This is a genomic window from Psychrobacter submarinus (genome assembly GCF_904846685.1).
Classification (GTDB): domain Bacteria; phylum Pseudomonadota; class Gammaproteobacteria; order Pseudomonadales; family Moraxellaceae; genus Psychrobacter; species Psychrobacter submarinus.
Genome location: NZ_CAJHBQ010000005.1, coordinates 57,672 through 173,014 on the forward strand (window position 1 = coordinate 57,672; position 115,343 = coordinate 173,014).

At 44.7% G+C, this 115,343-nt stretch carries 102 protein-coding genes, 3 tRNA genes and 10 pseudogenes (2 of these 115 cut by a window edge); 54 read left to right on the forward strand and 61 right to left on the reverse strand.

The window, feature by feature from the left end; translation table 11 throughout:
• Positions 1-844 carry the 5' portion of a DNA/RNA non-specific endonuclease gene (locus tag JMY03_RS12360; protein WP_227675626.1) on the reverse strand. The gene continues 71 nt to the left of window position 1, outside the view, so only the first 844 of its 915 coding nucleotides appear in the window; the start codon lies at positions 842-844; the stop codon falls past the left edge of the window.
• Positions 845-995: 151 nt separating this feature from the next.
• On the opposite strand from JMY03_RS12360, the gene JMY03_RS12365 reads away from it, so the two are divergent.
• Positions 996-1,086, forward strand: a tRNA-Ser gene (locus tag JMY03_RS12365).
• Between the two features lie 283 nt (positions 1,087-1,369).
• Entirely contained in the window at positions 1,370-2,731 is a 1,362-nt protein-coding gene (locus JMY03_RS12370; RefSeq protein ID WP_201604084.1) for a tyrosine-type recombinase/integrase, read from the forward strand.
• 150 nt (positions 2,732-2,881) lie between these two features.
• On the opposite strand, the gene JMY03_RS12375 is transcribed toward JMY03_RS12370, so the two are convergent.
• Complete coding sequence (locus JMY03_RS12375) at positions 2,882-3,910, reverse strand: hypothetical protein (RefSeq protein WP_201604086.1); 1,029 nt, start codon at positions 3,908-3,910, stop codon at positions 2,882-2,884.
• Positions 3,911-4,159: 249 nt separating this feature from the next.
• Between JMY03_RS12375 and JMY03_RS12380 the strand changes: the two genes are divergently transcribed.
• Both JMY03_RS12380 and JMY03_RS13510 read left to right on the forward strand, forming a co-directional pair.
• Positions 4,160-4,354, forward strand: a complete 195-nt coding sequence (locus JMY03_RS12380) for a transposase (RefSeq protein WP_265089652.1) — start codon at positions 4,160-4,162, stop codon at positions 4,352-4,354.
• 248 nt (positions 4,355-4,602) lie between these two features.
• A pseudogene (locus tag JMY03_RS13510) lies at positions 4,603-4,740 on the forward strand (transposase); the annotation flags it as partial.
• 76 nt (positions 4,741-4,816) lie between these two features.
• On the opposite strand, the gene JMY03_RS12390 reads toward JMY03_RS13510, so the two are convergent.
• The 5 genes from JMY03_RS12390 to JMY03_RS12410 are packed head-to-tail and all read right to left on the reverse strand — an operon-like array spanning position 4,817 to position 6,044.
• Positions 4,817-5,191: a hypothetical protein gene (locus tag JMY03_RS12390; protein ID WP_201604090.1), complete on the reverse strand. Its 375-nt coding sequence runs from the start codon at positions 5,189-5,191 to the stop codon at positions 4,817-4,819.
• A gap of 34 nt (positions 5,192-5,225) precedes the next feature.
• Complete coding sequence (locus tag JMY03_RS13475) at positions 5,226-5,486, reverse strand: transposase family protein (protein WP_201604239.1); 261 nt, start codon at positions 5,484-5,486, stop codon at positions 5,226-5,228.
• Between the two features lie 45 nt (positions 5,487-5,531).
• Positions 5,532-5,684 carry a hypothetical protein gene (locus tag JMY03_RS12400; protein ID WP_201604092.1) on the reverse strand — a complete coding sequence of 51 codons (153 nt, stop codon included), beginning with the start codon at positions 5,682-5,684 and terminating at the stop codon, positions 5,532-5,534.
• Positions 5,685-5,701: 17 nt separating this feature from the next.
• Entirely contained in the window at positions 5,702-5,827 is a 126-nt protein-coding gene (locus JMY03_RS12405; protein WP_201604094.1) for a hypothetical protein, read from the reverse strand.
• A gap of 25 nt (positions 5,828-5,852) precedes the next feature.
• Positions 5,853-6,044, reverse strand: a complete 192-nt coding sequence (locus JMY03_RS12410) for a hypothetical protein (protein ID WP_201604096.1) — start codon at positions 6,042-6,044, stop codon at positions 5,853-5,855.
• 463 nt (positions 6,045-6,507) lie between these two features.
• Between JMY03_RS12410 and JMY03_RS12415 the strand changes: the two genes are divergently transcribed.
• From JMY03_RS12415 to JMY03_RS12440, 6 genes are all read left to right on the forward strand, one after another.
• The gene (locus JMY03_RS12415) at positions 6,508-7,398 is read left to right on the forward strand and encodes a YagK/YfjJ domain-containing protein (RefSeq protein ID WP_201604098.1); all 891 of its coding nucleotides are present in this window, start codon (positions 6,508-6,510) and stop codon (positions 7,396-7,398) included.
• 181 nt (positions 7,399-7,579) lie between these two features.
• Positions 7,580-7,858, forward strand: coding sequence for a hypothetical protein (locus JMY03_RS12420; RefSeq protein WP_075102640.1), 279 nt, complete (start codon positions 7,580-7,582; stop codon positions 7,856-7,858).
• A 50-nt stretch (positions 7,859-7,908) separates the two neighbouring features.
• Positions 7,909-8,904, forward strand: a complete 996-nt coding sequence (locus JMY03_RS12425) for a DUF932 domain-containing protein (RefSeq protein ID WP_201604100.1) — start codon at positions 7,909-7,911, stop codon at positions 8,902-8,904.
• 103 nt (positions 8,905-9,007) lie between these two features.
• The gene (locus JMY03_RS12430) at positions 9,008-10,150 is read left to right on the forward strand and encodes a YqaJ viral recombinase family nuclease (protein ID WP_201604102.1); all 1,143 of its coding nucleotides are present in this window, start codon (positions 9,008-9,010) and stop codon (positions 10,148-10,150) included.
• A gap of 104 nt (positions 10,151-10,254) precedes the next feature.
• Positions 10,255-11,166, forward strand: coding sequence for a recombination directionality factor (locus JMY03_RS12435; protein WP_201604104.1), 912 nt, complete (start codon positions 10,255-10,257; stop codon positions 11,164-11,166).
• Positions 11,167-11,334: 168 nt separating this feature from the next.
• Entirely contained in the window at positions 11,335-11,598 is a 264-nt protein-coding gene (locus tag JMY03_RS12440; RefSeq protein WP_201604106.1) for a helix-turn-helix transcriptional regulator, read from the forward strand.
• 109 nt (positions 11,599-11,707) lie between these two features.
• Here JMY03_RS12440 and JMY03_RS13345 read toward each other — a convergent pair whose 3' ends face one another.
• The gene (locus tag JMY03_RS13345) at positions 11,708-12,136 is read right to left on the reverse strand and encodes a hypothetical protein (RefSeq protein ID WP_201604108.1); all 429 of its coding nucleotides are present in this window, start codon (positions 12,134-12,136) and stop codon (positions 11,708-11,710) included.
• A gap of 135 nt (positions 12,137-12,271) precedes the next feature.
• Positions 12,272-13,207: a LysR family transcriptional regulator gene (locus JMY03_RS12450; protein ID WP_201604110.1), complete on the reverse strand. Its 936-nt coding sequence runs from the start codon at positions 13,205-13,207 to the stop codon at positions 12,272-12,274.
• A 162-nt stretch (positions 13,208-13,369) separates the two neighbouring features.
• Here JMY03_RS12450 and JMY03_RS12455 point away from each other — a divergent pair, with 162 nt between their 5' ends.
• The 6 genes and pseudogenes from JMY03_RS12455 to JMY03_RS12480 all read left to right on the forward strand — a co-directional run.
• Positions 13,370-14,317 carry a glutathione S-transferase family protein gene (locus JMY03_RS12455; RefSeq protein WP_045452401.1) on the forward strand — a complete coding sequence of 316 codons (948 nt, stop codon included), beginning with the start codon at positions 13,370-13,372 and terminating at the stop codon, positions 14,315-14,317.
• 21 nt (positions 14,318-14,338) lie between these two features.
• Complete coding sequence (locus JMY03_RS12460; protein WP_102090580.1) at positions 14,339-15,157, forward strand: DODA-type extradiol aromatic ring-opening family dioxygenase; 819 nt, start codon at positions 14,339-14,341, stop codon at positions 15,155-15,157.
• Between the two features lie 97 nt (positions 15,158-15,254).
• Positions 15,255-16,058 (forward strand): SDR family NAD(P)-dependent oxidoreductase, encoded by an 804-nt coding sequence (locus JMY03_RS12465; RefSeq protein ID WP_201604112.1) that lies wholly within the window; start codon positions 15,255-15,257, stop codon positions 16,056-16,058.
• Between the two features lie 49 nt (positions 16,059-16,107).
• The gene (locus tag JMY03_RS12470; RefSeq protein WP_101210643.1) at positions 16,108-16,380 is read left to right on the forward strand and encodes a DUF2218 domain-containing protein; all 273 of its coding nucleotides are present in this window, start codon (positions 16,108-16,110) and stop codon (positions 16,378-16,380) included.
• 171 nt (positions 16,381-16,551) lie between these two features.
• Positions 16,552-16,731, forward strand: a complete 180-nt coding sequence (locus tag JMY03_RS13480) for a cytochrome b/b6 domain-containing protein (RefSeq protein ID WP_227675627.1) — start codon at positions 16,552-16,554, stop codon at positions 16,729-16,731.
• Positions 16,721-17,725, forward strand: a pseudogene (locus tag JMY03_RS12480) (potassium/proton antiporter); the annotation flags it as partial. The gene JMY03_RS13480 and the pseudogene JMY03_RS12480, both read left to right, overlap by 11 nt.
• Before the next feature lie 144 nt (positions 17,726-17,869).
• On the opposite strand, the pseudogene JMY03_RS12485 reads toward JMY03_RS12480, so the two are convergent.
• Positions 17,870-18,187: pseudogene (locus JMY03_RS12485) on the reverse strand (DUF6363 domain-containing protein); the annotation flags it as partial.
• Positions 18,188-18,263: 76 nt separating this feature from the next.
• Here JMY03_RS12485 and JMY03_RS12490 point away from each other — a divergent pair.
• Positions 18,264-19,400: pseudogene (locus JMY03_RS12490) on the forward strand (IS3 family transposase).
• Positions 19,401-19,436: 36 nt separating this feature from the next.
• On the opposite strand, the gene JMY03_RS12495 reads toward JMY03_RS12490, so the two are convergent.
• Both JMY03_RS12495 and JMY03_RS12500 read right to left on the reverse strand, forming a co-directional pair.
• The gene (locus JMY03_RS12495; protein ID WP_201604114.1) at positions 19,437-20,003 is read right to left on the reverse strand and encodes a type I restriction-modification system subunit M N-terminal domain-containing protein; all 567 of its coding nucleotides are present in this window, start codon (positions 20,001-20,003) and stop codon (positions 19,437-19,439) included.
• Between the two features lie 224 nt (positions 20,004-20,227).
• Positions 20,228-20,641 carry a PaaI family thioesterase gene (locus JMY03_RS12500; protein WP_201604116.1) on the reverse strand — a complete coding sequence of 138 codons (414 nt, stop codon included), beginning with the start codon at positions 20,639-20,641 and terminating at the stop codon, positions 20,228-20,230.
• Positions 20,642-21,226: 585 nt separating this feature from the next.
• Here JMY03_RS12500 and JMY03_RS12505 point away from each other — a divergent pair.
• Complete coding sequence (locus tag JMY03_RS12505; RefSeq protein ID WP_201604118.1) at positions 21,227-21,820, forward strand: BLUF domain-containing protein; 594 nt, start codon at positions 21,227-21,229, stop codon at positions 21,818-21,820.
• A 121-nt stretch (positions 21,821-21,941) separates the two neighbouring features.
• Here JMY03_RS12505 and JMY03_RS12510 read toward each other — a convergent pair whose 3' ends face one another.
• On the reverse strand, positions 21,942-22,322 hold the full coding sequence (locus tag JMY03_RS12510; protein ID WP_201604120.1) for a sterol desaturase family protein: 381 nt from the start codon (positions 22,320-22,322) through the stop codon (positions 21,942-21,944).
• A gap of 180 nt (positions 22,323-22,502) precedes the next feature.
• On the opposite strand from JMY03_RS12510, the gene JMY03_RS12515 reads away from it, so the two are divergent.
• The 5 genes and pseudogenes from JMY03_RS12515 to JMY03_RS12535 all read left to right on the forward strand — a co-directional run bounded on the left by JMY03_RS12515 (position 22,503) and on the right by JMY03_RS12535 (position 25,533).
• Complete coding sequence (locus JMY03_RS12515) at positions 22,503-23,210, forward strand: hypothetical protein (RefSeq protein WP_201604122.1); 708 nt, start codon at positions 22,503-22,505, stop codon at positions 23,208-23,210.
• 87 nt (positions 23,211-23,297) lie between these two features.
• Entirely contained in the window at positions 23,298-24,092 is a 795-nt protein-coding gene (locus tag JMY03_RS12520; protein ID WP_201604123.1) for a YdcF family protein, read from the forward strand.
• 10 nt (positions 24,093-24,102) lie between these two features.
• Positions 24,103-24,438: pseudogene (locus tag JMY03_RS12525) on the forward strand (cation:proton antiporter domain-containing protein); the annotation flags it as partial.
• Complete coding sequence (locus JMY03_RS13205; RefSeq protein WP_201604125.1) at positions 24,320-24,949, forward strand: DUF421 domain-containing protein; 630 nt, start codon at positions 24,320-24,322, stop codon at positions 24,947-24,949. The pseudogene JMY03_RS12525 and the gene JMY03_RS13205, both read left to right, overlap by 119 nt.
• Positions 24,950-25,104: 155 nt before the next feature.
• Entirely contained in the window at positions 25,105-25,533 is a 429-nt protein-coding gene (locus JMY03_RS12535) for a hypothetical protein (protein WP_025646766.1), read from the forward strand.
• Between the two features lie 296 nt (positions 25,534-25,829).
• Here JMY03_RS12535 and JMY03_RS12540 read toward each other — a convergent pair whose 3' ends face one another.
• From JMY03_RS12540 to rsmH, 7 genes are all read right to left on the reverse strand, one after another.
• Positions 25,830-26,756: a putative RNA methyltransferase gene (locus JMY03_RS12540; RefSeq protein ID WP_201604127.1), complete on the reverse strand. Its 927-nt coding sequence runs from the start codon at positions 26,754-26,756 to the stop codon at positions 25,830-25,832.
• Positions 26,757-26,911: 155 nt separating this feature from the next.
• On the reverse strand, positions 26,912-28,030 hold the full coding sequence (mraY, locus tag JMY03_RS12545; RefSeq protein ID WP_201604129.1) for a phospho-N-acetylmuramoyl-pentapeptide-transferase: 1,119 nt from the start codon (positions 28,028-28,030) through the stop codon (positions 26,912-26,914).
• Between the two features lie 3 nt (positions 28,031-28,033).
• Positions 28,034-29,473, reverse strand: a complete 1,440-nt coding sequence (locus JMY03_RS12550; RefSeq protein ID WP_201604131.1) for a UDP-N-acetylmuramoyl-tripeptide--D-alanyl-D-alanine ligase — start codon at positions 29,471-29,473, stop codon at positions 28,034-28,036.
• A 117-nt stretch (positions 29,474-29,590) separates the two neighbouring features.
• Entirely contained in the window at positions 29,591-31,303 is a 1,713-nt protein-coding gene (locus JMY03_RS12555) for a UDP-N-acetylmuramoyl-L-alanyl-D-glutamate--2,6-diaminopimelate ligase (protein WP_201604133.1), read from the reverse strand.
• Positions 31,304-31,357: 54 nt separating this feature from the next.
• Complete coding sequence (locus JMY03_RS12560) at positions 31,358-33,424, reverse strand: peptidoglycan D,D-transpeptidase FtsI family protein (protein ID WP_201604135.1); 2,067 nt, start codon at positions 33,422-33,424, stop codon at positions 31,358-31,360.
• Complete coding sequence (gene ftsL / locus JMY03_RS12565) at positions 33,421-33,906, reverse strand: cell division protein FtsL (RefSeq protein WP_025646772.1); 486 nt, start codon at positions 33,904-33,906, stop codon at positions 33,421-33,423. The genes JMY03_RS12560 and ftsL overlap by 4 nt, the downstream gene beginning before the upstream one ends.
• 548 nt (positions 33,907-34,454) lie before the next feature.
• A complete protein-coding gene (gene rsmH, locus JMY03_RS12570; protein ID WP_201604136.1) occupies positions 34,455-35,507 on the reverse strand; it encodes a 16S rRNA (cytosine(1402)-N(4))-methyltransferase RsmH in 1,053 nt (350 codons plus the stop codon).
• Positions 35,508-35,777: 270 nt separating this feature from the next.
• On the opposite strand from rsmH, the gene gltX reads away from it, so the two are divergent.
• The 5 genes from gltX to JMY03_RS12595 all read left to right on the forward strand — a co-directional run bounded on the left by gltX (position 35,778) and on the right by JMY03_RS12595 (position 40,643).
• Positions 35,778-37,316 carry a glutamate--tRNA ligase gene (gene gltX / locus JMY03_RS12575; protein ID WP_390880418.1) on the forward strand — a complete coding sequence of 513 codons (1,539 nt, stop codon included), beginning with the start codon at positions 35,778-35,780 and terminating at the stop codon, positions 37,314-37,316.
• A 168-nt stretch (positions 37,317-37,484) separates the two neighbouring features.
• Positions 37,485-38,435, forward strand: a complete 951-nt coding sequence (locus tag JMY03_RS12580; RefSeq protein ID WP_201604139.1) for an Abi family protein — start codon at positions 37,485-37,487, stop codon at positions 38,433-38,435.
• 344 nt (positions 38,436-38,779) lie between these two features.
• Positions 38,780-38,855: transfer RNA gene (locus JMY03_RS12585), tRNA-Ala, on the forward strand.
• A gap of 166 nt (positions 38,856-39,021) precedes the next feature.
• A tRNA-Glu gene (locus tag JMY03_RS12590) sits at positions 39,022-39,097 on the forward strand.
• Positions 39,098-39,584: 487 nt separating this feature from the next.
• On the forward strand, positions 39,585-40,643 hold the full coding sequence (locus tag JMY03_RS12595; protein WP_201604141.1) for a hypothetical protein: 1,059 nt from the start codon (positions 39,585-39,587) through the stop codon (positions 40,641-40,643).
• Positions 40,644-40,744: 101 nt separating this feature from the next.
• Here the strand turns inward: JMY03_RS12595 and JMY03_RS12600 are convergent, their stop codons facing one another.
• Positions 40,745-41,665, reverse strand: a complete 921-nt coding sequence (locus tag JMY03_RS12600; protein WP_201604143.1) for a DMT family transporter — start codon at positions 41,663-41,665, stop codon at positions 40,745-40,747.
• Between the two features lie 434 nt (positions 41,666-42,099).
• Between JMY03_RS12600 and JMY03_RS12605 the strand changes: the two genes are divergently transcribed.
• Both JMY03_RS12605 and JMY03_RS12610 read left to right on the forward strand, forming a co-directional pair.
• Positions 42,100-43,497, forward strand: a complete 1,398-nt coding sequence (locus JMY03_RS12605) for a solute carrier family 23 protein (RefSeq protein ID WP_201604144.1) — start codon at positions 42,100-42,102, stop codon at positions 43,495-43,497.
• A gap of 129 nt (positions 43,498-43,626) precedes the next feature.
• The gene (locus JMY03_RS12610; RefSeq protein ID WP_227675635.1) at positions 43,627-43,920 is read left to right on the forward strand and encodes a LysE family translocator; all 294 of its coding nucleotides are present in this window, start codon (positions 43,627-43,629) and stop codon (positions 43,918-43,920) included.
• 133 nt (positions 43,921-44,053) lie between these two features.
• Here the strand turns inward: JMY03_RS12610 and acnA are convergent, their stop codons facing one another.
• Entirely contained in the window at positions 44,054-46,894 is a 2,841-nt protein-coding gene (gene acnA / locus JMY03_RS12615; protein WP_201604146.1) for an aconitate hydratase AcnA, read from the reverse strand.
• A gap of 335 nt (positions 46,895-47,229) precedes the next feature.
• The gene (locus JMY03_RS12620) at positions 47,230-48,240 is read right to left on the reverse strand and encodes a DUF3025 domain-containing protein (protein WP_227675629.1); all 1,011 of its coding nucleotides are present in this window, start codon (positions 48,238-48,240) and stop codon (positions 47,230-47,232) included.
• 145 nt (positions 48,241-48,385) lie between these two features.
• On the opposite strand from JMY03_RS12620, the gene JMY03_RS12625 reads away from it, so the two are divergent.
• On the forward strand, positions 48,386-49,102 hold the full coding sequence (locus JMY03_RS12625; protein WP_201604150.1) for a metal-dependent hydrolase: 717 nt from the start codon (positions 48,386-48,388) through the stop codon (positions 49,100-49,102).
• Between the two features lie 36 nt (positions 49,103-49,138).
• Positions 49,139-49,651 carry a YchJ family protein gene (locus JMY03_RS12630; protein ID WP_201604152.1) on the forward strand — a complete coding sequence of 171 codons (513 nt, stop codon included), beginning with the start codon at positions 49,139-49,141 and terminating at the stop codon, positions 49,649-49,651.
• 4 nt (positions 49,652-49,655) lie between these two features.
• Here JMY03_RS12630 and JMY03_RS12635 read toward each other — a convergent pair whose 3' ends face one another.
• The 3 genes from JMY03_RS12635 to JMY03_RS12645 all read right to left on the reverse strand — a co-directional run bounded on the left by JMY03_RS12635 (position 49,656) and on the right by JMY03_RS12645 (position 52,349).
• A complete protein-coding gene (locus tag JMY03_RS12635; RefSeq protein ID WP_201604154.1) occupies positions 49,656-50,576 on the reverse strand; it encodes a class II glutamine amidotransferase in 921 nt (306 codons plus the stop codon).
• A complete protein-coding gene (locus tag JMY03_RS12640; protein ID WP_025646783.1) occupies positions 50,577-50,897 on the reverse strand; it encodes a hypothetical protein in 321 nt (106 codons plus the stop codon). It lies immediately after the preceding gene.
• Positions 50,898-51,101: 204 nt separating this feature from the next.
• Positions 51,102-52,349, reverse strand: a complete 1,248-nt coding sequence (locus JMY03_RS12645; protein WP_201604156.1) for a homoserine kinase — start codon at positions 52,347-52,349, stop codon at positions 51,102-51,104.
• 189 nt (positions 52,350-52,538) lie between these two features.
• Here JMY03_RS12645 and hisF point away from each other — a divergent pair, with 189 nt between their 5' ends.
• From hisF to glmS, 7 genes are all read left to right on the forward strand, one after another.
• Complete coding sequence (hisF, locus tag JMY03_RS12650) at positions 52,539-53,321, forward strand: imidazole glycerol phosphate synthase subunit HisF (RefSeq protein WP_201604158.1); 783 nt, start codon at positions 52,539-52,541, stop codon at positions 53,319-53,321.
• A 395-nt stretch (positions 53,322-53,716) separates the two neighbouring features.
• Positions 53,717-54,247 (forward strand): 6,7-dimethyl-8-ribityllumazine synthase, encoded by a 531-nt coding sequence (gene ribH / locus JMY03_RS12655; protein WP_025646786.1) that lies wholly within the window; start codon positions 53,717-53,719, stop codon positions 54,245-54,247.
• A gap of 295 nt (positions 54,248-54,542) precedes the next feature.
• Positions 54,543-55,430 (forward strand): transcription antitermination factor NusB, encoded by an 888-nt coding sequence (nusB, locus tag JMY03_RS12660; protein WP_201604160.1) that lies wholly within the window; start codon positions 54,543-54,545, stop codon positions 55,428-55,430.
• A 2-nt stretch (positions 55,431-55,432) separates the two neighbouring features.
• Positions 55,433-56,449 carry a thiamine-phosphate kinase gene (thiL, locus tag JMY03_RS12665; RefSeq protein ID WP_201604162.1) on the forward strand — a complete coding sequence of 339 codons (1,017 nt, stop codon included), beginning with the start codon at positions 55,433-55,435 and terminating at the stop codon, positions 56,447-56,449.
• Positions 56,450-56,452: 3 nt separating this feature from the next.
• On the forward strand, positions 56,453-57,031 hold the full coding sequence (locus JMY03_RS12670) for a phosphatidylglycerophosphatase A family protein (protein ID WP_201604164.1): 579 nt from the start codon (positions 56,453-56,455) through the stop codon (positions 57,029-57,031).
• 138 nt (positions 57,032-57,169) lie between these two features.
• Positions 57,170-58,534: a bifunctional UDP-N-acetylglucosamine diphosphorylase/glucosamine-1-phosphate N-acetyltransferase GlmU gene (glmU, locus tag JMY03_RS12675; protein WP_201604166.1), complete on the forward strand. Its 1,365-nt coding sequence runs from the start codon at positions 57,170-57,172 to the stop codon at positions 58,532-58,534.
• Positions 58,535-58,697: 163 nt separating this feature from the next.
• Complete coding sequence (glmS, locus tag JMY03_RS12680; protein WP_201604168.1) at positions 58,698-60,575, forward strand: glutamine--fructose-6-phosphate transaminase (isomerizing); 1,878 nt, start codon at positions 58,698-58,700, stop codon at positions 60,573-60,575.
• A 364-nt stretch (positions 60,576-60,939) separates the two neighbouring features.
• Here the strand turns inward: glmS and JMY03_RS12685 are convergent, their stop codons facing one another.
• The 5 genes from JMY03_RS12685 to JMY03_RS12705 form a co-directional block, all read right to left on the reverse strand.
• Positions 60,940-61,962 carry an alcohol dehydrogenase catalytic domain-containing protein gene (locus JMY03_RS12685; protein WP_201604170.1) on the reverse strand — a complete coding sequence of 341 codons (1,023 nt, stop codon included), beginning with the start codon at positions 61,960-61,962 and terminating at the stop codon, positions 60,940-60,942.
• Between the two features lie 16 nt (positions 61,963-61,978).
• Positions 61,979-63,088 carry a flavin monoamine oxidase family protein gene (locus JMY03_RS12690; RefSeq protein ID WP_201604172.1) on the reverse strand — a complete coding sequence of 370 codons (1,110 nt, stop codon included), beginning with the start codon at positions 63,086-63,088 and terminating at the stop codon, positions 61,979-61,981.
• Positions 63,085-63,765, reverse strand: a complete 681-nt coding sequence (locus JMY03_RS12695; RefSeq protein WP_201604174.1) for a cupin domain-containing protein — start codon at positions 63,763-63,765, stop codon at positions 63,085-63,087. The genes JMY03_RS12690 and JMY03_RS12695 overlap by 4 nt, the downstream gene beginning before the upstream one ends.
• Positions 63,766-63,832: 67 nt before the next feature.
• Positions 63,833-64,177 carry a carboxymuconolactone decarboxylase family protein gene (locus JMY03_RS12700; protein ID WP_045613199.1) on the reverse strand — a complete coding sequence of 115 codons (345 nt, stop codon included), beginning with the start codon at positions 64,175-64,177 and terminating at the stop codon, positions 63,833-63,835.
• A 107-nt stretch (positions 64,178-64,284) separates the two neighbouring features.
• On the reverse strand, positions 64,285-65,058 hold the full coding sequence (locus JMY03_RS12705; protein ID WP_201604176.1) for an SDR family NAD(P)-dependent oxidoreductase: 774 nt from the start codon (positions 65,056-65,058) through the stop codon (positions 64,285-64,287).
• A gap of 294 nt (positions 65,059-65,352) precedes the next feature.
• Between JMY03_RS12705 and gcvA the strand changes: the two genes are divergently transcribed.
• Together gcvA and JMY03_RS12715 are read left to right on the forward strand one after the other, a co-directional pair.
• The gene (gene gcvA, locus JMY03_RS12710; protein ID WP_201604178.1) at positions 65,353-66,276 is read left to right on the forward strand and encodes a transcriptional regulator GcvA; all 924 of its coding nucleotides are present in this window, start codon (positions 65,353-65,355) and stop codon (positions 66,274-66,276) included.
• Positions 66,277-66,410: 134 nt separating this feature from the next.
• Positions 66,411-67,637, forward strand: coding sequence for an MFS transporter (locus JMY03_RS12715; protein WP_201604180.1), 1,227 nt, complete (start codon positions 66,411-66,413; stop codon positions 67,635-67,637).
• A 696-nt stretch (positions 67,638-68,333) separates the two neighbouring features.
• On the opposite strand, the gene JMY03_RS12720 is transcribed toward JMY03_RS12715, so the two are convergent.
• Positions 68,334-68,699, reverse strand: a complete 366-nt coding sequence (locus JMY03_RS12720; RefSeq protein ID WP_071002737.1) for a MerR family transcriptional regulator — start codon at positions 68,697-68,699, stop codon at positions 68,334-68,336.
• A gap of 87 nt (positions 68,700-68,786) precedes the next feature.
• Here JMY03_RS12720 and JMY03_RS12725 point away from each other — a divergent pair, with 87 nt between their 5' ends.
• The 3 genes from JMY03_RS12725 (at position 68,787) to JMY03_RS12735 (ending at position 70,634) form a co-directional block, all read left to right on the forward strand.
• On the forward strand, positions 68,787-69,665 hold the full coding sequence (locus tag JMY03_RS12725; RefSeq protein WP_201604182.1) for an alpha/beta hydrolase family protein: 879 nt from the start codon (positions 68,787-68,789) through the stop codon (positions 69,663-69,665).
• On the forward strand, positions 69,640-70,044 hold the full coding sequence (locus JMY03_RS12730; protein ID WP_201604183.1) for a hypothetical protein: 405 nt from the start codon (positions 69,640-69,642) through the stop codon (positions 70,042-70,044). Before JMY03_RS12725 ends, JMY03_RS12730 begins: the two co-directional genes overlap by 26 nt.
• A gap of 65 nt (positions 70,045-70,109) precedes the next feature.
• Positions 70,110-70,634, forward strand: coding sequence for a PaaI family thioesterase (locus JMY03_RS12735; protein WP_058023454.1), 525 nt, complete (start codon positions 70,110-70,112; stop codon positions 70,632-70,634).
• A gap of 417 nt (positions 70,635-71,051) precedes the next feature.
• Here the strand turns inward: JMY03_RS12735 and JMY03_RS12740 are convergent, their stop codons facing one another.
• The 12 genes and pseudogenes from JMY03_RS12740 to JMY03_RS12795 form a co-directional block, all read right to left on the reverse strand.
• Positions 71,052-71,870, reverse strand: coding sequence for a sulfite exporter TauE/SafE family protein (locus JMY03_RS12740; protein WP_071002733.1), 819 nt, complete (start codon positions 71,868-71,870; stop codon positions 71,052-71,054).
• Positions 71,871-72,241: 371 nt separating this feature from the next.
• A pseudogene (locus JMY03_RS12745) lies at positions 72,242-72,739 on the reverse strand (flavin reductase).
• A 103-nt stretch (positions 72,740-72,842) separates the two neighbouring features.
• Positions 72,843-73,874: pseudogene (locus JMY03_RS12750) on the reverse strand (methionine synthase).
• A 45-nt stretch (positions 73,875-73,919) separates the two neighbouring features.
• Complete coding sequence (locus JMY03_RS12755; RefSeq protein ID WP_201600795.1) at positions 73,920-74,924, reverse strand: DUF1852 domain-containing protein; 1,005 nt, start codon at positions 74,922-74,924, stop codon at positions 73,920-73,922.
• Between the two features lie 308 nt (positions 74,925-75,232).
• A pseudogene (locus tag JMY03_RS12760) lies at positions 75,233-75,842 on the reverse strand (nitroreductase family protein).
• 482 nt (positions 75,843-76,324) lie between these two features.
• Positions 76,325-77,263 (reverse strand): pirin family protein, encoded by a 939-nt coding sequence (locus JMY03_RS12765; RefSeq protein WP_201604185.1) that lies wholly within the window; start codon positions 77,261-77,263, stop codon positions 76,325-76,327.
• A gap of 199 nt (positions 77,264-77,462) precedes the next feature.
• A complete protein-coding gene (locus JMY03_RS12770) occupies positions 77,463-78,170 on the reverse strand; it encodes a pirin family protein (RefSeq protein WP_201604187.1) in 708 nt (235 codons plus the stop codon).
• 218 nt (positions 78,171-78,388) lie between these two features.
• Entirely contained in the window at positions 78,389-78,775 is a 387-nt protein-coding gene (locus JMY03_RS12775; protein ID WP_201604188.1) for a DoxX family protein, read from the reverse strand.
• Positions 78,776-78,998: 223 nt separating this feature from the next.
• Positions 78,999-79,412 (reverse strand): roadblock/LC7 domain-containing protein, encoded by a 414-nt coding sequence (locus JMY03_RS12780; protein WP_201604190.1) that lies wholly within the window; start codon positions 79,410-79,412, stop codon positions 78,999-79,001.
• Positions 79,412-79,945, reverse strand: a complete 534-nt coding sequence (locus JMY03_RS12785) for a GTP-binding protein (RefSeq protein ID WP_025646803.1) — start codon at positions 79,943-79,945, stop codon at positions 79,412-79,414. The genes JMY03_RS12780 and JMY03_RS12785 overlap by 1 nt, the downstream gene beginning before the upstream one ends.
• A gap of 3 nt (positions 79,946-79,948) precedes the next feature.
• Complete coding sequence (locus JMY03_RS12790) at positions 79,949-80,695, reverse strand: BLUF domain-containing protein (RefSeq protein WP_201604192.1); 747 nt, start codon at positions 80,693-80,695, stop codon at positions 79,949-79,951.
• Positions 80,696-80,855: 160 nt separating this feature from the next.
• The gene (locus JMY03_RS12795; protein WP_201604193.1) at positions 80,856-81,215 is read right to left on the reverse strand and encodes a hypothetical protein; all 360 of its coding nucleotides are present in this window, start codon (positions 81,213-81,215) and stop codon (positions 80,856-80,858) included.
• Between the two features lie 176 nt (positions 81,216-81,391).
• On the opposite strand from JMY03_RS12795, the gene JMY03_RS12800 reads away from it, so the two are divergent.
• Positions 81,392-81,646, forward strand: a complete 255-nt coding sequence (locus JMY03_RS12800; RefSeq protein ID WP_201559387.1) for a hypothetical protein — start codon at positions 81,392-81,394, stop codon at positions 81,644-81,646.
• A 134-nt stretch (positions 81,647-81,780) separates the two neighbouring features.
• Here the strand turns inward: JMY03_RS12800 and JMY03_RS12805 are convergent, their stop codons facing one another.
• The 5 genes from JMY03_RS12805 to recG all read right to left on the reverse strand — a co-directional run bounded on the left by JMY03_RS12805 (position 81,781) and on the right by recG (position 90,708).
• Positions 81,781-82,707: a DMT family transporter gene (locus JMY03_RS12805; RefSeq protein WP_201604195.1), complete on the reverse strand. Its 927-nt coding sequence runs from the start codon at positions 82,705-82,707 to the stop codon at positions 81,781-81,783.
• Between the two features lie 490 nt (positions 82,708-83,197).
• Positions 83,198-86,305, reverse strand: coding sequence for an efflux RND transporter permease subunit (locus tag JMY03_RS12810; protein ID WP_201604197.1), 3,108 nt, complete (start codon positions 86,303-86,305; stop codon positions 83,198-83,200).
• Entirely contained in the window at positions 86,302-87,630 is a 1,329-nt protein-coding gene (locus tag JMY03_RS12815; RefSeq protein WP_201604198.1) for an efflux RND transporter periplasmic adaptor subunit, read from the reverse strand. Before JMY03_RS12815 ends, JMY03_RS12810 begins: the two co-directional genes overlap by 4 nt.
• Positions 87,631-87,921: 291 nt before the next feature.
• Positions 87,922-88,206, reverse strand: a complete 285-nt coding sequence (locus JMY03_RS12820) for an FAD-dependent oxidoreductase (RefSeq protein WP_201604200.1) — start codon at positions 88,204-88,206, stop codon at positions 87,922-87,924.
• Positions 88,207-88,377: 171 nt separating this feature from the next.
• On the reverse strand, positions 88,378-90,708 hold the full coding sequence (gene recG / locus JMY03_RS12825) for an ATP-dependent DNA helicase RecG (RefSeq protein WP_201604202.1): 2,331 nt from the start codon (positions 90,706-90,708) through the stop codon (positions 88,378-88,380).
• A 148-nt stretch (positions 90,709-90,856) separates the two neighbouring features.
• Here recG and JMY03_RS12830 point away from each other — a divergent pair, with 148 nt between their 5' ends.
• On the forward strand, positions 90,857-91,906 hold the full coding sequence (locus tag JMY03_RS12830; protein WP_227675630.1) for a patatin-like phospholipase family protein: 1,050 nt from the start codon (positions 90,857-90,859) through the stop codon (positions 91,904-91,906).
• 207 nt (positions 91,907-92,113) lie between these two features.
• On the opposite strand, the gene JMY03_RS12835 is transcribed toward JMY03_RS12830, so the two are convergent.
• On the reverse strand, positions 92,114-92,719 hold the full coding sequence (locus JMY03_RS12835) for a hypothetical protein (protein ID WP_025646813.1): 606 nt from the start codon (positions 92,717-92,719) through the stop codon (positions 92,114-92,116).
• A gap of 230 nt (positions 92,720-92,949) precedes the next feature.
• Here JMY03_RS12835 and argA point away from each other — a divergent pair, with 230 nt between their 5' ends.
• Complete coding sequence (gene argA, locus JMY03_RS12840; RefSeq protein ID WP_201604204.1) at positions 92,950-94,272, forward strand: amino-acid N-acetyltransferase; 1,323 nt, start codon at positions 92,950-92,952, stop codon at positions 94,270-94,272.
• Between the two features lie 132 nt (positions 94,273-94,404).
• Here argA and JMY03_RS12845 read toward each other — a convergent pair whose 3' ends face one another.
• The gene (locus JMY03_RS12845) at positions 94,405-95,136 is read right to left on the reverse strand and encodes an FKBP-type peptidyl-prolyl cis-trans isomerase (protein ID WP_201604206.1); all 732 of its coding nucleotides are present in this window, start codon (positions 95,134-95,136) and stop codon (positions 94,405-94,407) included.
• Between the two features lie 571 nt (positions 95,137-95,707).
• On the opposite strand from JMY03_RS12845, the gene JMY03_RS12850 reads away from it, so the two are divergent.
• Positions 95,708-97,435, forward strand: a complete 1,728-nt coding sequence (locus tag JMY03_RS12850) for a mechanosensitive ion channel (protein ID WP_201604208.1) — start codon at positions 95,708-95,710, stop codon at positions 97,433-97,435.
• 105 nt (positions 97,436-97,540) lie between these two features.
• On the opposite strand, the gene JMY03_RS12855 is transcribed toward JMY03_RS12850, so the two are convergent.
• Complete coding sequence (locus tag JMY03_RS12855; RefSeq protein ID WP_201604210.1) at positions 97,541-98,932, reverse strand: hypothetical protein; 1,392 nt, start codon at positions 98,930-98,932, stop codon at positions 97,541-97,543.
• A gap of 232 nt (positions 98,933-99,164) precedes the next feature.
• On the opposite strand from JMY03_RS12855, the gene JMY03_RS12860 reads away from it, so the two are divergent.
• Positions 99,165-99,947: an SDR family NAD(P)-dependent oxidoreductase gene (locus JMY03_RS12860; protein ID WP_025646818.1), complete on the forward strand. Its 783-nt coding sequence runs from the start codon at positions 99,165-99,167 to the stop codon at positions 99,945-99,947.
• 42 nt (positions 99,948-99,989) lie between these two features.
• On the opposite strand, the gene JMY03_RS12865 is transcribed toward JMY03_RS12860, so the two are convergent.
• The 3 genes from JMY03_RS12865 to JMY03_RS12875 all read right to left on the reverse strand — a co-directional run bounded on the left by JMY03_RS12865 (position 99,990) and on the right by JMY03_RS12875 (position 103,633).
• Positions 99,990-100,688 carry a lysophospholipid acyltransferase family protein gene (locus JMY03_RS12865; protein ID WP_201604212.1) on the reverse strand — a complete coding sequence of 233 codons (699 nt, stop codon included), beginning with the start codon at positions 100,686-100,688 and terminating at the stop codon, positions 99,990-99,992.
• Positions 100,689-100,855: 167 nt separating this feature from the next.
• Positions 100,856-102,745 carry a DNA topoisomerase IV subunit B gene (gene parE, locus JMY03_RS12870; protein ID WP_201604214.1) on the reverse strand — a complete coding sequence of 630 codons (1,890 nt, stop codon included), beginning with the start codon at positions 102,743-102,745 and terminating at the stop codon, positions 100,856-100,858.
• Between the two features lie 264 nt (positions 102,746-103,009).
• Positions 103,010-103,633, reverse strand: a complete 624-nt coding sequence (locus tag JMY03_RS12875; RefSeq protein ID WP_201604216.1) for a YqiA/YcfP family alpha/beta fold hydrolase — start codon at positions 103,631-103,633, stop codon at positions 103,010-103,012.
• Between the two features lie 177 nt (positions 103,634-103,810).
• Between JMY03_RS12875 and JMY03_RS12880 the strand changes: the two genes are divergently transcribed.
• The 3 genes and pseudogenes from JMY03_RS12880 (at position 103,811) to JMY03_RS13485 (ending at position 106,117) form a co-directional block, all read left to right on the forward strand.
• Positions 103,811-104,071 (forward strand): DUF1289 domain-containing protein, encoded by a 261-nt coding sequence (locus JMY03_RS12880; RefSeq protein WP_201604218.1) that lies wholly within the window; start codon positions 103,811-103,813, stop codon positions 104,069-104,071.
• A 410-nt stretch (positions 104,072-104,481) separates the two neighbouring features.
• Positions 104,482-104,853 carry a hypothetical protein gene (locus tag JMY03_RS12885; protein ID WP_201604220.1) on the forward strand — a complete coding sequence of 124 codons (372 nt, stop codon included), beginning with the start codon at positions 104,482-104,484 and terminating at the stop codon, positions 104,851-104,853.
• 22 nt (positions 104,854-104,875) lie between these two features.
• Positions 104,876-106,117 (forward strand): annotated as a pseudogene (locus tag JMY03_RS13485) (IS256 family transposase).
• On the opposite strand, the gene merR reads toward JMY03_RS13485, so the two are convergent.
• Positions 106,114-106,497, reverse strand: coding sequence for an Hg(II)-responsive transcriptional regulator (gene merR, locus JMY03_RS12895; protein WP_265089651.1), 384 nt, complete (start codon positions 106,495-106,497; stop codon positions 106,114-106,116). The pseudogene JMY03_RS13485 and the gene merR sit on opposite strands and share 4 nt — an antisense overlap.
• Positions 106,498-106,825: 328 nt before the next feature.
• Here merR and JMY03_RS12900 point away from each other — a divergent pair, with 328 nt between their 5' ends.
• Complete coding sequence (locus JMY03_RS12900) at positions 106,826-107,695, forward strand: IS6 family transposase (RefSeq protein WP_201604224.1); 870 nt, start codon at positions 106,826-106,828, stop codon at positions 107,693-107,695.
• Positions 107,696-107,722: 27 nt separating this feature from the next.
• On the opposite strand, the gene JMY03_RS12905 is transcribed toward JMY03_RS12900, so the two are convergent.
• The 5 genes from JMY03_RS12905 to JMY03_RS12925 form a co-directional block, all read right to left on the reverse strand.
• On the reverse strand, positions 107,723-108,622 hold the full coding sequence (locus JMY03_RS12905) for a cation diffusion facilitator family transporter (protein WP_102078870.1): 900 nt from the start codon (positions 108,620-108,622) through the stop codon (positions 107,723-107,725).
• Between the two features lie 86 nt (positions 108,623-108,708).
• Positions 108,709-111,849 (reverse strand): efflux RND transporter permease subunit, encoded by a 3,141-nt coding sequence (locus JMY03_RS12910; RefSeq protein ID WP_102093422.1) that lies wholly within the window; start codon positions 111,847-111,849, stop codon positions 108,709-108,711.
• Positions 111,839-113,068, reverse strand: coding sequence for an efflux RND transporter periplasmic adaptor subunit (locus JMY03_RS12915; protein ID WP_201604226.1), 1,230 nt, complete (start codon positions 113,066-113,068; stop codon positions 111,839-111,841). Before JMY03_RS12915 ends, JMY03_RS12910 begins: the two co-directional genes overlap by 11 nt.
• A 1-nt stretch (position 113,069) precedes the next feature.
• A complete protein-coding gene (locus JMY03_RS12920) occupies positions 113,070-114,395 on the reverse strand; it encodes a TolC family protein (protein ID WP_201604228.1) in 1,326 nt (441 codons plus the stop codon).
• Positions 114,396-114,443: 48 nt separating this feature from the next.
• Positions 114,444-114,857, reverse strand: a complete 414-nt coding sequence (locus JMY03_RS12925; RefSeq protein WP_227514115.1) for a cation efflux protein, CzcI-like — start codon at positions 114,855-114,857, stop codon at positions 114,444-114,446.
• Positions 114,858-115,024: 167 nt separating this feature from the next.
• On the opposite strand from JMY03_RS12925, the pseudogene JMY03_RS12930 reads away from it, so the two are divergent.
• Positions 115,025-115,343, forward strand: a pseudogene (locus JMY03_RS12930) (IS256 family transposase) (it continues 963 nt past the right edge of the window).

Below are 115,343 nucleotides of genomic sequence, written 5' to 3' on the forward strand. Positions count from 1 at the left end.
TAGGCGCAGTAGGCGCGTCTATCTTCTCCCCCGCTTTTAGGGGTAAAGTCAAAGCTTGCCGCTTGACCGCGCTATCTAACACCGGTAGCACCTCGACTCCTATCTGCTCGCTAAGCTCATCAAGGCTAATCACCTCGATACGTTCAGACTCATCGTTAGGCGCGTAGTAGACACCGGCTTGGTCGATAGCGGGTATGTAGACCGCCTTAAAAAAATGACTCGGTACGAGCACTTGCCTATTTAGACGCTTGGTCTTTTTATCCGTAAAAGCGACCCCGGTTACGGTATAGACTTCGCCGTATTGCTGCGTCAGATAGCGCGTCGCCGACTCGATGTTGCGCCAAATGTAGCGATTATTGCGCGGCGATTGCGGCGCGATATTAGCCAGACTGAAGCTGTCGTATTGCTGCGAGCGCGTCGCCATATCGGCATTGGGCGCTAGATGCCCTCTATCATAGCCTGAGCCTGAATAATCCTCTAATGACGCTCGAGCAGACTCTGGCAAACGGCTCTCTTCATGGAAGCTGTCTTCACGATCTATCGTTTTGGCTTGATTGAGACGCGCGCGAGTCAGATGTTCTGCAGACCATAACGGCGTACGCGTCACCCCTGAGTACATGACCGCAAAGCCATCCATACATAGTGCTTGGGTGTTGGCGCTAAGCTTATCATTGATAAACTCCGGATAAACCCCGCCATAAAACGACTCATTACACTGGCTTAAGTCATCGGCATAGGCTGGCGCTATTGCGAGTAGCCCTACCGTTATCATCGCTGCTGCGCGAGCTACTATGCTATGTCTAACACGGCTTAACGCCCTACTATCTACTACTGCAAAACTCATCACGTTATTTTGTACCCTTCGCCGGTGTAATTACTGCTGCTGTCATCACAGATGCGCTATCCTATCCTAGCAGGCACTTTTTAATAAAGAAAGATAAAGCGCAAACCGTGACAATAGCAATCGTATCCGTTATACTTAGCCGTCTAAAATTGGTGACGTGGGTGAGTGGCTGAAACCGCACGCCTGGAAAGTGTGTATACGTTCATAGCGTATCGAGGGTTCGAATCCCTCCGTCACCGCCAATCTTATAAAATCTTAGTTTTCCTAGCTTGTCCTAAACTATCCTATATACATCTTAAACCCTTTATAAATAACGCTTCTAGCGTTTTTTTTATGTCTAACGTTTTCCTAATCTATCCGAACATAACCCACCTATCCCATGGCTTGTGTTGGTCTATCTGTTGGTCTATGATTTCATTAGACCTCAAAAAGACCAACATTTAGGCTTTATGATTCAGCATTAGACCAACGTACTTGTTGTATTTCTTGATTCATATAGCTTGTAGCCATAGGGAATAGACCAACATGTTAAGCGATAGTAAGATCCGCAATCTCAAACCAAGTGAAAAATGCACACCTTCGCGTCCTGATAAATATAGCGATCAGTATGGTTTGCAGCTATTAGTACGCAATACGGGCACAAAGTCATGGATAAGCGCTTATCGCTTTGATGGTAAGCAAACGCGTATAACCCTTGGCACTTACCCTATTATGTCGCTAGCGGAAGCTAGACAAGCCAATACTGAGATTAAAGCATTACTCGCTGACGGTATAGATCCGAAAAATAAAAAGCGTCAAGATAAGCTTGCCAATATTCACGCGCAAAAATTCAATGACTATGCGCTTGATTGGCTGGTTGAGCGTAAGCGTAATGTCAAACCGCGCACCTATCAGCAAGACTATAACCGTATGCATAAAGATGTGTTGCCACACTTTGAAGGTATTGCACTAAAAGATGTGAGCTTTGAGGATTGTCGATCGATGGCAGATGAGATCGAAAAGCGTGTGAACAAAGACGGTGAGCCGCCACGCGAGGTAACCAGACGCACTATTGATCTGGTTGCTAATGTTTTAAAACGTGCCAAACGTGAACGCATCATTGAGCAAAACCCAATCGATGATCTAAAGGAGCTCTACCCAAAAGCCAAAAGCCAGCACATGAAGCATGTGGATATCCATGAGCTACCTGCCCTACTCCAAGCTATCGAGGGCTATCATGGTCACGACCAAACCCGATTAGGTATGAAATTCTTAGCCTACTCATTTTGTCGTACTATCGAGCTGCGTATGATGAAATGGGCGCATATCGACTTTGCCAATCGGTTATGGCGTGTTGATATTGATAACCTTAAAATTGCACGTAAGCATGTCGTACCACTGTCAGATCAAATGCTCAAAGTGCTAGAGGAAATGAAAGCCATCACGGGGCAATATGAGTACGTATTTTATCATACAGGCATGCATCAGCCATATAGTGAAGAGTTCATTAATAATGCGCTTGATATCTTAGGTTATGCTGGCAAACAAACAGGTCACGGCTTTCGTCACATAGCCTCTACCAATCTAAACGAGCTAGGCTATATGGGCGACGCGATTGAAAAGCAGATGGCTCATGATAAAAAGAGCAGCATTCGCGCGGTTTATAACCACGCGCAGCATTTAGAGGAGCGTCGTAAAATCATGCAAGTCTGGGCTGATTTTTTAGATTTACTTAGAGACACAGGCGAGGTCGTGGACTTTCAGACAGCAAGGCAGCAAATTGAGCAGTCACTGGCAAGTAAGCAACCAAACACATTACAAAACGCTGATAAACAAAATCTGCTAAAAGCGCTATTAGAGCAAGGTATCACAGCTGATGAGCTGCAAGTCTACATTGAGAATAACTGATGTATTTAACTATTACGAGAAGTTATTAAAGCCGTCTATCAATATGAACTTTACTAGACTCAATAAACTTTGCATTACAATCAGTTGAGCTGCATATAGAATTTATCGGCTTAGGCTCAGAAAACCAGAAAAATATATCCCTGTATTAAGTCATAACTTAGCGTAATTTTCTGTATTAGTATCGGCTGTTTCCTTAGCTTGTTTTCCATTGCTTCCTTCAGGATAAAATGGCTGTAATATATTAACTTCTTGTTTGGGTATAATAGTCTCAGCTGGCACATCTTCATTATCGTATGTCGATGAGCCAACCGATTCTGCATCATAATCGCTACTTAACTCTTGCTTATCTTTAGTTAGAAAACTGTCTTCAGAAATGACCTCTCTCTCAGCATGTTCGCTTGGCAAGCTGTATTGCTGCTCTAAAGGTATCTTATCAAAAAAAGTATATTGATTAGGAGAAGATGGAACGAGCTGAATTTCTTGATTTTGAATCTGTTTATAAGCAGATTCAACTAAGTTGTTTAAGACTTCACGCTGTGTTTTACCACAAGCCTTAGCAAGATGTCTTAGGTTTTTCTTGTTGTCATTGGTGAGATCTATGCCCTGGTTTTTCTTAACTTTATCACGATCGCGTTTCTGTTGCGCATTCCAAGCATCATACATATTGCTAATAAAGAGCCTCCTATTATCAGCCTTTTCTGTGTTTACAAGGTTGCCATCTTGATAAAGCCAATAAGTATCGAACATCCAATAATCTAGTGATGCCAGTATGTGATTAAGCCGAGAAGCTGTATCTGTTGCTGGGAAAGTAATACTGTCATGATAAATTAAAGCTTGTCTATATCCATTCTTATTAATACTTCTTGAGAAATATTTGTTCGATTTATTACTATTCTTTCTCTTATTTTTGTTCATTATTAAGTTATCAATATCATATATATTCTGCATATATTTATACACATAGTTTATTTTAGCGCTATGATTCTTATCACGATTAGTCAGCCATTTAATATCTTTCTCACTAATTTTATTATTACTATAAACTTGTTTTAATTTAATTAAGGATAGCTTTTTCGATGTAACTATCCATTCTTCATCATCACTATTGCTCTCGCAAATCTCTATTTTAATAAAATAAATTTCTATTAAAAATAATATCATGGACAATAACTGAAACATCAGCCTCAGTAAGAATAGGATCGCTTATATAGTGTATTATTAAATATAAAATGTTATAAGATCATCTCAACAGATATACTCAATTATCATGACTTACTCACTAGATTATCGCAAACAAGTTCTTAAAAGCTTAGCAGATGGCATGACCTTTGCCAAGGGCAGCCTCTTTTATGACATTAGTCCAACCACTATTCAAAGTGGAAGAAACGGCTGCATAGTAAGAGCACTCGCAATGTTACGCCATCAAAAATACCGGATGATGCACTACGCAAAGACGTTAGGCGTTACCCTGATGACTATCACTATGAGAGAGCAAGACGGTTCAACTGTACTGCCCCAGCCATTTGTGAGGCTTTAAAACGCCTAGGCATCCAGTCAAAAAAGACCTTAGAGCATCCAAAAGCATGTCCAATAAAAAGAGCGGCGTATCAGAGAGTGGCTTGATAACTTTAAACAACAAAGGTTACCCCATTGTGTATATGGACGAAAGCGGTTTTGAAAGCCAGACCATTCGTCCTCGGTTATCACCCTGATAGGCAAACCCTGTATCGACAGCTACAACTGGCAAGGTAAAAAGCGGAGCCAGCGTCATTGGGGCTCTATATGAAAGAATGCTATTTGCACTGGATTACTTTGAACACAACATTAACAGCTGACATATTCTACGATTGGTGCAAACACCCTAATCCCAAGCCTTAAAACCGTGCGTGATTGTCATGGATAACGCTCGGTTTCATAAAAGTAGACGTATCCAAAAATTACTGAACAGGCATGGTCATCGTATTCTATGGCTGCCGCCGTACAGCCCAGACTTGAACCCTATTGAGAAAAAATGGGCTCAAGTGAAGTTTCTACGCCAAGGGTGGATGGAAAATGACTTATCCAAATTATTTTATGATGTTTGTCCTAGCCATAACACTTTTGTTTTGAACTGACTATACGATCTAATCCCTTCAAAACCATACTTAACCACAATGCAGCTCTGTCATTTTCATAGAACCACTTTACATAAGCGAAAGATATATTGTTTATAGCACTTGTTTCAAATATTGCATCTATATCTTTACGGCTAGTGGAATACCGCCTTTTTAGTATCTTTGATAGCAGATCCCTACATAGTGAATCATTTTTCCGTACTTCTTCTGTACGTAGTTGCCCCCTAGAGTATAGATTTAATAAACACCAGTAAGTGTTATACACACTCAAAGCTTTCACCTTTTGTTCAATATATTTTTCATTTTTCTTCGATAGCTCTATACCATTAACAGATCCGTTTTTCATTATACATCCTTATATAATAGACCTCTTGCAAAAGTCATAGGTTAAGCTCGGAATTAATGATACCAGCAAACAGCTTCATTCTAAGATCATAGCGCTGACGACGGTTGCGATATTTATGAGCCACGATTTTAAACAACTTGATTAAGCCTATTTTGTGCTCAACCACAATACGGAACTTTGCCAGATAGTGATTGGCCTGTTTGCATATCTCCAGTAACTGACCACCACGTGGCTTTTTAAAAGGGGTGAAGGTTTGCTTATGTAGCTTTGCTATACCTTGATAGCCGCTAGTAATTTAGCATTGTCAGGAAGCCAATCAGGACAAGTATCTTTATAGAGCTTAAAATCGTGGATTGACCCTTTGCAGGTTTGCATCAAGTATCAAGCCGGTTTGCCAATGGACGATAACCTGCGCTTTTAAGGTGTGTTGTTTTCTTGCCGCTGTAGTAACTTTGAATTGGGTTTTTGGACGCTCAATAGGTTTCGGTGGCATCGACGATGACGACTGCCTTAATTGATCCTCATCGACACGACTAGGCAGCTTTTAGGCAATTCAAACTTGCCAGAGTCAATCAGTGTGTCTTCTACTTTACAGTCGATACGGCTAGCAGAAGACTCATGAATACCAAAGTCCATACTGATATGATAAAGCGTGCGGTATTCACGCCCAGTAAGTCAGGGCTAGTAGTATCTGCTCCTTAAGACTGAGCACACTTGGTCTACCTGATTTGGTCTTAGATGCTTCATGCTCTTGCATGGCATCAAGCATGTCATAAAAGGTGGCTTTATGAATGCCAGTGTAGCGTTTAAAACCAGCGTCACTTTGTTTGAGTAGCTTATCTATGTTTGGCATGGTTCCTAGACAGTTATGAATGTTTCAGTTATTGTAAAATTCTCTGCTACTTTTGCAAGAGGTCTAATAATTAAAATTGAATTATCACCTATTGATTTATGCATCATAAAATCATCATTTTTTCGTCATTAAAACGTCGGTATAAATATAGAATACTACATGTATTATATAGGATTGAACTATAAAATCCTTATAAATTAACGACAATGACGATCAGCTAACTCCATCCTCATCCTCTTCCCTGAAATGTAGGGATTTGCTGTATTGCGATTTTCATTTAATCAAGCGCAGCTGGTATAAATATGCTTTCCAGATACCACTAAAAGGACGGTACGATAATATAAGTTATATTCAGTAATACTTAACCAAGGCGGATGCTATCCGCACTTAGTAGTAAAAAAATATACAACCCTATGAATATATGTAGCACCCATTCAACTTTATATTCATAGGAAAACAAGCCATGATCTATTCAACGGTGAATCAGTCTCAACTCATCTCTAACGTCGACAGACTGGTTAGAGATGTATTATTTGGTACCATCAATTTCCAACAAATCAAAAGTCAGTTGAATGAGTTTTACTACTCATTCATGATCAGCCTTAATACTGAAGACAGATACTCAAAACCTATCCAAGCATTTATAGAAACCACCAATATTATTATTGGTAACGATTATCCTTACAACGTCTTTTGGGATGATGAAAAAACAGAGCAGTTTATTAATTTACTGTCAAGCTGTGAAAAGGGTATTAAGAAGGATTATAGTGTGTGGCGTTATCAAAGTAATCAAAACAGCAAAAAATTAGAGCCTAATATCAGAACCCTTATCGCAGATCATCCAAGATTATTGTTTGTGAGAGTGGATTTAAAATACATACAAGAGATCAGTAATCACATTACCATTCATGATTTTAACTTTCATATGAAAAAATTAAGAGACGCCATTCATAATGGCGATACTTGTTTTACGCATTTATTGCATTACGCTTTGTCATTAGAACAGGGTGAAGACAATGGTGGTTTTCATTGTCATTTGCTATTGATCTTTGATGGCGAAAAACATTACAAGGACAAATATTTGGCTGATCAAGTTGGACAAAAATGGCAAGCGATTACTGAAGGCGTTGGCTATTGCTTTATTTTAAATACTAAAGAATATAAAGAAAGTTTTGCACGCTACGGCAAGCTTGGTATTGGGATGATCCATCGTAATAACTTGCAAGAAGTTGAGAATGCGGTTAATGCCGCTTTGTATTTAACCCGTCCTGATAAGCCTGATGGCAGCTATCAACGTCTTAAAGTGTCTTTACCGAATATGAAGGCCTTTGGGCAAAGCAGGCCCAAAGACTAGGTTAGTGGTCAATATAGCTAGAACCTGTAAACGTATCTCATATCAAAATAATCTCAGATATATAGTATCCCCATGAGATGAGCATCGATGTCATCGTTGCCTCATCAATCTAACCCTAAACGTCTAATCAAGGTCTGCTTTATAGCAGGCCTTTTTTATGCGCCATTATCAAGGAGATCCTATGAAACCTATTTGCCCTTACTGTCACTCATCCGATGTAATCAGTCAATCTAATCCCGTCTCATCAATATTCGAGCAGTTGTGCTCTCAGGCAACGCTGACAAGCCTTGGCGTGAGTATTTGTAAATACTACAAAGTCAACCCTGCCATTGGTGTGATCACAGCCACCGCGATTGCCTCTGCTGTTAGCGTAGCAACGCGCCGCGCACAAACGCCGCTGATCACAACTCCTCAGCAAAATTACCTTTGTCAGCGCTGTTTTAAGCCCTTCACGCTATAACCTTATTCATCAGTAATCATTTCATTAAAACTTATCAAGGAGCAGTACTCATGGCACATTTAATCGAATCAATGGCATACGTTGGCGACACTCCTTGGCATGGCCTTGGCAGTGAGCTATCCCCTAAACAGCCGCTTGAGGTATGGGCGCGTGAGGCAGGTATGGATTGGCGTATTGAATCATCAGACGTCAGCTACATGGCAACCAATGATAAAGGCCAAAATCTGATCATGCCGTTTGACAGCAATAAAGTGTTGTATCGCTCAGATAACCTAGAGGCATTATCAGTGGTCAGTCAGCGCTATCAAGAAGTACAACCGAGTGAAATTCTAGAGTTTTATCGTGATCTGACCGAGCAATCGCACTTTGAGCTTGAAACGGCAGGGGTGCTCAAAGGCGGCCGTAAGCTGTGGGCGCTTGCTCGTACCGGCCAATCCGCAACATTACGTGGTGGTGATGTCAGTCATGGCTATTTGCTGCTAGCAACCGCTTGTGATGGTACGCTTGCCACCACAGCGCAGTTCACCAATATCCGTGTGGTGTGTAATAACACCTTAGCAATCAGTCTGGCTGATGGTAGCGGTGGTGTGGTCAAAGTACCGCACAGTACCACCTTTGATGCCGACAAAGTCAAACAGCAACTAGGTGTATCTGTCAGCCAGTGGGATGACTTTAATTATGAGATGAAACAGCTTACTAATAGACGAGTGACGCAAGCAGAAGCGGCCAATTACTTAAACCGCGTGTTTAACGATGTCAAAGACGATGGCCTTATTCTGTTTAATACCGCTAAGAAGGAGAAAGAAGCGGTTCCGAATGCTCGTGCCATGAATCAGGTGATGAGTATGTTTAACGGTCAAGGTCGCGGTGCGGACTTAGCATCTGCCAAAGATACCGCTTATGGCCTGCTGTCTGCGATGACAGAGTTTGTCGATCATGAACGCCGTGCCATGTCGAGGGATCATCGTCTTGATTCAGCTTGGTTTGGTGCCGGAGCAAAGCTCAAAGATAAGAGCCTTGATGAAGCGCTACGCTTAATTGCTTAATCTCTTAATGACTTTGTTCACTCAATGAATCAACCACGCCTTTGAGCGTGGTTTTTTTATGCCGTTTATTTAACCAATAATAAATCTAACGAAGGAGTTCATTATGAACATGATCGCATTAAACAATACAAATACGACGCAGCCAAGACTTAAGCGTGCCACCGTTAAGGGTAAAGTCCCACTAAACGCTCGGTACAATAGCGTAGAGTTACCAAAGCCTAAGGCTGAAAATAAACCCGTTAAGCCGTCTGCTAATCAATCAAGCACGGCTAAACGTTTGGTCAACACCAAAAACTTAAGCCATGACAAATGGCTTGAAGTTCGCAAGCAAGGCATTGGCAGCTCTGATGCTGCTGCCGCTTGCGGTATTCACCCCTTTCTATCCATGCTTGAATTATGGATGATTAAGACTGGACGTATGGCATCAAATATTGATGCCAGTAATAATAACGGCATTGACGGTTATTCACCACTGTATTGGGGTAACACCTTAGAACCAATGGTGGCTAAATACTATCAAAAGCACACCGGCAATAAGGTGCGACGCATTAACGCGATCTTGCAGCATCCTGATCCTGATAATCACTTTATGCTGGCTAATTTAGACTATGCAATAACTGGCAGTGATGAAGTACAGATATTAGAGTGTAAAACCACAGGGGAGCATGGAGCCAAGCTTTGGAAGCATGGCGTGCCGTTATATGTGACGTGCCAAGTACAGCATCAGCTAGCGGTCACAGGCAAAACGGCGGCGCATATTTGCGTACTACTCTGTGGACATGAGGCTAAGATTTATAAAGTTGAGCGTGACGAGCGCTTGATTGAGTCTATCATGGAGCATGAGCGTCTGTTCTGGCAATACGTGCAAACAGACACACCACCAACCCCTGATCATAGTGAGTCGGCAGCGCGTGCACTAAAACAGCTTTATCCCAAACCTGAGCCTAACAGCAAAATTGACTTTAAAAATGATGCTGGCGCTAACAAGCTATTTGAGCAATTGCTGAGCTACCGTGATTACATGCAAGAGCTAGAGCAGCGTCATGATCAAGTGAAGCATCAGCTGCAAAGCTTAATTCAAGATAATGAGATTGCAGTATTCGAGAAAGGGGCTATCTCGTGGAAACGATCCAAGGACAGCGTAAGCTTAGATACCAAGGCGGTACTGAGGGCCCATCCTGAGCTATTAGCTAAATTTAGTAAAACCCGTCAAGGCAGTCGCCGCTTTGTTGTCTTAAACGATTAACCTGCTATCTATTCTAATCAACACACACAAACCAAATCTAGCGCATAAAAGCCCACCTATCACAGGTGGGCTTTTTTATGGCTAAATACACAAGGAATATAACCATGATTAAAGGTCTAACGATAACCCCACCAGTATTAGGTCGTATCAGCATTGGACGTGTTGTTCAAAAAGACGGCAAGCGTCTGCCTGCCAAAGACGATCAATTCACTATCACTAGCCAAGTACAAAATAAAGACGGATGGATCAATCATCCACTAGACGAAAAACTACGTGCAAATAATGACGGTAAGCTCAGACAAATACCTGTACGTATGCTGTTCAATGATCCAGAATTAAACCTACGAGCTGAGTACACGCTATTCGATAGACAAACAGGTCGTCCACTATGCGTGGGTGACGGTGAGCATTGCCAACGTCGAACGAGCAACGGTGTTGAGCAACTGGCATGCCCATCACCCGATCGCTGCCCCTTAGCGCAAGGGGGTGCTTGTAAGCCTTATGGCAGGCTCTACGTTAATCTTAGTGAAGACGATGAACTAGGCACCTTTATCTTTCGCACCACAGGCTTTAATAGTATTAGAACGCTTGCCGCACGCTTAAGCTACTTTGCTGCGGTATCAGGCAATAAGCTGTCGTGCTTGCCACTGCAACTCACCTTGCGAGGTAAAAGCACGACGCAAAGCTATCGCACGCCGATTTACTTTGTTGATTTAACATTGCGTGATGGGGTGACGCTTAAAGACGCGGTACAACAAGCTAAGGCCATTGATAGTGAGCTTAGCGAATATGGCTTCGATCAAATCGCGTTGGATGACGCCGCTAAAACAGGTTATGCCAATTCTTGCTTTGAAGTGGATGGTGATGAGATGTCTGATGTGGTGGAAGAGTTTTATCCAGTAGATACAGAGGATGTGAGTAGTACTCAGCAAGGGAGTTATCAGAATGGGTTAGCCACTCAGAACGTGAGCAGCATTGAGCAAGGACTACGGCAAAGCGTAACAGCAGTTAGCTAACTCTATGAAAATAAGCAGTTGATATAAGAAGGAGCGGATTCATTCTGCTTCTTTTTTTATTGGGTTAACTAAGGCGAACGGTCGGACTGTATAGGATGCCGTAAAAAAATATAGGACTCCCTAACTGTATGAGAGAGAAAGCTCTCATACAGTTACTAGGAGAAAACAATGGATAATTTAAACGCAAACACTCAACCAAACACATCAATGCCAAGCATGCCGCAAATACCGCGTATGCTACCGCTCAAGCAAGTCGTGCACTATACAGGGCTTAGCAGTACCACTATTTACGATATGCTTGATAGAAGATCAAACCGTTATGACCCTACCTTCCCTGTTCAGGTAAAATTATCAAAGGGACGTGTGGCTTGGGTTGAAAGTGAAGTTGCTCAGTGGCTTGAGAGTAAGATCGCTACTGCTCGAGTTCATTGAGCGGTGATAAAAAATAAGCCGCATGAAGCGGCTTGTTTTTTTGCTATCTTTAGCTACGCTTAGCTGTTTTTAGCTAGGTTTAGCTATTCTTAGCTGTTTTTAGCTATCCTTAGCTATTTGCAAGAGTCCAAGACCAACCCTCAGAAACGACTAATCCATCACGGCACATTTTCTGCAATAGATTACGCACCTTGTTCTTACGCTGTTTATCATCCAGTACTTGCGGTAATTTATTAGCCAGCATTTTATCAAAGTCAGCTAGTCTACCCAGACGATAGTCTTGATGACCAATGGCATTACTTAATGCTTCAGGGATGATATAGAGGTCGTACTGCTGCACCTCTTCAGGGAACAACGTACCAGCAGGCATGTAGCGGTAATTTAGATTGCGAATTTTGTTATACACCTCGTCCAAGGCTAACAAAAATGGTGGCGAAAAATGCTCATAGTCTTTTTCAATACCATCAACGCCCTTTAGAATCCAAGTGATATGTGCTTGCGCTGGGCTTAAAAAATACGGGGATTCATAACGTCTCAATAAAATAATCGCTGTGTTAGTTTAGGGAATAGTTACAAGCGGATACTAACAGCAATATCTCAACCGCCGTAAAGTGTAGTAGCATAAAAAATAGCAAGCCGCATCTATCTTAGGAGAAGCTAGTTATCCAGTGCCTCACGTATTACTGAGCGACTGGCTTTTGGCTATAGACTCATCCCAATAAGGCGGCGCTCCATAATAGCCTTCCATAAAATCGATAAAACACCTGACTTTGTGCGGTAGTAGCTTTCTATGGGCGTAGACGGCATATAAACCTAAGCGTTTAGGTTCAAGTTCAGGCAATACTATCACCAGCTTGCCACTGCTAACTGCTTCACTGACAATAAATGTCGGCTGTAATACCAATCCTGCACCTTCAATAGCTCCTTCTACCAACACATCACCGTTATTACTAAGAAACTCACTACCTTGCTTGAGAATCTTCGCCTTTAATAATTGGTAGACCTCTTCCTTCGCGTCCATGTTCATATAGCTATAATGTAAATAGCGATGTTTCTCTAAATCTTCAGGCTTATCGAGTGTGTCATGCTTTTTCAAATATTCAGGCGACGCACACAGAACCACACGAATAGGTGCCACTTCCTTCGCAATAAGTGATGAGCTTTTCAGTTGACCTATACGCAGTGCAATATCAAACCCTTCTTCAACAATATCGACTTTACGATCAGTCAATTGTAGATCGACTGTGACCAATGGATAACGGATCTGAAAGTCAGTGACTAATTTAGCCATATGTTTTAAAGCAAAAGATACTGGCGCACTTATGCGCAACACACCTTTAGGGTTTTGCTGCAAACCACTTAGTTGCGACTCCATATCATCCATACTCAATAAAATCTGCTGCGCATGACCAAAGTAATGACTACCAGCTTCGGTGAGGCTTACTTTACGGGTGGTACGATTCAGCAGACGATTATTTAGCTGCTCCTCCAACTTAGAGACATATTTGCTCACCAATTGAGGTGACAGTTGCAGAGTATTTGCCGCATTAGTAAAGCTGCCTTCGGTCACCACCGCTACAAAGGCACGCATCGCATCGATTCTATCCATATTTTGCCCTGTTTTTCTTTAACTATCGAAATTGAACAATAAAGCCATTATCAACGATATGTTGTTAATTAATCAATATCACCTATCTTACTCTTTTTTTATGTTGATGGTAAAGTAGGGTCATGCTTTTTAAAAGCAATCATCTGACTAGGAGTAAGTATTATGTTAATCAATGGCAATTGGACTGAAGACTGGCAACCGGTACAAGCAGAAGACGAACAAGGGCGTTTTATTCGTCAAACCTCATCGTTCCGTCATTGGATTACTGCTGATGGACAAGCAGGACCAACGGGTACTGGGGGCTTTAAAGCAGAAAAAGACCGCTATCATCTATACGTAGCGCTGATTTGCCCTTGGGCCTCACGTACCTTGATGGCACGTCAGTTAAAAGGTCTGCAAGATATAATCGATATTACCGTGGTCAATCCGCAGCTTGGCAATCAAGGCTGGCAGTTTGGTGGCTTTGACGGTGCTGACAGTGATCCTATTAATCATGCCCAATTTGCTCATCAACTTTATACCAAAGCAGACCCTCAATTTACCGGACGCGCGACTGTACCTGTGCTTTGGGACAAAAAAACCAATACTATCGTTAATAATGAGTCTGCTGATATCTTACGTATGCTAAATACCGCTTTTACAGAACTCGTGCCAAATTACGTTGACTTGTTTCCAAAAGAGCTTGCTGATGATATCGAAGCCCTAAACTTAGTTATCTATGAGAATTTAAACAACGGCGTATACAAAGCAGGATTTGCGACGACACAAGGGGCTTATGAAGAAGCTTATCAGCAAGTATTTGACACCTTAGATATGCTTGAGGCGCGCCTGAGTGATGGTCGTCATTATCTATTTGGTGAGCAGCTGACGGAAACAGATATTCGACTGTTTGTGACTTTAGTACGTTTTGATGCCGCTTATCACGGTCTATTTAAATGCAACCGTAACTTGATCAAAGATATGAGTTCTCTACATGCTTATATGCTACGAATCTTAGCGCTTGATGGCATTTCAGAGACGGTGAGTATCAAGCACATCAAAGCAGGCTATTACTCTATCAAAGCGTTAAATCCCAATGGAATCGTGCCCACAGGGCCTGAACATATTTAGCAAGATAAAGGAGTAAAGTTCATGAATAATGAATCAACCACAGTCAAGCAACCTGTATTGTTTATACCTCATGGTGCTGGGCCTTGTTTTTTTATGGATTGGCAACCAGCAGACACTTGGGATCAGATGGCTGACTTTTTAACCAATAGCTCAAATGGTTTGCCAGAGCGTCCCAAAGCTATTTTAATAGTCAGTGCCCATTGGCAAACGCGGGAGTTTAGTATTACTGCCAGCAAGCAGCCTGAGCTGATTTATGATTACTCTGGCTTCCCTGAGCATACGTATCAGCTGACTTATCCAGCAGCTGGTGCGCCAGTACTGGCTGAGCGGATTGGTCATTTGCTCATCGATGCTGGTTTAAGCAATAAGCAGGACAGTTCCAGAGGTTTTGATCATGGGGTGTTTATTCCACTGAAACTGATGTTCCCTGACGCCGATATTCCAGTAGTACAGCTATCTCTGCGTCATGATTTAGACCCAAAAGTACATCTAAGAGCGGGCCAAGCGCTTGCCTCACTACGTGATGAAGGCGTGTTGATCGTAGGCAGTGGTATGAGCTTTCATAATATGCGCGGCTATGGTGATTCGAGTTTTACCGCACCGTCAGTAATATTTGACGAGTGGCTAACGACAGCAGTTGCAGCTAATGCAGATGAGCGCTTTGCAGCGCTTGCTAATTGGCCAGAGGCACCTCATGCATTGGATTCTCATCTATTAGGTGCGGAGGAGCATTTGCTACCTTTAATGGTTGCCGTAGGGGCAGCAGGAAAAGATAGAGGTAAGAAAACATATTCTCAGCAAGTCATGAAAACTCAGATTTCAGCCTTTCAGTTTGGCTAAATTTATTAATCTGATATTCATTTAATTCTTTATAAACTGATACTCACAAAGCAGCAAACATACATAGACAAAAATTATTTATAAACGGAGAAATATTATGAACATCGACCTTAATGGAAAAACAGCACTCGTCACAGGTTCAACTGCGGGTATTGGCCTCGCTATTGCAACAGGTCTTGCCAAAGCTGGCGCACAAGTCACTATCGTTGGTCGCGATCAAGCTGGCGTTGATGAGGCGATCAAACAGCTTCAACAAGCTGATGCTGTTAATGATGCCAATAATATAAAAGGCATTGTTGCTGATGCGGGGACGGCTGGTGGCTGTCAGACAATTATCAACACCTTGCCAGAAGTAGATATCTTAGTGAACAATCTAGGGATTTATGGCGCCACCCCTTTCTTTGATATTGATGACAATGCTTGGGAGGAGATGTTCCAAATTAATGTCATGAGCGGTGTCCGTCTGTCGCGGCATTATGCAAAAGCAATGAAGGAAAAAGGTTGGGGTCGTATTCAGTTTATCTCTAGTGAATCGGCATTGAATATCCCAGCTGAAATGGTGCACTACGGCGTGACCAAAGCAGCTATTCAAGGCGTATCACGTGGTCTTGCCAAAGTGTTAGCGGGCAGCGGTGTGACAGTGAATAGTATTTTGCCAGGACCGACTCGAACCGAGGGCGCAAAAGCCATGATGCAAGAACTGGCGGATGAGCGCGGCGTCTCATCGGAGGAGATGGAAGGCATATTCTTAGATGAGAACCGTCCATCAACGCTAATCAAGCGTTTTGCAACCCCTGAAGAAATTGCCAACATGAGTGTCTATATTGCCTCAACACAAGCGAGCGCAACCACCGGTTCAGCACTACGGGTTGAAGGTGGTATTGTAGAAAGTATTGCTTAACGAGGTTTAGACGGTAAGTTTCTATCATTAATAATAGGGGGATTTAATTATGCTAACATCTAGCGCAACGATACAAACACAAAATCCGCAGCAAATAATGAATCGACTGTGCAAGCACTGGGCACATAAGCTGCCCGTTACCCTAAGCTCAGATAAAGGTGAGATTGAGCTGCCCATGGGTGTCTGTCAGATGTATTGTACCGACTTACTGATAGTAACACTCAAAAGTGATACCGAGCAGTTGCCAAAATTACAGCAAGTTGTCAGTGATCATTTGCTACGTATGGCTGGCAAAGAGACGCTTGTTATCGAATGGGCTTAATTGAGCATCACAGCCAATACAAGAAGAAAAGGTTATGAATATTGATTCGAAAGAGCGCTATGGTCGCATTAGCAAATTTTTCACTGGAGTATGACAGTATTAATCTTCTGGTAGTTACTTAAGTTCACTGACCGTATCAGCGACGGCGAGCATTGGATCGGTCAGACGTTAGTGCCTTGGCATGTTTCTATTGGTGTTCTATTGCTCGTATTAGTTGTCCTGAGACTGATGTGGGTCGCTTCGCAACGCCATCAACGTCCAGTACACGAGCCAACCACTGCCAAGCTGGTTATCGCTGGTCATGGTTTGCTTTACGCGTGTATGTTACTGCTGCCGCTACGGCAACCATAAGGTACGCTCAACTGAGCATGTCATGCGCGTGATGGACAGCTTTGCGTGGTTGTCGCAAGCGGTGTTATTTGTGGTATTGGGCCTATTGGTCACGCCATCGAACGTTCTTGAAGTTTGGCCTTATTCAGTGGCCATTGCTGCCTTTATGATTTTAGTGGCTCGTCCTATTGCAGTCTATACCAGTGTTTTACCGTTTAAATTTAAAAATAGAGAGATCGGCTTTATCTCTTGGGTCGGCTTACGTGGTGCAGTGCCCATTACCCTTGCCATGTTGCCAGTGATTGCAGGGGTAGACAATGCCTTTATGCTGTTTGATATCGCTTTTGGGGTGGTGGTCTTATCGTTGGTGTTACAAGGGACGACCATTCCTTTTATGGCCAATCTGTTTAAGGTGCGTATTCCTAACAATAAGGGCCCAAAAGAAGAGCATGAAGTGTGGGTGTCAGATAGAGCAAGTATTACGTTATATGAATTTGAAGTAAAGTTAGGCGCGTTTGCAATTGGTCGTCATCCGAAGGATATATCTACGCGTATCAGCCCTGAAGGAATCCATGTTTTTGCCTTGGTGCGTGGTCAGCAAATCTTGGCAATTAATGAACAGACTAAGCTCAAATTTGGCGATAGCGTATGGTATGCCATGAGTGGCGATTATGCCGATCAGATTGCGACTGTTTTTAATGACACTACGTTAGACCGTAGAGCCATCGATGATTTTTATGGCGATTGGATGCTATCGCCGAGTGTCAAACTTAAAGATGTGCCTTTCTTTACCGATAGGATGAAATTCGAATCTCTAGAAGATACCCTGAACACAAAAAACATGTGGGAACAAACGGTTGCTGAATACATTAAGGATAGCTTAAAGATGGCACCCGTAGCAGGCGATACGGTTGCGATTAATGAGAAGTGGTTGTTGGTCATTAAAGAAGTTGATGACCAAGGAAGACTGAGAACGATTGGCCTAAAACAACTAGAGGGGCCAACAGTGGTATAGTCTATATCACTGTTAGATATAGCATGGGCTAATGACTGAACGGCAAATATCTCAACCATAAGATACTTATCCAATAGAATTAAGCTGCATTATTTAACAGTTAATGTCTAATTTTAAGCATTCTGATTTATTACGGAATTATCATTAAATTTTATGCCAATCTTCAATCGCTTTGTACCCAGTTTCTAGTCCTACATCATAGCTATAACGGATTTTAGCTTTATCTTTAGATAATCGTCCCGCCATATTTTTCAAGTCGGGTGGGCAAACTTCTAAAAACTTCTGTGGTGATGCAGAATGTAAAAATTGCACCGCATCATTATAACGTTGGGTTCGTGTTAATAAGCTTTGGGCAAAACCATATCGTTGCTTAGAAAAATATTTAGCCAACAGCTGATCGCCTTGGCGACCTGCTTTATAGTAATTGTGAGGACGAGTACGTATTACCATTAGCTTAGCAACACGATTGTAACTATCCCCTAAACTAACACAGCTCAAACGTAGAATTTCTTATAAAATACACATAAGGAGTTTTGATATGAGCAAACGAATGACTGAGACCCAAATCGTATCCATATTAAAAGAAGCAGAAGCTGGGATACCTGCTAAAGAGCTGTGTCGTAAATACGGGATTGCTAGCTCGACTTTTATAATGAGGAACGTTAAGAAACAGTCTGGGAGACTGTTTTAGTGACGCAAGACGAAGCGATAGCGAAGTTAGATCTAAGTATGGCGGTATGGAAGCCTCTGATGTCAAACGACTAAAAGAGCTTGAAGAAGAAAACCGTAGGCTTAAACAGATGTATGCTGACTTAAGCCTTAAAGCACAAATGCCCGAAGATATCATAAAAAAGCTATAGCGCCTGTACCCGAGCGCAAAGTCTGGGCGCAAGAATTGCAGGCGCAGTATGATGTCAGCATTGCAGTGAGTTGTCAGGTGGTCTGCATGAGTCGAACCGCTTACTACTATAAGCCTAAGCTATCTGATGATAGTGAGATTATTGATGTCTTAAATGAGCTTACTGACAAGCACAATCGTTGGGGCTTCCCAAAGTGCTTTAAACGCATACGTAAGCTTGGCTATTCATGGAATCATAAGCGAGTACACCGTGTTTATACCGCGTTAAACTTAAACCTACGCCGTAAGTCTAAAAGACGGCTACCAACACGTCATCCTCAGCCGTTAAGTGTGCCAAACGCATTGGGCCATACTTGGTCTATGGACTTTATGAGCGACAGACTACACAACAATATTCGCTTTCGAACCTTTAATGTGATTGATGATGACAACCGTGAAGTATTAGGCATTGATATTGGTACCAGCATTCCATCACTCCGAGTAATTCGCTACCTTGACCAGCTAGCCGAGTGGCATGGCTATCCTAAGCAAATAAGGGTAGATAACGGCAGTGAGTTTACATCCAGCGTATTCACTGATTGGGCATCAGCTCATGGTGTCTATGTTGACTATATTGAGCCTGGCTGTCCTTATCAGAACGCTTACATTGAAAGGTTTAATCGCAGTTATCGCAATGAGGTTTTAGATTGCTACCTTTTCAACAATTTAAACGAGGTCAGTCAACTGACTGAGGAATGGATCAAGGTTTATAACACTGAAAGACCCCATGATTCACTTAATGATATGACACCTGCTGAGTACAGACAGGTGGCTTAATTATTCTACGATGATGTTGTGTTAAGAATGGGGTATTTACACTGTCGCGCCACTACTCGCAGCAAAATGCTTGATTAAGTACTCATACGCATTACCAATCACGTCCAAACTACCGACACGCTCAGCGGAGAGGTTCAGAATATCTTTGCCAAAATCTTCTAACAGATGGCGTAATAGCTCGTTCTTTTGCTTTTCTTGACCGAGTTTATCGGTATTAAAGCTAATATCTTGGAAGACGTTTTTGAGCTTGGTACCGTTGGCTTCTTCAATGGCATGTAGCGCCTCATCGATGCGCTGACCATTACCCGGCTGATGGCGCTGCTCGTACAAGTCCCAAAAGCTTGCGCCTTCAGGCAACACAAAACGCTGCTTGGACATCATGGCATGTATCAGTTCGGGGTTGTCGCCGAACTGTTCGACCAGCTTGTTGTACTCATCGCGATAGACGTCAGACAAGTACTTGAGAAACAGCATGGTTAAGATAAAGTCTTTATACGTATCGGCGCTGATGACCCCACGAAAAGTATCGCAGGCGTTCCAGACGGCTTTATTGATATCGTCTTGATTGATTTGGTTAATACTATTAGGTACGCTGGTTGGCATTTATGGTTCCTGAATACTTTGAAAAGTGGGAATTTGATAGTGAGGTAATGATAGCAGGGTCTAGAATGCTTGGCAGATGTTAGTGGCTAGAAGTTCAACTCTAGTAGATATTTATATAAATTAATTGAATAAACTAAGGGGCCAAAGCACAAAAATACTTGATAACAATGTGATTATTATGGGTACTGAGAAGATATATTTAACAGCGTATATGTATAAGTCATTTAATCATGCTTAGACGGTATGGAATAGGTACCAACAACATGTGCGACCAAGTCACTAGAGCCCTCTGAATATAAAGAAACTTCGCCTACGATTAGCGCGCGTCCGACTTTTATCAGGCTGCACTCGGCGACGATGCTCCTATCTGCTGAGGGTCGACGCAAGAAGTTAATCGTCAAGCTAGTGGTCACAGCCAAGGGTACGATACCGATTTCACCCAATATTGCGATATAAATCGCGATATCCGCGATACTCATTAGTACAGGACCAGAGACAGTGCCGCCAGGTCGTAGTTCGTCCGTGCCGACATCGAGTGACAAAGTAGCTTTGCTATCCCCTACTGACTCAATCTTATATTTAGAGTTTGGAGATTCTGATTGTATAAAAGCGATGATCTCTTCTTTGGTTGCTGACATCTCTCTTCCTTGAGATTAACTATTGTGGTGAAGGGTCTTAAGCCATCCTACTGTACTTAACACTCTCCGCTGTTCGAATATTGATTTATAAAATTCTTTATAGGCCTCTTTTAGATCGACAAGCCAATAAACCTAAGTACGAAGCCCCACTCTCAGATCGATCTGCCGCTCAGCTTTGATATTATGATGCAGGTATCCATTGCTATATTTAGCTTTAACATCTAACAACGGTTTGACGGCGTAAGGCGTGTTTTTTGCCTTTCATATCAGATACAGCGTGTGTTGGGTTAAGTTTATTGTAGCCATGATGTCATGAAAATCGTAGTGCTTTATGCTGAACCTATTGCATACCAGTCGTCAGCTAATGCACAAGACTATCCCTCTGTTGCTAACAAACCAGTTGTTTTTGATAGTAAAATGACTAAAATATGGACGATTTACTTTATTTTATATACGCTAGAACGGAATAAGCATTCAGTGACAATGTACAATAAGAAACATTATGCTTAAAAAAGTAAGATTATAAACTAAGGAGCAAGGCGTATCGCTACAACTATAACAACTCACGATATGCTAGAAGGGTCAATGAAGAAGACACCTGCAGATACCCTTATCAGATTGGTATACGTGAGCACGATAAATACCAATGAGAGTTCTGTCTTTGAGCATATTCAAAAGCACTCAGAGAATTTTAATAAAAATAACCGTATTATGGGGTTTTTATGCAATGACGATGAGAGCTTCTTGCAATTTTTGGAAGGTAGTAAAAAAAGCATCTTCTCCCTTATGCAGCGGATCTTCCAAGACCCCAACCATAAAGACGTCGATGTGGTCCTCACCGAAAAGGTAAGTGGTTATAGCTTCACTGACTGGCGTATGCACAGCCTTAATTTAGGCGATAGTAACTGGGCAAGATTTTCGAATCAAACTCGTATGAGTGGCATCTCCCCCTTTAAGCCAAAGCACTGGCCGCACTGGTTCGTTGAGAGTTTTGTCGACTCTATGAAAAACTTGGACTACTCCGCCCTCGATAAGGAAGCTATTACCTTTGATAGTCTAGGCTATTCTGACGTCGAAAAGAAATTAGTCAGTAATAATGTTTTGTTCTATATCTTTCTCAGCGTGTTGATCAGTGCTGCTACGATCGTTGTCTTGTTGCGATATAACATAATCTCTTAAGCGCTCTTACTTTTATATTAGCTTCTGCTTTTTTGTTACTGCTGACCCTGCCTGACATATTTGCAATTTTGTACTTATGCCACTTGCGCTTATACCAGACGGGGTGTTAATTTTTTAAACATTAACCACTCCGCGCCTGCCGTTTAAGCAGTTTTGCCTGCCGCTTTGCTTCCTTCGCACTTCCCTCAATCTCAACGGGCGTTAGGCCCTTTTTCTTTTGTTTGAGATAATTCAGATAAGCTGGAATATGAGTTCTACCTAGATACTTATCTAAATACGGTAAAAACCCCGCGTAATTGCCTTTGAATTTGGCATGATGAAAGTCGTGATAGACTGGCCCTTCATAGACGGGAAATAAATGCGCCGGATTCCATGGAATATCATAGCCGATATGTCCGTCTGCGCCTTCAATTTGCCGTAGTATCACCCATAAATAGACCACGTAAATGTACGCGCCAAGCAAAATAGGCCCGACCAGAGTGAGCGTCGCGGTCAGTGCCAAGGTCGAATGTTCAACACGCCCTAACTATTTAATCATCACTATAACGCTAATAATGATAATCTTATAGCTAGCGCGACGAATAACGAATGTCAGACGCAGCTGCTATAAAACTCGTTTATAGTAGCTATTGGCGGTCGATATCGACTGCATATCAACGCAAAACAATAGCAAGGATGAGTCATGAAAAATTTAGTAGTAGCAGGACTAGCAGGACTGAGTTTAAGCGCTTGTGTGACCATTAACGCGCCGATGCATGGCATGGGTGACGATAATGATAACGTCGTCACTCAGTACCCTATCGAGACCGCTTTTCTTAACATCTACACCCAGCCGCGTAGCGAAAGACTATACGCCAAAGTCGATGAGCAAACGATCATTGCTGACATCAACGTCACTCCCAAAGGCGCTACGGTTTTTAATAATAAAAGCGTACAAGCGGCTAATATTGGCACGATTACCAAGCGCTTTGATCAAATCACTAATCAGTCGGTCGCCACCAACTACTTCACGACAAACCCACTAGAATTTCACGGTTTTACAGACACTAGTGGTAGATACTCGCTATCTAAGCAGACTGCACCCATTCCCAAGCTGGCAAGCATTGGCGACAGCAGTCAGCTGATCACTGAAAACGTCTATAGTGATAGCAGTATGCGCAAAAAAGTCGGCAGCTATAAACAAAGCTGGTCACTGACGCGCGAGAATAAAACCCAAGCTTGGCTGTGTATAGAGACCTCAGAGAACCTACTGCTCAATAATGATGCTAATGGCAGCTCTACAGAGTGCTACAAAATCAACGCACAAGGCGATATCCTAGCGAGTAAAGTCGCGATTAGCCAACCTGTCGATATCGGTAGTCATAAAACCATCACCTTTACTAGTCGCTAGCCTATAGCCTATTATAAAATCAGAGCCCACTTAACCGGTGGGTTTTGTTTGCCAGTTTTACCCTACTATCACGAGTCAATACTTACTATGCGAAAGCCTTTATTAACGCTAACTCGTATTATTTTAACCGTGGCAGGCGCGGTAATTATTGTTGAATGTGCCGCGCTAATAGCGGTAGGCAAGATCAACTTCGGCACTACTGTCCCCTTGATGATTGGGCTGATATTTGTCGCGCATGGACTGTCGTGGCCGCGCATACAAAGATTCATTAAGCGCAGGCCTTTACTTAAGCGTGGTTGGTACGCGCTATGGGGATTATTCAGCGTTTGGTTAGTCAGCTTCGCGGTGTTTATCATCTCGCTACAGCAGCAAATTGAGCTCAGCCGTCAGCCGCTACCAGATCTTGCAGCGATTATCGTCTTGGGCTCAGGTACGGTCGATGGCAAACCTACCCCGACACTGGCGAGTCGTTTAGATAGCGCCGCGCCGATTATTATTGCTCAGCCAGCAGCCATCGCTATCACTAGTGGCGGCGTTGGCTTCGGGCGCGATCGTAGCGAGGCTGATATTATGGCCAGCTACTTAAATGAGGCGCACCAGATTGCACTAGATAGTGTGTGGCAAGAAGACAAAAGCACCAGCACTGAGGAGAACTTGGCGAACTCAAAAGCACTCCTCGCCGCACAAGGAATCAGTATCAAAGCACCTATTGCTATCGTTACTAGCGATTTTCATACTATACGCTCAGCCGCTATTGCGCGCCATCAAGGCTATACCCAGCCCATTACCGTCGCCAGCTCCACGCCTCTATCTATCCGCTATAACGCTTGGTTTCGTGAGTATTTTGCTTTTGTGAGCGGTTGGCTATTGGGCGAGTATTAGAATATAAAAAATGGTTACTTTAAACGTCCTATATTTAGTAGGGGCATTACTGATTTTCGCTAGCATTATAGCGAGCACCTTATCAGCGCGTTTAGGCGTGCCATTACTACTGTTATTCTTAATAGTGGGCATGCTCGCAGGTGAAGAGGGCCTGCTGGGTATTGAGTTCTCACAATACAATATTGCCAACTTTATCGGTCAAGCTGCCTTAGCCTGTATCTTGCTCGATGGCGGCCTGCGCACTTCCTTTCAGTCGTTTCGAGTCGGACTTAAACCTGCTGTCACTCTCGCTACTTGGGGCGTTTTTGCGACCGTTATGGTTTTGGGCTTATTTGTCACTTGGCTCGATCGCAGGCGATCCGATGTTCACTGAGGATCTGCCCATTATTCAAGCGGTGATCATCATGAGCGTGGTCATCGGCCTGTATCGGTTATGCACTTGGTTTATGATGAAGTATCAGCCTTTTGAATATCTATTAGAAGGAAAACCCGTTTATATCGTCGAAAATGGCCGCTTGGTACTAGAAAAAATAAAAGAAGGTAAAATGTCGCACGATGAGTTTTTCTCTGAGATGCGCCGACAAGGCGTTGAGCACTTAGGGCAAGTGCGTATCGGTCTGTTAGAGGTCAATGGCAATTTCAGTCTCGTGCTCTACCCGCTCGATGATACCCGTTATGGTCTGCCGCTATTTCCTAAACCCTATCAAGCCGTGCAGCAAGTTCAGCCTGACTATCACTACGCTTGTATGTACTGCGGCAATGTCGCTTATTTGACGCAGGCGCATGAGCTTTGCAATCGCTGTCATAACAAGAGTCGGCGCTGGGCGAAAGCCATTAATAATGAGATCGTCACTTAATCTATCAATAAAATATAACTCTAAAATGCTGACTCCCTTTAATAAAGTCTTATACATAGTAGCGTCGGCAGTATACTTTACACTATAGATACTTTCATTATAAATAAATTATGTTAACATATAATATAAATTTCATTATAAAATAAGGAGCTTTTATGAAAAAGTTATTACTAAATGCCACTCTTGCACTCTCAAGCCTTACAGCGATTAGCGCTTGTGCCAATACGAATGCTAATAACACTATGCCTCATAACAATATGCAGCAAATGCAGCATAATAATGGCGGTCAGCATATGCACAGCGGCATGAACACTATGATGAGTAATATGATGGCTGAGCTAAATTTAAGCACCAATCAAAAAGCGCAAATTCAAGCGCTTAGACAGAATAATCGTGGTAATCATATGCAAAACCGTGAAGCCATGATGAATATATTAACCCCAGAACAACGCCAGAAACTTGCGACAATGCGCGCGCAGCATATGAAACAAGGCGGTCATATGATGAAACGAGGTCATATGAATCAAGATGGCCATATGATAAACAAAGGCCACATGAATCAAGAGGGTCATATGAACCAATGAGGCAAACGCTAGGCTTAATTAAAAAAGTCTAACTCTCAAAATCTAATCGAAGAAATCGCAGTCGCTCAAAAGCTGGCTGCGTTTTTTAATGCCTGTCTCAAATGTAGTATTGATAATGTTAAACACAAGTTAAACACAGTCTTTAGCTTACGTTTTGATATATTGAGCGGCATAAAATACGGTATAGTCGACTCTAAAGAGCTAAACAGACCTTAGCTTGATCAGACATATTCTCAAAACAGTGTCAAAACACCCGCTTATATGTCTCTATTTTATTTAGAATCGACTATAATAGGCTATAACGGCCGTTTTTTTAGGATATAAACCACAAATCTGGCTTCCGTGTTAAAGCTCGCCGCTGCCGCTTTTGCCAAGAGCGCTCGCCGTTTATCTGGCTGGGCACGATAAGCATAAGGGGTCATGGTTAATAAATCCGCTAATGCTTGCTCAGACAAGCTCAGCTCAGTGCTGACTTTATGAGTCTCTAATAAATCAAAAAAAGGCGCAAGCTCAGTCAAAAACTTATCTGAATTATGCTCACGTACTTCATTGAATAGCGCCTCGCGCACGCTAGCCAAATGGCTGATATCGGGCTTAGCTATCACTACATAGCCACCCTGCTGCAAGACATCATTAAAAGCTGTGGGCAATATCGGGCTAAAAATACTACTGATACCCATCAAGCTATTATTACTTAGCGGAAGATGGGCGGCGCTTGTGACAATAGGATAAATAGTCGCTTTGCCGTCATCCAGCTTATCAGCCTCTAGCCAGAAGCGCTTAGCCGCTTTGCTCGCTTTGGCCACTTCTAACACGGCAGCCTTGCTAATATCGGCGGCGATCAAGCGATCAATGCCCTTGGTTTGCGCAATGGCTTCAGTGTAATACCCCTCGCCGCAGCCAATATCTAACCACGTCACAGACTCTTTATTTTTTCTTGCGCCGTCTTGTGGCAAGATGCTTTGTATCTGCTCGCAGAGCAGATCTTGTAACGGCTGATAATAATCGGCAGCCAAAAACCGCTTCCGAGCAAGGATAGAGTGGCTACTGTCGCCAGGCGCTTTGGACTTTTTTTGCTGTACAGGCAGTAAGTTGACATAGCCTTGCCGTGCTACATCAAAAGGATGGCAAGTGTTTTTAGCGTTTAAGCTGCCATCACAGCGCCAAGTATCAGCTGCTGGTACTAGCGGCGATTGGCAAATAGGACATATAAATATCGACACCAGTCTCTTAACCTCTTCTAAATTTACTCAATAGTTTAACATCAGCATCTTAGCAAAAATCACTGACGATAAGCGATAAAAAAGCCACTCTAAAATGATCTAGAGTGGCTTTTTGGCTGAGTGATCAGGAGTATTGAACCTAATCAAGCAAGCATTTAACGCAGTTTTAACGTCATCAACCCTAGCACCACGAGCACAATAGCAATAATCCAAAATCTGGCTACTACCTGTGTCTCTTTCCAGCCGATCTCTTCGAAATGATGATGCAGCGGCGCCATACGAAAGATGCGTTTTTTGCGTAGCTTATAAGAGCCAACTTGCAATATCACCGATATCGCTTCGGCGACAAATAAGCCGCCCATAATGGCAAAGGCAATCTCTTGGCGGGTCATCACCGCGATCGTACCAAGCATCGCGCCCAGTGCTAACGCGCCAACATCACCCATAAACACTTGCGCGGGATGAGCGTTGAACCACAAAAACCCGAGTCCTGCGCCGACCATCGCCCCGCAGACGATAATGACCTCTGAATTATAAGGTATATAAGGCACGTGTAAGTACTCTGAGAAGCGCACATCACCTGAGACATAAGCCATCGCGCCAAGGCCTGCAGCGACCAACACTACTGGCAGTATCGCCAGACCATCTAAACCGTCGGTTAAGTTAACCGCGTTAGAAGCACCGTTAATCACAAAGTAAGTAAAGATAATAAAGGCAATGCCAAATGGCACTGCAGAAAACGGAATGTACCAGTCCTTAAATACTGGCAGCAGCAGATCCTGCATCATTCGCGTCGTAGCAGCATCAGGCTGCAGGGTCGCAATATAGTATAAAGAGACCCCGACAAAGATAGCACCGACTGATAGCCAAAAGTACTTCTTACGCGCAATCAGCCCTTTAGGATCTTTGTATTTAATCTTCAACCAGTCGTCAGCCCAACCGACCGCGCCAAAGATAACCATCACCACAAGCAAAATCCAAACGTAAGGGTTATCTAAGCGCGCCCACAACAGACTCGCCACGCCAATAGAGGTGAGGATAAGCACCCCGCCCATCGTTGGCGTACCTGTCTTGGCCAAATGCGACTGCGGACCATCATCACGAATGGCCTGTCCATAGCGAAGAGTACGCAGATGACGAATCACCCGCCGGCCTAAGAGCAGACTAAACCCTAAAGCGGTAATGACCGCTAATAGTGCGCGCAGCGTCAAAGAGGATACCGCAGAAAACGGCGAATAATACTGGCTGAGCCATTCAAAAAACCAAACTAACACCGCTTACTCCTCGATTAGCGCATTGATGAGGGTTTCCATTTCCATAAAACGAGACCCTTTGAATAACACAGTGCAAGGATGTGCTTGCTGCGCTTGTAGATACTGCTGGAGATACTGTAATAAGCAGTCTTTATCCTCAAAATCATGCGCGGTAATACCGCCGATCTCTTGGGCTCCGGCCACCGTGTACCGAGCGTACTCCCCAACGCAAAGCAGTACATTAATACCGATAGCAGCGATAGTACGGCCTAAGCTTTGATGCTCGCTAACTGCAGCGTCGCCCAGCTCACCGATATCGCCAAGTACCATAACTTGCGTACCGGTTTGCGCCGCTAAGACTTTGGCAGCGGCGCGTACGGCGTGCGGATTGGCATTATAAGTATCATCAATCAAGCGATGATTGCCTAGTATTTGACTGTTGAGACGGCCTTTGGCTGGACGGGCGTTTTCTAAACCGATGACGATATCTTCAACATCGATCGCTAACGCATAAGCGCAAGCCGCTGCCGCTAGCGCGTTATTGACATTATGCTCACCGGCGAGTGGCAGACAGATATCTTTTACCTGCGTGCCGATATGTAATTTAAACTCGCTGCGTTCAGGCTCAACGTCTAAGTGGCTCGCACTGACGTCGGTATTGCCAAAACCGATTACTTTTGCGGTGTTTTTTTCAGCAGTACGGCGCAGCTGATTGGTGAAATCATCTTTGTCTGGCACGATCGCAAACTGGTTGTCTGTCAAGGTGTGGTAAATCTCAGATTTGGTTTGGCAGATACCTTCACGGCTACCAAACTCGCCTAAATGCGCGGTACCGATATTGAGAATACAAGCCACATCAGGACGGACAATCTCAGTGGTATAAGCGATCTCGCCGATATGATTGGCGCCCAATTCTAATACGGCGTAACGATGATGATCAGACAGCTCAAGCAGCATCATGGGTACGCCTAAATCATTATTGAGATTACCACGGGTGATCAATGTGGGCGCTAGGCGACCAAAGATACTACCGAGCATCTCTTTACAGGTCGTCTTACCACTGGAGCCGGTAATGGCAATAACGGTTAGATTGGGATGCTGCTGACGACGATACGCAGCGAGCTGACCCAAAGCCAGACGGGTGTCATCAACGACTAACTGCGCAATGCTTGTTGAGATAGGACGCGAGACGATAGCAGCGATAGCGCCTTTAGAGGCCGCAACGTTAATATAATCATGTCCATCAAAATTATCACCACTCAAAGCTAAGAATATATCCCCTGCTTGGATGGTACGCGTATCTGTAGTGATACGATTGCTCGTCACCTCCAGCTCGGTACTGTCTTGGCTCTCCTGCGCTGGTTGCCAATGTCCACTAAGCGCTGCTGTCGCTGCCAGCAAGTTATCTGCTTGCCAGACATACAGTCCTTGCGACTGAATAGTATTATGGTGGTCAGCTGTCATAGTGAATACCTTGTATATTAATAATTAACGACTACTTTTATAGATGTTTGACTGAGACTTAGTAGCTCATGGTCTGTGTTTATGTTTCAAGAAAGCTTGTGCTCTAGATGATTTAGACTAGGCACGCTTTGCTTGTTTGAGTGCTTGCTGCAAGATAACACTGTCATCGAAGTCATAACGCACGCCTTTGATTTCCTGATAAGTCTCATGGCCTTTGCCGGCGATCACGACGATATCATTGGCCGCTGCATTTTTGACGGCGTGCTCTATCGCCTTTTGCCGCGCAGGCTCGATATAAATGCGCTCATATTGCTCGTCCGTCATGCCGGCTTGCATATCTTGTAAGATGATATTGGGGTCTTCGCTACGCGGATTATCGGCGGTCAATATGACCCGATCAGCGCCAGCTAGCCCCGCTTGCGCCATAATAGGGCGCTTGCCAGCATCACGATCGCCGCCGCAGCCAAACACTGCCCAAAGCTGACCTTCACAGTGCGCTTTAAGGCTTGTCAATACTTGACTGAGCGCGTCCGGCGTATGTGCATAATCGACGATAAAGCAGCCATTATTTGAAGCCACGCGCTGCATGCGTCCGACAGCGCCGTGCAGCTTAGGCACCAAGTCGCTGATGCGCTCAATATCTACCCCGAGCGCCACCGCCGCTGCAATAGCCGCCAATAGATTGGCAACATTGAAGCGCCCTAATAGTGGACTGACCATCTCAATATTACCAAATTCGCTCTGCATAGCTATCGTCACGCCTTGCAAGCTTGGCTCAATACTAGCAGCGCTAAAGGTGGCATTCATAGATGGGTCTAGACTATAAGTCCAAACTTTAAGCCCACTCGCTTGCGCGGTATCGAGCATAGTTTGCGTATGCTCATCATCGATATTGATAATGGCATGAGTCAGACTAGGGAAATGCTGTTTATCAAAAAGCTTCGCTTTGGCCGCCACATACTCATCCATATCGGCATGATAATCTAAATGATCACGCGACAGATTGGTATAAATAGCAACTTTAATCGGCACGCCTTGCAGACGCTGCTGGTCAAGACCGTGCGAGCTGGCCTCTAGCGCTAAGAGGTCCACTTGCTGCGCGCCCATATGCTGCAAAAACTGCTGCACCGCTAGCGCATCGCCTGTGGTATGGCTGGCTTGTACCAACGCCTCTAATTTACCATTACCTGCTGTGCCCATCACCGCGCTACTCATGCCCGCTAACTGCGTAAGCTGGGCGACCAGTTGGCTGATCGTGGTCTTGCCATTGGTACCAGTGACCGCAGCGACTGTTGGCAAGACTACCGGCTGCGCATATTGCAGCCGCAGCTGCACTAAGTCGCCAAGAAAATCGCGGATATTAGGTACATAAACTACAGGACAAGGCAGATTCGATAGTGGCTGCTCAGCCGCTAATTTATTATCATTCAGCTGAATATTAGCATCGGCTGGCGCGTTAGCTTCGCTAAGCAGGGCTTCGGGATCTAGCTCAGATAAGATAAAAGCCGCGCTCTTTGCTGCTTGTTGCAAATAACGACGGCTCTGCTGACAGTTTGGTGTTTGGCTCTTTAAAAGGATAAAAGCATCGTTTTCGCTCACTTGCCGACTATCTAAACGCAATTGGGCAAAAGCAATATCCAGCACAGCATTCAAATCAGTAATGGCCGCTAATTGTTGTGCTAGACGCTCACGTGCCAAAGTACTGCTGACGTCTCTGTTTTCTAGTAGCTGCTGCAAGGTCACGGTACTGCTTTGGTCATTATTGCTTTGGTTATTATTGTTCTGGTCAGTACTGCTTTGATCACTGTTAACTTGATAAGCGTCGGTCATGAAAAATCCTAGAGCTTTAAAATAAAATAAAGTGAATGCTTAGCCTCAAGCTTGCTACTGCTCTTGCGTTTGTAGTGGCTTATCAAGCGGCACATTATACAGGCGTAGCGCCTCTTTCATTACGTTATGAAAGACGGGAGCGGCAGTTAGTCCAGCATAATGCAGCCCGCGCGGATCTTCTAATAAGATAACGCCGACTAGCCTTGGGTTGGACGCAGGCGCCATACCGGCGAAAATATTACGATACTGATCGGTGTAGTAGCCGCCATCTGGGTTGATACGGCGCGAGGTACCGGTCTTGCCAGCGACGCGGTAGCCATCGATGTTCGCCGCTTTTGCGGTACCACCGGGCAGCGTTACTGACTCAAGCATCTCGACGATGGCCATCGCCTGATCATGCTCCATGATGCGCTTACTAGGCAGCGGTTTGTCGGTCTTAGTCAAGGTTAAAGGATGCATGACCCCGCCAGCTGCTAGTGCCGCATAAGCTTGCGCGACTTGCGCAAGTGTCGCTTCCATACCATAGCCATAACTGACCGTAGCACGGCGCGCGGTTTCTTTTTCTTTAGGTGTAGTGACATTACCACTACCCTCGCCTGGGAACTGTAGCGGGGTCTTAGCGCCAAAACCAAATTTCTTTTGCATACTAGTGATACCATCAGGCGGCAGTGCTAAGGCGATTTTCGTTGACGCAACGTTACTTGATTTTTGTAATAAAGTGGCAAGGTTAATCACCCCCAAATTGTTATGATCACGAATCGTATAGCCGCGAACGCGTATTGAGCCTGGATTGGTATCAATCATTGAGTTGGCGGTGTATTTTTTTGAATCAAGCGCCGCTGCCACTGTGAAAGGCTTCATCACTGAGCCTGGCTCAAAGGTATCTAGTAGCGCCCGATTGCGCTGGTTTTCGCCGGTCATCTCATTGAGATTATTAGAGTTAAAAGAAGGCCAAGTCGACAAGGCTAATACCTCACCGTTTTGCACGTCTACTATCATACCCGTCGACCAACGCGCCTGCTGTAAGCGTCCAGCTTTCTCTAACTCTTTATAAAGCAGGTACTGCAAGCGCGAATCAATAGTCAAAGCCACATCTTTACCTGCGATTTCTGGCTTTAATTGCTTAATCTCTTTGAGACTATTTTGCTTGGCATCTTTTAGCACTAAGACTTTACCATCCTCACCCGCTAGCGCTTGCTCGTATTGACGCTCGATACCCGCGCGGCCCTCGTAGCCGCCATCAACATCATTGGCGTTTTGACCCATAAAGCCAAGTAGCTGCGCGTTGGGCTGCGGCTGAGGATAATAGCGCTGAAAGAAGTTTTTCTCATAGACGCCTGGGAAGTCAAGTGAGCTGACGCTTTGAGCGATCTCTGGAGTGACTTTATTAAGTAGTGGCAGGTAGTGTGAACCTGGGCCTGAAGGCAGAGCCGCTTTAACCGCCTCATCATCGGTGACATCGACGCTCTTATCGATAGCGGCGGCCTTTTCAAGCTCAGCTACCGGAATATTAGCCGCGGCGGCCAATACCGTCAGATCCATATTATCCAAGCGCTTTTGCATCCGCGCTCGTAGTACTGGTTGACTGGGGTTTTCAATGATGACTCGGTTGAGCTCATAGTACTCGCGCGCATAGTCGTGCGGACTAAAGGAGACAGTCGCAAGTGGTGCACTGACCGCTAAAGGTAAATTATTGCGGTCGGTAATCATGCCGCGATAGGATTTTTGTGTGCGCTCGCTGGTGATTAGCTCATTACCTTTATCTTGATAAAACTGGGCGTTGGCAACTTGAATATAATAGGCACGGCCTATCAATAGCACCAACACCGTTAAGGCGATGGCCCATACCATCCGAAAGCGGTTTTTGTCATATTCAAAGCCGCCGCGCGAAGACGCACCTGAGGCCTTACTCATAATGGTGCGTTTCGATTTACGGTTCTTTACGCTAGTGTAAGCGCCTTGCGCGTCGCTCTTTTTCTTACGGGAGAATATTTTTTTACCCGCACTAGGAGCGTTACCTTTAGCTTTTTGCTGCGCTTTTGCTTTATTGGCCGGGCGCAGTGGTTTTATTACTTTACCGCTAGCTGATTTTTTATCGGTTGATGGCTTTTTGCTACTCATTGTCCATCCCCTCTAGAGTCTGCAGCGGACGGGCTTTCTGGGCTAAGATCAGTATTGGCAACATCAGTACTACTATTATCAGTATCAGCGCGAGCAAAAGAGTCGCCCGCTATCACCGGAGCACCCGGCTGAATAATGAGCTTGTCTTTTAGCGTCGGCGAATACATGCCTAGTTCTGCAACTGCGCGGCTAGCAATCTGCGGTGTGGCACTAAAGGTTTGCTGCTCAATGAGCAAGCGTTGATGCTCTACTTGCAATTTGCGCTGTTGTTTTTTCATATCTTGCAAAGTTTTATAGTCCTGATGGTATTGTTGCACTGCCTCAGCTGTTTTGATACCACTCCAGACAATACCCGCCGCAAGCAGTAATAGCACCATTACATAGATATTTATTACACTAAAACGCTGTGCAAACATCTCGCCCACATCGCTATGAGTTGGGCTTGCTACGCGGCCAGATTTAGGTTTGCCAGATATTGCCATGACGATCTCAAAAAGGTGGACTTAAAGATAAATAAAAACGAACAGCTATTTTTTAGTACAACTCAACAGTAACTAGCAGGTTAGTTTAACTGCCATTACTTACGGCTTTTTAACGGTTACGTATCCGTTACCACATTATACTAAGCAACGATGGCTGAAAACCTTATGTTTTTGCAATTTTGTATTTTTACTATAAAGAGATTTTCAGTTTTAACTAGGGCGTATTGAACATTCACAAATGCGCACTGCTGATCGCTAAAATAGTTCTAGTCGTCGTTAAAATTGCAGATAATGCTTATTGCATTGGTTAGCTGATTTTATTTAAACAGTCGCAACGACTAGGGCGATTTTAGCATCAGCCCTCACGACAACAATAGGGACAGGACTATTTTTTGCCGCTTTATTGATAAAAATAGACGCTTAGAACGACTAAACTTACTATTTTTATCTGCAAATCGCCTAAAAAATAGTCTCTGTCAGTGCCATGGTCGAATGTTCAACACGCCCTAACTATTTGATCACCGTAAAACCTTATAGTGATTCAACGCTCAATCAAATTGGTGCTCATAAACGATATCAGTACGAGTCGCCGCACGTAGCCAAGCACTACGCGAGCGCGGGTTTTGAGCGATCTCAGATTTGCTTGGGCCGATACGCTTAGGTTTATTAAAGTAACGCGGACGCTTAGGCGGCATCGGCAGGTTTTCGTCCTCAGGATACTGCCCCTTACTATGGCGCTGCAAAAACTGCTTAATGCGGCGATCCTCTAATGAGTGAAAGCTGATCACCGACAGCTGACCACCTGCCTTTAATACCGTAAGGCTCTGGGTCAAAAAGCTATCAACATCGCCAAGCTCATTATTGATAAAGATGCGCATCGCCTGAAAGCTCTGCGTCGCCGGATGTTTACCGCGTTGCCAGTTCGGATGCGCCTCTTTGATGACCTCCGCCAGCGCAAGCGTCGACTCATAGCTGTCCATCTGCTTGATTGCACGCGCAATACGGCGGCTGTGGCGCTCCTCACCAAACTCGTATAACACGTTGGCCAAAGTCTCATCATCGACTTGCGCAAGCCAATCAGCAACCGGCTGACCACGGCTGGTATCCATACGCATATCGACGGTACCATCACGCATAAAACTAAAGCCGCGGCTACCATCATCTATCTGCGGCGAGGAGATACCTAGATCTGCCATGAGCCCATCAACTTGACTAATACCAAGCGCAGCTAAGCTATCTGTCAAAGTGGCAAAGCTATCATGCACAACGGTCACGCGGTTATCTGTAGCTGCCAATTCATTAGCCACAGCAATCGCTGTCGGGTCTTTATCGAAGACAATGAGCTTGGCATCGTCAGCCAATTGCGAGAGTAGCAGGCGGCTATGACCACCGCGCCCAAAAGTCGCATCGACATAGATGCCGCGCGCTTGTAGACTGTTGTCGCTACTGGCTTTTGGCAGTGATTTGACACCGAGTACCGCCGCGACCGCTTCTTCTAGCAGCACCGCTTGATGACTAAATTCTGATTCATTAGCAGTAGCAGACTGCGTTGTTGCTTGGGCAGCTAATTTTGGACTGGGCTTTGGCTTCGATAATGACACAAATAACTCAATAGATGACGACCCTATGGGCCAATAATGTTGTAAAAAAACAGGATAAAAATAAACAAGTTATGCCTCGCTAGCGTTATTATCGCAAGGATACACAGCGAGTCAAGCACCAACTGGGCTTTTCGCCAAAAATATCTTGGCTGTCTGTTATAATAGCGCTCTATTTTACGCTATTTTTTGCGGTTAGTTATAACCGTCTTCACTCCATTTCTAAAGCAATAAGCAATTTTTTTAACTGATCATTCTATGTAAGGCGACCTGATGCAAACCACTTCACACACTTCACACAGCCCAGCCCCTGCCACTCGTCCCGTGCGTACTCGTATTGCGCCCTCCCCTACTGGCTTTCCGCACGTCGGCACCGCTTATATTGCGCTGTTTAATTTAGCCTTTGCCAAGGCGCATGGCGGCGAGTTTATCCTGCGTATCGAAGATACCGATCAGGCGCGCTCCACTGAGGCCTCCGAGCAGATGATCTTGGATGCGCTACGTTGGGTGGGACTGGACTGGGCGGAAGGTCCTGATGTCGGCGGACCCCATGCGCCTTATCGTCAAAGCGAGCGCGCGGATATTTATAAAGAACACGCGCAAAAGCTGCTCGATAATGATCACGCGTTTCGCTGCTTTTGTACGCCTGAGGAGCTAGATGCGATGCGAGCTGAGCAAATGGCGCGCGGTGAGACGCCGCGCTATGACGGTCGTTATGCTGACCTGCCGCGCGCAGAGTCGGACAAGCTTGCCGAATCGGGTAAGCCGTTTGTGATCCGTATGCGTGTGCCTACCGAAGGCGTTTGTCGGGTCGAAGACATGCTACGCGGTACGGTTGAGATTCCGTGGGAGCAAGTCGATATGCAAGTGCTGCTCAAAACCGATGGCCTGCCGACGTATCATCTAGCCAACGTCGTCGATGACCACTTAATGCAGATCAGTCATGTCATGCGCGGCGAGGAATGGCTGAACTCTGCGCCTAAGCATCAACTGCTCTATGAGTACTTTGGTTGGGAGATGCCAATGCTCTGCCACATGCCGCTGCTACGTAACCCGGATAAATCCAAGCTGTCTAAGCGCAAGAACCCAACCTCTATTACTTATTATCGTGATGCTGGCGTGCTGCCTGAAGCGCTGCTCAACTACTTAGGCCGTATGGGCTACTCGATGCCGAATGATGAAGAGAAGTTCACGCTTGATGAGATGATAGCCAGCTTCGATATCCAGCGCGTCTCTTTGGGCGGCCCTATCTTCGATATCGAAAAGCTCAATTGGCTGAATAGCGAGTGGTTACGCGAGCTCACACCTGAAGAGCTAAAAACCAAAATCCTCGATTGGGCCAATAACTGCGATAAGCTTACGGCAATGGCAGCCGCGATTCAGCCGCGTATCGAGCTGCTCTCTGACGCGGTCAATTGGGGTGGTTTTTATTTCCAAAACCTTCCTGAGATTACCAGCGACGACTTTGAGCACAAAAATCTCACGCCTGAGCAAATCATGGAGATTCTCCAATTAACACTATGGCAGCTTGAGTCATTACCTGAATGGTCAGAAGATAATATTTATGCCACTATCAAAGGCTTATCTGCTGCGCTCGATATTAAGATGCGCGACTTTATTGCGCCTTTCTTTATCGCTATCGCTGGTAGCTCCTCCTCCACACCAGTGATGAACTCGATGTGGATCATCGGCGCGGATATGACCTTAAACCGCTTGCGCCACGCGGTTGAGGTGCTTGGCGGCTTAGGTAAAAAGAAACTCAAAAAGCTTGAGAAAAAAGCGGCGGATCTACCGGACTTTTTGGCTGACTAGTTAATGCTATATTGACACAATTGACACAAGAGAAGCGTAGATTTTGCAATGGTGAAGTCTGCGCTTTTTAGTACCAACACCAGTAAATAAACATTTATATTTTAGACAAATATTAAGAGTATTAGCCGTCATTTATTTTTCGAGATCAAGATAAGTTAGGAGTTATTAATGGCAGAACTGAAGGTTTGGCAAAGCTTAGATGATCAAATAAGAAAGTTAGAATCAAGGAATATGGAAGTCTCAGATCATAAAAAAGCAAGAAATTATTTATCCAATATCAGTTATTATAGGCTTAGCGGATACTGGTATCCTTTTCGAAAGTTCCAAGCCGATCAAAAGGGTCGACAAGATACTTTTAAAGATGGAACTACATTTAAGAACATTATTGAATTATATGTATTTGATAAGAAACTTAGATTATTAGCGTTAGATGCTATTGAGCGTATAGAAATGGCTATACGTTCAGATATTGCTTATATACTCGGTGAAAGAAGTCCAAAAGCACACGAGTTACCTGATCATTTACATGGCAACTTTACAAAACGGCCCACATACAAAAAAAATGGTAGATATAGTACGAAAACAGAACACCGTAAATGGTTAGATCGATATGACAGCTTAGTGAGTAGATCCACAAGACAAGACTTTGTCAAACATAACCTAGAAACTTACGGCTATCTGCCTATTTGGGTTGCTGTTGAAATATTAGACTTTGGTGCTATGTCAAGGTTATATTCTGGTCTCAAACATGCAGATGCGACAAAAATATCAGACAAATACCATTGCGCTTCGAAAAAAGAGTTTGAAACGTGGCTAAGGTCACTAAATCATTTGAGAAATATTGTTGCACATCACTCTAGACTTTGGAATGCCAATATTGTGGATCGAGCAACTATTCCACAAACTGATAAATATTGGAGGGCTCTAGCTAAAAATAATGAAAAACCTTTCGTCTATTTCTGTCTTATGCAGCATTTGCTTAAGACAATATGCCCAAATTCAACTTGGGGCCTAAGACTGACAGATCTTTTAAGTGAATTTCCAAAGATATCTAGTGATTTGGTTTCTATAGAAGACTTTGGATATATACAGCATGAAAATTGGAATTTATGGGAATAGGATAACCCAAAAAGAAAGCCACCGCGTACATAGTAAACTATGAAGAGGCGGTGGGCGTATTACCGATTATAATACGCTTTTTATCATCAATCGTCAACTTATCTAAAGCTTAAATTTACACAAAATATCGAATACTTTGCAGAGTTGACAATTCTATAGACAGTGCTAAAGGTGATATCATGATCGGATTATATAGACTTATTAGACACCTACCATAAAAATGCTTAGAAAGCCTGACAACTTTATTCTATGTTTTTTTGAATATTTCAAATTATTTGCTATTTTTCAAAAATAGTTATTGACAGCACGACATAACTTACCTAAAATACGCTCACTCTTAACGAGGGGCTATAGCTCAGTTGGTAGAGCACTTGCATGGCATGCAAGGGGTCAACGGTTCGACTCCGTTTAGCTCCACCATACTTTTATCGTCAAAAGCTATTGTTAGATAAAACAGCTTTTAGATAACACAGTTAAGAAGCAGTATCAGCACCTAGGCAAGGCTTGTTTCTATAAAATAAGCGCTCTGATGTTGTGCAGTACCGTTGTAGCCCTATCGAAAGATAGCCGCTGTGACACTCTATGCGTCCCCATCGTCTAGAGGCCTAGGACACCGCCCTTTCACGGCGGTAACGGGGGTTCGAATCCCCCTGGGGACGCCACTATTCGGCGTCACTTGTTAGCACTTTTGCTCTTTGCATCGGATCAGACTAATACGTGTAGCAGCAAAAGCCCAGTTACTTTTTGGTGACTGGGCTTTTTTTATGCCTAATACTATCTTATCATCTATTCTTTATTCCTCTTCTTTAATTCTATTGTAGAACATTTCTCGTAGATTACTAAATCTAAGAATAAAATAAGTACCTTTTTTATTTAGTTTTGATTACAAATCACTATACAGGTTCTTACAATTAAATAATTTGGTAACACAGTGTAACGTTAGCATACACAATGTCTGCTTTTTTCTACCTAACAGTATTACTAATACTAGAGTTTATTTTTTATGATAGCGTTGTATTAGCAGGCTCCAAAGTGAGTGTGCTATTTAAGTTAAGGGGTTATCAAGGTTTGATGATCTACTGGACGGATACTACAATCTAAAACATCGTAAAATTTGGTACTGAAAACGGTACATTATAAGGAATGGATATGACACCTACTTACACGCCTCAACGACGTCCTTCATGGCGCGGCGTACTTGCCGGTCTAGTTATGGGACTTATAGTAGTCATGGCAATGATTGCTCTAGCCTTAGTTTTAAGCTCATTTATCCCCTTCGATCTAAAAGGCACTAGTATTGCAGGTGGCATCTATGCGGCTATTACTGCTTTAGTTAGCGCTTTTGTCGCAGGTTATTTTGCTATTAAATTCTCAGCACCAGAGGCTATCTTTGGTGATGGTACTGATATCGACCCAAAAGATGCTTCTTTGACAGGCATGCTAACCGCAGCCTTAATCGTATTGTTTACGACGTTTTTTACGCTAAGCAGTGCAACAGGTATCCTAGCATCAGCAGGTAACGTAATTGGTGGTACGGTAAGTACTGTCACACAAGCTGCAGGCGGTATTGCTGCTGCTGGTACGTCAGCTGCTGGTACTGCAGCCGTAGCCGCTCCAGATAGCGCTATTGAACAATTGCAACAACGTGCGCAAGAAGCATATCAGACCGTTTCTGGTGATATCAGTCAAGAAGACTTAAATGCTTTAGTTGCTAGAAACACACAAGGTCTTAACCAAGAACAAATCGCAGCGACGACTAGTGTATTAGAAGAGATGATCAATAATACTCGCGGCGATGTTGCTGATATGGACTTTACCAGCATTGATACTTGGCGCAACATTGATGACTACGCAAAACAGCGTATGGCATCAATTGAGCAAACGCTACAGGGTCCTGAGCTTATCAATCGTTTACAAGCTGAAGGTCTAACTGAAGCGCAAGCTGCTGAAGTACGCAATGAAGTGACTCAATCATTTAACGAGTATAGAACTAAAACAGAACAGTACATCGCGCAAGCTCAGCAAACGGTTGATCAAAACCTCCAACAAGCCGAAGACATCGCTCGTAAAGCTGCTCTATATTCAGGTCTATTTTGGTTAATTAGCACGATCTTAACCTTTATTGCCGCTACTATGGGTGCTAAGAGCGCTGCAGCAAAGCATCGTTTGTCTAAGCCTATCGTTACTTATGGTGATAATGTACGATAAACTAGACTTATCATAAATTTGATTGGTTAAAATAAAAAAGCTCAATCCTTAATTTATTAGGATTGAGCTTTTTTGTGCGTCAAGCTTTTTGTATAGCGCTATCAATGCTCTACATCTAATGGCGGCGAGGACTTCGTAAAGCTGGCCAAAGATAAGTTCAGTGATAAATAAGTGCCGATAAGTATCACCGCTGACCCTATAATGGCAGCCGTATCCAAAGCTTCGTCTAGTAAGATATAACCAAAGATAATGGCAAATATCGGAATCACGAGCGTAATACTAGTCGCCCGCATCGGTCCGATACTCTTGATTAGTTCATTAATAAAGATAAAAGCAATAGCCGTTGAGAATACGCCGATACACACCACTGATACCCAAGCCTTAACGCTGATACTCTGACCATACGGAAACTCATAAATCGCTATCGGTAGCATCACCACACTGGCAATCAGCATAGCGCCAATGGTAATGGCGACAGGCGAGGTGTCTTGCAAATAGTTCTTGGTGACGTTTGCCCCTACTGCATAACCCACACAGCCTAATAGCGCATAACCCATCGGTAGTAGCCCTGAGCTTAAGTCCGTAACCGCACCGCCAAATAAGCTCTCACTCATCAGGATAATCACCCCAGCTATACCGATAAATAAGCCAAGCGTTTGCTTTTTTGACAGCTTATCATTGAAGAAAGTACTCGCGATAAAGCCGCTCATCATTGGCACCGCAGCATTGAGTACAGCAAGCACACCAGCATTCACGGCTTGAGCGGCATAAGAGAATAAAACAAACGGTATCGCTGTAGAGACTAGGCCCACTACCGTCAGTAGTTTCCAGTGCTGCCGAACCGCAGCTAAATGAGAGGGATTGAACATCACAAAAACCAGCATCGTGATACCGGCAAATATGACGCGCAAGCTGGCAAACGACATGGAGCCAAATTCAGGCACACCAATCCTATAAAATATAAAGGATAGCGACCACATAAAGGATAAAGTTATAAAAATAATGAGGTCGCGTCTATTCATAAAGTCTCAATTTTGGCTGTCTTGTTGGATGGTGTAGGTAAAAGGGGTATGTTCAGGCTAATGGTTGACATTGAAACCTCGATAGCTTAACTGCCCTTTATTCTAGAGTCCACTATTATAGAGATCATTTACTTGACGATTCGTTCACCGCTACTTATCATTATTTCGCTTCAAATCTGTACATTATTGCTTTACTTGTTTTACCCCCTACTATATTTTATAGTACACGCTCAAATATTATTTTGTTGTCTACATGACACTACTATTATGGCAGCGTAAAAATAAGTAATGGACAACTAGTAACTCAACGTTTATTATCCAGCAGTCTATCTTCTACGAGTTCTGTCCTTATCTAAAAGGCAATAGTCACATACCAATACGTTGGATGGAAGCTGGCTTTATATAAAACACTACTCACTTAAAAGGATTTAAGTATGGCTATGAATCGTAAGTATGGTGAAGAACAGCCGTATTGGCCCGCGGGGCCCTTTAAAATACGTCTGCCTTTTATCCATTACCGCTGGGAGATCCCTGAGATGATTCAGGGGCTTTTTATGTTCGTCGTCGGTCTTGGTATGATTCCCCTGTTGGAGCAGTATCTAGGCATGTCGTATGATGCGGCTATTGCCTTTTGTGTCATCGCGGGGTTTTTGTACCTGCTGCCTGTTACCCTCGGCATACCTTTAGTACCCGGCTGGATCACCCCCGCCATCCCGATTGTCCTCTTATACTTACAAGCGTTTGAACCAGGGCCTGCTGCTGTACAAGCCATGTTTGTCCTACAGCTTGAGGTCTTTATCATCTTTATTGTGCTGGGTATTACTGGGTTTGGTAACCGGCTGGTCAACTTCATACCCAACTCCTTAAAGGCCGGTATTATTATTGGCGCAGGTATCGCCGCTTTGATGGGTGAGATTAAGGTGGGCGGCCGTATTGAAGCCACGCCCATCTCTTTGATTATTGGCGCGGTTATATCCGCTTGTGTGCTGTTCTCGGTTCCCTTTAAACACATCATGCAGCACAACCGCTTTGCAAGAATACTCGCGAATTTAGGTATGATCTCAGGGATGCTAGTCGCTATGGTGATTGGCTGGCTCGTTGGCGAATACCCCCTGCCTAATATCGAGTGGGGCATTACCAATCCTGACTTCGATGCCATGACTGAATTCCTCGTATTCAATGTTGGTGTACCAGATATCAGCGTCTTCTTATTCGCCTTTCCAACCGCTATGATCGCCTACGTCATTGCCTTTGGTGATATCTTGGTGGGTAAAGCGTTGAGCGAGCGCGTCGATAGTATCCGTCCCGATGAAAAAATCGAAACCAATATCACGCGCATACACGTCGTTACCGGTATTCGTAACGGCCTGCATGCGTTGTTTGCACCGTGGCCTGGGCTTGCAGGACCGCTGTGGACTGCCGCTCACGCAACGCTTGCTGAGCGTTATGCCCTAGGGCGCAAAGCGATGGACTCCATCTACAGTGGCGGCGGTACCTTTTGGTGGACCGGTTTGATTGCTCTTTTCATCCTGCCCTTGGTGACGTTTTTCAAACCCGTTTTGCCGATTGCCTTATCATTGACTTTATTGTTGACCGCCTACATCTGTATTATGGTCGGTATTGAGCAGCTCAAAACCTCGGCTGAGCGCGGCGTCGCAGGTATCGTTGCGGTAACATTAGCGATGCCAGCAGCGCAGTCAACGATCTATGCTGTTGCCATCGGGGTCGTACTGTACTTACTCATCGAAAGACCGACCTCAAGACAACGTCGTGAAGAGCTAGAGGCGTCGACTGCCAACCCTAACGTCGATCCTACGTCCAAAGAGCGCTAAAGCGGCATAGCGACAGGTAGACGAGAGATGGCGGAGCATATGCTTCGCCATCTCTCGTATGCAATAGTATAGTGGAGGCGTATCAGCGATGTTTGGTATCGAGAACTACGTAGGATTTATAGTAGGCAAATATACAAGCAAGGCGTACTAACCAATACGTTTAATCCAAAAGTCGCTTTGTTTTTCTTAGCTTTTTTCCCGCAGTTTATCGATCCTAGTTATACGTATAGCGCGTTATCATTTCTAATTTTAGGTCTCAGTTTTGCGGTAACGGGTCTGATATGGTGTCTGTGTTTAACGTTTTTGGCAACACGGTTTAGTCAACGCCTGCGAGACAATCCAGCGATTGAGACTGTTTTAAATAAGATCAGCGGCGTGGTGTTTATTGGCTTAGGGGTAAAACTGCTGACTGAGAAGGGCTAATTAGTGGATAGCAAGACCAGCTCCCCTATACCAAAAACCTTTTAAACAGAAAAAAGCCCAATCCCTATTTTACTAGGATTGGGCTTTCGTCATTCTAGAGCCTATTATACGTTACTCTAGAGCTCACTAACCATTACGCAGCGTCTTTACTCTCCGCAGCGAGCTGACGTAGTACATAATGCAATACCCCGCCATGACGCACGTATTCGCGCTCTTTTGGCGTCTGTAAGCCTACGTTTACCTCAAAGGTTTCGTTTGAGCCATCAGCGCGAGTTGCAGTAACTTGAGCGGTTTTGCTCTCGCCATTGTTCAGACCAGTAATGCTTAGCACTTCTGAACCGTCAAGGTTAAAGGTCTCAGCGTTCTCGCCCTCTTTAAAGGTCAATGGCAATACACCCATGCCGACTAGGTTTGAGCGGTGAATACGCTCGAACGAGCTGGTTAACACGGCTTTTACACCCAGCAATATCGTACCCTTTGCAGCCCAGTCACGGCTAGAGCCTGAACCATACTCCGCGCCGCCAAGGACAACGAGTGGACGCTTATCTTCTTTATACTTCATAGCGGCGTCATAGATGGCCATCTCTTTGCCGTCTGCAAGTGTCGCTTTGTCGTCTTTAAAGTAGTAGGTATAGCCGCCTTCCTTACCGCCCATCATCTGGTTTTTGATACGGATATTGGCGAAAGTACCGCGTGCCATAACCGCGTCATTACCACGGCGCGAACCATAGCTGTTGAAGTCCTCTTCCATCACGCCGCGCTCTTGTAAGTATCGACCTGCTGGCGAGTTTGGATCAATATTTCCCGCAGGCGAGATATGGTCGGTGGTGATTGAGTCACCAAACAGACCTAAGATACGCGCGCCTTCGATATCAGGGATACCCTCTGGCTCCATGGTCATACCATCAAAGAACGGTGGATTTTTGATGTACGTTGAGCCTTCATCCCATGGATATAGCTGACTATCGGCTGAGCTAATCGCGTTCCACTCTTTACTACCGTCGAACACTTCACCATAGTTTTTACGGAACATATCAGCATCGATATTATTGGCAATCAGCTCGTTGATCTCATCTGACGTTGGCCAAATGTCTTTTAGATAGACATCGTTGCCGTCTTGATCTTGACCGAGTGGGTGGGTGGTTAAGTCAATATCGACTGTTCCTGCTAAGGCATAAGCGACAACCAATGGCGGCGATGCTAGGTAGCTGGCCTTGACGTGTGAGTGAATACGACCTTCAAAGTTACGGTTACCAGAGAGTACTGCAGCTGCCACTAAATCGTTCTCTTCGATGCCTTTTTCGATCACATCAGGAAGCGGACCTGAATTACCGATACACGTGGTACAACCGTAACCGACCAAATAAAAACCTGTTTTTTCTAGCTCATCCATCAGTTTGGTTTTTTCAAGATAATCCGTCACCACTTTTGAGCCAGGTGCCAATGAGGTCTTAACCCAAGGCTTGGCTTTGAGGCCTTTGGCAGCGGCCTTTTTGGCAACCAATCCAGCACCAATCATAACGGCTGGATTTGAGGTATTGGTACAAGAGGTAATAGCGGCAATCACGACTGAACCATCGCGCAGTTTATGCTCTTTGTCGTCAATATTAACGCTTGAGAACACGTTATTGGCTGGCTGATAGCCTTTGCTATCGTCAGTTTCGGTATCAACGTCGATGTTGGGTTCAGCTGCCAAGTGTTCCGCTTGCTCTTGCTCGCCGCCTTCTTGGTCAAAGCGTACTTTGCCTTCGACTTCTGCCTTGCGGTCCTTGGTCATCTTCTCAAGCGTTTCGCCGAATTTTTCGTGCATATCAGATAAGTTGATACGCTGCTGCGGCAGATTAGGGCCTGCCAGTGCTGGCTGGACAGAGGACAGATCAAGCTCTAGCTTACTTGAGTAAGTCGCCGCTGGTGTATCGGCATCATGCCATAAGCCTTGCGCCTTGGCATATTTTTCGACCAGCTCAATTTGCGCTTCGTCACGGCCTGATAGACGCAGATAATCAATCGCCATTTGATCAATCGGGAAAATACCACAAGTCGCGCCATATTCTGGCGACATATTGGCAATCGTCGCCCGATCCGCTAATGGCATTTGATGCAAGCCTTCACCGTAGAATTCGACAAACTTACCGACCACGCCATGTGCTCGTAGCATCTCGACCACACGCAATACCAAATCCGTCGCGGTGACGCCTTCACTGAGTTTGCCTGTCAGCTCAAAGCCAACCACTTGCGGAATCAGCATCGAGGACGGCTGACCGAGCATCGCCGCTTCAGCTTCGATACCGCCAACGCCCCAACCAAGCACACCGATACCATTAATCATCGTCGTGTGACTGTCGGTACCAAATACCGTATCTGGATACGCCATCAGCTCGCCATCAACATCCGCTGCCATCACGACGCGCGCAAGATACTCAAGGTTGACCTGATGCACGATACCCGTCGCTGGCGGGACAACGACAAAGTTCTCAAAGGCATTTCGGCCCCAATGGAGAAACTCATAACGCTCGTTGTTGCGTTTAAATTCAATTTTTTCGTTCAAATCGAGCGCATCTTCGCGGCCATAAGCATCGACTTGTACTGAGTGGTCAACGACCAGCTCACTAGGAATAAATGGGTTGATTTGCTCAGCACGACCGCCCAGCTCTACTACCGCATCGCGCATCGCTGCTAAATCAACGACTGATGGCACGCCGGTGAAATCTTGCAGCACCACGCGTGCTGGCATGAAAGCAATCTCTTTGGACGCCTCGGCGCCTGCATCCCAGTTGGCAACCGCTTCGATGTGGTTTTTGCCGACTGACTGACCACCGTCTTCGTTACGCAATAGGTTCTCTAGTACGACTTTCATACAGTATGGTAGCGTATTGATATTGTCGTAAGTCTGGGCAAGTTTGGGCAAGCTATAATAGGCATGCTCCTTGCCATCGACCGAAATGGTGTCTTTTACATTAAAAATATCACTCATGGTAGCTTCCTTATCTACAGGGTAGAAATTATTGTTATAACGGTGGCTAATGGATCTGTCTGAGCTATCTTTTTCATACATGACAACATTTGTAATTGGCAAGTAGAAAAATAGATCTGCAGGATTTACTTAAATAATAACATCAGTTTAATTGAGTTTAATAAGGCGCTTGCTCAACAGAATAGGTGTGCGTTCCTTTTGCTGTTAGCAGCAGCGTCCTTTTACCATAACAAATAAGTAGGCGTTTGTTAACGTCTAGGCGTAGGCATATGGTGGCAGAATCGTAACCGAAATAAGCCTTAAGAAAAGGCAGCTGAAAGGTCTATGAGTCACTGCTAACGTCCTTTGGGCCGATGGCGACCGCTACGAAAGACAAAAGCGTCCTCATAAAAGCTGATCTCGCTATTGTCGGACCAAAAATGCGGCACACCTAAAATGGGCAATGGCGCAAGCTGACGCGGAGTGACGCCGCTTTGTGCTAGCAAATCATTCATATACTTACTAAGCTTGTCATCCAAATAACTGATACGCGCAAGCTTTGATAAGGCAAAGAAATCTTGGCTAACGTGAATGACCACGCTATGCGCGCACAACGGCTTACGCGGACAGATCAACTGCTCAAGCAGCGCGTGACCAAAGATATAAACTGCAGCTTTAGCGTCTTTGCTAGGGTTATCCATTTTATCCCAATACTTTCTTGGTTTGACTAGACTGTTTTGCCAATCAAAGTCGATCAAAGCCTCACCAATGCTAGCTTCAGAGGTCACTAAAATTGCACCGTTCTCATCAAACACGGTGATGGTATCGCGCACGCGGCCACGGTTTTTACTACCAGTTGGCTCTTCACTACATTTGGCAATCTCAAGCATGTGATGATAATTGAGCATGGCCTTGGTCTTGGGAAAGGTGAGCCAAATACTGCCGTTAAATAAATCATGTAGGTTATCGCGCGTCGGAATCTTGCCAGTGGTGCCAATGAACTGCTCGTAGCCTTGGCCCTCTAGTAGAGCATCTTGCGGTACAAACTGAAGAGTGTGAGGGTAATTATCAGCGCTAGGTTTAGTCCTGGGTAGCGACTGTCTATCCGCCGCGCCTTGCTGCGTTAGCGCTTGGTTTAATACTTTAGCGATACGAGCTGTTTGCTGATTATCGTTAATATACCTATCAGAATTCACTTGATTGTCAGACGAGCGGCTTAAACTGCTTATCGTTTCACTAAGATAATCAAGCTGACTTAAATGATATAGCCAAGGCGCGTGCCAATCGATATTGGCAAAGCTGGCCTCTAATTGCCGCTCAGTAAGAGCGCTAGCAAAATTGTGATTTGTCGAAGTAGAAGTAGTCATAGTAAGCATCGTCGCAGTAATTATAGAGCCTATAGCAAAGTGGCCTATGCTATCATAGAGCGCTTTTTTGGCGCTAGGCAAACAAAACAGGCTGCATAGCCTACTAAGAGATGATGGATAACGAGATAACGGATAAAGAAGAAACATGGCAAATTTTAATACCCACTTAAACGTCGCATTTATGGCAAGTGGGGTAGCAAGCTTAACCGTGTATAAAGCAGGACTGATCGATGATTCTGGATTTTTGATGTGCGTGATGCTAGGCACAGTCGGCGGTCTGCTACCTGATCTGGACTCGGACAACTCGACGCCGATTAAGCTTGGGTTTAATCTGATCTCGTTCGTCTTTGCCTTTGCTCTGGTTATGCATTGGCGCAGTGAGCTAAGCTTATTATCACTGATGGTTTTGTGGCTGGCAGGCTACGCGTTCATGCGTTATGTGGTGTTCTATATCTTTACCAACTTAACTGTGCATCGCGGCGTCATCCACTCCGTACCCTATATGATGATACTAGGCTTAGGGTTGACATGTTTGAGCTATTACGTGCTACAAGCTTCCTTGAGCGCCAGCTGGTTTTACGGCCTGTTTTTGTTCACTGGGGCGATGGTGCATTTGCTGCTCGATGAGCTGTATAGCGTTAACTTATCAAATATGAAAATGAAGCGCTCATCAGGTACGGCGATGAAGTTTTATCAGCAGAAGGATAAATGGTGGTATCTATTATTGTATGTACTCATTGCGCTACTTATCTATTTTGCGCCGCCTGTAACTGAGTTTTGGCAGCAGTTACGTAATCCTGAGCCTTGGGCCCAACTAAAAGTAGGCATATTGCCTGCAATATTAGAAGATTATTTGCGTTAAACTGAATAAGTAAACGAAACAATAGTAGAGTAAATTATGACGCCATGTCCTTGCCAAGTCTCGCCCGCCCCAAACTCTTTGAGTCAACCTATCGCTTATAGCGACTGCTGTCAACCGTATCATAACGGGCTAAAAAAAGCGGAAACTGCAGAGCGGCTGATGCGCACTCGCTATAGCGCCTTTGTCAAAGTTTTACCCGAGTATATCGTTACCACTACCTTGCCTGCCCAGCAGAGTTTACTTGATGTTGCAGCGATTGAGGACTGGGCGAAACAGACGCCTTGGGCAGAATTAGAGATTATTCAACACACGCCAAAGCTTGGTAAGCGTCACGCGCAAGTTGAGTTTAAGGCGTTTTATACGACAGCGGATGCTCAGCAAGCGGCGCATCATGAGCGCTCTACTTTTGTAAAAATAAAAGATGAGGCTGTTAATGAGACTTGGTTCTTTTTAGATCCAACAGTGGCGATGAGCGTGACACAAAAGCAGCCGTGTATCTGCGGGTCTGGTGAGAAATTTAAGCATTGTTGTGGGGTTTATTTAGCATAATCACCTAAACACTCGCCCCGACTGACCGCGCAATCGCAATCCCTTCCTCAATCGTCAAGAACTTACGCTGACTTGGACTGTCTTTAAATAGTATCTCGCCATCTTGGAAGATTAGGCACTCATTAACCGCGATTTGTTGCCATTTTTCATTTTCGGTCAAAGGTACGGTGACTAATATTGTCACTTTATCAGTATCGGTGGTGACATCGCCAAAGTTAATGGCCAAGTCATCGTCCGCTAGTTTAGCCTCACCAAATGGCGCTTGACGGGTGAGATAAAACAGTAAGCTGCCGGCATAAGCCAATTGCCAACGCCCATTGGATATCAGGCAGTTAAATAGTCCATTAGCGGACAGATAACGGCATTGGGTCGTCAAAAAGTTAAACAGCGTCTTATCATCGGGACGCGATTTAAATGTACTTTTAAGACGGTTAATCAAATAACAAAACGCCATTTCAGAATCGGTCGAGCCGACAGGCTGACAATGCCCGGCGTTACCATTGTCTTGTAGCCGCTGACAGCGCTCGATAAAGGCTTTATTCATCTGACCATTATGCGCAAATACCCACTGCTCGCCCCAGACCTCACGCACGAAGGGATGCGCATTGGCAAGGCAGTTCTGTCCTTGGGTGGCTTTACGAATATGAGCGATGACATTCATGGCCTTGATCGGATAGTTATTGACCAAATCGGCCACTGGCGACAAGTGACTCGGACGGTTGTCATGAAACAGGCGCAAACCGGTTGAGTCATTTGCCGTCTCATCGTTAGCTTTGTCATTATTGCTACATTCACTACGCTCAAAAAAAGCAATGCCAAAGCCATCTTCATGACTGTCGGTCATCCCGCCGCGCTTGCGAAATCCTGCAAAGCTAAAGCCAATATCTGTTGGGGTGTTACAGTTCATTCCTAAAAGCTGACACATTTATCGATTACCACCCTGATTATCTGAATTTGTACTATTTATCGCCGTATCGGTCACTATTCCTAATTCTGCATCGCTCATAGTATTAAGTAACGCCTCGCCGTCGCTATCGTCCTCAACACTGCTTAAGATACGCTGAGCCTGCGCCAAATCGCTTACCTCCACCCAGAGCACTACGCCAGAATTCATCCCAGGAATAGCGCTGAGCGGCTGTAAAGACACGGTGATGCCGTTGTTACGGAGCAAGTTGGCGTGCAGCTCGCCTTGCATATTGGTATCGTAGCGCGCCAGCTTATGCCAATTGTCGACTTGATCGCTCATAGAGTTATCCTTAGCAGGTACTGCGTGAAGGGGTGAAATATTTGGCGGCGTAGAGCTTGCAGCCACGCGTTTATTGATTGCGCGCGTAGGCTTAGCCTTACCTCGCTTGTTTGCGATCAACATTTTTATCACCAGTAATGTCACAATAGCGCTGCCTTTGCCATAAAGATATTTTTATTAGCTGATAAAACGGTACAAACCAACTTAGTAAACCACAAACCCTGATGACCAGTTGATTTGATCCAGCGGATATTCATCGATATGAAAGCCGTTAGGATAGTCTTTAAAGCCTGGCTGCGTGGTTAATTGTGCGATCGCGGCTTTTGCTTGCTCTAAGCTTGTAAATACGCCAATGAGTTTAAAATCTTCGATATCATTATCGCTATTATCATCCTCATAGCGGGTATGCTCTAGCACAAACACCGAATCTTGCGCTTTTTCGACCTGCGCCCAATGATAAGCGGCAAGGCGCTTCATCAGGTCAGGGTTTTTGACCATGATGTTGTCGCCGGTACGCCCCCCAGAACGATTGTAGTAGATGACGTTAAGGCGCAGTAGCCAGAAAATCACTGCCGCTTTGGCAAGCATCACTGGCATGGCCTGCTTTTCATCACCAGTCAGCGCGCGTTTGGACTCGTAGCCTTGCAAAAAAGCGCTCATTTTTTGGCGATCAAAATTGACCGTTTCGCCTTGCTCAGCGTCGCCCCACGTAGTACAAAAGTCATTGATGGTAATGGCGATATCCATCACATAATGCTCGACGCTGACCTCAGTAAAATCAAGCAGCCCCGTTAATGTCTCATTGTCTCTTGCTAAGTTCCATAGCGTATTATCCGCAAACATATCAAGATGGCATAAGCCTTTTGGTAAGTCGGTCAGGGGTAGATTTGAGTAAGCTTGCCAAATATCACGCATGAGCTTGGCTTCATCACTTGGCATAAACTGAATTTCGCGGTCGCGCACCTCACCCCAAGGATATAAAGGTACACCATAATCCTGCGCAGGTTGCAACGCTTGCAGCGTCTCGTGTAGCATCGCTAATGCTGCACCGATCTCATGACACATCGCCGGCGTGGTCTCTTGCGGATGCGCGCCTGCCAGACACGGCACGATAGTGATGGCCTTATCTTCATAACGAATGACATAGCGTTTATCTTCACTATTTTCATTATTACCCATACTGTCTTCAATCAAAGCTAAAGGGGCAGCAACGGGCAGCTCACCGTCTAACTGATTGAGAATAACCGCCATTTTTTCGATATCTTCTGGCGGGCGCTCTTCAAACAAGGTGAAGACGTAAGAGTAATCGCCCTTGGCATCATCGGTAGTCTGAATAAACCAGTTCGAGTTTTTGATGCCTTGGGTAATAGGAATAGCGCGGACAAAGGACACGCCAAAGCTTGCGCAAAAGGCAGCAAATTGATCATCGGTTAACTGGGTATAGACGGACATGATATCTCACTTGTGGCAATAGAATAAAATAAAGAAATAAGGCGAATTTGGCAGGTAATGCCGGTAATTATACGCGGTCTGAGTAAACAGTCACTAAAAGCAGATAAATTTAGCGAAAACCTGCCTGATATGGCAATGATTTTGGTAGACTAGCGCCTTGAATGCATTGATTATAAGGTGAAAGGCCCTATGTTAGCAAAGCGTATCATTCCTTGTTTGGACGTTGATAATGGCCGGGTGGTCAAAGGCGTACAATTCGTCGATATTATCGATGCTGGCGACCCTGTCGAAGTCGCCCGCCGCTATAATGAGCAAGGCGCAGATGAGATTACCTTTTTAGATATTACCGCCACCAGCGATGCGCGTGATACCACTTACCATACGGTTGAGCGCATGGCGGAGAGCGTCTTTGTGCCACTCACCGTAGGCGGCGGCGTACGTAAAATTAGCGATATTCGCAATCTGCTCAATGCTGGCGCTGATAAGGTGGCGATTAATTCAGCCGCGGTTTTTACACCTGAATTCGTCGGTGAAGCTGCGCAGAAATTTGGTAATCAATGTATTGTCGTCGCCATCGATGCCAAGCGCGTTGCCGATATCGACATCAATGGCATAAAAGTGCCACGCTGGGAGATTTTCACTCATGGTGGCCGCAAGCCTACCGGGATCGATGCCGTCGCTTGGGCACGTAAAATGGCAGAGCTTGGCGCAGGCGAGCTATTGGTCACCTCGATGGATGGTGATGGTACCAAAAAAGGCTATGACTTAGCGCTAATGAAGCATATTACCGATCAGGTCAACATTCCGGTTATCGCTTCAGGCGGTGTCGGTAATCTACAGCACTTAGTCGATGGCGTACTTGAAGGCGGCGTCGATGCGGTACTCGCAGCCAGCATCTTTCACTTCGGTGAGTATAGCGTACAAGAGGCCAAGCAATACATGGCAGCGCGCGGGATTGAAATGCGTTTATAATAAGCGCTTAAGTCAACCATGAGCGCAAAAAAATGCTATCATAGTCAACAACTTATTTTAGCCTTTTTCATTATTCAATTATTATTTAACAATTAGGGCGTGTTGAACATTCGCAAATAGGCACTGCTGATCGCTAAAATTGTTCCAGACAAGGCACAAAGCGACGATAATGCAGATGCCTTAGCAAGATTTGTAACGCAGTATGGGGCAATTTTAGCATCAGCCCCAACGATAAAAGCAGGGGACAGGACTCTTTTTTGCCGCTTCATCGTTAAAAATAAGCGCTTAGAATGACTAAACTTATTATTTTTAACATCGAATCGCCTAAAAAATAGTCGCTGTCAGTGCCATGGTCGAATGTTCAACACGCCCTAATAAAATCAAAGGATATTTTTATGTCAAATTTACAGCAGCAGCGCAATGATGTGACGCATATCGATGGTAATTTGCATCAGAATGAAGACGCGCGTATCGGTATCGTCGTCGGTCGTTTTAATGGCTTCGTCGTTGAATCCTTAGTCGATGGCGCGATCGATGCACTTCTACGTCATGGCGTACTTGGTAGCAATATCACTGTTGTTCGCGTCCCTGGTGCTTTTGAGCTGCCTTTGGTTGCCCAGCGCGCCGCAGAGTCGGATCGTTTTGACGCCATTATTGCTTTAGGCGCGATCATCCGTGGCAGCACCCCGCACTTTGATTTTGTGGCGAGCGAGTCTGCTAAAGGCTTAAGCAGCGTTGCAATCGATTATAATATTCCTGTTGCTAATGGCGTACTGACCACCGACAGCATCGAGCAGGCGATTGAGCGCGCTGGCACGAAAGCTGGTAATAAAGGCTCAGAAGCCGCTATGGTGGTGCTGGAGATGCTAGCGGTACTCTCGCAGCTAGACGTTGATGATGACTATGATACTAGTGATGATGCTTAGGTTTAAAAGATAAAGCATTATCATACGGCTCTTTACGTAGAGCTTTTTATGATTAGGTTGACATGACAAAGACTGCCTCGAATGCGGGTTTTAAACGCTCATGCTAAACCAAGAATAACGTTTCAAGTTTTCAATAAGTACTTTTACAAAAACTTTTAATAGGCGCTATGGTCAAAAATCATGGCGCTTAAGCGCCACAACGGACTGGCAAAGTTGCCAATCGACTACTATTTAACATTTTATTGGCTATTTATTCACTTAGTTAAACTTTTTGTTTAAACCTTAGGTATTTTTCATGACTGACCAACTCAAACGCGCTATCCATGAAGCAAAGACGGCAAAAACTACTAGCAATCCTACTGATAAAGCGGGTGCTAGCAGTGAGGAACAAAACTTCGATATGAGTGAGTCGACCTATAAGACGACCCATACTGCCGTACGTAAGGCGCGCCGCTTTGCGATGCAAGGCTTGTATGAGTGGCTAGTGACCGATCGCCGTTTTGAGACCACAGATAAGCTTGGCTGGAAAGACAACGCCCCTCACGATATCGCCGCGCGTACCCGTGCCACGAACGCTATGCACACCGTACACATTGGCTACTATCACGAAATGATGCGCGATATCCCAGAGCAAATCGAAGCGCTGGACGCTTTAATTGAGCAACACCTTGACCGCAAAGTCGAACAGCTCGATACTGTTGAGCACGCGATTTTGTTGATTGGTGCTTATGAGCTGCAAAACCGTCTTGAGATTCCTTATAAAGTGGTGCTTGATGAAGCTATGAAGCTCAATAATCACTTCGGTGCAACTGACGCGCACAAATTGATCAATGCGGTACTCGATAGACTCGCGATTGAATTACGCGCGCTTGAATTTGATGCTGATACTAAAGCCAATAAACGTACTTCGCAAAAAGCTGCCGCTCAGCCGCAAGCCGTGTCGCAAGCGACTACCAATACCGAGTCAGCTACAAGTCCTGCCGATAAGCCTACCGCTTCTAATAAGCTGCGTATCAGCGCTAATAAAACCAACGTTAAGCGCGACCGCCCGAATAAATCCAGTACCGCCACCAAGCAAGCGATTAAAAATGCAGCTGCCGCGCCAGCAACTGCTGATAGCGTCGATGATAGCAACGCAAAAAACACTGATACCGATAATACTGTTACCAATGATAAAGACTAGCCATGACTGAGTTTGAGCTGATTGAGCGTATATTTAGCACTCTGCAAGATGAGCAGCCTTCTGCTGGTATAGAAAAAGCCATCGGTGACGATGCTGCGGTAATGAGTCTGCCAACAGGCGCGCGCTTGGTCAGTTGTATCGATACTTTAGTGCAAGGCCGCCACTTTAGCGCGGATTGGGATGAGGTTAATGAGCTGGCTTTTCAGATTGGCTATAAAGCTGTCGCAGTCAATGTCTCAGATATCGCTGCTATGGGGGCGACGCCGCACAGTATTTTATTAGCCTTAGCGCTACCTGAGCGCTTAGCAAATGAGCAGTGGCTAAGCGGCTTTGCTAAAGGCCTGCATCACGCCTGCCAATTATTTGGCGTAACCTTAATCGGCGGCGATACCACGCGCAATGATACTTTAGTGTTAAGCGTTAACGCGCAAGGGTTATTGGCTGCCAATACGAACGCTGTCTACCGCTCAGGCGCAAAAGCAGGTGACAAGGTCTATGTTTCAGGCACCCTTGGTGATGCCGCTTATGCACTCAATCATCCTGATAGTGAGACGGGGCAACAGTTAGCGCACAGGTTACATATGCCGACACCGCGCATTCAGCTTGGCGCATCGCTTGCAAAGACTGACGCTACATCGATGATAGATATCTCCGATGGCCTGTATCAGGACCTCTCGCATATCTGTCAGCAAAGCGGCGTCACCATGCGTATCGATATAGAAAAGCTGCCGACGAGCCAGCCCTTGTTACAGGTAGATGAAGCTGAGCGCTTATTGTGTCAGTTAACCGGCGGCGATGACTACGAGCTGGCCTTTACGTTGCCTGCTGATGTCGAGCTGCCTGCTAGCCAATTGACTAACACGCAAATCACTTGTATCGGCGAAGTCGCGGCGACCGATTCGGCGCTACAAGAGCCGCGCCCACGGCTGTTATATAATGGACAAGCCGTTACCAAAGAGCATCCCGCTCCTTTTACTACGCTACCCTCATTTACGGGTTATCAACATTTTATAGGTTAGCCCATGACTGACGACCTGCATAAACCTGATATTAGTAAAGCCAATAACTGCCCGCCTCTGCCAGCGGGTGCAAGTACCCTCGATGCTATTGTGTATTGGCTAGGATTAGGTTTAGGCAGCGGCCTGCCGCGCCGCGCACCTGGCACCTGGGGCACGGTTGGTGGACTGATTGTCGCTATTCCTTTATTAAGCTTAGGCTTTACTGCCTTTTTGATTATTACCCTTTTGTCTTGTGTCATTGGCGTCTGGATCTGTGATCGCAGCTCAGAGCTAATGGATGTCCATGATGATCCGCATATCGTTTGGGATGAGTGGGCAGGTATTTGGATTACCTTACTGCCCTTCTCTTATTTAGGCGTCAGTACCACTAGCTTTTGGTCAGATATTAGCCAGCCTATCGCTATCTTTGCGCTCATTATTGCCTTTATTCTGTTTCGCTTCTTTGACATTATCAAGCCGCCGCCGATTGGCTGGGCAGATAAAAAAGTCGCTGGCGGCTTAGGTATTATGCTCGACGACATTATCGCTGGTATCATGGCCGCTGTCGTTTGGCTGATAGTTATGGCGGGTATGCTGCTATAGCTTCGATAGCTTCGATAGCTTCGATATAAGACGAGACTTTTTACAAAGAGTGCAGCCAAATCCATACAAAGCCTATATGATTTTTGTTTGGCTTTAGGCTATAATTTCAATATATTTTGTTACAACTATTGAGCTATTATGACCTATTCTCTTTCTGTGATTATCCTCGCTGCCGGCAAAGGCACGCGTATGCAGTCGGCTAAACCAAAAGTACTGCAAACCCTTGCTGGCAAGCCCTTATTGAGTCATGTATTAGATACTTGTCATCATTTGACAGTGGATGAGACTATCGTCGTCTATGGCTTTGGCGGGGAGCAAGTTCAAGAAGCGATGAGCGCTTATAATTTGGCTTGGGTAGAGCAGACAGAGCAGCTAGGGACGGGGCACGCGGTCAAAGTCGCTTTGGAGAAACTACCACAAACTGGTCAAAGCCTAATCTTATATGGCGATGTGCCCCTAGTAAGTCGTCAGACATTAAGTGCACTGCAATCCGCTAATACTGATGGTATGTCGATGTTGACACTAACCGTTGATAATCCGTTTGGCCTTGGCCGAATCAAGCGCGACGCGAATGGCAATATCGAAGCCATCGTCGAACAAAAAGATGCCAGTGACGCAGAGCAGCAAATCACTGAGATCAATAGCGGTATTTATTGTGTCGATAATGCCCTACTGCATAAATACCTGCCCAAGTTGTCAAATGACAATGCGCAAAATGAGTATTATTTAACCGATATTGTCAAAATGGCAGTCGCTGATGGTATCGCTATTGCTGCTATCGAGCCCGAGCATGCCTTTGAGATCGAAGGCGTCAATAACCGTCAGCAGCTCGCAAGCTTAGAGCGCTCATGGCAAAATAAGCTGGTGCACGATCTGCAAGTCGCGGGCGTGCAGTTTGCTGATCCTACTCGTGTCGATATTCGTGGTAGCCTTAGCGCGGGGCAAGATGTGTTTGTCGATGTCAATGTGGTATTCGAAGGCGACTGCGTACTCGGTGATAACGTCTACATCGAAGCGGGCAATGTGATCAAAAACTCACAAATTGGTAATGCTTGCTATATCAAGCCAAACTGCGTCATCGATCATGCCAAGATTGGCGCTGGTGTCGATGTCGGGCCTTTTGCGCATTTGCGTCCTGAAAGCGTACTAGCAGACCAGAGCAAAGTCGGTAATTTCGTTGAGATTAAGAAATCCGTCGTCGGCCAAGGCAGTAAGGTCAATCATCTAAGCTATATCGGTGATACCACTATCGGCACGGACGTCAATGTCGGTGCAGGTACCATCACTTGTAACTATGACGGCGTTAACAAGTCGCAGACTATCATCGAAGATAATGCCTTTATCGGCTCCAACTCAAGCTTAGTAGCACCCGTGACCATCGGTGATACCGCAACAGTAGCAGCAGGTTCAGTCATCACAAAAGATGTCGATGCCAATGCACTAGCACTCGGCCGCGGCCGCCAAGTACAAAAGGACAATTTCCAACGTCCGACCAAAAAATAGTAGTCGCTCAGTAGTTGGCTTGCTACACACTGCAGTCAGAAATAAGCAGCGCGACAACACTAGTGGTGCTGCTTACTGCTATATGGCTCCAAACAAATTTATCAAAATAGCTATCGAAATTACAAATATTGTCACTCTAAAACATCGAATTTAAGGAATCACTATGTGCGGAATAGTCGGCGCGGTCGCTGAGCGTAATATCGCTAATATCTTACTCGAAGGACTCAAACGCCTAGAATACAGAGGCTATGATTCTGCAGGTCTCACGGTGATTCGTAATAATGAGCTACATCGTGAGCGCCAAGTGGGCAAAGTGCAAGAGCTGGTCAATGCTGTAGCGATCAATCCGCAGTTTTTCGATGGTCATATCGGTATCGCTCATACTCGCTGGGCCACGCATGGCGAACCTGCACAGCGTAACGCGCATCCGCATATCTCAGGCAAAATCGCTGTCGTCCATAATGGTATCGTCGAAAACTACGCTGAACTCAAAAAAGAGCTCATCGCTAAAGGCTACGAGTTTACCTCACAGACCGACACCGAAGTGGTGGCGCATCTGATTCATGACATTTATGAGCAAACCAATGATTTACTAGAAGCGGTACGCGCTGTTATACCAAAGCTACATGGCGCTTTTGCTTTGGGTATTGTCCATGTCGACTGCCCAGATGAGCTAATTGCGGTACGACTTGGCTCGCCACTGGTCATCGGTGTCGGTATTGGCGAGAACTTTATTGCCTCAGATCAGTTGGCGCTACTACCTGTGACTAATCGCTTTATGTACCTAGAAGAAGGCGATATCGCTAAAATCACGCGCGATAAGGTTAGCGTTTATGCCGATGGCGTAGAAGTCAGTCGTAAGATCAATGAGATTGACGCGCAGCAGCACAACGCCGATAAAGGCGAGTTCAAACACTATATGCTCAAAGAGATTTACGAGCAGCCAGATGCGGTATCTCGTACGCTTGAGATGGCACTAGAGAGCACTGTCTCAAATGAGCAGGTAGATGACGACGCTAAAAACAGCTACCAACTAAAAGCCGACTTTTTACAGCGTCATGAATCTAAGCTTGCTGGTATTCGCCACATTCAAGTGATCGCTTGTGGTACTAGCTATCACGCCGGTATGGTGGCCAAATATTGGTTTGAGAATTTAACACGTCTGCCCTGTTCAGTCGAAGTGGCAAGCGAGTTCCGCTATCGCAATCCGGTCGTCATTGATAACTCCTTAGTCATTTGCATCTCGCAATCAGGTGAGACGGCAGATACGCTATCGGCGCTACGCGACACCCAAAAGCAAGCGCCTACCGGCCTTGTCAGCTTAGCTCTATGTAACGTACCGACTTCCTCACTAGTACGTGAAACCGATATTTATCTGCCAACTCATGCCGGCCCTGAGATTGGCGTCGCTTCGACCAAAGCCTTTACCACTCAGTTAGTAGCGCTGATGCTACTGGTACTAAAGATTGGCGTCACTCAATCGCGTTTGGACGATGAGCGCTTAACGACTCTACTCGCTGGACTGCATAAGCTGCCTAGTCAGTTGTACGCTAGCCTCCATCTTGATGGCGATATCCAAGCAATGAGCGAAAAATTCGAGAATAAGAAAAGCTGTCTGTTCTTAGGTCGCGGCTTACAATTCCCAATTGCGCTTGAGGGCGCGCTTAAGCTCAAAGAAATCTCCTATATTCACGCAGAAGGCTACGCGGCAGGTGAGCTAAAACATGGGCCATTAGCGCTAGTCGATAAGGACATGCCTATCGTCGTGCTCGCGCCTAAAGACAGTATGTTCGATAAGCTCAAAGCTAATATGCAAGAGGTGCACGCGCGCCACGGTGAGCTGTTTGTCTTCGCTGGTGAATCCAGCAAGATGGTGGCAGAGGATCGTCTGCATGTCGTTTATATACCTGATGTCTGCGAGGATCTTGCGCCAATCGTCTACAGCGTACCCGTGCAGCTACTGTCCTATCACGTAGCAGTGATGCGCGGAACCGATGTCGATCAGCCACGCAATCTTGCCAAATCAGTGACGGTTGAGTAATATAAGTTATTGATTTTATTGTAATTTTGTGAGTAGAATAAAGTTTCATACCAAGTAATAGAGATTCATACTAAGTATTAAAGTGTCATACTATAAGGCGGCGTTCTCCAATCGGTACGCTGCCTTTTTTGATTACGGATGTTATGGCTCTAAGAAAGTTCTGCCCCATTCCGTTTCAGCATTCTACAACCCTACATACTGAGCTATCCACTTTGGGCTAATTTTACTAATGCTAAATGAACCACTCTGAAGCTTTATTCTTAGCTTGTTTTAAACGGTAAGGGATGTGAAATCACCTTCGACGTTTTCGTTCCATGTTGAATGAGGTTTAAATGCGGTACTAAGAGCCGCATTTGATGACATGTTAGTTTTTCATGGTGAGAACGATACGAAAGTTAGCCTTGCCCGATTTCATTTTCTGAAAAGCTTCGTTGGCATGCTCGAATGGCATAGTTTCTATCATAGGTTTCACGTGTGCTAATACGCTGAAATTCAGTGCTTTCTCATTTTCATAGGGAGTACCGGTAATGGAACCAAGGATGTGGCGTTCTCCACTGACCATTGCACCACTACTGAATACAAGCGGAACTTTTCCAGCCCCCAAGATGACCATTTTTCCTTTCGGTGACAAGTGATTAAATAACGCCGTCGTCAAGGTTGATTCATTGATGGTCACGATAGCGGCATCAAGGTATCCAATCCGTTGTAATTCCTCATCTAGTGGTTGTGTGTTCGTATCGATATACTCATGGGCACCGAGTGCAAATGCCAGTTGACGAATATCGTCACCACGGCCGATGGACACCACCTTATATCCCATGCGCTTCGCATATTGGATAGCCATGTGACCCAATCCGCCCACGCCCAGAACTGCGACCGTATCACCGGCTTGAGCGCCACATTTTTTTAACGCATTGAACGTCGCGACACCAGCACAAAGTATCGGTGCTGCCTCAATAGAATTGAGTTCATCTGGAATAGAGACCAATCCGGATGCCCTTACAAGCATCACTTCAGCGTAACCGCCATCCATGCTAGAGCCAACAACTGGCTGATCGCTGCATTGTTGAAAGTGGCCTTGTCGGCAAAAATCACAAACATAGCAAGGCCCGCCTAATCGACCCACGCCGACTCTTTGCCCGATAGACCATCGATTGGGGACGTCTGTACCTAACGCAACAATTCGGCCGATAACCTCATGTCCCGGAACTCGAGGAGGAGAAAGGTTGGGGTTGACGTTATCGATATCAAAAATATCTGCACCGCAAATTCCGCACGCTTCAACGTCGATGACAACTTCTCCTTTACCGGGTTCAGGGCATGTTCTCTCAGCTAACTGTAGAACTCCAGGCTCTAGAATCTGCATTACGCGATATGTGTTGGTCATGAGTGTTTGCTCCTTATTAAATCTTCCGTCGTTCAAGGTAGCCTTTGACACCGATTGAAGCCGCTTCAATCGCACCCGCTACATAGCCAGGGAATTGAGCGGACCATTCACTGCCTACGCCCGTCATCCGTTGTTTCCATACGCCGCTTATGGCGGTGATATCAGGTGCGCGACCATGTTCGCTGGTCATATCTAAGTCAAACTCTGTCGCGGTAAACTCATCTTGTGCCCAGTCTTTAAAGACATCGGCAACAAAATTTTTGGCGTCAGGGCCAAACAGACGTGTCATCTGTGCTCGGCAATGGACTTTGATTTCTTCAACACTAAGTTCTTTTCGATAATTGGCCGGTATCCCCAGAAAACCAAATAAGGCAGCTTTTCCCCCAGGCATTGAGGCGTCATGTATCTCAACCATCGGTCCCCGAGCACTACGCGCATCACCAGACAACCCCTGCTCACGCCAAAATGGGGCATCATATACGGCAATGTATTTCGCGTGAGGTGCCATCCAGGTAGCTGTTTCTTGCCACTGCTCTGTCAGTGTCTTCGGTAAAGGTGGTATAAATTGAATACGATTGACCGCTAAACGTGGCGGTAAAGCAAGAAACACATGGTCAACATTAACTGTGTGCTCAGAGCCGGATTGAGTGTCGCAGTAAGTTATTTCGACCATCTGACTTTCATTACGGATCGATTTTACCTTTGCAGAGACGTACAGCTCTTGGCTTTGCAAACGGTCATGAATGGCACGAATAAGGGTGCCCATACCACCTTTTAAACGCATGGATGCAGGTGAACTGGCAAAACCTCTCATTGTGGTGGGTGGCTCGTTAGGTGAGCGTTCAACAACCATGTTACCTTGTTCATATTGAGCAAATCTTTGTAAACCTAAGTTGTTAATTAAAGCGTTCAATTGAGGTTGAAAGTCTGGCCAAAACCAAGTTGGACCTAGGTCAAAACGATCTAAATCCTCGCTTGTTGTATCCGAATAGTCCATGATCCGCCCACCGAAGGAAGATCTGGCTTCGAGTAGTATATAGTCGGTAATGCCTTGTTGTTCTAACAGAAACGCAGCGTAAAGTCCGCTGAGTCCGCCACCGACAATTGCAATCTGTTTATGATTCACTTTGATACCTCGTGACTGACATTCTGAAATTCACCGACTTTAAGATAAACGGTTGCACCTAAGTTGCCCGCTTTTACTGATTGAAGGTCAGATTTTGCTAAACGCAGCCAACTGCCTTCTATATATTCGATATCGTTATGAGAGACACTGCCTGACAATACGAATAACTCGCTCGTCACGTGGCATGCCTTAGCACTGAACAGGTTTTCATTTTCGGATAGTTTTTGAAGACTGGTTGATTCAATGCTATTCCGGTATAGATGGCAAACAGAGCGCCCATTTTCCACCGTCCAGTTCGCCGGATCTTTAGTATTGATACGTACGACATGCTGATCGGTTGGTTGCATCTGCCAAAGCTTCACAAAAATTGTGGTACCTTCTGGACTACTCGGTGCATGGGAAGAACCTGGAGGATTTCTTAAATACCAACCTTGCGGATAATCTCCCGATTGGTCTGAAAAGGTGCCTGATAAGACAAAAATCTCTTCACCACCAGGATGGGTATGAGTTGGAAATAGCGAACCTGGAAGGTAGCGAACGATGCTGGTAGCCCTTGCTTTTTCTTTACCAATTCTGTCCAGCATGACGCGTTCTACACCCGGTTGAGTTGATTGAACCCATTGATACTGGCAGGCTTTAAGTACGGCTGTACGTGAGAAATCTGAATTGACCTGCATGGATTTTTCCTGGTTAGTGAGCAGGAACAATGTGCTTATCCAGCATCATTGTTCCTTGGCGAGATGATTATGATGTCTGAAGCTGAGCGTGAGCGTCTAGCACTCGAGCGCTGTAAGTTAAAGCTGCACCAGCATTCAAAGCCACTGCGACACCGAGTGCTTCTGATATTTCTGCAACGGTCGCACCATGTTCAACCGCTTTTTTGGTGTGAACAGAAATACAACCATCGCATCGTGTTGTCACCGCTACGGCCAATGCAATCAGCTCATGAATTTTAGGCTCCAGATGCCCGGTTTTTGATGCTGCGTTTTCAATGGTAACAAGGCCTCGTACAATGTCTGGACTTTGTTCAGCAAGTTCACCAACTTTAGTCATCAGTTGATCGCGGTAATTATTCCAATCCTGCATCATGGTAATTCTTCTCCGAATAGTATTCTCGATAGGCCTACCACGTTAACAATCGTGGTAGGCAAAATAAGTCTTACGAAAGTGAGATGAGCAGAGTGCTCAACACCGTATTAGTTACGACCAGCCATTACACCACCGTCAACATCCCAAACTGCGCCAGTGACCCAATCTGCTTTGTCAGAGAGTAAGAAAATGATGGCATTGGCAACATCTTGAGGTGTACCTACGCGGCCAATTGGATGGAAACCGTTAAAGCCTTGAAGCACTTGGTGAACTTCTTCTTTAGGGATGAAACCTTCATAAATTGGTGTCTGTACAACCGCAGGTGATACAGCGTTAACTCGAATATGATTGGCAGCCAGCTCCATTGCCAGATGTTGAGTCAGAGAGTGCAGGCCTGCTTTCGCCATTGAATACGCTGACGATGGTGTCGCAGCAATCGCTTGTTTTGCCCACATAGAGCCTACATTGACGATAGCGCCCGGACGGTTTCCTGCAACCAAGTTGGCGGCTACTTTTTGGGTGATGAAGAAGAATGCGCGGTTAATTTGCATGTATTGATCGTAATCCGATGCTCCATGCTCTAAGAACGGTTTAGGGAAGAACACACCGGCTGCGTTTACCAATAAATCTACGTCTGAATGTTTTTCATCAATCACTTTCAGTAACGCTTGCATACCTTCATCAGTCGTCAAATCTGCGGTTAACGCTTCGACTGAACCCAGTGAAGACAACTCTGTACGTGCCGATTCCGCTTTGTCTGCACGGTGACCGACGATAACGGCTTGACCACCTTGCTCAAGGATCATACGAGCCGTTTCTAAGCCCATACCGCTTGTGCCACCGATAACCAGTAGTTTTTTACCTGCAAATTGATTGTTCATAGCTTAATCTCTCTTTAACCGCACAAAGCGGAACTTGTTAGTGTTGAGCCGGAGTGTTGTGTAGAGTCTCACCCCTTGCTGTTTACGTTTGTATTAGGCCTTCTCAATGACCTTTATCTTCGTGGAATTACTATAAAGAAAAACTTTTTAGGAACGCCTTTAGATATAGACTGTTTGCTCACCGACACTGGCAGTGGAGTGCTTGTTTGTCGGCTTGAGAGGTATTTTCCACGGATTTACTTTCTTTCACAAACGAGATAATCTGTATTAACGCTAAAGAAAAAGTTTATCGATATGAAGCTACCTATACATCTTAATGCTCTGCGGGCTTTCGAGGCCAGTGCCCGGCATCAGAGTTTCTCTTCGGCAGCAGAAGAATTGCATGTAACCCCCGCGGCCGTTGGACAACTTGTTCGCTCATTGGAAGAATGGCTTGATGCGCCTCTTTTTCATCGGATGAACAGTGGAAAAATTCGTTTGATTCCCACTGAAACAGCAGAACGAGCACTGCCCGACATTCGAGCGGGATTTGATAAATTGATTATTGGCTTAGAACGTTTACAAAAAAGTTCTGTGAGTGGTGTTCTGACCGTGACGGTGAGTCCAGCATTCGCTGCCAAGTGGCTATTACCGCGACTGGATCGGTTTCAAGATGTTTGTTCAGAAACGGATGTTCGCTTAGATACCAACTTAAAGCCCGTCGACTTTGCGGTTCAACGTGTCGATATTGGTGTTCGTTATGGATTGGGTAACTGGTCGGGATTGAAGGCTGAAAAACTGATGGATGAAGAAGTCTATCCTGTGTGTTCACCGAGACTATTGCGTGAACAGCGTCGTTTTCACCATCCCAGTGAACTGCTTCGTGAAACCCTCATTCATGATTTATCTATGGATGCCCATACCGGATTCCCCACGTGGTCGGAATGGTTGAGAAAAGCGGGAGTTACTGACCATGAGACAGCCCATAACATTCAAATCAATAACTCGGCTGCCGTCCTTCAATCCGCTATTGACGGGCGGGGGATCGCCCTTGCACGTAGTGTTATGGTGCGAGATGACCTTGCATCTGGGCATTTGATCCGTCTTTTCCCGGAAATCCAATTCAATTCACCTTTGGCGTATTATGTGGTGTATCGCCCGGAATGTGCAGAGCTGCCAAGAATGCAAGCTTTCCGAGGTTGGTTATTTAGCGAAGTGAATCGAGATGAAGAGCAATAAAGATTTTCTATGCATGTTTTAAAGATCATCTTACTTGCTATTGCTGTCCTCTGTAACTACGGTAGCTGTGACAAGTCTTCAGTTTAGTGTGTAGACACTTCAATAAAGAAAACCTTATAAGGAAAATAAACAGAATGGCTAATGAAGCTCATGCTGCAGTTGATGAATCTGAATGCATCAGTCCGCAGTCGCATCGCTCTAATTTATGGCGTTTAACGTTGGCACAAGCGTTGTCCGGGGCGAATGCTGTGGTGGTTTACGCAACCGGGGCTATCGTTGGGAATACGCTCGCGCCTTCACCGATACTGGCCACATTACCCATTTCAATTTTTGTTGTCGGGATGGCGGCCTGTGTTTTTCCTGCTGGAGAAATTGCACGCCGATATGGTCGACGAATCGCATTTTTAGTTGGGACCGGTGCGGGGGTATTAACGGGCTTATTTGCTATGGCTGCACTGTTTATGGGATGGTTTTGGTTATTTTGTCTTTCCACCTTTTTAGGTGGTGCTTATGCTGCGGTTGTGCTCTCTTTCCGGTTTGCCGCTACGGATGGTTTACCCGCTAATAAGCGCCCTCAAGCGCTGTCTTTGGTCATGGCTGGCGGCATTGTTGCCGGAATTATTGGACCACAATTGGTGACGCAAACCATGCATTTGTGGCCGCAAAAAATGTTTGCTGCGACTTTCTTTGCGCAAGCTATCGTTGCTCTACTGGCAGGTTTTATTCTCTTTGGCGTGCATTCACCCGCACCGAAAAAACAGATAGAGCAGATAGGACGATCACTGTCCGAAATTGCACTTCAGCCACGTTTTATCTGTGCAGTAATTTGTGGCGCTGCCTCTTACATGATTATGAATTTTTTAATGACCGCCGCGCCGTTAGCGATGCATATGCACGGCCACAGCCAGGAGTCATCCAATTTAGGTATTCAGTGGCATGTAATTGCGATGTACGCACCAAGCTTTTTTACCGGTAAGTTGATATCACGTTTTGGCGCGACGAAAATATCGGCACTGGGTATTTTACTTACTGGGTTATCGGCTGTCATTGGACTGATTGGAGAAGATGTCCTTCATTTCTGGTCACTGTTGATCCTTTTGGGTCTAGGTTGGAATTTTGGCTTCTTAGGCGCGTCGGCACTGGTGTTAGAATGCCATAAACCGGAAGAGAAAAACCGGGTGCAATCTCTTAACGATTTCATCATTTTTGGCTTGATGGCGATTGGCTCATTTTCTTCTGGAGGTATTCTCAGTTCCTATGGATGGCATACCGTGCTGCTGGTTTCATTTATTCCTTTGGTATTGGCAACGCTCACTCTCGGAGCTGCGGGAAAGAAACACCGGAGCAGACTGGAAGCGTAGTTTTTCTTCCACATTGAGTGATCTCAATTTCAAAAACATCGCCCTTTGCAGTGCCTCCAATCTCACAGATACTTTTGCTCATGGCTGATTGGTAAAGCAAGTTAGTTACTCAAACTTGCTTTTGTCCCGAAGTGAGTTACAACGAGTATGATACTTTAATACTCAGTTGTAGCTTGATTCGGACATGGTGGTAGCAATTAGTATGAATCTTTATTTTTGGTCATGTTTAATCTTAAACGGTTCGATCAAGGGTGCTTGACCGTTTAGTATGAAACTTTATTCCTCTCTTACAACAATTTTTATTAATAAATTACCCGTCACACTATTGTGTGAGGATTCATCCTTTGCTATCTTGTATCAACGAGGTGGCAAAGGATTTTTTTGTGAATAACAAAAATAGAAAAGGACCCACAACAACTGAGTCTTCGAAAGATTATCAGCCATTTGTCAAAATAGCTGATATATTCTCACTTGGAAGATCTCACCGTGTCTTTGGTCACAAGACTAAACGAACACACCACTACAGCCCTACGTCAGCAACCAAGGAAGAGATAGCTGAGTTCATGAAGTCTGAGTTCCCTCAAGCAAAGTACAAGATTGAGGCAGTAAATAGCAGTGGGTGAATTTTATCCCATGATATTGGTTTAGATGATTTGAGACCTGGAGGTACTGTATCGGGACCTTTCATAACTTAGATTAAAGAGCTAGCTTATCCTTATAAGAACACATGCCTTTTAATGCATCATCTATTAACGCTTTCATTTTAGATAACTCTAGAATCTTAACTTCAATTTGCTTGTTTTTTTCTAGAAGCTTTTCACCCATTTGTGATTGGGTCAGGTTGTTTGAATACAATAGCTCTGTTAGCTCTCTAATCTCTTTTAAGGTGAAACCTAACTCCTTCGCCATAATAATCATATTGAGCTGTTCCACAATCCTGTTATCGTAATCTCTATAACCATTAGATTTTCTAGATGGTGACGAAATTAATCCTTCCCTTTCGTAAAAACGGATCGTATCTCTGCTTAGTCCGACTGTTTCAGTTAATTCTTTTATATTCATTAGCGAGCACCCTCAATTAACGCTTGACTGTGGAGTAATGTCCATAGTTTATAGTAGCCATTAATTAACAACAAGTAGGGTTCTTTTATGGATATAAATATTCTGACGGACGACAACGTCGAGCTGCGTGCAACCCTCTATAAAGCGAATAATCCTAAAGCCGTTGTTCTAATAAACCCAGGAACCGCTACCAATACTTCTTATTATTTGCCGTTTGCTAAATACTTAAGAGAGCATGGTTTTCATGTCATTCTTTGGAACTATAGAGGATTTTGCGATTCTAAAATAAGCCATCTAAAGGATTGTCATTATCAGTATTCTGATATTGGGCGCTATGACATTCCAGCTGTTATCGATACAGCCAAGCGCCTGTTTAAGGATTTACCCTTGTATTGCGTAGGGCATAGCACTGGAGGTCAACAAGTTGGCCTTGCTCATAATGCTGATCAATTAGATGCTCTAATTGCAGTGGCTGTCTCAGCAGGATACTTTAGCTATATGCCGCTTCGCTATCGTCTTAAGGCTAACTTCTTTTTCCGCTTTTTAGCCCCGCTTAGTAATAAAATTTTTAATTATGTGCCGGCTAAAAGCATAAGACTCATGGAAGATTTGCCAGCTGGTTTTACAGATGAATGGGGGGCTTGGTGCCGAGAAAAAGAGCTGTTTTTCTCAGAAAAATTCTATGGAAAAACCATTCCCCTTGGGACTTACAAGAATTTTAATGTGCCAACCTTCGTCTTCACTGCCGATGATGATGAAATCTGCACTGAACGCAACCTGCATAATTTTTGGAAAAATGTGACTAGCGATCAACCCATCACTTTTAAACGCTATACCATTAGCAAGGGATCAGACCAATCAATTGGGCATTTTGGCTATTTTAGAAGCAAGAACACTCATATTTGGCAAGATATTTTAGAGACGATCAACAAGGTACACCATGATAAATCGTTACAAACATTATAAGACCTTAATTTTCATTGTATTACTTAATGTGTTCTCGAGCATTTTGCACTATGTTCATAATGTGGTTTATTTTGACCACTATCCTGAGCCTGATTGGTTATCCCCTCATCTGGTAGATGCTTTTTGGTTCGTCATGACACCAATCGGTATCTACGGCTTGATCGTGGCTGTCAAAAGCCAGATGAGCAAGGGGCATTGGTGGCTTTATTTGTATGCCTTGATGGGTTTATTGTCACTACTACACTACAACGTTGAGACTGATAATATTATGACGATCACCATGCACAGTCTTATCTGGTTTCAAGCAATATGTGCTTTTTGGTTAATCGGCTATGTAACGATGTATTTTAAAAATAAAAGCAAACATCAAGAACACTAATTGATAAAACTTTGGTCTTTATAAGAATGAGCTAACCTCTTATTTATCGTTTTAAGGAATTGAAAATGAATGTTGAAGAAACTATAGCAACATGGGAAACAGAAGAAGCACTCATTAGAGAAAAGCTAGGTGACGCTGACGTCATTCCATTATCAGACTTAACCACTCGCAGCGGTATGGACATTTTTAACGCTATGTTTGCAGGAGAGCTGCCTCATCCTCCTATTGGTCTAACGCTCGACTACACTCCTATTCATATGGAAAAAGGTATTGCCGTTTTTCAAGGGCGTCCAAAGCGTCATCATTACAACCCATTGGGTACAGTCCATGGTGGCTGGTTTTGTACGCTTTTAGATTCTGCTGTTGGCTGCGCTGTACATACCCTTTTACCAGCAGGAAAAACCTATACAACTTTAGAGATAAAAGTAAATATGGTGCGAGCTTTGACAGTGGCAACACCTTTAGTACGGGCTGAAGGTAAAGTCATTCATGCTGGTCGAAGAACAGCAACTGCTGAAGGAAAAATTGTAGGGCCTGATGGCAAGTTGTATGCTCATGCCACCACAACCTGCATCATTCTTGATGTTTAGATAGAATTTTCGATATAGTCAATACACTCTAAAAATGTCATAGCGCTACTGGGATGAATTTTGCGCAGCCTCTGGGAACGCAGCACGCAAGTAAAATTTATACCAGTAGCGCGTTTAAATCCATAACAGTTTTACATTCAGCTAACTATAGTTAATGAAGCTTACCTGACAGTCTCAAGTCTAATAGCTTCTAAACCAAAGAAAACCGCTAAGAATATAATGGATGTTATAGTGAAACCATTATAAAAATGGTATAGCAAGATTAAACGCTATTTTTCGCAGCCTCTGGAGACGCAGTCACAGCAAGTAAGAAAAGTAGCATTTTATAACAGATTACTAAACTAGGCGTGATTTTCAATATTAAGCAATATCATATCGTTCTTAGTCTTCATATTTCAAACACACCAATCCAAATCTTCAAAATAACCCTTTATACAGAAAATAAAGTCCCACTACGAATAACAATACCGAAAAGCACTTCTTTAACAGGGGTGGTGAGAGCATATGAGCAACTTTTGCCCCAACTTTAGCGGTAAAAAAGCTCATACTCGCAATGCCCAAAAAGGCATAAATATGCACAAAGCCAATGGTATTGGGTACATCAACTTGCTGCTGCATACCAAAGAACATAAAGCCGAGCGCACCAGCAATGGCAATAGGCAAACCACACGCCGCCGACGTGCCTACCGCCTTTTGCATGACCACATTATAACGGGTGAGATACGGCACCGTTAAGCTGCCACCGCCAATACCAAAAATGGCCGAAGCCACACCAATAATACCACCTGCCGCAAGTTGCTTGGGTTTAGACGGTAATACCACAGGCGTATGACTCGCATCACTCATATGTGTACGTCTTTTACCAGCGGTAAACATTCTATAAGCGACCCACAGTAAAAACACCCCGACAATCAGCTGCAGATATAACCCTGATATTTGCCCTGCTATCCCTGCTCCCAAAAAGCACCCTAGCGCCAAACCAGGTGCTAGATTTTTAAAGACCGGCCACATGACGCCGCCCTTTTTATTATGCGCCATCAAGGAGCTGATCGAGGTGACGATGATGGTCGCAAGCGACGTTCCCAAAGCCAGATGCATAATGGTATCGGCATCGTAGCCCATTTGGGTAAAGACGATAAATAACAGCGGTACGATAATGGTGCCACCGCCCACGCCGAAAAGCCCGGCCGCAAACCCTGCTAGTGCACCTATGATTAAAAAAATGAGTAGTTCCACGGGATAGTGTCTTCTTATATAGATTTATTTTCTGAGCAAGTGCTCTATATTAGGGCGTGTTGAACATTCACAAATGCGCACTGCTGATCGCTACTAGTTAATCAAAGCTGTGTTCTAGTCGTCGTTAAAATTGCAGATAATGCTTATTGCATTGGCTAGCTGATTTTATTTAAACAGTCGCAACGACTAGGGCGATTTTAGCATCAGCCCTCACGACAACAACAGGGACAGGACTCTTTTTTGCCGCTTTATTGATAAAAATAGACGCTTAGAACGACTAAACTTACCATTTTTATCTGCAAATCGCCTAAAAAATAGTCTCTGTCAGTGCCATGGTCGAATGTTCAACACGCCCTAATGCCAGTTATGACTTATACAAGCTCAACTTGACCGACGTAATGATAAGCACGGTTAAAATACACTAAACTCTCATCTTGCCCGCTTGGGGATTCTGGAGGTTTGATAGCGACCACTCGGCACATCAGCACACTATGCGTACCCACTTCTTGAATGTGCTCAATCTCACAATCAAAGCTCACTAGCGCATCTTTCAGGATAGGCGCGCCTGTCAAAGCTCAGTCCAAACTCCTTGCTCGAAGCGCTCATCTGAGCTTAGTTTAGAAGCAAAAGCATTGGATAAGTATTTATGCTGGGCATAAAGCACATTGACGCTCAAGACTTTATTATCCACAAAATGCCCATGTGAGCGCGCGGCAGTTCATACACCAGCAGTGTCGGCGGTGTATCAGTGACGCTACATACCGCCGGGCAGTAAACCCATGAGTGCCTGACGGACCATTGGTGGTGATCACATTGACCGCCGTGGGCAATAGCGCCATGGCATCTCTAAAATCAGTGGCTTCAATCATATCTTTTATCATTACTACAATCCTGAGAAACGTTAAATCTATAAGTACCTTGTTAACTGAGGCCACTCATAAGCTTAAACAAGCCAGAACTTGTTAAGTTTTGCTAAACGCTCAGCTCTTGCCGCACGATTGCCGCACCAGCGCTCAGCGCATGTAGTTTGCCGCGTGCCACCTCACGAGGCAACGGCAGCCATACCGCAGTTGGTCGAGGGATAAAGCTTGTCCGCATCGACAAATTGTAAGGCCTTGCGTAGCGTATCGGCTACCTCCTCAGGAGTTTCAATATCATTAGTGGCGACATCGATTGCACCAGCCATCACTTTTTACCGCGAATGAGCTCTATCAAATCCATGGGCACATGCGAGTTTTGACATTCTAATGAGACGATATCGATATTGGACTGCTGCAATTTAGGAGAACGCACTTGCTCATACTGACGCCACTCTGAGCCCAGCGTTTTTTCCAGTCATTATTGGCTTTGATGCCGTAACCGTAGCAAATATGTACCGCCGTTTCGCATTTTAAGCCTTCGATAGCGCGCTCTAACGTAGCGATACCCCAATCATTGACGTCATCGAAAAAAAGACGTTAAACGCCGGCTCATCGAATTGGATAATATCCACGCCTGCTGCTTCTAACTCGCGGGCCTCTTGATTGAGAATTTTAGCAAACTCCCATGCCAGTTTTTCACGGCTCTTGTAGTGACCATCATACAGCGTGTCGATCATGGTCATCGGGCCAGGCAACGCCCATTTGATCGGCTGATCGGTTTGCGCACGTAGGAACTTTGCATCGTCCACAAATACTGGTTTTTGACGGCTCACCGCACCCACGACTGATGGCACGCTTGCTTCATAGCGATCACGAATTTTAACGGTTTTACGGTTTCAAAATCGACGCCGTCTAAGTGTTCGATAAATGTAGTGACAAAATGCTGGCGGGTTTGCTCGCCATCACTGACGATATCTATCCCTGCATGTTGCTGTTCTTGTAAGGTCAGACGTAAGGCGTCTTGTTTTGCCTCTATCAGCTCATCACCTTCTAATGCCCAAGGTGACCAGATTTTCTCAGGTTCGGCCAGCCATGAGGGTTTGGGCAAGCTGCCAGCGGTTGAGGTCGGTAATAATATATGCATGTTATCTCATCTTTTGTATCGTAATATTTAATATCTAAAGCTCTATTAAGCCACTTGTTCATCAGCGCTTTTGTCTACCGCAAAGCCTGCTGCCCACTCATCTAGAATATCTTGATAAGGCGTAATAAATGTCTCTTCGGTGAACTTGCCTTGCTTCACTGCCAGCTGGCTGCGCTCCTCACGGTCATACACCACTTGCGTCTTTGAGTAGTCTTGGTAATTGAGACTGGGCTGATAGACCGCGCCTGCTCTGGAGTTGGCATTATAAATCTCAGGGCGATAAATCTTCTGGAACGTCTCCATCGTCGCAATCGCGCTAATCAGCTCCAGATCGCTGTAGTCGCTGAGCAGGTCACCTGCGAAATAAAATGCGAATGGCGCTACGCTTCCTGTCGGCATAAAGTAACGCACCGTAAGACCCATTTTATGGAAATAATCATCGGTTAACGAATACTCATCCTGCTGGTACTCGACACCCAATACCGGATGTTGATTGTTGGTACGATGATAGGTTTTGCTTGTCGACACACTCAGGCAAATCACAGGCTGCTTATCAAACTGCTCTTGATAAGCGTCTGAACGCAATAAATGCTGAAATAGCTTACCATGCAGCACACCAAAGCTGTCTGCGGGCGGTGTGCCTGGGTTTTGTTCGAAATGCTCTGGTAGCACAATACTAAAGTCATAATCGCGCACGTAGGATGAGAAGCTATTGCCGACTATACCGCTGATACGGGAGTTATCCTTGTGATCGACAATCGTGGTTTGTAGCATCTCGATACTGGGGAAAGTATGACCGTCGCCTGCCACGTCTAAGTCAGCTGAGATGATATCAACCTCTACCGAATAACGATCGGCGTTGGGATTATCCCAACGCGCCAGATCATTAAAGCGATTGTTTATCATTGTCAGTGTCTTACAAAGGTTGTCTTGACGGTTTACGCCGCGCGCTAGATTGGCAAAGTTGGTCGTTAGGCGTGTGCTATCGGCAGGCTCGTAGTTTTCATCAAAACGTATGCGAGATATGGTATAGGTAAATGGCTGAGTCATGATAGTCCCCTTTACTACTCTGATAGCTCTCGTCTCGAGGCCTCAGATAAAAGCTAATTTGTGTATGGGATGAATCATACCTTGAACCTCACATGAATAAAAACGATGTTATTTAAAGATAAGATGAATAAAATTCATGGTTATTTGTAAGCTATATTGATATAAAGCTTTTGGAGAGGGGACTATTATCATAAAATTGTAGCCATTACCGTGCCGACCGTTTCTCATAAATAAAAACCCCGCTACTAAATTCATAGTAGCGGGGTTTTATTTTTAGTACTGGCTATTGTTGTATTTACAACAGTAACTTACGCGCCAAATACTTTCATGCGCTCTTCAACTGGCTTGAACTCTTTGTCGCCTGCAGGCTGCTCAATGCTACCGAACACCATTTGGGCGTTTAGTTCCCAATCGTCAGCGATATTCCATTCTTCAGCGACTCTTTGATCGATAACTGGATTATAGTGCTGTAAGTTGGCTCAATATCTAGGCTAGCAAGCGCCGTCCAAATCACATACTGATGCATAGCGTTGGTCTGGTGTGCCCAAATTGGGAACTGATCAGCATATAGTGGCGCGGCTTCCTGCATACTTCTGACGACGCCCTTATCTTCGAAGAATAGTACCGTACCCGCACCCGCTCTAAAGCCGGCGATTTTGTCTTTAGTGGCTTGGAACTGCTCATTATCGCCAACGATAGCTTTTAAGGTCTCTTCTGTGATATCCACAGTTTATTATGGTCTTCGCCAAATAGGACAACTAGACGGGCAGACTGTGAATTAAATGATGAGGGCGTATGCAATAGCGCATGCTCAACTAGCTTGACGACTTCTTCATTAGATACTGGTAGCTGATCGCCTAGCGCGTAAATAGAACGACGCTTTTCGGCTAATTGCTGTAGATCTTGTAAATTTGACATCATTTTTCCAATAGATTTTGATTAAAAATAAAACATGGAACTTAGGGCGTGTTGAACATTCGACCGTGGCACTGACAGAGACTATTTTTTAGGCGATTTGCAGATAAAAATGGTAAGTTTAGTCGTTCTAAGCGTCTATTTTTATCAATAAAGCGGCAAAAAATAGTCCTGTCCCTGTTGTTGTAGTTAGGGCTGATGCTAAAATCGCCCTAGTCGTTGCGACTGTTTAAATAAAATCAGCTAACCAATGCAATAAGCATTATCTGCAATTTTAACGATGACTAGAACACAGCTTTGATTAACTAGTAGCGATCAGCAGTGCGCATTTGTGAATGTTCAACACGCCCTAATTTAATGAAGATATTGTAAAGACATTCGGACTCAAGCCATATTCTCTTTTTGTAATTAAACTAAGCAATACATTACAATTTAGAAGCTAACTTAACGAATAGTCATTTATAGATTTCTTTTTCCTTTTTCCTTTATCCTTTAAAGCCTTCTGGTAGTTCAGGGGCAGGCAAACGCTTCATATCTGAGTCAACATTGCCAAAGCGCTCATGACCATTGTTCCAATCAATAATAGACTGCTCGATCTCTTCTTTATTATCGGCCACGAAGTTCCACCACAGTAGTACTTGGTTGTTTAGCGGCTCACCACCGATAAACATCACGCGAGTACCTTTTTTTGCGACCAACTTGATGCTTTTATTATTAGCCACATCGTGATCATGAAAGCGCAGTAGCTGATCTTGTGGGCAAACTTTACCTTCTGACTCAATTTCACCTTCTGAGACTAAGATACCGTACTCAAATCCTGACTCTAGAGTAAGGGTCACCTCTCCATCTTCCTTCCAGTAGACATCAATACCAACCATTTTTGAGTACTGAATCGTAGGTGCCTCGAAACACTCGCCTGCCGCTGTGGTATAGCTACCCGTAGTCAGTATCATCTCGGCATTATCCTCTGTCCAAGTAGGCAGTTTGGGATAATGATGAAAACTGCGTTCGATTTTTTGATCGGTGGGCAATGCGATCCATAGCTGCACCATGTTCAGGGCACGCGCAGCATCAGGCGAGCCACCAGTATCAGGAAATACGCTTTGTTCGGTATGGCTAATGCCTTGGTTTAGGCCAGTGCCTGCAGTCATGACGTTGACTTGGTTTTTGGTGATGACTTGCTCATTACCTAAGCTGTCTTTATGTAGCACCTCACCACTCAGCATCCAACTAAAGGTTTGCAAGTTGGTATGCGGATGGCGACCGACTTGCATACCACTGTCATCGGGACCGAACTCAGCGGGGCCAGCGTGATCCAAAAAGCACCAAGCACCGATAGGCTTTTTGCCAGTATTGGGTAATAACCGCGCGATAGGGATACCACCGACGTCTGCTATTCTTGGCTCTAGGGTTTGAATGCTCATCGTGCGCCTCTTATTATGTGTTATCGATTATGATGCTAAAATAGCTATAGTCGCGATATAAGACATAGCTATTTTATTGATATCAGTTGTAATCTTAGCTACCGTATCAGTACGCTGCACTGTAGTACTATATATCAGTGCTATTCCACACTTCATCTCAGCACCTACTCAGTATTTACTCAATATCTACACTCAATATTTACATAGGTACTTCCATAAGCAGCACGCGAGCTTCTGCATTGGCATCCATTGTAAAGCTCTTAGTATTCCAAATACCGAGGCCATCACGAGTATCTAAAGTGCTACCATTGATGGTCACTTGACCTTCTAGCACTAGTACATAAACACCATTATTGGCATCTTTTAGCTCATAAGTCTCAGTCACGCCTTTATCGAAGCGGCCCATATGGAACCAAGCGTTTTGATGAATCCACACGCCAGCGTCGTCTGCATTAGGTGACAGCACTTGGTTGAACGCATTGTGCGGCATATTCTCATCCATACGCAGTTGCTGATAGCGCGGCGTAACTCCGGCTTTGTTTGGGATGACCCAAATCTGTAAGAACTTCACGGGCTCATTATTATTAGCATTCATCTCGCTATGGGTGATACCAGTACCCGCTGACATCACTTGGATCTCTCCGGTCTCGATGATACCGTTGTTACCGATGTCATCGCCATGACCAAGCTTACCCGATAGTGGGATACTAATAATTTCCATATCGCGATGCGAGTGCTTACCAAAGCCCTGTCCGGCAATCACTTGGTCATCGTTGATGACGCGAAGAGCACCAAAGCCCATACGCTCAGGGTTGTGGTAATTGGCAAAACTAAAAGTGTGACGGCTTTTTAGCCAGCCGTGATCGGCATTACCGCGAGAGTCTGCTGCATGATAGATCGTTTTCATAATTTGTCTTTATATTTGTTTAGCTTGTTTAAGCTATGGGCCTATTATAATTATTAACTATAGACAGATAAACAGCACTAAAAACAAATAACTATTCTTATAATAAGAACAATGGATGGTTTTTATAGAGACCGACGCTAGCACTGATCTGTTTACGGCTATGCTATTTGCAGTCTGCATCAGCAGTTTATGCTAGCTGTTTATACTAGTTGCTTATGTTAATAGTATTTATGATTATCAATAGAATAAGCGCCAGCGCCCTGCGCAAATAACAATAAAAACCCACCAGCGATAGCGATATTTTTCATAAACATCGTCATCTGTGTCTGATCGCCAAAATCACTGTGAAATAAGAGCGCGGATATCACATTGAAACCGATGAATAAAAGAGCAACTATACGAGTCTTAAAGCCGATAAGAATAGCGATGCCACCGAGCAGCTCAAGTATAATAACCAATGGCAACATCAATGCTGGCACGCCCATAGACTCCATATATCCTTGGGTCCCAGCATAGTCAGTGATCTTATTAAATCCTGATACAATAAATATCAGTGATAAGAACACCCGGCCTAATAACATACTAATATCTTGAAATCTTTCCATGATGGCGCTTCCTTTTTTCGGTATTGATTTTATATCGTGATTGGTAATACACCTTATATAAGCCGCCTATGAGTATTGATTATAGCCATGCTGATAATGTTTGTTTATCGAGTATAGCACCTAACTTATGGTAGCTCGCTTATACCAGCTAATAAAAAAGCGCTGACTAAATATCATATTCAGTCAGCGCTTTTTATAAGCTTAGAGGCTATCTTGAGTCGCTTTATGTACTGATAGCCGTTATCTCACTAGCGAGTCTTTTCGTCTTATATCTGGCTTCAGCTAACGTCATCTTGTTTTTGGCAACCATAGTCAGCACGCAAGGCTTACTCAAATAGTCTGTTTTTACAAACAGTATATTACCCGACGTCGCCTCCACGATAGTGATCTCACATTCTCCTTGCTGCATTTGACTAGCAGACGAATCGCTGAGTGCTGAAAGCGTGCTACTCATCGCCGCAAACTTATCTGCTTGATTGCTCAGCTCGTTTATCGAAAAACAACTAATGGGAAAGCCATCAGTGGTACACAAAGTCACGAGCGCAATTTCTCTATTGGCTTCACAAAGCTCTTTGATACAGCTTGAGAGCACCGCTTTTGCTTGGGAATTTTCATTTACCATAATCGTATCTAACATTACTGTTCATTATTAAGAGTATTAAATAGCTGCAATAGACCAATAGCGGACTCTCGGCTTCTAGGGTCGGCATTGATAATAGGCGCGACTACATTATGATGCATGAGCACCGCTCTAACCTCTTGTCCTAACGCCGCTAGGCTTGCAGGGTCGGCGTCCTCACAGTGGGTCACTCCTACGATACAAGTGGTCTGGTTTTTTTCTGGTGCAAAAAAAGTCAGCAGTTTGTCCAAGTTATTATAGTCAGGGGTGTCGCCATACTTAATCAAAATAAGCAGACCCCACAAAGAGCTATTGACAAACTCCCACAAAAAAGAATAACGCTCTTGACCTGGCACCCCATAAATACCTAATGCCATATCATCGGCTAAAGTAATACGCCCATAATCGATACCGACAGTCGTATATTCTTTGCCTATATCGATACTAGACTTAGCTTCAGTTTCAAGAGGACTTATCTCGCTTAAAGTCTTGACCAGCTGAGTTTTTCCGGCACCTACTTCTCCGATTATCGCTAGCTTCTGATAGTCCACTGCTTACCCCATTCCTAAAAGTCTTTTAATCGCACCATAAAACCTGCTCGGTTTTTTTGCTGGTATATTTTGTGGTTTGGCCGGCTCTGACACAGCACTAGGCGCAGGCTCGGTCACCGTCAGTATCCCTAATGACTCAAAATCTTTGATAATATCAGTGACCTGATCATAAGTCCCAAATTCATCACTCGCGACTAAACTGTCAAAAGGATAAGGGTTTTTGGTCAATTTGACGCAAAGATTCATAATCAGCTGCGGTTGACTGGTCCGATTAAGGTCAGGCCATGCCAGCAGTTTTAGATATTTGCCATCGTAATAATGAGTCGCTACGGCATTGTTATTGCCTAAATTGATAAAATCTTGCAGACGTGCTTTTTGCTCAAACGTAAAAGCATCTAATGTCTGTTGATGGTCTTCAATAAATGTCCTAAAAATAGGGCCTTGATCGATAAAATCAAAGATACTGACCCTCCAATTATCGAAGCTACGCTCGATCACTTTTTCGTTGACAAATACCCATATATCGTTATGCCTAGGATCAGCCAATACCTTTTTCATCAAGTTATCGATCTCGGTAGCCGGCCCTTCTAGCACTTGCACGTATTGGCCTCGGCGATAGGATAGAACACCTGAGATTTGCGCGGCTGGATTGCGTTTGCGAGATATCTGCACGATGTTTGACAAACCGGCAGGCAGATTGATACCGCGCTCATTGGCAGTGGTTCTACTGACATACGCAATACATTTCATGTTGCCCTCACTTAAATAAGGCATATAAAGTAGCTTGTTCAACGATGCCGATAGCTACTGATAGTTAAAGGGTGAGCATCGAGCTGTCGCTCTTCGAAGTGGCAGGAAGAGCGATAATTCAATAATGAGAAGCGTGAAGATTACTTGTATCTCAAGCTTTTTATACCTCAAGCTTGCCTTCGATGCCTTGTACTTTACGGCGCGCCAAAGCTAGGTTTGATTTAGCTTTATCGAGTACCAAGTACAAAAACAAACCTTCGTTATGCGCTGATGGGCGAATGATATGAATCTGTGATTCTAGAGTAATCAAGATATCATCAATCTCACCTTTGATATCTAATGATTCCATCGTCGCCATTTTGGCTTTGACCACTTGCGAGTTACCAGCAGCAGCAAGCTCTAAATCCACGCCGCCACCAGCCATACCTAGCACCATACCTGACATATAGTCGACAATACAGGTACCCATAGCGCCGTCAATTTGCATTAACTCTTGTAAAGACTGATCGATATTTGACATTTTCTTTCCTCAATTATTTTAAATGGTGAAGCACTTATACTTTATTTTAAAAATAAAGTGATTGTTTGTGCCGTTTTTTGTTCTCCTTTGGCGCGGCAGGCTGGTCGTAATATTCGAGAAAAGCTGTTTAACTTGCACTATTTTTAATCCAATATCACCTAATGGAATAACTCATAGTGACTGACTTAATCATAAAAAACGCTCGTTTAGCGACTCATAAAACCCTTGTCAATATTCTAATAACAGACCAGCATATTGCTCGTATTGAGGAGATAGCTGACGATAATGCTAACAGTCAAGACAGTCAGTCAAATCCAGCAGCCGCGAGTTACGATGCTCAAGGTAACTTTGTCTGTGGCGGCTTTTATGACAGTCATATTCATCTGGATAAAGCCTGTATTTTAGATCGCTGTACTATAGCGAATATCTAAACGTCTAAATCATAATTCACAAAGTTACAGCTACGCCCTACGAGCAATGGCTAGCAGACGCTAAGCGTTATAAATAAAGTCATTCAGCCGACTTAAGTTATATAAACTAGACAGATAGTAGAACTTATCATGCTTTACTTTGTCATTTTTAACCCGCCCCACGTGACTAGCGCCACACCAAGTGCGATCAATGATCCGCCTAACACTAAACCTTCTGGTATTGCCTCTCCTTGCAAAAACACTGCCACCGGTACGCCCACCACTGCACCAACTGCGCCGAGTAAGCTGAGTAGCACCGGACCTCCTGTCTTTTGTAGTACAAACAATAATAAAAACTGACCGGCGAATATACTAGCTTGCAAGACGATCAAACTAATAGGGAGCACCGTAGCCGCCGGAATAGCGAGCGTAAAACCTGGTAGTAAACCAACTAAACCCAGCATAATGGCGGCAGCTATCAGCATTCCTGGTGCCAGAGCGATAGGCGATGCATCATCTGGCCAGCGCAGGCTACGATAGATATTGCCAATAGCTAAAAGCACCGGTCCGCAGAGTGCCAACGCTATCCAAATCACACTAGCTTCCGGCGCTGAGAATTTACGTGCAGCAAGTACGCCGGCGCCAGCAAGCGCCGCCGCCACACCAAACGCGCGCCAAATATTAAAACGCTCTATGTTTATCACAAGCGCAGCAAGATAGGTAAGCAGTGGCGGTAAAGAGATTATCAGTGCCACAAAGCCGGCACCGACATGCGGAATCGCTGAGAAGAAAATCAAGTTAGAACCCGCCACGCTGACTAGAGCTGCGATGACATAATACTCAAAGCTACGAGCGCTTGGTGCCAACACCTCATCGCGCATATAGGCAATTATTGACAAAATGATAGCGGCGCCGCTGATCGACCAAAATAAAAACGCTAATGGCGTCAGGCCAATCTCAACTGCAAACTTAGCCAAGTTAGTAGCGATACCTAACAAAGCGCCGCCGACCAGTAGACAAAGAAGCGGTATCCACCATAATTGTCGATGGTCAGAAGCCGTCTTCTCCTTAACATCACTCATAAATTATCCGAATGTCTCGAGCGTTTGAATGCTAGCATAGCAAGATAATCGCGCCATACGCAGTACCTTAGCGAAAATATAAAAAAGACCAAGACGATAAAATCTTGGCCTTTTTTAGGCGACAATACTGATGACAATTATCGCCTCACTATTTACTTTTATAATTAGCAATTTTTGGCTTGATACTAGGGCGTGTTGAACATTCGACCATGGCACTGACAGAGACTATTTTTTAGGCGATTTGCAGATAAAAATGGTAAGTTTAGTCGTTCTAAGCGTCTATTTTTATCAATAAAGCGGCAAAAAATAGTCCTGTCCCTGTTGTTGTCGTGAGGGCTGATGCTAAAATCGCCCTAGTCGTTGCGACTGTTTAAATAAAATCAGCTATCCAATGCAATAAGCATTACCTGCAATTTTAACGACCACTAGAACACAGCTTTGATTAACTAGTAGCGATCAGCAGTGCGAATTTGTGAATGTTCAACACGCCCTAATCAGTAGCCTGCTGTTTATCACGGCCATGCGGCACAAGCCACTTGCTAAACCAGTTAGAGACATCATCCATCAAGGTATAAACTACCGGAATCACCACCAAGCTCAATAAGGTAGAAGTCACTAAACCGCCTAACACCGCTGCCGCCATAGGACGACGGAAAGTCGGATCGGCATCGCCCCAACCGAACACTAGCGGCAGCATGCCCGCGCCCATAGCGATAGTGGTCATAATGATCGGCCGTGCCCGTTTGCGGCAAGAGTCTATAATCGCCTCAAAGCGTGCTAGGCCGCGATTTTGCGCAATGATCGCATAATCCACGAGCAAGATAGAGTTCTTGGTGGCGATGCCCATCAGCATAATAAAACCAATCATCGAAGGCATTGACAAGCTACTGTTAGTAATCACTAAGCCCACAAAAGCGCCGCCTATCGATAACGGTAGCGCCATTAGGATGGTGAACGGCTGTAGTAACTTGCCAAATAGTAAAATTAATACCCCAAAAATACAGATAATGCCGACGGTCATCGCGATGACAAAGCCGCTAAATAGCTCGGCCATGTTCTCCGCTTGTCCTTGATCGATAATGGTAATCGACGTGGGTATATTTTGCATCGCCGGGGTGTTTTTCACCGCTTGCACCAGCTCTCCAAGCTCACCGTCAGCAGGCTGTACAGTAATGCTAATAGCCCGCTCACGATCTAAGCGCTTAATTTGCGCCGGACCCGTACCGAAGTCGAGGCTTGCCACTTCCCCTACTCTGACGCCTTGACCGGTAGGCCCACTAGAATTGCTACTAGGCACATAGAGGCCTTCTAGCTGATTGACGTTCTCTTTGGCAACATCAGGCAAGCGCACGACAATGGGAATCTGCCGCGTATCGAGATTGAGCTTAGACAACTGCTGCTCATAATCGCCAACTGTGGCAATACGTAACGTGGTCGCGATATCTTGGGTGGTCACGCCCAAATCTGCCATCGCTAGCCGGTCTGGGGTGACCGTCAGCTCTTGCCGCGGTAAGCTGCGATCGCTAGTCACGTCACCTGCCATCGGTAATTTACGAATATCTGCCATGATTTGCTGAGCGGTTTGCTCAAGGATCTCAGGGTTGGTACTGGTGAGTGAGAAGTTATAACCGGTCTCGCCGCCGCTCGATAAACCCACGGTAAAGCGCGCGCTTGGCACCTCGGCGAGCAATTGACTGATCTGACGCTCAATCTCTTGTTTAGAGGCACGCTCGGCACGCGGCGCTAACACGATATCTAAACTACCAATATTATCTGACTTGCCGCCAGTAGAATTGGGATCCATCGCTGCCTGCGCCTCACCCACTGAGGTAAAGATATTGGTCACCCCTGGCAGCGCTAAGATACGCTCGCTTGCCATCGCAGCGACGCGCTCAGTATCCTCTAGCGCTACATCGGGCGTCAGCTCGATGGCGACTCGGGTTTGATCGATATCATTATCCGGAATAAAAGCAGTCGGCAGCAATTTGACGAGCATCAGCGAGGCGACAAACAGGACTAAAGTCACACCCATCGTTAGCCAGCGATGATGTAGCGTCCAAGACACCACTTTGAGATACCAGTCCATAGTCTTACTTTGTTTTTCTACTCGATGTTTTTCTGGCCGTAATACATAAGCGGCCATCATCGGCGTTATTAATCGGGCCACCATTAATGAGGCAAAAATAGCCAACGCCGCGGTCCAACCGAACTGACGGAAGAACTGACCGACGACGCCGCCCATAAAGGCGGTCGGTAAAAACACTGCTATTAAGGTAAAAGTCGTTGCGACTACCGCTAGGCCAATCTCATCAGCCGCCTCCATCGCTGCTTCATAAGGCGTCTTACCCATGCGCAGATGGCGAATGATGTTTTCCACCTCAACGATAGCATCATCGACAAGCACCCCAATGACCAAAGATAAAGCCAATAGCGAGATGATATTAAGACTAAAGTCGAACAGATACATTGCCAAAAACGTCGGAATGACCGATAAGGGTAGTGCTACCGCAGCAACGATAGTGGCTCGGACGTTTTTTAGAAATAAGAACACCACGACAACGGCTAAGATACCGCCTTCGATTAGCATTTTTATCGAAGCCTGATAATCCTCCGCGACTGGCGTGGCTCTATCGTAGACTTTTTCGACGCTGATATTGCTCATCTCTGCATTGAGGGTGGCAAGCTCGGCATCGACTCGCTCCATCACCTCCACCTCACTGGCGCCGCGAGAGCGGGTGATATCAAAGGCTACTACTGTTTGACCATCGAGCTTAGCGATTGAGGTGGGGTCTGCGGCGCCATCGGTGATCTGTGACAGACGCCCGAGCGCCTGTGTCGTGCCGGTAGTTGGTACGGCGATTTGTAAATCATTCAAAGCATCAGCACGATCCACCGCGCCCAATACGCGAATGGTCTGCGTGGTATTTCCGACTTCGGCCTCACCGCCTGAGCTGTCTTGCTGAATACCAGCCAGCTGCTGCGAGAGCTGCACAATGGAGAACTGTAAGCCGCTTAGCGCAATAGGGTCAGCGGCGACAGTAATCTCTCGCTCAAGTCCGCCGATACGGCCAACTTCACTGACGCCCGGAATATCAGAGAGGCGCTTGGTAATGGTATCATCAACGAACCAAGACAAGTCCTCGACGCTCATATTATCAGCGGCGACTGAGTAGGTAATCACAGGGAAACCAGCGGTCGAGACTTTGGTGATAATCGGGTCGTTCGCTGCTGCCGGTAGATCGCCTCTGACTTCACCAACTGCCGAGCGTACGTCGTCGACCGCTTCTTGGATGTCTTTTTCGAGTACAAACTCCGAGGCAATCGTCGCCGCACCTGTTTGAAGGGTAGTACGAATATGCTTGATGCCCTCGATACTGGTGATTCTGTTTTCAATCTTTTTAGCAATATCGTTTTCTAACTGAGAGGGCGCAGCACCCGGCAAGGTGACAGTCACTACGACGGCTGGCAAATCAATATCCGGAAACTGTTGGACTTTCATTTGCATAAAGCCATAAATACCGCCCAAAGTGAGCAGTACAAAGAGCAAAATAGCAACTAGTGGGTTTCTAATCGAATAAGCGGAGACATTTAAATTCATAAGGGTGCCTGCGCCGCGTCAGTCGCTACTTGTGCTTGCTGAGCCGTGTTGTCATCCACTACCCGCACTAAATCGCCATCATTGAGGAAGCTGCCGCCTTGCTTAACCAGACGACTATCGGCAGGCAATGGCTCTGTTACCGCGACTTTATCACCGAGACGCTCACCCAAAGTCACGCGCTGCTGCCGGATACGACCAAGGGTTTTGCCCCCTTGGGTCTTTATGTCAGTGACTAGCATCACATAATCATAGCCGTCATTACTCACGATAGCTGCGTTCGGGATAGTTTGCGCGCTGGCGCTACCTAATAAAAACTCGCCCGTTTGATACATACCTGAGCGCGCTGCTGGATCCTTATTGAGACTGGCGTAGATAGTAATTTGGCGGTTGTTGTCAGCAGTTGGCGCAATGCGGCTTACCTGACCCATTACCGATTGGTTATTCGGCAGGCTGACTCTGACTGGCGTGCCTACCGTGACCTCACCGATAAGCTTAGGATCGATATCCGCTTGCCACTCTAAAATACCGTTTTTGATAATTGTAAATAGCGGCTCGCCTGCTGATACCATGCCTGATACCATGCCGACTTCCGCCATTTTTTTACTGATAATACCGCTGACGGGCGCGATCACTTGCGAATTATTGAGTTTTAGCTTTTGATTACTGAGACGCGCTTTTGACGCTTGTAATGCCGCTCTTGCTTGTAGCTCTGCCGTACGATAACGATCCGCTTCTTGACGACTGATTGCGTCGATATCGATCAAAGGCAGTACCCTAGCAGCATCGGCACTAGCATTAGCGAGCGTCGCTTCTGCTTCGGCAACCTCCGCCTCGGCTTGCAGGATTTGCTGCTCGGCGGCATCGGAGTCAAACACGGCAAGCACTTGACCGGCCTTGACCTGTTGACCTTCTTCTACGAGCACTTGTTCGATCGCCACTCCGTTGACCTTGGCACTGACATTAGCGGTATCTTTGGGGCTAATGGTGCCATCAGCACGCAAATTATTACCGATGCTATCTTGGCTTGGCGTTACCGTTTCTACCGACAGTACCGCTTGTTCTACGCGCTCTACCTCAGAGGTGCTACTGACTGTATCTGAGCTGGTCATGACTTGCTCATCACCTGCGGCCTCATTCGTGCCCCAATACCTTCCTAACAGCACGCCGACTACCAGCATAATCGCCAAGACCGGTAGCAACCACGGCGGCATTTTAGTGCTATTGCTAGCGACTTCAGGTTGACGATAAGGCGGTAAGTCAGCGTTGCTAGGCGTTTTTTTATCATCAACATCTGGCTTGCCATTAGGGTCTTGAAGGTCACTCATAAGCGGTCTCTATAGATAAGGGCCATAGCGAAAATCTAGCGTCTGAAAATCTAACACCTATCCATCTGTCAACTGCCATAAACAGTCAAAAAAATAGGCATAAGTTTTGAACATTGTAGCTTATCCCATTAGCGCGTCAATGCGTATGGGTATCTTGCGCGTCTATATTCTGGTACTAGAATAAGAGAGCAAGTCACTGAATCTCATTGAGAATTTGCTGTTGCTGATAGCAAATGAGCAGCATGGTAGTGGTCGTAATGTCGCTAATAGCATTATTAATTTGACTTAAGTCTAAAGATGACGCTCATCGAACTTATCGGCCAAGCTTAAGCCCTGACTCAGTACTTTTGCGCTACACCAACTGATAATATCGCCCGGCAAACGAATGGTTTTGCGATTGACGATCCAAAAGTCAGTTAAATCGCTATCTTGTTCGCTCAAGAGTTGCGCGATTAGCTTGCCATTGAGGTGCGTCAGGGAGACGCCATGACCGATACAGCCGCAGCTATAGATAATTTTTTTAGAGTTCAGATAACCGATCTCCGGCGTCATATCGAGATTGGATGATACAAACATCCACTTTTATAGCAGCGGTCAGTGGCGGATTCGCCCTATAAGGTCCATAGCTATGTAACCAAAACGATTTCTCTTTACACCTTGATTGCTCATTAGCCATAATAGCCCTACCTCGTTGTCGATCAGTAACCGAGCGTCCATTAAAAACAGCGATGTAGCCAGAGCAAACTATTAAGCATTGGTATAGCGGCTGGCCTCAGGCATCCAGCGATGAATGAGTTGGCTGACATCGGCTTTACGCGCAGGATCGCTAATTAGATGCTTAGCCAAACGCTGGGCAATAGCGAACAGCTCTTCATCACGAATCAGATCCGCCAAATAATAGCCAATATTACCCGTTTGCCGTTTGCCGAGTAGCTCACCTGGCCCGCGCAGCTCTAAGTCTTTTTGTGCAATGACAAAACCATCAGTACTATCGCGCAGTACCTTTAAGCGCTCAGTTCCGGTCTCTGATAACGGTGTTTGGTATAACAGTACACAAAAGCTTTTGGTTGAACCTCGTCCTACCCGTCCGCGCAATTGATGCAATTGTGATAGCCCTAGACGCTCGGCATTTTCAATGACCATAAGCGAGGCATTGGGCACATCAACGCCGACTTCAATCACTGTCGTCGCGATCAATAAATCCAGCTTCCCAGCCTTAAACTCCTGCATAATGGCTTGCTTATCAACGCCTTTCATTTTGCCATGTACCAGACCGATGCGAATATCTAAGCGCTCGTTTAAGTCCTCATAAGTCGCCTCAGCCGCTTGTGCATCTAAGACGCTAGACTCCTCGACCAGTGAGCAGACCCAATAAGCTTGTCTGCCCTGAGCGCAATTAGCCGCGATACGTTCGATCACTTCATCACGGCGATTGCGGTCAATGGTCACCGTCGTAATCGGTGTACGCCCGGGCGGTAGCTCATCGATGATAGAAGTATCCATATCGCCATAAACACTCATCGCCAGCGTCCGCGGAATCGGCGTTGCAGTCATAATCAGCTGATGCGGGGTGCTACCGGCGACGCCTTTGTTGGTCAAAGCCATGCGCTGCTCAACGCCAAAACGATGCTGCTCATCGATAATTACTAACCCTAACTTTGCAAACTCAACCGTATCTTGAAACAGCGCATGAGTACCAACGACGATTTGTACGCTGTTTTCCGCCACCGCTGCCAAGGCTTCACGGCGCTGCTTGGCCGTTTGCTTACCCGCAAGCCAGCCCACCTCGATACCTAATGGCTCAAACCACTGTCTAAAATTGAGCAAATGCTGCTCAGCTAAGATCTCCGTCGGCGCCATCACAGCAACCTGCCAGCCACTATCAATCGCGTAGCCTGCCGCCCCTGCCGCCACTAAAGTCTTACCGGCACCGACATCGCCCTGCACTAGCCTGAGCATCGGGATAGAAGTCGCCATATCGCTAGTGATATCTTTCATCACCCTTTGCTGCGCGCCAGTTAATTCAAACGGCAAGGCGGCAAACAGCTGATCAGTCAGCGCACTGTGAGCCGTACATCTTGGCGCTTTATACTGATGCAACTGTTGACGGCGATACAAGAGACTGAGCTGATGCGCGGTCAACTCCTCTATAATCAAACGCTGACAAGCGGCATGCGTACGCGCGGTTAGCTGAGTCAGCAGCTTATATTGTTGGTCGGCATCGGTATAAGTCGGCGGTGTATGCAGTAGTACTAACGCTTCAAATATCGATAAATTATAGACGTTATCATGCTGTTTATTGTCAGTAGTGACAGCAGCGGGATGGTACGCTTCTGAGTGATTATAAGGTGCAGGCTCAGCTTTACTCACACTACTATTATCTGGCACGCTGCGAGCAAGCGTTGAGAAGATATCCTCAACATCTTGCTCAATAGCTTTGCTAGGTTCAAACGGCGCTAACGGTAAATCACTGACAACCGCAAAATCAGCGTTAGTAAACAGCGTCATCGGTAGGCCTTGACTACGCACCGTTTGCAATGCCAGCTTAATCAAAGTGCGTAGCTTGTTTTGGTGCAAGCCCTTTACCGTCGGATAGATAGGCTGCAGGCCGATATCAGTGATCGGCGCCCCATCGGTGATGATCTGATATTCAGGATGATGAATTTGCTTACCATAACGGCTGACTTTGACCTCACCGAACAGCTGCAACCGAGTCCCTAAACTCATCGTTTGTGCCAGTCCCCGATAGACTTTAAAAAAACGTAGGCCTACCGTTCCGGTGCCATCATCGATGATGACGGTCATGCCGCCGCGTTTATTATCGATATGCACGACTCGGCCGGTAATGAGCGCCGCTTGTCCGTGGGACACGTCACTGATAGCGACTTGGCGACTGCGGTCTTCGTAGTCTCTTGGCAAATGCAGTAACAGATCAAAGATACGCGCGATACCTAACTGCGCCAATTGCTCAGCAACTTTTGGCCCCACGCCTGCTAATGCAGAAACGGGCATATCTAGTGCTGAGGCCGGCTCGCTATTGACCGGATGCGGTATCGAGTGAGTCGCAGAGAGAGGCATCACAAATCCTAATTCAGTTTTGACTCACTGTCTGTAGAGTCATAGGCCCTGTATTTTAGCGCGTGTCCAGCATTCATAAGCAGGCACTACTGATAGCTCAATACACGCTTGTATTATCACTGACAAGCCGCTTTATTATGCTAAGCTATTGAGTACTGCTACTCTTGAGATGGTTATGCTCAATAACATAAAAACTTATCGCTTTCAGCGCTCACTCACTTTATTCATAAAAGTAAGCTTACTCACTACTATAAGCTTACTGGCTAGCGCCTGCAATAGCCTTACGTCCGCAGCCCATTCAGAGCCGCCTACACTTGCTGCCCCTAGTGTGGCCTTAGTATTAGGTGGCGGCGGTACCAAAGGATTTGCCCATGTTGGGGTTATCAAGGCGCTGGAGAAAAATGGCATCAAGCCAAGCTTAGTCGTCGGTACTAGCGCGGGTAGTATTATCGGTAGTATTTACGCCAGCGGCTATACCCCTGCTAGGCTTGAGCAATTAGCACTAACGACCACCGATAGCGAGCTGATGGACTTTACCCTGTCCAATCAAGGTTTTGTAGCAGGTAATAAGCTCAAAAACTTTATCAATACACATGTCAGGCAGCGACCGATAGAAGACTTGCCCATTGCATTTGCCGCAGTTGTAGCCGAAAAGCATAGTCTAAAAAAGGCGGTATTAACTACTGGTGACACCGGACTTGCAGTGCAAGCCTCTAGCAGCGTGCCCAATATCTTTATTGCGCCGCGTATTCCCGCAAAGGTCGGCAAAAAATACATCGATGGCGGTGTCGTCAGCTTAGTCCCTGTTGATAGCGCTCGCGATTTAGGAGCAGATATCGTGATCGCGGTCGATGTCACTGCCCCAAGCACCAAAAATACCAGCGCCAATAGCTATCAGATTAACTTATCTCAGCTCCGTTCACTGAGTAGCTTTTGGGGGTTGTTAGAGAACAGCATTATCGCGAATGCCAGTGCTAGTGCAAACGGCTTAAGCAATAACCGTAGCACTCAGATGCGCCTTGAGCGCGATCGTGCCGACATCGTTATTATTCCAGACGTTGGTCACTTAAGCTCATTAGATAGTAGTCAACGCCAGACCCTTATCAGTGCTGGTGAGCGGGCTGCTAATGAGCAAATATCCGCTATCAAACGATTAATTAACGCTAAAACGTCTAGCAAATATACAAAGCTTCAGTAAACCCTTTGGCGGCGCTCGATAACGAACGTCAATGCCTGAAGTTGATTGTTAAATGTAGTCCAAGTTTAGTCGTTGAAGTATCTTACTGATTGACTATAAATGGTTCATAAAATATGAATAGATCATAAAAAAGCACCGCCAATCTCAATGGCAGTGCCTCGTTATACTATTAACTCTTGTTATACTATTAACTCTTTTACGCTATTACTATTTTACTTTGGCGCGGTATTGCACCATTACCGTATCGTTTAGGCCCACGCCTTCGATATCCCAGCGCACCGCTTTATAATACCCTAAAGGAATCTCTTGGTTTTGGCCGTTGACATTACCTCGTAATGGCATACGCGAAAAAGAGTTGCCATCGACGCTACCATAAGGGAAGTCTGGCATCACTCCGCCTAGCAGCTCTACTTGCTCAGGAATGCTCATCGTGACTGTCATTTTGCGCACTCGATCAGCATTGGTATTGGTAAAGTAGCCTTGATACTCTAAGATATTTCCCGATTGTAGGCGTGTCTCAGCAGTGACTGGCACTAACGTTTCATTGCCATTGGCATCGACACCAACAAGCGAGGCGGTAATCTTGGTATTCACTGCTTGTGCGTTGGAGTTGGTATTAGAGGGGTTGTTAGCATTGAGAGCTGCTGTTTGCAAAGCAGCTGAGCTGTTATCAAGTGCCGGCTCCGGAGTGGGCAGCATAGCTGAAGCTTGGGTGACGACCATTGCTCCGACGAGTGTGCCTGCGACAACATGAAATAAACGGTGACCGCCCCAAGCAGCAAATGGGTTGGCAAAATGGTTGCTTTTTTTCATAATGATTATCTTTCCTAGTTGAGATAGCAAAAACAGTAGATGGGCAAACAATAACGCTTAGCATAGCAAAAAGCGATTCTAGCTACATCAGCCCCGTGTTTAGGTTATGTATATCGATAACTATCTATAAAGAGCCAAGAGTCGTTAAATAAAAAGATAGCTCATAACTTGGTTTTTTGCTATGGTAAATCTCTAACCTTCCTATTTATCCTACTATTACTGTTTCTATTATGACTACTAGCGCCATGCCACAGATTAACCCTGAATATGTCCATTGGTTTCGTAACTCTGCGCCTTACATCAATACGCATCGCGGCAAGACGTTCGTGATTATGTTTGGCGGCGAGGCGGTGAAGCACCCAAATTTTAGTACGCTGATTCATGACTTTGCTTTATTGCATAGCTTAGGTATCAAGCTTGTCTTAGTGCATGGAGCGCGTCCGCAAATTGAAACCAACCTAAAAGAAGTCAATATCACCTCGCCACTGCATAAAGATATCCGTTTAACGCCGCGAGAAGCGATGCCCAGTATTCTGCAAGCAGTAGGCGCGATACGTCTGCAGATTGAAGCACAGCTGTCAATGGGTCTTGCCAACTCGCCCATGTATGGCTCGCGCATCGATGCTGTTTCTGGTAATTTTGTCACCGCGCGCCCTTATGGTATCCGCGATGGCGTCGACTATCAAATGACCGGAGAGGTGCGCTCGATAGATGTCGATGCGATCAAGAACAACTTACTGCACAATCACATCGTCATTTTGGGCTCTATGGGCTACTCTGCTACTGGTGAAGTCTTTAATCTGTTGGCAGAAGACGTGGCGCTTAGCGCTGCTGTCGCTCTGAATGCTGATAAGCTGATCTTCTTAGGGGAAGAGGCGGATATTGAGGATAATGGTCGTCCGCTACATGAGATGATTCCAAACGAAGTCGATCGCTTTTTACGTGAGCGCAATATCAACCATGAGATCAATTATTTCCTCCACTGTGCTAGCGATGCTTGCCGTCAAGGCGTGCATCGCACTCATATTATCTCTTATGCCAAAGACGGCGCGCTGCTAGAAGAGCTGTTTACACGCGATGGTTCAGGCACGCTAATCAGCCATGACCCTTACGAAGAGATTCGCCGAGCCAATATCGATGATGTGGTCGGTTTGATCGAGCTATTAACGCCGCTTGAAGAACAAGGCATCTTAGTGGCCCGCTCACGCGAACGTATCGAACAAGAGATTGACAACTATAGTGTCATCGAGCGTGATGGGATGATTTTAGGTTGTGCCGCCCTGAATCCTATAGATGAGAGCTCAGCGGAAGTTGCCTGTGTCGCTATCCACCCTGATTATCGTAGCGGTAGCCGCGGTGCGGATTTATTAGCGTTTTTAGAGCAGCAGGCGCGCAGCCACGGAGTGCATAAGTTATTTGTCTTAACAACGCGTACCGCGCATTGGTTCGTTGAGCAAGGCTTCGCTGAGGTCGACAGTAGTGATCTTCCTGAGGCGCGCCGTGAGCAGTACAATAACGGCCGCAACTCCAAAGTCTTCCAAAAGATATTATAAATAAAGTTGTAAATAATATTTTGGCGACATAAAAAAGCTCTCATAATAATGAGAGCTTTTTTTATTACCATTATTTCTGCTACGATGATTAAGACTAAAATTTATTAGCCATAAAACCAGTCACAGAGCTGATTATTTTACTGATAGTAGCTCAACAGTAAAGATCAAAGTACTATTAGGTTCAATGCCCTGATTACCCGCTTCGCCATAAGCTAATTCAGCTGGAATATAAAACTCATACTTACCGCCTTCTTTCATTAGCTGTAGGCCTTCGGTCCAGCCAGCGATAACTTGATTCAACGGAAACTCGATAGGCTCGCCGCGCTCATATGAGCTATCAAACACCGTACCATCAATCAGCTTACCTTCGTAGTTGACTTCGACAATATCAGTCGCTTCTGGTGATTCGCCTGTACCTGCAGTCAGCACTTTATATTGCAGACCTGAATCAGTCGTTTTCACGCCTTCTTTGGTTGCATTTTCGGCTAGAAACGCTTCGCCTATTGCAGTGTTCTCAGCGGCTTTTTCTTGCATATCATTGACGAACTTCTCTTCTTGCTCTTTTTGGTAATCCATCAATACTTGCTGCATCTGCTCCTCGGTCAAAGCAGAGTCTTTACCTTGGTAACCGTCACGGAAACCTAGCTCAAAGGTATCTAAGTCAAGATCTGCAACCGCCTCTTTATTACCTTCTGCCATCATATAGCCCAAGCTATAGCCCACTTTTTGGGTTTGTGAGCTTTGCTCAGTCACAGCTACGCTTGCAGCTGACGTATCTTGATTGCCGTTATTGGTACTACAGCCCGTTACTAGTAGCATGGCGCCAGCTAGCGTACCCATCGTAAAGGTAGTGATTTTTTTCATAAAATACTCTCAAGGTTAAGGAGGTGATAATAAGTTATTGGTTCGTCATCATAACAAATCTTGGTTTTCGTAACTACGTCTGCTATCAGCTTTAAGATAATATTTAATCTACAGGTGTACATTTTTTGTTAACAATTCTAATCATGATAACAAGTTATCACACAACTATAGCGTTAAGTAAAGCATTATGTCTTTAAACCAAACATCATATCAGCTAAGCTTAACCAGATTAAAGAATATGTAACGAAGAGTCCTATTTTCTATATCAATCATTAGATTACCAAAATAGCTTAGATGGTTTAGCTCCTCTCTGTTTATCTCTTCTAAGGACCTTCTATCAGGTTGTCAGTTGGTATAGAAATTATCAGTTACAATAGCAGTTTAAGGTTAACGCTTAATAACAGAGCTTTTATTGTGCAATGGACTGCCATTCTCATAATCATCTGCTCTATATTGCAGCTTTATAATTAAATAATTTTATTAAAATACTATTTATAAATAATGATGTCATCTTTTAGTGAATGTGCACAATTTATTCATTATCAAGGCATGATTATTAAAGGAGGATAAGATGAATCCAATGTTTACATCTTTTAATGGTTATCTTGGTGGGCCGATTGGCTCTATCATTGGGGCTATCTTGATTTTTATTATTGGCTGGTTAGTGGCTTTAGGCATAGCAGCTTTAGTGCGCAATGTATTGGCCAAAGTAAATTTGAATCAACGTATGGACACTTCTACAGGTAAATCGTATGACTTGGAAGGTATTATATCCAAAATCGTTTTTTGGTTTATCTTTATCATCGCTATTTCAGCGGCTCTAAACACACTTAACTTAAACTCTATCTCAGTGCCATTTGCCAATATGGTGGGCCAAGTGTTGTCCTTTATTCCTAATCTTATTGCCGCCATTGCTATTGGTATTATTGGTTGGGTTGTGGCTACTGTGGCCCGTACAGCGCTTAATACTGCACTATCCAAGACGACAATGGATGAGCGTTTGAGCGCGCAAGCAGGCGTTAAACCTATGAGCAGCACCATTGCTGATATGGTTTATTGGTTCATCTTACTTATTGTCCTAACTATAGTACTAGGTCAATTAGAGCTTGATGGTTTATTTGCGCCTTTAACCAATATGGTCGACAAAATCTTTAGCTTCCTTCCGAACATCATTATTGCAGGTGTAGTCTTTGTTGTTGGTTATATCATTGCCAAAGTGGTACGCGGCATCGTAACTAACCTTGTATCTACTTTTAACGTTCAAGAGCTTGCTTCTAAAGCCGGTCTTAGCGAAGAGAACAGCTTGCCTAATATTGCAGGGTCTTTAGCCTTTTTAGTAGTGATTATCCCAACGATTATCGCCGCTTTAAACGCACTAAAAATCGAAGTTATCGCTCGTCCTGCGACTAATATGCTCAATAAAATCATGGAAGCTCTGCCTAATATCTTTATGGCCGCTGCTATCTTGATTGTGACTTACTATGTCGTACGTATGGTTGCAAACATCATCAAAGGCTTGCTTGAGAACACAGAAGTCAACCGCTTACCTGCTAAAGTCGGTCTACAAGAGATGATGGGTGAGAAGAGAGTCTCTGATGTCGTAGGCTATGCTATCGTTTTCTTTGCGATGCTATTTGCTGCAGTTGCAGCCGCTGACCTATTAGGTTTTGAGCCTATCTCAGCGATTATCACGATGTTTATCGCTTTTGGTGCCAACATCATCCTAGGCGCGATTATTCTATTCATCGGCTTTTGGCTTGCTAACATCATCGCTGGTGTGGTTGAGCGCTCAGAACAAGGTTCACAGTTCTTAGCCAATATCGTACGTGTATTGATCATGGGCTTAGTACTCGCTATGGGCCTAAAAGCAATGGGTATTGCTGACTCTATTGTTAACCTAGCCTTTGGTCTGACTTTAGGCGCGGTAGCCGTAGCCTTTGCTCTATCATTCGGTCTTGGTGGTCAAGAAGCAGCCGCTCGTTTGTTACGTAAGATGCAAGACAAAATGGACAAAGAGCGTGACGAAGCCAAAGCTAAATCAGCTGTAGAGCCAAGCAAATCAACGCAAGAAAAGGTTCAAGAGTCGGTTCGCGATAACACGCCTACTGCTACAAGCACACCAGCTGCGCCAAGCGTTGCAACAGAAGACTTGCGTACAGATACCGTAGATACTAGCAATCTTGATACTGACACTGTCAATATCGTGCCTGCTAGAGGAGATACGGACTCTGATCTGAACACTGGTAATGATAATGAAATCTTACCGGGTAGCGGTCTTGCTGACGATACCAATAAGTAAGCTTTGCTAGACATGTATTGATAACGATAAAACAAAAGACAGCTTAGGCTGTCTTTTTTTATGCGTGGAGATAAAAGGCAGGTATAGCTGCTAAGCTTTTTGGCGCTATGACTGCTTTTTGCTAGCGGGAATATTGAGACTAAGATGCATAGTAGGTAGCGGTTTTTTGCTTTTATCGACATCGGACTTATCGTCTGTCGCATCGCTTTTTTGAGTACGCTGCTGCTGGTTATGGAGCCGTTGTAGCTGCCGAGTCAGTTGCCGCTCTTTTTCACTCATTGCGGTGACTGGCTGAATAAACAGGTCAATATCAATAAAGGTATCTGCCGCCTCTACTATAAACTCTATACCTAGCACAATAACATGGTGTAGCTCGGCGATAGGCAGCCGTGTCGAGACATCTTTAGCTATTGTAGCCAAATTGGGCGCGAGAGCTTCGCGGCTTTGTTTACCGCCTGATTGTTGACCATAAAATATCAGCACATAATGCTGGCCTAAATTCTCATAAGAGTGCTGATGTACCACATAACCGGTCTGCTGCTGTTCCATGCTGCGACTTGGATGCTGATAGAGGGTGCGGATCAGCTCATAGCGCGAAAACAATGACTCTGCTAACAACTGGCGTTGCCAAAATGGCAACTGCCCAGCTGATGACGACTCTGAGAGCATCTGCGCGCTGAGCTGATACCATAAGATGGACGCTTGCCTCATCTGCTCATAAAAGCGCTTGGTAGTCGCTGCTTTGTTTCTTTGCGCCAGACTCATAGCCACTAACCTACTATTCGGCTCATCCTGAATACCATACTTTATTAAAGCATTATCGATAGTAAGCGCTTGTGTGTAGATAGCTGGACTAGCCATAAACTGGCTAAGCAAAGTCTGCTCAGATGCAAAGCTTGGCTCAGCATTTACAAAAGCTTTTTGCAGTGCGGCTTTATGATAGTCCAATAGTCGCCACAGCTCATTTGGCGTCTGCAGAGTGGCTAAGATTTGCAGCCAGTCTTGCCGGCCAAAGACCTGTAGCACTACTCCAGATGCTTTAGCATCCGCGCTTTGCTGCTCTATAACCTCCTTTGTAGCAAAGCTCATACTCATAGACGATGCATTATGATTATGATTATGATTATGACTACGGTGCTGATGGTCGATCGAAGTGTCGCTATTGACAGTAGGTTTGATCTCTACTATCAGTACATAAGCGCTGGCTATTTGCTGAGCTTCATCTTGTTTCAATAACGCCTTTTTCCATCTTAAGCCAAACTTTATAGCCGCTGAGCGCGTAGCACTTATAGTAGTCTTAGTATCGCTTACAGAAGGTGCTGCCGTTACTCTCAGCACTCTAAGTTGCCCTAAAGGTAGCTGATAGAGCTGCTGCATTGTGGACTTCTCATCATGGATATTTTGTTTATCGTCTGGCGATTTGGGGGCTTGCAGGTAGCTCTCTAGCCACTGTGTTGACTGATTATGCGGCTCAGATGTAGGGTTCGGTGGTGTCAAAGCAAAGGCCTTTTTTTCTAGTGCTATTGGCAATCAAGTGGTTTATCAATCGATTTACTTCGAGCGGGTTATCGTAAAATCAAACCTAGCAAAGAAGATGATTTGGTATCTTTTTATAACCATGGCTTGTTATGACAAGTCGATAAGGCTATGGTAGATTTATCACTATCCATACTCGAAATCACTACTAAAAACTTATCTAAAATTTATATCATAACAGGGATTAGATATTATGAAACGTTTCAAAGAAAAAACCGTCATCGTCACTGGAGCCGGCTCAGGTATGGGACGCGCCACTGCTCTGCGTTTCGCTAATGAAGGCGCGACTGTGGTACTAGTGGGACGCACCTCTGAGACTTTAGAGGAGACCGCAAAACAGTTTCCACATGACAAAACCTGGATTCATACCGACAACTACATGACCATCACCTGTGATATTAGCGTACAAAGCCAAGTACAAGAAATGGTAAAACGAGTGATTGAGAGGTTTGAGAAGCTCGATATCGTCGTCAATAATGCGGGCAAAGGTATGGAAGGCAAAATAACGGACTTATCTGGTGAGGATTGGCGCGCAGCTATTGATGTCAATTTAAATGGTACTTTTTATGTCTGTCAGGCTGCAATGCCGCATCTCATCAAGACGCAAGGCAATATCGTCAATGTCTCCTCGCTCTCAGGTATCGGCGGTGATTGGAACATGGCCGCTTACAACGCCGCCAAAGCAGGCGTCACCAACTTGACACGTACGTTAGCGATGGATCATGGCCCTGATGGTGTGCGCGTTAATGCGGTCAACCCTACCGCGACTAAGACCAGCATGACCAAAGACATGCGAGAAGATCAAGAAAAGGTCGATAAATTTTTAGCACGCTGCCCTCTAGGACGCTTTGTGACTCCTGAAGATATCGCCGCTGCTATTACCTTTTTAGCCAGCGAAGATGCGGCGATGATTACGGGCGTCAATTTGCCTGTCGATGGCGGCGTGAGCGCTTCGAACGGTCAGCCTAATTTCTAAACTCACTATCCTCTACTAGTACTATTACCCTTTACTAGTATATTACCCTTTAAAGGCTCGATTGACATCTTGTAGCGGCTGTGAGAGTCGCTCAGGATGATAAGGCATTACCCCGCCGTACTGCGCATAAATCTTTGGCAAATCCTCTTCGATATCACCCGTCGGGTAAACCGTCTCCAAAAAGCGCACTTCTTTAGTATTATAATCTAACGCTACTGGCAAGATAGGTACATTCGCCCCTACTGCCAAGTAATAAAACCCTGTTTTCCAGCTGTCAGTATATTTGCGCGTGCCTTCAGGCGCCAAACCCAAAAACAAAGTCTTATTATTTTTAAACTTATCGATACTCGCTTGTAGCACTGAGCCTTTGGCTTCGCGATTAATAGGTATGATACCAAGCCAGCGTATGAGCTGCGCCAGCACTGGTATTTTGAACAGCGTATGCTTGCCCATGATACTGATTTTGAGATCCAGCGCAAACAAGCAAGGTAGCGCATATATCCCGTCGATGTTGGAGGTATGAGGGACAGCCAAGACCACCGCTTGTGAGATATTAGGGATAGAGCCTACGGTCTTCCAGCCCGCCGACTTCATTAGCATACGACCTATTTTAGGAGTCAGTTTACCGCCGCGCTTAGGGATTAAGTTGCCCAGATCTTTTTTATTAAGCTCAGGCAATACTTTAGAGCGTCTGTTCGCAGTAGGTTTAGCAGTGGGACTGGTGTTTGAGTTTGAGGACATAATAGCACTACACAATGAGAATACCCCATCATAGCATTAACCTGAGCGGACTAACTTATTATTTATCTTTTGCTTTATCTGTATAGCTTGACTAGATTTTGGTCATAAAAAAGGGATAACGCTTAACGCTTATCCCTTTGTAAGAATCGTTTAACAGCCTTGTAACTCTATAACGCAATATTGGCTAAGTTACCTTTATTCTCAAGCCATGACTTACGGTCAGCAGCACGTTTTTTGGCCAGCAGCATATCCATAATGCTATTGGTCAGCATCATATCGTCCATGTCTAACTGCACCAGTCGGCGAGTATCGCGGTTCATTGTCGTCTCACGCAGTTGCTCTGCGCTCATCTCGCCTAAGCCCTTGAAGCGAGTGATTTGCGCTTTTTTATTGCCAGGGACATTGGCTAAGATATGCTCAAGCTCGCCTTCATCTAGCGCGTAATGCACCTCTTTACCAATGTCAACTCGATACAAAGGCGGCATCGCCACAAACAGGTGACCGGCATCAACTAAGGCTGGAAAGTGTTTGACGAACAACGCACAAATGAGGGTAGCAATATGCAGACCATCAGAGTCAGCATCGGCTAAAATACAGATCTTGTCATAGCGCAGCTCAGATAGGTCATCAGAAGCCGGATCGACACCGATGGCAATGGCAATATCGTGAATCTCTTGGCTTGATAATACGGTATCGGACGACACTTCCCAAGTATTGAGAATTTTACCACGCAGCGGCAATATCGCTTGATAATGACGATCACGCGCCTGCTTGGCACTACCACCTGCCGAATCCCCTTCTACTAAAAACAGCTCAGCACCGTCGCGTAGATCACCGCGGCAGTCTGCAAGCTTACCCGGCAGTGCTGGACCTTGCGTAATTTTTTTACGTGCTACTTTTTTGGCGGACTTAAGGCGACGACCGGCTTTATTGATCGCCAGCTCTGCAATTTGCGCCCCTATATCGGCATGCTGATTGAGCCAAAGACTAAACGCATCTTTGGCCAGTGCCTGTACAGCGCCTGCGGCCTCACGGCTTGATAAACGCTCTTTGGTCTGCCCTGAAAACTGCGGCTCAGAGAATCTGAGTGACAAGATATAGTTGATGCCATCCCAAACGTCTTCGCCAGTTAATTTAACGTTACGCGGCAATAGATTGTGGATGTCACAGAACTCACGCAGTGCCTCCAAAATACCTGTACGTAGTCCATTAACGTGCGTGCCGCCTTGCGCCGTGGGAATTAAGTTGACATAACTCTCTTGCACCGGATTACCGCCTTCAGGTAACCAAGATAACGCAAAGGTAATCCCTGCGCGCTCACCGTCCGCGGCATCATGATTATAGTAAAAAGGCACATCAGGTAGCGTCTCAAGACCATCGAGCTGCTCAGCGAGATACTCAACGACACCATCAGTAAACTGCCAAACGACTTTTTCATTATTTATATTATCAGTAAATTCGATAGTCAAACCCGCTGACAGTACTGCTTTGGCCTTTAGGTTGTGCTTGAGCTGCTTAACACTGAACTTAGGCGTGTCAAAAAAACTGCCATCGACCCAAAAGCGCACTCGCGTACCGCGTTTACGTTTATTGGAGCTGACCGATTCGGTCAAAGGCGTCACTGGTGCACCATTCTCTAGTGCCATATCGAACTGCGTACCATCACGCCAGACCGTAACCTCAACGCGAGTTGATAGCGCATTGACGACAGAGATACCAACGCCATGCAGACCGCCTGACACTTGATAGTTAGAGGTTGAGAATTTACCACCGGCATGCAGGCGCGTCAAAATCAGCTCGATACCCGACTGGCCAAACTCAGGGTGAATATCGGTTGGCATGCCGCGCCCATCATCTTCCACCGACAGTGAGCCATCTTCATGAAGCTGTACTTTGATAGTTTTAGCATATCCGGCTAACGCTTCATCGACAGAGTTATCAATGACCTCTTGTGCCAAATGATTGGGGCGTGTGGTATCAGTATACATACCGGGGCGACGGCGTACTGGCTCTAATCCTTCTAAAACTTCTAACGATTGTGCATTATATTGACTCACAAATGCTTTCCTTTATTATTCACATATAACGGTTTCTATCTGACCATTATAACCAAAAACAGTGCGCTTTACGTCAATCATCAGTGGCTTACGTCAGATAATGTCGTCTAGTTCTAGGGCTTACGTTTAAACGCTTGACGCTACTTTTTGAACCCTCTTACACCGCTTATCACCTAAGCTACTAGGCTCGCTCTATAGTCAATCAATATTAAAAGTGGTACAAGGCAGACGAGTGCAAGTACTACAGTAGTAGGCTAAACGAGTCTAACGCTGTAACACTTTAATAGTGGTTCGACTATATAGCTGCTGCACTAACCTCATAACCTCTGGTAAATGCTCCCTAAAATCACTAAACCGATGATCACCGCCTTCTTGCAAAATAACTCTAGCACCTTGTTCACTATAGAATTTGGCTGAAAGACTGGCATTGAGCAATTCATCACCCTCTTTAATGAGCGCAGCCACTTTTTTAGGGTTAACGATAGATGATAATGGATGATCAGCAAACCACTGTAAATGGTTCTTAGTGATCGCCCAACCACCAGAAGTCGTATAAAGTATTTCGTTACTATTATCATCATTAAAACGCTGCAAAGTGACATGCGGCTGAGTGCTAGGGTTTAATAATAATGCGCCGCAGCCAGTACGATTACTGACTAAGGTTGAAAAGTAGCCTCCCAATGAGCTACCGATCAATACCGTTTTGGCATCTTGACTGAGCTCGTCGACTAGCTTTGTTAAATAGCTAAATACCTGTTCAGGAGACTGGTTTAAATCTGGACGATAGACTTTGCTATTTGGATAATTCTCTTGGCAATATTGCTCTAATAACAAGCCTTTATTAGAGTTGGCATCGCTATCTAAGCCATGGACGTACACAATATTCATATGCAATCTCATCTTTATAATTGGTTATACTGTAAAAATTGAATAATAACGAGCATAACACCAGTGATATAACGTTAATAGTGCTAAAAACGCTGATGTATAGTCAATTTGAACGATTACGAATGCTTTATTTAAATATCTACTTTAACCAAAGTAAAATTGCGACAAGGAGAGGTCATGAATGAGCAGATTGAACTGTTTGACATTGATAATCCTTGTATAGGCGTTTGTACCAGTAATAAGAAAGGCTATTGTTTTGGCTGCTTGCGCAGTCGTACTGAGCGTCAATTATGGCTAAGCATGAGCACCGAACAGCGCCGTGAAGTATTAAGGCTAATCGTAGGGCGTAAGCAGCGTATTGAACAAATGCGTCAGCGTAAAGGTAAGCAGTTAGGGTTTGACTTTGAGGAAGAGATGGAGACTGGAGAGTTATTCTAGGGCGTGTTGAACATTCGCAAATAGGCACTGCTGATCGCTAAAATTGTTCCAGACAAGGCACAAAGCGACGATAATGCAGATGCCTTAGCGAGATTTATAACGCAGTATGGGGCAATTTTAGCATCAGCCCTCACGACAACAACAGGGACAGGACTCTTTTTTGCCGCTTCATCGTTAAAAATAAGCGCTTAGAATGACTAAACTTATTATTTTTAACATCGAATCGCCTAAAAAATAGTCGCTGTCAGTGCCATGGTCGAATGTTCAACACGCCCTAGAATTCTAAAAAAAAATTAATATGGCTTCACTTACACATTACCCCTTCATTTATCTATAAATAATTATTAGCAAACTTTTATAGAATATTTTAAGAATTCGAATTCTAGAATATCAATACAAGAGAGCTAATAATGTTAAAAAAATTGTTTAAACCTAAGTTTGTCAAATACGACCCAAAATACATCACCTTGAGCGATGAAGATAATAAGGTCATTGATATAATCACTGAAGATATCCGTCTCTATGTCAAAAAAAGCAAAGAATTAAACAACATCAATCACCATACCCGCGCCGTCCATGCAAAAAGCTACTGCGGTCTAAAGGCTAAGTTCGAGATATTAGATAACATCCCTAAAGAATACGCTCAAGGGTTATATGCTAAAGCAGGCATTCATGATGCCGTCATTCGCTTTTCTAATGCTGCTGCGGCTATCAGCCCAGATAGAAGGCTCGGATTAGGACAAGGACTGAGAGTTTCCCAAACTTTGTGTAACTGCTTATAATCCACTAACAGGAGAATAAGCAATGACTAACCAATCTGACATCAAGAAACTGGCTGAGCAAATGGCCAGCAGCATGAAAAGCTTCGATGACATCAAAGACTTTCAAAAGCAGCTCATGCAATCCTTTATCGATACTGCCTTAGAAGCAGAAATGGAAGAGCATCTCGGCTACCCCAAGCATGAAAAAGCAGACAAAGTTTCCTAATAAGCGCAATGGACACACTAAAAAACCGTCCGTAGCGACAGCTAGGCGATCTTGAGATCTCTGATTCCCAAGAGACCGTGATAGCAGCTTTTGAGCCTGTACTTGTTAGTAAGCATCAAACCCGTATCTCAGGTCTTGATGATAAAATCATATTCCTTTACGCCAAAGGGCCAAACCACTACCGAGATTGTAGAGAGGCATCAAAGAGAGCTCTACGATGTCGATATCTCCAGTAGCTTAGTTTCAAGAGTCACCGATAATATCTTAGACGACATCACCGCTTCGGGCAGAACAGACCGCTGAGTAGTGTTTATCCTATCGTCTATTTGGACTGCATTGTCGTCAAAGTACGTCAAGACAAGCAGATCATCAACAAAGCCATTTACCTAGCTCTAGGCGTCAATCTTAGTGGTAAAAAAGAGCTGCTTGAGTATGTGGCTCTCAGAGAATGAAGGCGCTAAGTTCTGGCTAGGTGTTCTTACTGAAGGCTTCAAAACCGTGGCGTACAAGACATCTTAATCGCTTGTGTTGACGGTCTAAAGGGGCTTCCCTGATGCCATCAATACCGTTCTATCCAAAGGCACAGGTTCAGCTGTATCGTATCACATGGTGCGCTATTCAAATGAAGTTTGTAGCCGTGGACGGATAAAAAGGCAATAGCGGCTGATTTAAAAGCCATCTACGGCGCTGATACGCTTGAGATAGCAGAGGCCAATCTTGAACACTTTGATGAGGTGTGGGGCGATAAGTACCCACATGTCATCAAGTCTTGGCGTAATAATCCTGGGAGGGCCTAACTGGTGTTTCCTTTTGAGCATCCGAAAGACATCAGAGAAAGCCATCTATACCACCAATGCTATTGAGTCTTTAAACAGCGTGATTCGGACAGCGGTGAATAAACGTAAGGTGTTTCCCTCTGATCAGGCAGCATTCAAGGTAGTATATCTGGCAACCCAGCAGGCCTCTAAAAAGTGGTCGATGCCCATCCGTAACTGGACGTCTGCTTTAAATCGCTTTATGATTATGTTTGATGACCGTATCAGCAAGCATTTAATCTAAACGGCAGTTACACAGAATTCGGGATGGTCTCCATCATTATGACGGCATTGTCCTAAATGTTCTTCCAAAGCGTGTTCTAACAACAACAAGTCAGCCATCTTTTTTTGTACTGCGATCAGTTTTTTATTAGCTAATTCTTGTACTTTACTACATGGACTATCGTTTAACGCAAGTAACCCTTCAATCTCATTTAGCGTAAAACCTAATTCTTGAGAACGCTTGATAAAATGTATTCTATTTACCGTTTCTTTCGGGTAATGTCTATAGCCCTGCATAGGCTTTGGTGGTTGTTTAATTAAGCCTTTGCGTTCATAAAAGCGAATTGTTTCGACATTTACACTCAGTTCTTTAGCCAACATACTTATGGTTCGTTTAGACACGTTATCAATTACCTTACTGACTTTTTGTTTACTTACTTTATATCTAATTAAAGTGACCATCAATGAATACCAGTTTAAACATCGCTAATTGATTTTGTTTTTTCTTCTATTAAATAAGTAAAGTTACCGTTGTTACAACAATATTAAACCACAACAATGTATGGTTTATCCTTTTTCATTATCAAAGTCCAAATTAGTGTTATTACATGCAGTTCTACATGAGTATACCCTAAGGGAACCACCTATTTCACCCTTCAAACCTATTAACAGACCACTTAAAACAGACTGGTATAATGGAACCACTTATAACAGACTATTTTAGGTGTTTATGTTTATTAGAGCGTATCTACGAGCGTCTACCAAAGAACAAGATGCTAAGCGTGCCAAAAGCGAGCTCATAGCATTTGCCAACGATCATGGCCACAAAATTGCTGCCTTCTATGTCGAAAACGAATCAGGCGCTATCTTGGCGCGACCAAAGCTGATGCAGCATATGAATCCTTTCCATGGTCGGCATTTTCAGGGCGAAATCATTCTTTGGGCTGTGCGCTGGTATTGTAAATATGGCATTAGCTATCGTGAACTGCAGGAAATGCTGGCCGAACGGGGTGTGAATGTTGATCACACGACTATTTACCGTTGGGTTCAACGTTATGCTCCTGAAATAGAAAAACGTTTACGCTGGTATTGGCGTAATCCTACAGATTTACATTCATGGCATATGGATGAGACTTATATCAAAGTGAAGGGGCGATGGACTTACCTGTATCGTGCAGTTGATCAACGGGGTCATACGATTGACTTTTACCTTTCCGCTAGACGGAACAGTAAATCAGCCTATAGTTTTCTAGGAAAGATCTTCAATACGGTGAAAAAATGGCAAATTCCACGGGTCATCAATACAGATAAAGCAGCGACCTATGGCCATGCCTTATCACGATTAAAGCGAGAAGGAAAATGTCCAGTAGATATTGAGCACAGGCAGATTAAGTATAAAAATAATGTCATTGAATGTGATCATGGTAAGTTAAAGCGGATCATCAGGGCCACATTAGGATTCAAATCTATGAAGACGGCTTATGCCACAATTAAAGGTATTGAAGTCATGCGTGCACTACGTAAAGGACAAGCATCGTCATTTTATTATGGTCAGCCTCAGGGTGAAGTGTGTCTAATCAACAGGGTTTTCGGTCTCTAAGTACTTTTTAAAGGGAACATCATCGACTCAAATCTCTATTTGCAACAGTGCCTTACATTTCGTATTTTCTATTTGTAACGTAATTTCAGTAATATTATGATTATGTTTTAGAACTTCTAAGGCCTTTTGATAGAGTTGATCTGTATTGCTATTCGGAGCAACCAAATGAGCAGTTAAATGAATATTTCTTGAGGATATAGCCCAGACTTTCAACTGATGAATCCCTTCAACGCCCTCTAGCTTCAATAAATCATTTCTTAACGACTCAATATCAATCTCATCAGGAACTCCTTCAAGCAGAATATTAATACTTTGTTTTAATAAAATCCAAGTTCGAGGTAAGACCCAGAAGCCAATTAACACAGCGATTACGGTATCAACCCACATCCACTGGGTAAAATAAATAACTATTCCTCCGATAATCACGCCTATCGATCCTAGAGCATCACTAAGAACTTCTAAATATGCACCTTTTATATTTAGACTTCCTTCAGCACTAGCAGAAAGGATTTTCATTGAAATCAAATTTATGACCAAACCACCAACCGCGACAATCATCATTCCAACACTTTGAATTTCAGCAGGATTCGTAAAACGTTGATAAGCTTCATATACAATATATATTGCTACCACAAAAAGCATCACCGCATTAAACAGAGCCGCTAAAATTTCAAATCGCTGATAGCCAAAAGTTCTTTTATCATCTGCGGCTTTTTTACCAATTTTGATAGCGGCAAGAGCAATAGCTAAAGCGGCTGCATCAGTAAACATATGAGCTGCATCAGATAACAAAGCCAAACTTTGGGTAATAAAAGCAGCGACAACTTCTACTATTAAAAAAGTAGTCGTTAAACCTAAGGCAACCATTAACTTCTTACTATTTTCTTCAGTAACAACCGCATGGCTATGATCATGATGTTCTGACATAAAATATTTTCCTTATTCTATTTATGATGAGCAGAGATATTGGATAACAGCCAATATCTCTGCTGTAAATCGACTAATCTATTGGATTAAGAAACTTTTTTTTCATTTATCCAACGATAAAGCACGGGTAACAGCACCAAAGTTAGTAATGTTGAAGAGATAATCCCGCCAATCACTACGGTTGCCAGTGGCCGTTGAACCTCAGCCCCTGTTCCGGTTGCCAGCGCCATTGGTACAAAACCCAGTGAAGCCACACAAGCTGTCATCAACACTGGTCTTAAGCGCAAAATAGCCCCTTGCCACACGGCTTTATGCACTGGATATTTGTCCCTTAATTCCTTAATAAAGGTCAGCATTACCAGTCCATTGAGGACTGCAACACCAGATAAGGCAATAAAGCCAATTCCAGCTGACATCGATAATGGAATATCCCTTAGCCAAAGGAACAGCACACCACCGGTCAAGGCAAAGGGTATCCCGGTAAAGACCAATAGACTTTCTTTGACATTGTGAAAGACCGCCATCAGTAAAATAAAGATAGTGATTAAAGCCAGTGGAATCACGATTTGCATCCGTGCTTTGGCTGAAGCCAAATTTTCAAACTGACCGCCATATTCTATCCAATAACCACTTGGCAAAGTGTATGCTTTGAGCTGTGTCTGTACATCAGAAACAAAAGACCCTAAATCACGCCCTTCAACATTCGTTGTAACCACAACTCGGCGTTTACCATTTTCTCGACTGACTTGGTTGATTCCTTCAATGGTCGAGACTTGCGCGACATCCGACAATAAAATACTGCCACCATTTGGAAGCTGAATAGGTAACTGGGAAACAGATGCGACACTACGGTCTTGCTCTCCAAGACGGATAACAAAATCAAAACGACGATCGCCTTCTAAAATCTCTCCCACGCTTTGTCCACCAATACTGGTTGCCACAAGGTCTTGAATTGAACGCACACTCAAACCATATTGTGCAGCCAAAGTTTTATTTACCTCGACATTCAGTAATGGCAAACCTGAGGTCTGCTCAACTTTCACGGCACTGCTACCCGATATTTGCTGAATGATTTTGGAGATTTTAGTCGCCTCAGTATTGAGGACATTCATATCATCACCGAAGATTTTCACACCAACATCACTACGCACACCTGAGATCAATTCATTAAATCGGAGTTCAATCGGTTGTGAAAATTCACTATTATTGCCTGGAATCGTGGCTAAATACGTCACCATACGGCCACGTAATTCATCTAAACTTTCTTTAGGATTTGGCCATTCTGAACGAGGCTTTAACATGATATAGCCATCTGAAATATTGGGTGGCATGACATCTGTTGCAACCTCGGCTGTACCCGTTCTGGCAAATACTGCCTTAATTTCAGGGAAACTCTTTAAAAGAAGTTTTTCAGTATTCTCCTGAATACGTAAAGACTCTTCTAAGCCTGTACTTGGTGAACGTAACTGTTGTATCGCAAAGTCTCCTTCACTGAGCTGTGGTGCAAATTCACTGCCGAGTTTGGTACTGATAAATCCCGTAATCACTAATAAACACAGTGCAAAAGTCAGCACAACTGCTTTGTATTGATACGAAATATCAAGAGTTTGCTGATATTTAGCTTTTAGCCATAACATCCAACGACTTTCTTTTTCTTGAATATCGCCTTTGACCCACAATGCCACAGCAGCAGGCACAAAGGTGATCGATAAAATAATGGCTGCAACAAGGGCGAGTACCACTGCCAATGCCATCGGATGGAACATTTTTGCTTCCACACCACTTAAAGCAAAAATCGGCAAATACACCACCAAAATAATAAGCTGACCAAAAATAAGAGGACGACGTGCTTGGCGGGCAGCCAGAAAAACTTCCTTAAAGCGTTCACTTTGTGTGAGAGGTCGTTTTAACAGTTGCTGTGTATGGGCTAAACGCCGGATACAGTTTTCGACAATCACCACAGCACCATCGACAATGATGCCGAAATCGAGTGCACCTAAACTCATCAGATTGGCACTGATATTTTGCTGTGCCATCCCGGTTAAGGTAAACAGCATAGAGAGTGGAATGACACAGGCAGTAATCAAGGCAGCACGGATATTCCCTAAAAACAGGAACAGAATGATGATGACCAGGATTGCTCCCTCTACCAAGTTTTTCTGAACGGTTTTAATCGCCTTCTCAACCAAGATAGTACGGTCGTACACCGTTTCAATCACTACCCCTTTAGGCAAACTATTCTGAATATCTTGAAGCTTGGCATCCACAGCTTTAGAAACAGTCTGGCTATTTCCACCCATCGCCATCATGACAATCCCTAAAACGGTTTCTTTGCCGTTATAGGTTGCCCCACCGGTTCTTAAATCATGCCCAATAGAGACTTGCGCAATATCACCAACCCGAATTGGGCTGCCATTTGGGCTACCCAGCATGGTGTTCTCAATATCAGAAAGCCCATTGAATGTACCCGGTACACGTACCGTCAGTTGCTGACCATTGTCTTCAATATAACCTGCACCTCGGTTCTCATTATTTTGCGCTAAAGCCTGTTGCAGTTGTTCTAATGAGATATTCAGTTGCTGCATCCGGTTTAAATCGGGAGAGACCACATAGGTTTTTTCAAAACCACCAATACTGTTGACCTCTGCAACTCCCTTAACACGTTGCAGTTGAGGACGCACAATCCAGTCCTGAATCTCACGCAAATCCATCGGCGTGTATGCAGTTCCATCCGGCTTTTTCGCATTCGGATCTGCCTTCAGTACCCATTGATAAATCTCACCGAGACCCGTAGAAACGGGGGACATCGTCGGTGCGATTTGTGCAGGCAACTCAGATTGCGCCTCCTGTGTCCGTTGGTTAATCTGCTGACGGGCCCAATAAATATCAGTCCCATCTTTAAAGATAATGGTGACTTGAGAGAGTCCATAACGGGATATGGAACGGGTAAGCTCCAGATCCGGAATGCCAGCCATGGCATTTTCAATGGGATAGGTAATCAGCTGTTCGACTTCAAGCGCAGTAAAACCCTTGGCTTGAGTATTAATCTGGACTTGGGTATTGGTAATATCGGGTACAGCATCAATCGGGAGTTTCTGATAGCTATACACCCCGACCGCAATCCAGGTACAGGCAAAGAGCAACACCCAAATCGCATTTTGTATGGAAAACTGAATGATTCGTTCGAATAAACCTTCTGGTTTTGGTAGATCAGAATTAATGTCCATGGCCTGCCTCGTCTTTTTCTAATTCAGATTTCAACAAGAAACTGCCTTGAGCGATATACTTCTGCCCTTCAGTCAGCCCAGAAATCACTTCAAGCCATTGTCCATCACTTGAAGCCTGCCCCAATTGCACTTTCTGTGCTTTTAAGTGGACTTGACCTTTTTGTTCTGAATCTACGATGAAAATACTGTCTTCACCTTCAATACTTTGCAGCGCAGACTTTTGAATCCGAAGGGCTGATTTTGCTGTAGCTTCCGGAATCAACACTCTCACTAACACATTAGAACGCAACTCAGTAGCTTGCGCATCGAGTTTTGCGCGCACCACCAGACGCCCTGTTTGTACATCTGCCTGAGAGGTTAAGCTTTGTACAGTAGCTTTATAGCTTTGATCTGAATCATTCACTTTAAAGTCAATTTTTTGCCCGGCTTGCAGTTGACCTGAGAATTGATTCGGCAAATTAAACTCAAGCCATAAATCTTTCAGCTGTTCAATGACAAAGAGCTGATTAGCCAGTTGCACATTTTCACCGACCACAATATCTTTTTGACTGATCACCCCAGAGATCGGTGCTTTAATCAGAAAACGCCCATTGTTATTGCCACTTGCACCTAATGCATTTAAACGTGCTTGTGAGGACTGGACAGTAATCTGCGCTTGACGGTAGGCATTTTCGGCACGCTGGTAATCCTGTTTGGCAGAAACCCCCTGTGACCAGAGTTGCTGTTCGCGCTGGTAATCTTTACGGGCCAAATCCAGATTCACCTGTGCCATACGCAGATTTGCCTGTTGGTCGATCAGTTCAGGCACGGTTAGTACAGCCAGCGTTTGTCCTTTTTGCACGCTCTGTCCTAAAGCCACATTGATCTGCTCGACATAACCACTAAATTTAGGCGATATATGCGCTTGTTGATCGGTATTCACCACCAATTTACCTGGCAGGGTTGTCAGCTTTTCAACCAATCCTGTGGATGCAACAGCAACTTTTAAACCTTGTTCAACCATTTGTTGGCTGGTCAGTTGTATTTCGCCTTCTTCAGCATGTCCTTCTTCAGAACTATCTTCATCAGAATATTCGGCATTTCCCTCATCATAACCCTGCCCCTCAGATTCAGTTTTTTTTGAACTTAACCAAATAGCCAGACTGACCAAGACCGTAATCAGAATCAAAATTGCAATCATGAGAGACTGGGATATTTTTCCGTTTTGCTTGGCGTTCATTTTATCGTGCTCCCCCATTGATTAAATTTTGCGATGCTTCGACTGCCTTTTTATTCAGTTGTGTATAGGCATCCGAACGGCTAATTTCTTCATAACTTGTGCCAATACTGAGTGCCTCAGCTGCTAGGGCAGTTTGCCAAGCTTGACGTAGAGTTTGTAATTGACCCAATCGAAGATTCTGCAGTTGGGTGGTTGCTTGCTGAACGTCGGTAATGGACAGTTTCCCTGCCTGAAACCCTAGTAAAGTACGGCTCTGAACTTTGGTCGCCAAAGTAACTTGTGCTGTTGTGGCATCGAACTGGCTACGTAAACCTTTGAGCTGATGCATGCTGTTGGCAATATCGAGTATTTGTTGCTTCAGCTCACGCTGCTGCTGTTGGTTCAGCAATATTTGCTGTTGCTGGACCATCGGGATCGCATATTGCTGGCGATTGAAAATATTCAGTGGAATAGCCACGCCGATTACTAAAGTCGTATCGTTGCTTTCATTAGGGGTTTTGCTACGTCTCATGCCTACATTTAAAGTCGGATTGGGACGTGCCTGAATTCTTAAATTTTCAATTTGATGATCCGATTGCTGAATGTTCAAGGCATAGAATTTTTCTAGCCACCCTTCAGCAATATACCGTTGCACAGTTTGGAGACTTTGCTCTGGCCAAGGGATAGCGGTTTTATTCAATTGAAGATGTGAAGATGTTTCTCCCCCCCACAAATTAGACAGCTGACGACCGGCAGCTTGTTTATTCAGCATCGCTTGCTCATAAAGTCGTTGGATTTCTAGCGCTTCAATTTGGGCACGCTCAAAATCAACCAGGGCAATACTGCCTGCCTGATAGCGTTTCTGGGCACTGTCCAGATTGACTTTACTTGTTTTTAACTGTACTGAATAAGCAGACTGCTCAACCTCAGCAAGTGCAAATTGCGACCATGCAAATTTAACAATCAGTTGGCTTTGTGCCTTCCATAATTGCTGTTGCAATTGGATTTGTTGATTCGAGGTATTGGCAATCACCCGGTTCAGCTTACGCTGACCAAATAGATCTAGAGGTTGACTAACGCCAACATTGAATTCCTGTTCTTGACCTGAGCCAAAGCCAGACTGTTCTAAACTTATACTTGGATTCTGCCATAACCGACTTTGCTGAATATTCAATTCAGATATTTGCTGAACTTGTTGCCACGGCTTGTCTTGAGTCTGGTAACTTTGTACTTTTGCTAAAGCGGATTCAAAGCTGGTAACGTTTTCAGCATAGCTATATTGCATAGCCGCTGCACATATACAAGCAACCAAGCTATGACGCAAGAGTATAATTGATTGTGAAGACATGATTTTTCCCACTTATTTAAATAATAAAAGTGGTGGGAATGTTTTAGGCTACCCCACCATGAGCGGGGAAAATTCGGGAGGTGGGCTTTGTTGAAACAGGTCAGGAGCCTGATAGCTGTTTTTCCAATGAAATTGTGGATTCACTTTAACTTCAGAGCTTGGATGAAACACATCTACTTTTTCATTTTGTACAATCAAATGCATCATCGATGGTAGATGATCTTGATGATCTTCACCGATTTCTAAATCGCTACTGAATGTTTTTATGTTTTCTGACTGTCCATTATGATCGTGTTGACGACTATCGCTGGCACACAAGGTATTTTGGTGATGACCAAAATGATAACTCTGCTGTGATTGAGGCTGTTGTTCATGGACACAAAAGGCCGCCGCCACATTCCAAAAGCTTTGGAACATGAACAATCCAACCAAGACTGTAATCCATGTAGTAGAACGCATCATCTGAACCGTACCGGGTTTGTCGGAGACTTTTTATTTAAGTTAGGCCACCTGACCTAACGGGTTAATCTTATCATTGTACATTGCTTCAAACTCAAAAGGCAATTCTTCCATGAGAGTTTCCCAAACTTTGTGTAACTGCTTATAATCCACTAACCGGAGAATAAGCAATGACTAACCAATCTGACATCAAGAAACTGGCTGAGCAAATGGCCAGCAGCATGAAAAGCTTTGATGACATCAAAGACTTTCAAAAGCAGCTCATGCAGTCCTTCATCGACACTGCCCTAGAAGCAGAAATGGAAGAGCATCTTGGATACCCCAAGCATGAAAAGGCAGACAGGCCTAATAAGCGCAATGGGCACACTAAAAAGAGAGTCCGTAGCGACACAGGCGAGCTTGAGATCTCCACCCCAAGAGACCGCGACAGTAGCTTTGAGCCTGTACTTGTCAGTAAGCACCAAACCCGTATTTCAGGTCTTGATGATA

Excerpts from the sequence above, each read along its gene's own strand:
- JMY03_RS12370 (WP_201604084.1), top strand. The coding sequence starts at position 1,370 with ATGTTAAGCGATAGTAAGATCCGCAATCTCAAACCAAGTGAAAAATGC.
- JMY03_RS12375 (WP_201604086.1), bottom strand. The coding sequence starts at position 3,910 with ATGTTTCAGTTATTGTCCATGATATTATTTTTAATAGAAATTTATTTT.
- JMY03_RS12390 (WP_201604090.1), bottom strand. The coding sequence starts at position 5,191 with ATGAAAAACGGATCTGTTAATGGTATAGAGCTATCGAAGAAAAATGAA.
- JMY03_RS12400 (WP_201604092.1), bottom strand. The coding sequence starts at position 5,684 with ATGCCACCGAAACCTATTGAGCGTCCAAAAACCCAATTCAAAGTTACT.
- JMY03_RS12405 (WP_201604094.1), bottom strand. The coding sequence starts at position 5,827 with ATGGACTTTGGTATTCATGAGTCTTCTGCTAGCCGTATCGACTGTAAA.
- JMY03_RS12410 (WP_201604096.1), bottom strand. The coding sequence starts at position 6,044 with ATGCCAAACATAGATAAGCTACTCAAACAAAGTGACGCTGGTTTTAAA.
- JMY03_RS12415 (WP_201604098.1), top strand. The coding sequence starts at position 6,508 with ATGATCTATTCAACGGTGAATCAGTCTCAACTCATCTCTAACGTCGAC.
- JMY03_RS12420 (WP_075102640.1), top strand. The coding sequence starts at position 7,580 with ATGAAACCTATTTGCCCTTACTGTCACTCATCCGATGTAATCAGTCAA.
- JMY03_RS12425 (WP_201604100.1), top strand. The coding sequence starts at position 7,909 with ATGGCACATTTAATCGAATCAATGGCATACGTTGGCGACACTCCTTGG.
- JMY03_RS12430 (WP_201604102.1), top strand. The coding sequence starts at position 9,008 with ATGAACATGATCGCATTAAACAATACAAATACGACGCAGCCAAGACTT.
- JMY03_RS12435 (WP_201604104.1), top strand. The coding sequence starts at position 10,255 with ATGATTAAAGGTCTAACGATAACCCCACCAGTATTAGGTCGTATCAGC.
- JMY03_RS12440 (WP_201604106.1), top strand. The coding sequence starts at position 11,335 with ATGGATAATTTAAACGCAAACACTCAACCAAACACATCAATGCCAAGC.
- JMY03_RS12450 (WP_201604110.1), bottom strand. The coding sequence starts at position 13,207 with ATGGATAGAATCGATGCGATGCGTGCCTTTGTAGCGGTGGTGACCGAA.
- JMY03_RS12455 (WP_045452401.1), top strand. The coding sequence starts at position 13,370 with ATGTTAATCAATGGCAATTGGACTGAAGACTGGCAACCGGTACAAGCA.
- JMY03_RS12460 (WP_102090580.1), top strand. The coding sequence starts at position 14,339 with ATGAATAATGAATCAACCACAGTCAAGCAACCTGTATTGTTTATACCT.
- JMY03_RS12465 (WP_201604112.1), top strand. The coding sequence starts at position 15,255 with ATGAACATCGACCTTAATGGAAAAACAGCACTCGTCACAGGTTCAACT.
- JMY03_RS12470 (WP_101210643.1), top strand. The coding sequence starts at position 16,108 with ATGCTAACATCTAGCGCAACGATACAAACACAAAATCCGCAGCAAATA.
- JMY03_RS12495 (WP_201604114.1), bottom strand. The coding sequence starts at position 20,003 with ATGCCAACCAGCGTACCTAATAGTATTAACCAAATCAATCAAGACGAT.
- JMY03_RS12500 (WP_201604116.1), bottom strand. The coding sequence starts at position 20,641 with ATGTCAGCAACCAAAGAAGAGATCATCGCTTTTATACAATCAGAATCT.
- JMY03_RS12505 (WP_201604118.1), top strand. The coding sequence starts at position 21,227 with ATGAAGAAGACACCTGCAGATACCCTTATCAGATTGGTATACGTGAGC.
- JMY03_RS12515 (WP_201604122.1), top strand. The coding sequence starts at position 22,503 with ATGAAAAATTTAGTAGTAGCAGGACTAGCAGGACTGAGTTTAAGCGCT.
- JMY03_RS12520 (WP_201604123.1), top strand. The coding sequence starts at position 23,298 with ATGCGAAAGCCTTTATTAACGCTAACTCGTATTATTTTAACCGTGGCA.
- JMY03_RS13205 (WP_201604125.1), top strand. The coding sequence starts at position 24,320 with ATGGCGGCCTGCGCACTTCCTTTCAGTCGTTTCGAGTCGGACTTAAAC.
- JMY03_RS12535 (WP_025646766.1), top strand. The coding sequence starts at position 25,105 with ATGAAAAAGTTATTACTAAATGCCACTCTTGCACTCTCAAGCCTTACA.
- JMY03_RS12550 (WP_201604131.1), bottom strand. The coding sequence starts at position 29,473 with ATGACAGCTGACCACCATAATACTATTCAGTCGCAAGGACTGTATGTC.
- JMY03_RS12555 (WP_201604133.1), bottom strand. The coding sequence starts at position 31,303 with ATGACCGACGCTTATCAAGTTAACAGTGATCAAAGCAGTACTGACCAG.
- JMY03_RS12560 (WP_201604135.1), bottom strand. The coding sequence starts at position 33,424 with ATGAGTAGCAAAAAGCCATCAACCGATAAAAAATCAGCTAGCGGTAAA.
- ftsL (WP_025646772.1), bottom strand. The coding sequence starts at position 33,906 with ATGGCAATATCTGGCAAACCTAAATCTGGCCGCGTAGCAAGCCCAACT.
- gltX (WP_390880418.1), top strand. The coding sequence starts at position 35,778 with ATGCAAACCACTTCACACACTTCACACAGCCCAGCCCCTGCCACTCGT.
- JMY03_RS12580 (WP_201604139.1), top strand. The coding sequence starts at position 37,485 with ATGGCAGAACTGAAGGTTTGGCAAAGCTTAGATGATCAAATAAGAAAG.
- JMY03_RS12595 (WP_201604141.1), top strand. The coding sequence starts at position 39,585 with ATGACACCTACTTACACGCCTCAACGACGTCCTTCATGGCGCGGCGTA.
- JMY03_RS12600 (WP_201604143.1), bottom strand. The coding sequence starts at position 41,665 with ATGAATAGACGCGACCTCATTATTTTTATAACTTTATCCTTTATGTGG.
- JMY03_RS12605 (WP_201604144.1), top strand. The coding sequence starts at position 42,100 with ATGGCTATGAATCGTAAGTATGGTGAAGAACAGCCGTATTGGCCCGCG.
- acnA (WP_201604146.1), bottom strand. The coding sequence starts at position 46,894 with ATGAGTGATATTTTTAATGTAAAAGACACCATTTCGGTCGATGGCAAG.
- JMY03_RS12620 (WP_227675629.1), bottom strand. The coding sequence starts at position 48,240 with ATGACTACTTCTACTTCGACAAATCACAATTTTGCTAGCGCTCTTACT.
- JMY03_RS12625 (WP_201604150.1), top strand. The coding sequence starts at position 48,386 with ATGGCAAATTTTAATACCCACTTAAACGTCGCATTTATGGCAAGTGGG.
- JMY03_RS12630 (WP_201604152.1), top strand. The coding sequence starts at position 49,139 with ATGACGCCATGTCCTTGCCAAGTCTCGCCCGCCCCAAACTCTTTGAGT.
- JMY03_RS12635 (WP_201604154.1), bottom strand. The coding sequence starts at position 50,576 with ATGTGTCAGCTTTTAGGAATGAACTGTAACACCCCAACAGATATTGGC.
- JMY03_RS12640 (WP_025646783.1), bottom strand. The coding sequence starts at position 50,897 with ATGAGCGATCAAGTCGACAATTGGCATAAGCTGGCGCGCTACGATACC.
- JMY03_RS12645 (WP_201604156.1), bottom strand. The coding sequence starts at position 52,349 with ATGTCCGTCTATACCCAGTTAACCGATGATCAATTTGCTGCCTTTTGC.
- hisF (WP_201604158.1), top strand. The coding sequence starts at position 52,539 with ATGTTAGCAAAGCGTATCATTCCTTGTTTGGACGTTGATAATGGCCGG.
- ribH (WP_025646786.1), top strand. The coding sequence starts at position 53,717 with ATGTCAAATTTACAGCAGCAGCGCAATGATGTGACGCATATCGATGGT.
- nusB (WP_201604160.1), top strand. The coding sequence starts at position 54,543 with ATGACTGACCAACTCAAACGCGCTATCCATGAAGCAAAGACGGCAAAA.
- thiL (WP_201604162.1), top strand. The coding sequence starts at position 55,433 with ATGACTGAGTTTGAGCTGATTGAGCGTATATTTAGCACTCTGCAAGAT.
- JMY03_RS12670 (WP_201604164.1), top strand. The coding sequence starts at position 56,453 with ATGACTGACGACCTGCATAAACCTGATATTAGTAAAGCCAATAACTGC.
- glmU (WP_201604166.1), top strand. The coding sequence starts at position 57,170 with ATGACCTATTCTCTTTCTGTGATTATCCTCGCTGCCGGCAAAGGCACG.
- glmS (WP_201604168.1), top strand. The coding sequence starts at position 58,698 with ATGTGCGGAATAGTCGGCGCGGTCGCTGAGCGTAATATCGCTAATATC.
- JMY03_RS12685 (WP_201604170.1), bottom strand. The coding sequence starts at position 61,962 with ATGACCAACACATATCGCGTAATGCAGATTCTAGAGCCTGGAGTTCTA.
- JMY03_RS12695 (WP_201604174.1), bottom strand. The coding sequence starts at position 63,765 with ATGCAGGTCAATTCAGATTTCTCACGTACAGCCGTACTTAAAGCCTGC.
- JMY03_RS12700 (WP_045613199.1), bottom strand. The coding sequence starts at position 64,177 with ATGATGCAGGATTGGAATAATTACCGCGATCAACTGATGACTAAAGTT.
- JMY03_RS12705 (WP_201604176.1), bottom strand. The coding sequence starts at position 65,058 with ATGAACAATCAATTTGCAGGTAAAAAACTACTGGTTATCGGTGGCACA.
- gcvA (WP_201604178.1), top strand. The coding sequence starts at position 65,353 with ATGAAGCTACCTATACATCTTAATGCTCTGCGGGCTTTCGAGGCCAGT.
- JMY03_RS12715 (WP_201604180.1), top strand. The coding sequence starts at position 66,411 with ATGGCTAATGAAGCTCATGCTGCAGTTGATGAATCTGAATGCATCAGT.
- JMY03_RS12720 (WP_071002737.1), bottom strand. The coding sequence starts at position 68,699 with ATGAATATAAAAGAATTAACTGAAACAGTCGGACTAAGCAGAGATACG.
- JMY03_RS12725 (WP_201604182.1), top strand. The coding sequence starts at position 68,787 with ATGGATATAAATATTCTGACGGACGACAACGTCGAGCTGCGTGCAACC.
- JMY03_RS12730 (WP_201604183.1), top strand. The coding sequence starts at position 69,640 with ATGATAAATCGTTACAAACATTATAAGACCTTAATTTTCATTGTATTA.
- JMY03_RS12735 (WP_058023454.1), top strand. The coding sequence starts at position 70,110 with ATGAATGTTGAAGAAACTATAGCAACATGGGAAACAGAAGAAGCACTC.
- JMY03_RS12755 (WP_201600795.1), bottom strand. The coding sequence starts at position 74,924 with ATGACTCAGCCATTTACCTATACCATATCTCGCATACGTTTTGATGAA.
- JMY03_RS12765 (WP_201604185.1), bottom strand. The coding sequence starts at position 77,263 with ATGAGCATTCAAACCCTAGAGCCAAGAATAGCAGACGTCGGTGGTATC.
- JMY03_RS12770 (WP_201604187.1), bottom strand. The coding sequence starts at position 78,170 with ATGAAAACGATCTATCATGCAGCAGACTCTCGCGGTAATGCCGATCAC.
- JMY03_RS12775 (WP_201604188.1), bottom strand. The coding sequence starts at position 78,775 with ATGGAAAGATTTCAAGATATTAGTATGTTATTAGGCCGGGTGTTCTTA.
- JMY03_RS12780 (WP_201604190.1), bottom strand. The coding sequence starts at position 79,412 with ATGTTAGATACGATTATGGTAAATGAAAATTCCCAAGCAAAAGCGGTG.
- JMY03_RS12790 (WP_201604192.1), bottom strand. The coding sequence starts at position 80,695 with ATGAAATGTATTGCGTATGTCAGTAGAACCACTGCCAATGAGCGCGGT.
- JMY03_RS12795 (WP_201604193.1), bottom strand. The coding sequence starts at position 81,215 with ATGTCAAATATCGATCAGTCTTTACAAGAGTTAATGCAAATTGACGGC.
- JMY03_RS12805 (WP_201604195.1), bottom strand. The coding sequence starts at position 82,707 with ATGAGTGATGTTAAGGAGAAGACGGCTTCTGACCATCGACAATTATGG.
- JMY03_RS12810 (WP_201604197.1), bottom strand. The coding sequence starts at position 86,305 with ATGAATTTAAATGTCTCCGCTTATTCGATTAGAAACCCACTAGTTGCT.
- JMY03_RS12815 (WP_201604198.1), bottom strand. The coding sequence starts at position 87,630 with ATGAGTGACCTTCAAGACCCTAATGGCAAGCCAGATGTTGATGATAAA.
- JMY03_RS12820 (WP_201604200.1), bottom strand. The coding sequence starts at position 88,206 with ATGTTTGTATCATCCAATCTCGATATGACGCCGGAGATCGGTTATCTG.
- recG (WP_201604202.1), bottom strand. The coding sequence starts at position 90,708 with ATGCCTCTCTCTGCGACTCACTCGATACCGCATCCGGTCAATAGCGAG.
- JMY03_RS12835 (WP_025646813.1), bottom strand. The coding sequence starts at position 92,719 with ATGAAAAAAAGCAACCATTTTGCCAACCCATTTGCTGCTTGGGGCGGT.
- argA (WP_201604204.1), top strand. The coding sequence starts at position 92,950 with ATGACTACTAGCGCCATGCCACAGATTAACCCTGAATATGTCCATTGG.
- JMY03_RS12845 (WP_201604206.1), bottom strand. The coding sequence starts at position 95,136 with ATGAAAAAAATCACTACCTTTACGATGGGTACGCTAGCTGGCGCCATG.
- JMY03_RS12850 (WP_201604208.1), top strand. The coding sequence starts at position 95,708 with ATGAATCCAATGTTTACATCTTTTAATGGTTATCTTGGTGGGCCGATT.
- JMY03_RS12860 (WP_025646818.1), top strand. The coding sequence starts at position 99,165 with ATGAAACGTTTCAAAGAAAAAACCGTCATCGTCACTGGAGCCGGCTCA.
- JMY03_RS12865 (WP_201604212.1), bottom strand. The coding sequence starts at position 100,688 with ATGTCCTCAAACTCAAACACCAGTCCCACTGCTAAACCTACTGCGAAC.
- JMY03_RS12875 (WP_201604216.1), bottom strand. The coding sequence starts at position 103,633 with ATGAATATTGTGTACGTCCATGGCTTAGATAGCGATGCCAACTCTAAT.
- JMY03_RS12880 (WP_201604218.1), top strand. The coding sequence starts at position 103,811 with ATGAATGAGCAGATTGAACTGTTTGACATTGATAATCCTTGTATAGGC.
- JMY03_RS12885 (WP_201604220.1), top strand. The coding sequence starts at position 104,482 with ATGTTAAAAAAATTGTTTAAACCTAAGTTTGTCAAATACGACCCAAAA.
- JMY03_RS12900 (WP_201604224.1), top strand. The coding sequence starts at position 106,826 with ATGTTTATTAGAGCGTATCTACGAGCGTCTACCAAAGAACAAGATGCT.
- JMY03_RS12905 (WP_102078870.1), bottom strand. The coding sequence starts at position 108,622 with ATGTCAGAACATCATGATCATAGCCATGCGGTTGTTACTGAAGAAAAT.
- JMY03_RS12910 (WP_102093422.1), bottom strand. The coding sequence starts at position 111,849 with ATGGACATTAATTCTGATCTACCAAAACCAGAAGGTTTATTCGAACGA.
- JMY03_RS12915 (WP_201604226.1), bottom strand. The coding sequence starts at position 113,068 with ATGAACGCCAAGCAAAACGGAAAAATATCCCAGTCTCTCATGATTGCA.
- JMY03_RS12920 (WP_201604228.1), bottom strand. The coding sequence starts at position 114,395 with ATGTCTTCACAATCAATTATACTCTTGCGTCATAGCTTGGTTGCTTGT.
- JMY03_RS12925 (WP_227514115.1), bottom strand. The coding sequence starts at position 114,857 with ATGATGCGTTCTACTACATGGATTACAGTCTTGGTTGGATTGTTCATG.